The organism is Streptomyces sp. NPDC087859 (genome assembly GCF_044742595.1).
Classification (GTDB): Bacteria; Actinomycetota; Actinomycetes; order Streptomycetales; family Streptomycetaceae; genus Streptomyces; species Streptomyces canus_F.
This window is the reverse complement of record NZ_JBIUUU010000001.1, coordinates 691,731-804,176: the sequence shown is the minus strand read 5'-3', so window position 1 is coordinate 804,176 and position 112,446 is coordinate 691,731. Positions and strand designations below refer to the sequence as shown.

The window sequence follows — 112,446 nt, the reverse complement described above, 5'->3', positions numbered from 1 at the left end:
CCCCGGGGTTCGCCTGCCCGCCGACGTGTCCGCCGATGGGGATGATCTGCGCGCCGCCGTCGAGACCGACGTGCCGCGCCAGCTCCCGGGTGATGTCGCCGACCGACGACTCCGGATCGGCGTCGAGCACCACGTCGGCGCCGGCCCCGCCGATCGGGTCGACGACGGTCAGACTCAGGCGCACGTTCGTCCTCCTCGCTGGGCTGAGGCCGCCCCCGCAACGCTGAACACAAGGTGAGTGAACACAGTGGGAGTGACCTTAACCGGCGCTCCTTTCCCCTGCGCAACGGGCTGCACACGGGCTTCACAGGACTGGGACGCTCCCGGGATGTGCAGTGGTTCACGCTTCCGTTGCCGGACGTCCCTGTCATCCCAACAGCCCCACCCGTAAGATCTTTGCTCATGCGGACGGCCGGTGATGTCCGGCCCGATCGCATCAGTCGAGCCACGGGGATGGCCCTGCGGCGACCGCAACGGGAGGGAGAGCCGTCATGGCCAAGGACACAGACCTTACTTATTCCGAGATGGAGAAGAAGGCCAACGACCTCATCAAGGCGATGGGCGACATGGAAGACATGTTGAAGTCCATCGAGAAGGGTGTCGAGGAGCTCGTCGCCAACGGCTTCACCACCACGAAGGCCTCGGGCGCCTACGACGAGTCCATCAAGGACTTCACCAAGGGCGCGGCGAAGACCGTCAAGGGTCTGGAGGGTCTGTCCAAGTTCCTCACCAACGCGAAGAAGGCGTACGAGGACCTGGACGACCAGCTGGCGAAGAGCGCCAAGGGCTGAACCCGCCTAGGGCGGCACAGCTCGGTGCGACGGGACATGAACGTCCTGTCGCACCGGGCTGTCTGTCGCCGGGCTGTTTTCAACGGGGTGCCGGCTCGGGCCGGCGGATCGACATGATGGGGGCGCCGTGGCGGGCGAGAGCGATCAGCGGCTCGACCTTGAAGTGATCAAGGAAATGGGCAAAGGGCTCGGCAATATCAAGAAGGCGTTCGACGGCCTGGAGGATCTGGGCGGCAAGTACGAGGACGACTTCGGGAACGGCGATCTCGCCGACAAGTTCGGGGACTTCGCCGACAACTGGAAGCTCAGCCGAAAGAGGCTGACGGAGGAGATCGACGTGCTGGCCCAGATAGCCAAGGCCGCGGGGCAGGCGTACGAGGACATCGACCATCAGTTGGCCCAGGCACTTCGTGATGCCCAGGATCCGAAGAAGGGGAACTGACCGATGGCTGGACGCCCACGCGACTGGCACCCGGTCGCGGACAGTGACCCCATACCCGGAGACGCCGACCGCATGGCGTCCCTGGGCAAGACGCTGCGCAAGACGGCCGACGAGGTCGAACGGCAGATCCGCAACCTGAAGGCCGTCGCCGAGGTCGAGGCCTGGGACAGCAAGGCCGGCAAGGAATTCCGCGAAAAGGCCTCGGGCAACGTCAAGAAACTCGAGGCGGTTTTCAAGAGGTACGACACCGCCGCCACGGCGATCGGCAGCCGGGTCGACGAAGTGGGCGGTGGATACCAGGACAAGGTGACCGCCGGCGCGAAGAACTACGCCTCCGACCTCAACCGCGCCCAGGAGATCGCCGACGCCGCCCTCAAGGACGCGAAGGAAGCCGACGAACGCAAGAGCGCGTCGCAGAAGAGCATCGACGGTCTGTCCGGCAAGGACCGCAAGAAAGAGGACGTCGACAAGGACCGCAAGGACCTGGAGGCGAAGCGGAACGCGGCCGGTGACGAGATCGAGGCCGCACGGGAGAAGATCAACGAGGCCAAGAGGATCCGTGACGCCGCCGCCAAGCGCGCACGTGAGTCCCTGGACGCGGTCATCAACCATGACTCCCTGAAGGACGGGTTCTGGGAGACCCTGACCGACAGCATCGCGGAGATCACCTCCTGGGTCGCCACGGTATGCGGAATCCTCTCGCTGATCGTCGGCTGGATCCCGGTGATCGGACAGGCCCTGGCCGGTGTGCTGGGCGCCATCGCCATGATCGCGACCCTCATCAACTTCATCGCCACACTCGTCCAGGTCGCCCAGGGCAACGCCGACTGGATGGATGTCGGAATGGCGGCCCTCGGATTCCTGATGATGGGTGTCGGAAAGGGCTTCTCCAAGATCGCGGGCAAGTTCGCGAAGGGGACTCTGGGAAGGCTCGGCAAGGCCGGAGTCGCGCGCACCGCACGTCAGGTCAGCCGGGCCAACAAGAATCTGCGGCGGGCCGCCGGAAAGGACTTGAAGCTCGGAAAGGGCGACATCCTGAAGTCGCTCAAGGAGCCCTTCACGGAGCCTTTCTCGAAGGCCGCGTGGGCGAAGAACCTGAAGACGCTGAAGCCCGGCGGTGGAAACTGGGCCGCGGCCAAGAACGAATTGGGTCTGCGTGGTGGGGGAAGCGCGCTCAAGGGACTCCCCAAGTCATTCTCCATGGCCGATCCCGGTGTCGCGTCCGACCTGAAATCGATCAAAATGGGAACCGCGGCCCTGGGCAGCCAATTCGATGCCAACGCCATCAATCAGATCTCCAAGTCGGCCAGCCGTCTGTCCATCGTCGGGGCCGGTATTACCCTGGGCGGGCTGAGCCTGGACGGAAACCTCCAGAAGATGGTCGGTATCGGTGGCTGATCCCGTGCTCGACGGAGCGTCCATACCCGCACGAAAGGACCGAGCATGACCGCACCGGAGGATCCGGCCCCGCTGGACGAGACTTTCGAGTGCACCTTTGAGTTCCAGCCGGGCTGGATCGATCTGACGCTGCGCGAAGGCACCAAGGCCGAGGCCAAGGCGCTGGCAACGGAGGTCGTGAACCGGCTCAACCCGCTCGGTCTGGAGATCGAGAAGAGCGCGGTCTTCGACGACATGGTCGAGCGGGCCGTCGACCTCAACGACGACGTGCCCACCCTCGCGGCGGCGTACTACTCCGAGGCGGGGGAGGCCCTGGCCAACCTCATGGTCGACTCCTACGGCGACGAGGGCGTGCCGCGTCCCGGCGCGGACGAGGTCATCCCGCTGCTTCTGGAGTGGGGAAACGCACAGGTCACAGGCACCCCCGAGATCACCCATCTCGAACTGGCCGCCGGACCCGCCGTACGGATCCAGGCCATGCTCCAGGCCAAGCGCATGCTCGGCTTCGGCCGGAAGCTGACCGAATTCATCAAGTACGCCGTCTTCCCGCCCGACATGCAGAGCCTCATCGTCGTCACGGTGACCTGGGAGAAGATCGCCGTCACCGAGCAGATCGCCGAGCTGGCCGACGAGGCGGTCCGGACGATGCGGATCACCCCGCTGCCGACGGGTCCCACCGAGGGGGGTACGGCATGAGGACGGCCGACCAGTTCTCCTCGGCACCCACGGACTACAACGTCGTCGTCCCGGACGGCTGGTTCCAGCTCTCGCTCGACCCGGAGGAGCGCGACCGGGGCATCATCGCCCTCGCCGAGCTGACGTTCCGCGGTCAGGACAACGCCCCGCTGCTGAAGAAGCAGTTCATGCAGGACCTCCAGCGCAAGGCGAAGGACGCCTACCAGGTCGGCGGCACGGAGCTCTACCTCTCCACGATGGCCGTCGGTCCCGTTCCCCTGGCGTCCTCGCTGCTCATCAGCGTTCCTGGCCCCGACGAGTGGCCGGAGACCTCGGACGCCGAGGCACTGGCCGAGCACCTGGCCGACCGGAGCCGCGGGAACAACGGCGAGATCGGCGTGGTGGACCTGGCCGTCGCCGGCAAGGCGGTACGCCAACGCCGCCGCGAAGTGGCCGACCCCGCACGCCAGTTGGGCAACACCCTGCCGACCACCACCCTCACGTACTACGTGCCCATCCCGACCACCACACGCTGGCTGCTGCTGAACTTCTCCACGCCCATCGATCAGCTCGCCGACCAGATGGTGGAACTGTTCGACACGGTCGCGGGCACGCTGCACTGGAAGTGACCGGGGATGAGTGAGCCGGAGGCGGAGTTCCGTGTCCGGGACGGGTTCATGTTCGCCGGAGTGGCGCTGGCCCTGATCGCCCTCGGATTCGTGTTCGTCGTGACCATGGGCGCTTGGAAGTGGTTCGTACGGACCTCGGCTCCGACAGTGCTCAACTGGCCTGGTGGAGCACGAGGGTTCGGCGTGGCTTGCGGTCTGCTCGTGGTACTCGGCTCACTCGGTGCCCGGCAGCTCTTGGAGCGCCCTCGCAGCGAGTCGCTGCCGGCGCGTGCGGGACGCATGGCCGGCCTCACGGTGTGCGTCGGCGCGGCATTCGGTGCGGTGCTGTACATCATCGCTTCCCTGCCCGGCAGGAACTGCCCTTCGTACCGTGACGGTTGCGAGTACATCCCGGGGACGGGCAGCGCGCTCGTCACCTGCCTGGGCACTGCGGCGCTGGTGGGCTACGCGCTGTATCGGGTCCGCAGCGTGCGCGCCGAGCGACGCCGGGCCGGTGAGCGGGAGCGGCTGCGGAGGCTGCGCAAGAAGGGGAAGGGGAAGAGCCGGGCGGCTCGGCGGGGATAGCGGGACCGCGCGAGGAGACGACCTACGACGTTCGCTGTCGGCGGTTGTACAAGACCAGGGCGCAGGCGATTGCTGCCAGCGCGGCGACGGTGCCGAGCAGACCGACTGACCAGAGCCAGGGAAAGTTCCGGAACACCCAACTGGGCGGTGTGTCGCGTCCCCTGCCCCACTTCCCGGTGTCCTGGGCGTTGAAGACGAGGGCCACGTAGGGCACGAGCGCAGCCAGGCTGACGATGGCCGCCCCGGTACTGAGCACGGTGCTCCCCGGATGCACCCGCCAGGACCTCCACCGCATCCGGCCCAGACAGAACAGCGACAGGCCGAGCACGCACGGCCCGACCACACCGACGCAGGCCGCGAAGCCGTACGCGCCGCCAGGCCAGGACCTGGCCGCCCACTGCCATGTGCCGTCGCCCCAGAGCCGGTCAAGGACGGCCAACAGGACGATGATCGCCACGAAGCCGAGGAACAGCAGACAGCCGAAAGCCCATTCGCCCTTCGTCTCATCCCTGCCGGCGGAGCCCGGTTTGCCGGATCGCCGTTCGTAGCGCAGCGCGGGTGCGGATGCTCTGCGGCGTCGGGGCTTGGTGGACCCTGCCATGTCTGTGTCTCCGTGTGGCTTAGAGCAGTGGGGTCGCGGGAGGCCGGCTCAGGGGGCCGTCCCGGGAAGCCGGAGCGTTCGCGCGAAGTCGTCCAGGGCCTCCATTGCGGCGGCGATCACTTCCGGATCGTCGTGGTGGCCGCGGAGCAGGACGTCGGGGAGGCCGGGCGGGGTGTGCCAGTGGTACGTCACCGAGGTCATCATGATGGTGCTGTCCGCAGGGTAGGAGCGGGTGACGCGGACCCCGTTCGCGCCAAGGTGCGGAGAGGTGAACGGCACGCTGCCGGTTCGCTGTTGCCACTCGGGGATCTCGGGGTGCGGCACCGTGAGCCCCGTGACTCCCTCGCAGGAGGCCGCGTCACGCGCCTCGCAGTGGAGGCGGGTGGCGTGCATCACCAGCGGCATGTAGGTCAGTGGGACGGGGTGGTAGACGAACGCCTCGTCGGCCTGGAGCTTGTCCCGGAGCGTGGCGATCGTCTGCTCGTAGAAATTCTTGTGGAAACGCCGCAGTTTGCGGGTGAGTTCGACGTCGTGGACGGCGGCCAGGCCGGTCAGATGCAGGTCCAGCCATTCCTTGAAGGTCTTCTTGTCGATCTGGAGGTGAAGATAGCCCCAGAGGTCTGGGTCGGCATCCGTGTCGATGTGGAGCGGGGCGCCGAGGTCGGTGCTCCACAGGGTGCCTTCGGACATGGGTGGTCTCTTTCTTCGGGGGCACGGCGGAAGGGAGCCTTCAGGCGTAGCTCCAGCGGAAGGTGCCCATCACGGCATCGAACAACTCCACGAGGGTGTCGTAGAAGGCGGGATCCGAGCCAGGGGCGATCAGGGCGCTGAAGGAGAAGGCGAGGTACTGGTCGGGGGCGCTGTCCGGGACGGGAACGAAGTACTCGACCCGGCGGTGAGCGACGTCGACGCCCTGCGCCGCGTTGGCGGGTACGTCTCGCTCCGAGCGCAGGGCCGCGGTGTCGTCGAGTTCTCGCGTCTCGGCACCGGGGATCTCGGAGGCGAGCGCGGCCAGGACCGCTTCCGGGCCGTTGTTGGGCCTGACCCGGGGGATCTCGATCGGCTCCGAAGCCACGAACGAAACCGGCAGCGCGATGCCGTGGAGGCGTTCGGTGGGGAGATAGAGGGTCATACCCCCTTTGGCGCTGGCCCGGCGGACGACCTTCTCCATCTCCTGGGTGAGCTTCAGCCGGGCCTTCGGAATGTCGTCCTTGGGAAAGCCGACCGGCAATTGTGCGACGGCCTTTCGGACGATGCGGTCCATCGCTTCCTTCGTGCCCCTGCGCAGGGGAATCACGTCCCAGCCGGGCGGCGGCACCAGGTTGAAACCGTTCGGGGGCCGGCGGTGCTCAGCGGTGGCCATTGCGCCCCCGCTTCACTTCCAGGGCGTAGGCAACGCCCACGAAAAGCGCCCACGCCGGAGCAGCGATCATGCCCGGCCAGAAGCCGAAGAACAGCGAAGGCAGGAAGAAGCCGCCCCCCATGGCCAGATCCCGGGTGAGGTAGGGCGGACGGCCCGCGTGCCGCGGGTACTTCACGAACACCCAGACGTAGTGCAGGAGACAGCCGACAATCCCGGCCTCATAGACGTAGAGCACGTCATTCATCAGGGACTTCGGCACCAGGATCATGATTCCCAATACCGGCAGGAACAGCGGCATCCCGATGATCAGTGTCAGCCGGAGCCGCCGGTTTGGGCCGGTGCCGAGCCCGGTGCGGGCGGCTTCGGCCTCGGCAATGCGATGCGCCGAGTTCAGGTCCATGGTCATTCCTCACCAGTGGGTGTCGGGGGCGGGCTTCAGGGTGTTGTCCTTCCAGTCCGAGTACGCCGCGTTGTACGGCTTCTCGCCGGTACCGGCGTTCTCGTGGGTCCAGCTTGTCAGGTCGCTCTTTCCGAGCGTCTTGTCCATGACGTCCATCCCCATGCCGGTCCAGGCGATACCGAGGCTCGCCTGGTAGGACCTGTACGCCTTGTCCGCCGCAGCACCCGCGGCCGCCGGGAAGGTGGCCTTGTTCGCCTGCAGCATCTTCGCCATGCCGGCCATCTCCTTGTCGCCGAGGTGCACCAGCGTCGACAACGGGCTGACCCTCAGCGGCCCCTTGGCCACCAGGCCGACATTCTGGGAGATGGACTTGCGCATCGCGTTCCGGGCCGCTCCGAGAGCCTGCCGCCCAGCCCCTTGCGGCAGTTTGGTCATCAGCCGCCCCGTGTCGTCCAGGATGCCCTTGACGCCCCCGAGCCCTCGGCTCAGGCCAGCGGTCCGGGCTGCCTGAGCGGCACCCACGGTGGCCTTGGCGCCACTCGCGAGCTTCGCGGCAGCCCCGAGGCCCCCCACGACGAGCAGCCCACCCACGACGTCGAAGATGACATCCGTCCAGGTGGCGTCGCCGGATGCCACCAATAGGAGTCTGAGTCCGATGGTGAGCGCCGCGATGCCAAGGACGAGCAGGTTCAAGCCGGGAATGGCGAGCGCCAGGAAGCCAGCGACCGTCGCGACCCAGCCGAGAACATCCATGAAGGCCTTGATGCCGTCCGCGTGGTCATGGACCCAGCCCTTTACGTCGTCCCACCACGAGTCCTCGATGATGTCTTCGATTTCCGCGCGGATCTTGCCTTCATGGTGGTCGGCCCGGCTGTCGCGATCACCGGTGATCGTGTTCAGCTGATTCCGGTACGTCACATACGGATCGTGGTCGGTTCCGCTGACGGAGGGCTTGGGGGTGCTCTTGTCGCCGGAGTCGGACTCCTTGGCCTCCTTGGCTTTTTCGGCCTCGAGCTCGTCCTGTCGGTCCTTGGCGCGGCGTAGGACTTTGTCGGCCTCGGTCTGGAAGTCCTCCAACTCGTTGGACCAGGTGGTGAGATGACTATGGACGCGCTCGTAACGGCTGGCCACCTCCCGCATGTGTTTCTCCAGTGTGGAGGATTCCTCCCGAAGGCCCTTGGCGTATTTACCCTTGAGTTTGTCCTCGTGGCTGATCGTCTGGAGGTTCTTGGCTTGGTCTCTCAGTTTCTGGGCGACCGACACCATGTGGGTGACCTCGGCGCGGATCTCCTCCGGGTCTCCGGGTACCGGGTCGGACTCACGTAGCGGCTGCCAGTCCAGCGGGCGGCGCTTGGATGTAGGCGTCACTTCTTCTGCTTCTTCTCGCGCTTGGCCAGCTGGTTGTCGAGATCCTCGAATGCCTTCTTGGTGCCGGCCACCATTTGACCGACGGTGTCGATGCTTTCGAGGAGCTTGGTGCGGTAGTCGTCCCAGTTGTCGACAAAATCTTCCATGACGTCGGCAATTTTTCCGGAACCCCAGTGCTCGCGCATATCGTCGCGACGGTTCTCAATGTCCTTGAACGTCTTCTTGAGCTGGCCGAGCTTTTTCTCGGACTCGGCGAGAAACTCGTAGTCGACCGTAAGGTCTGAGTCGGACATTCAGGCCCCTCCCCCCGGCGTGTGGCGGTTCTGTGATCAGCGGTTGACGGCCTGGATCTCCTGGACGGTGACGGCCTGTTCGTTGCCGAACGTGCCGTTGGGGAGGTCGCCGCCGGCGCCGCCCGTGCCGGTCCAGGCGATTTCCCAGGTGATGGTCGCGCGGAGCTTGTAGGTGCCGTCGCCCGAGGAGCGGAGGTACTTGAGGCCGCAGGGCGGGGTCTGGTCGGCCTTGCCCTTGGCGTAGGGCTCGCCGATGGAGCCGTCGGCGTTGATGGTGCACTCACCGGAGGCCGGGTAGGTCTGGGCGTCCTTGGTACCCGGCTCCAGCTTCAGAGACACAGGCTTCGCGGTGGTCGTTGCCTGGATGTTGAAGCCGGGGACGTTGATGGCCGCCGTCGCCTGGACCTCGTCGAAGACGGCCTTGTCGAGCCAGGCCCAGGTCGGCAGGTTCACCTTGGTGACGGCCTCGGGTGCGAGCGTGACCTCGGTGTCGGGCAACTCCATGTGCTGGTACGCGAGCGCCGCGAGGATCTCCGGGGTGATCGCCTCCTCGTACTGGGGCGGCGGGGCTTCGCCGTTGTCGACCCAGAACGGGATGTCGTTGCACGAGCTCCGCTTGAGGATGTCCGGCTCGTTGGGGTTCTCGACCGCGGCCCAGAACATCCCCTCGCCGTCCTTGTCGACGTTGTAGTCCTTGTAACCGGGGGTGTCGGTCCAGCCGTACTCGTCCTCGTAGTGGTTCTGCAGTTCGTTCAGCGCCGCGCCCGCGTGACCGCCCATACCGGGGGTGTTCATCTGGCTCTCGATGTCCTTGGACATCTTTGCCTTGAAGTCCTTGGCGCCGAGGTAGGGGGCGTACCAGCAGGGCGGGGGCGTCCAGTTGACGTCCGAGGACGTTACGTTGCCCGCGCCGCCGCCCTTGGCGACGGAGCCGGAGTACTGGATCTTCGCGGCGGCGTAGATGGTTTTGCCGTTGCCGCCGCCTGACTGCTCCGTGGACGCGCCCTCGTCCTTGCCTGCCGGCCCTGCCGCGTAGGCAGGTTCCGTGAGGACGAGGATGCCGAGAGCCAGGAACACGGCCGTGGCGCCGAGCCGTATGCGTCGCGATCCGCTCACTGGCACTTCGCCGCCTTGGTCTGGACGTACACCTTCGATGCCTGCCACAAGCTGTCGGCCGTGGGCGCCTTGGTCATGATGATCTTGAAGTAGTCGAAGTCGGCGAGGCTGGGCTCGGTCTTCAGGACTTTCCCCGTCTTGATCTCTTTGCCATAGAACTTGCTCGAGTCCACGCAGAACGCCACCTCCACGGCCTGGCTGTTCGTGGTGGACCGGGTGTTGACGTCGTAGTGGCGCTCCGTGCCGGTCGCCGTCCAGCCGCCCTTGATCCAGGTGTTGATCTGGGTCTCCGCGTAGTGAAGCCCGTCACCTGTGGCGTACATGACGACGGCTGCGTCCTTGGTCGTGCGTTTGTCGATGCCCCGGTAGATGGCGCGGAGGAAGTTCGCGGCATCCTCCATCGCCGCCGCCTCGTTCTTGTCTTTCGGCTTGTCCCAGTCAAAGACCATGGTCAGATCCATGTCCTTGGGCAGCGACACATCCACCCCGTCCGGCTTGTCCTCCGCCGGTGCTCCCGAGGCTGACGCCGAGGCCTTCGGTGACTCCGATCCCTGGCCCGCGCCGGCGATCTTGTCGTTGTCGCTGGCTTCGTCGTCCCCGCTACCGCAGGCGGTCAACAGCAGTGCCGCCGTCGCCGCCAGCGCGGCAGCAACGGGCAAAGAGCGGCGCTTCACAGTGAACTCCCCGTGAGAAATAAGTTCAGTCAAGAGGTCTGACGGTATCGGTGGGGTTCCGGGTTTCGCCAGAGCGAACTTGCCTGTGAACGGGGGCAATTCCGGTCGTATGGGGGCGCTTGTGGATGTGACCTGTGTCCTGATCGTGCCCGAACGGGCGACGCCCTCGGACGCGTTGGGGGAGGGGCGTCCGAGGGCGTCGGGGTGTCGATGTGTTTCGCTTTGCTATCGCCGGGTTCTGCATCTCGGGCACGCGCACGGTGGATGCGCCGACGTGCATGGCAATGACTCCGGCCTTCCGCCGGCCAGGAACTCGAGTACGTCCGTCGGCGGCGGGTAGTGCACCGCGCAGTCCGGGCAGGCGTACACATTGAAGCCAGGGCCCGTCGGCGCGTGGACCTCGTGGACCAGGACCGGTTCCTCCGTGGTGCGTTCGCAGTGGGCGCACATGCGGAGCGCCGGGCGGGTCATCGGGTGGCCGCCGGGAGTCGTACGCCGTGGATATGGGTCGGGCCTACGTCGATGCCGAGGGTGGCCAGGTAGGCGGCGCGGCGGCGTGCGCGTTGGAGGCGGGGAGTTGGCGGGGCGGGGAGGTAGCGGAGGGGTGGCAGGGTGCCGAGGCGGTGGCGGCCCCTCGGGCGGGGGGTGCAAAGAGTCAGGATCCAGGCGAGGGTCCGGACGGTAAGGTCCAGCATGTTGACGCTCCTTCGAAGCGTTGGCCATGCCCCGGGACGGCTCCACCCGTCGCCGGGGTCTTCGTTTTCCGTCGATCAGCCTACATTGCTGCGCATGTCAGTGCATAGCAGTGCGCAGCAATGCGTCCATCACTGCAGCTCACGGCTGTTTTACGGTGGTGGTTATGGCAGCAGACAGAGGCGATTCACCGATCGACCCGAACAAGATCGCGTACGTCTATATGCAGGTGGCCGACCACATCGCTGCCCGCATCGCGTCCGGAGAGCTGCGACCGGGGGCGCGGCTGCCCGGCGAGCGGGATCTCGGTTCCGAGTACGGCGTCGCCTACCTGACCGCCCGCCGTGCCATCCGCGAACTCCGCGAACGCGGCCTCGTCGTCACCCTTCCCGCCAAGGGCACGTTCGTCGCGTACCCCGCTGAGCCGGACGGCTCCGCAGAAAACGAAGGTGGTCAGTGATGGTCGTGTGTCCGGGGTGCGGCAGCACCGAGGTGGCGACGGTTTCGCAGGCCCGCAGCAGTAAGGGCGCGATGCGCGACGATCTGTTCGGTCGGCTGGCGCCAGGGCCGGACAAGACCGGCGACGGATGGCTGCACTTCCTGGAGGGCATGGCGATGACCGCGATCGGTATCGTCGTCGCGTACACGGGAGTTCAGCAGGACAAGCCCCTGTACATGGGCGGCGGTGCGCTGCTCGCTCTCGTCTGCTTCCTCGGGACCTTCGTGGTCGTTCGCGACGACCGGCGTGAGAAGGCCGCTGCCGAGGCCGGGATTCCGCGCGCGGAGCGGCTGTGGCGGCCCGCTCACTACTGCTACGGCTGCACCTCGGTGTTCTGCCCGGGAGGCACCCCGTGGCAGGGGCTGCTCACCCCGGAGCAGTTCAAGAAGCTGGTGTGGACCGAGGCCGGTTACGCCGACCAGCTCGTGGTGGGGGACAAGGCGAAGGACGTGGAAGTGCCGTCCGGTGTCCTGTCAGGACGGTTCCAGGATCCCCGCGGATAGCGGCGGGTCAGGCGCGCTCTGGCTTCCTCTGGCCACTGGTGGGTGCGTGAGACTTTCGGCCGGACCGCCTTCCCGTGCGACGCTGCCGCCGCCGGCGCGATTGGCCAAGGCTCTGGACGCGTCGCGGACGTTCGATCCGGCCAGTGACTCTGCGGCATTTCGCCAGCCACAGTGCCCGTAGGAGGTGAGCTGCGGTGACTGTCATGAGCGACTTGATCGAGCGGGACGGTATCCCTGAGGGCTGCAAGGCCGAGGTCTTTGACGGAAGCGTGATCATGGCCCCGCAGAGCCCGGAGCAGGACTGGACTGTCTCCGGTGTGAAAGACGCGGTGAAGGCTGCGGGCATCGCCCGGGAGCGCGTCTTCGGGAATGGCTCATCACGTTCCCCGGCGAGAACGGCGCGGCGCCGGGTCTGACGATCGTCGGCTTTGACGCTGAGCGACGGAAGAACAGCTATTCCCGGCTCGATGTCCTGGCCATCATCGAGGTCCCGTCCGAACCTGAGGACGAGAAGGGCTACGTCCGGAACGTCCAGAGGCTCCGAGCGGCACGGCGAAAGAGTCAGGCCTCCCCGCCACTCCGCGTGGGAGACGTACCCGTGTCGATCTTCACGCGCTCACCGGTGGCCAGAGTGAAACTGGCGGGCTGACCGTACGGGATCTCGACGACCCGCGCGAAACCGGTGGCGTACGGTTCCGACTAGAACGCCGACGAGGACTCATGCACGATCGACTCTGGGGAACGTAGTAGAGGTCTGACCAACCTGACAGATCCCCCACGGCGCCGATGCACTCACAGCCGTCTCGCACCCCAGAATGCTAAACGGAAACGATCGTCACACCTTTCTCGACAAGAGACACCCCGCCTCCAGAAAAGTGGACCTTTGCGCTGTGGGGCGGGTCGATGAAGTCCACTCTCCGTTGGTATTGGTCAATCCAATCAAGCGCAATCTCGCTTGGATTGCCAGAAAGGGGCTCGGGATTAAACAGTTGACCGGGTCGCACAACCCCACCCACGCAGCGGGCAATGCACGTGGCCGACATGGAGTCCACCTCTTCCACCGCGTAGATCTGCAGCTTCCCCGGGTCGTGATCATTCATGCTTGTAAGCTTCCACTACACTTTTTCTGCTGGCGTAGGGCTTATGAGTCGCTTATTTCCCCTCGCAGGTGAAGCGTCGTCCGGTTCTCCATCAGTGCCACTGAAGGATGTGAACCAGTACTTTGCATGATATTTGGCGCATGTCCGACTCGAAAACTTCTTAGGGAGATTTCTGAATCACCCTTGGAGGATTTCTTTGTGTTCGTGCGTGGGGTCTGCCGGGCAGGTGAAGATGTTGAGTGATCCACCTCTGCCGACAATGACCTGCGTAGGGGTATTCGCCTCGGATTCGTTGATGAGTTCGCGGTCTTCCAAGGGTACCCAGCTGGGAGTTCCGCTGTCCCACTCCCTGCTGTCGATCTTCAGTAGAAGTTGCATGGATTCACCGCAAGAACATTTCACTTCGGACGGCCCTGTCACGTTCCATGACGCGTACCCGCCGATCTTCCAGCCTGGCGCGATGGACAGATCGTGATGGTAGGTGATGAATTCGGACTCGTCGTCATAGGATTCTTCAGCCGCTTCTTCGGCTTCCGCTTCCCAGGCCTCGATCTGCTCCTGCAGGACCTCACTCAGGAGTTCCTGGTATTCGTGTTCGACGACTTGCTCGGGATTCAGTAGGCAGGGTTCAGGAACGTACCCGGCATCGCCGATCACCTCCGGGCGGGGTGGTTCGGCAAGCGTTGCGCCAATCCCGGACGAACTGCGCCACCGCACGAGCACCCCGGGGCTGGCCTGCGGGCCATGAGAATCGAACGGACACCACAGCACTTGCAGGAGGTCGCATCCCGGGGGTGCTAGGAGACCCGGGATGTCCCTGACGAACAATTGGGCCACGGGTAGGAGCGGGACGGGGGCGGTGTCACCGAGCCCTGGAACGTGATGCACCTGCTCGAGGGTCGACAGGGTGTCACGCTCCTCCTGTGAGGGCCCTGCGTCGGGGTCTCGTCGCCATGCTTCCGCCAGGACCCTGCGCCACTCGTGGACGTCCTCGACGCGTCTGCCACTGTTCCGCGGATGCGGTGCCCGGCACGTAGGCCAGGGTTCGTCCTGGGGCCACAGGAAAGGCCCTCCGACCGAGCTCTCCTGCCGCCCGGCTGTTCCGGGCCTTGGGTGGAGTCTCGTGCACACCTTGCGGTAACCGGACAGATCAGGGAACTCCGCCTCGATGTCCACGGGGCGCGGAGGTGTGGTGCGAGTCATGATCGTCCTCGTGGTTGTGGCGGCTGCGTCACAGTTTAGGAATCGCCGTCCGAACGCCCGAGGCGGGGTTCTGCAGCGTCTCCGTCAATGAGAATCCTCGGTTTCCGTGTGCGGATATCTCCAGTCTGAGCGGAACCGGGTTGGTCCCTCCGTACACGGGCTTCACGGAGTATTGAACAATTTCGCCCTTCTTTACGGCTTCGAAGACCTTGGCCTCGATCTGCTTCATCACTGGTGTGTTCACGGGATTCTGAGTCAGCGTGACTAGGTTGTGGCGTGCCAGGGGGCCCTTACCGGGGCCGCCCAGGATATTGGCGAGCAGATGGCCGCGCGCTTCATTGAAGGCCGTTCCGTCACCTCGCCAGCCGGGCGTCCGCGTCGTGCCCGCTTCACTTCCCGTGCGCAGCATCTCCTTGCGCAGCGACGCCCAGACCCCTGTCGGGCGGTTCAGATCGTCAAGTTTACCGAATCGAACACTTCCATCCCATTTGTACCGATCCATTTTGCAGGCTTTCGGTACCAGCCCCAGAGGATCGCTCCACGTCTGGGGATTGTGGACGTAGGCCATGGGGTTGGGTGCCGGTGCCAGGCCGAAGGGGTCAGGCGTGGTGTAGCGGGCGACGTCCGGGTCGTAGTGCCGGAAGAAGTTGTAGTGAAGGCCCGTTTCAGGGTCCGCGTACTGGCCGGGGAAGCGAAGCGGCGTGTAGGCGTTGGCGTCCCGGTTCCAACTCGTGGTGCCCCACAGGGTGGTGCGGGTATGCCAGGCGATGTCGCCGTGTTCGTCGACGAGTTCCGTGGGCGCGCCGACGAGGTCCGTGACGATCGCGAAGAACCGGGTGTCGACTTCCTCCTGGCTGAGCCTGCCGCGCGACGGACATGAGGTGGTGGGCCGTTGCTCGAGCTGGGCGACGGGGTGGTCGTCGTCGTACTCCCAGGTGGTGATGACGCCGGTTCTGGTATCGGTCTGCTCGGCGAGTTCGGTCGCGTCCCAGGTGAAGTGGATGGTATCCGCCCGGGTTTCACCGTCAGCGCTCATGCGGTGCTTGGCGCTACGGCGTCCGAGCGGATCGTAGCTGTAGGTCCATACCGTGCCGTCGGGTGTGGTGCAGGAGGTGAGGCGGTCTTCGGCGTCGTAGACGTAGCGCCAGGTGTCCGGTTTGCGGGACAGGCGTGTCTTCTGGCGGAGGGTGGTCCGCCCTGCGGCGTCGTACTCGTAGCGGATGGCACCCGCCGTGCGTACGCGTGTGCCGGTGTAGGTGCGTTCCCCCCGGGCTTCGCCGTGCGGGGCGGTCTCCGGCCAATGCGCGGTGGTCTGGTTGCCGGACAGGTCGTAGGCGTACGACTCCCTCCAGCCGTCGGCCGTGACGGTCACCGGGCGTCCGACGGCGTCCACCGAGATACGGAGCTGCTCGCCGGTCAGCTGGTCAAGAATGCCGGTGAGGCTGTTGTCGGCTCGGTACTGGTAGACGCGGGAGCGAAGGGTGCGTGAGCCGGCGGTGACGCGCTGAGCGGTCTGTCGGCCGGCTTCGTCGCATGCGCTACTGATGGAGACCGGCCGGGAGGAGTCGCCGAAGGTCCACGTCACCTCGCGAGTGTGTGGGGCACGAGTGATGGAGAAGGCGTGGTTCGCCAGAGACAACGCAGTGGGGGCGCCACTGGGGTCGAGGGTGAGCCGGGTGACGATGCCGCTGGGAGTCCTACGAGTGGTGCGGCGCCCCAGTGCGTCGTACGTGTACCGGGTGGTGCGGCCGTCGATGGTTTCGGCCAGGACCCGGCCCAATGCGTCGTGTTCCAGAGTGAGAGTCGACGATTCTGTGGCGGCCCTATGGAGGCGGCCCGCATGGTCGTAGCTGTAGATGGTGCGGTGGCCGTCGGCGTCCTTGGCGAGGACGTTGCCCATCGGGTCGAGCTCGTGCCGGATGGTCTGGCCGAGCGGGGTCGTCCGCGAGATGAAACGGCCAGCCGCGTCGTAGGCGTACGTGAGCGTGCGGCCGTCGAAGTCCGTTTCCGAGACCAGGCGTCCGGCGGGGTCGTACTCGTAGCTCCACTTCAAGCCCTGCGGGTTGGTGACCTGGGTCAAGCGCAGTTCCGTGTCGTGGGCGAAGGAATAGCGAGCTCCGTCCGGGCTGGTGCGGCCGGTGAGCATGTCGAAGTCGCCGTGCTCGAAGTGCGTGACACCGCCCAGCACATCGGTGTGCGAGGTGCAGTTGCCTTCGCCGTCGTAGATCCACGACTCACTGCTGCCGTCCGGGCCTGTGTGACGGTTCAGTTGGCCTTCCGGGGTCCACTCCAGGTGGCTGGCGTTGCCCAGAGAATCCGTGACAATGGTCTGCCGACCCAGGAAGTCATATGTGTACGACGTGACAGTGCCGAGCGAGTTGGTCACCTCGATCGGGAGCCCCGCGTTGTTGTACCGGAAGCGCGTGGTGTGGCCGAGCACGTCGTCGATGGCGCTGAGAAGACCCTTGGCGTTGTATGTGTAGCGGGTGGTAGCGCCGACCGGATCGGTGACCGAGGTCCGGTTGCCGTCCTCGTTGTACTCCTGACGCCAAATACCGCCGTCGGACCCGGTGATGGAGACGGGCAGGCCCCGGTCGTCGTATTCCGCGCTGGCCTCGCTGCCGTCCGGGTGGACGACGGAGATGAGACGGTCCTGCTCGTCGAAGCGGTGGCGGGTGGTGTGGCCGAGCGGATCGATGTGGGCGATCAGACGGCCAGTCTCATCCCATTCCTGGTGGATGGTGTTGCCGAGGGGGTCGGTCTCGCGGATGAGTCGGAACGCCTCGTTGTGCTCATAGCGGGTGCTGTGCCCCAGAGCGTTGGTGACCGTAGTGGTGCGGGTGCTGTCGTCGTAGCTGAGCGTGCCGGCGAGGAAGCCGCCGCTGCCTTCGGTGCGCACAACGCGACCGTGTTCGTCGTACGTGTACGAGTAGGTGTTGGCGTTCCTGTCCGTCCAGGAGGTGATACGGCCTTCTGGATCGTAGGTGAAGCGCAGTGGCTGACCTGAGGAGTTGCGGACTTCGGAGAGGTGGCCCGCGTCGTCGTACCCGTACGAGACCAGTACCGTGCCCCGGGCATCGTGGTGCTCGGGGTCGAGTGCGCGCAGCGCCACGATGCGGGGAAGGTCGGGGTGGCGGTCGATGGCGATGCGGTAGCCGCCGGAGTGAGAGACCTCGACGGGGGAGCCGGTGTCACCGTAGTGGACGGTGATTCGCTGGCCGTGACGGTTGACGATTGCCTGCAGGGGCAGGTCGACCGCGCTGCCGTCGGTGGTGGGTTGTGGAGTGTGGAAGATGTACGACAGCCCGGTGCCGACGTTGGTGAGCCTCATCGCGCCGTCGGTCTCGGTGTCCCAGGAGAGCGGTATTCGAGGGCCGGTTTCCGGGAGGACCGGTTCGTCCGTTTCGGGATCGAGGCGGGGATACACAAGCCTGGAGCCGTCGGGAGCGGCGTAAATGATGCCGTCGTCGTCTGCCTGGAGGCGCTGGTCGAGCGTGGAGGCCCAGGTGGGACCGAACCAGCCGCCCCACCGGTATGACGACGAGTGGATGCGTTCCAGGATCAGAGGCAGGGCGGCGGGCAGTTCGATGTCGGTCTGCGGCAGGAGCATCGCGCCGGTGGCGACGTCGATCGGGTCGAGCTTGCACTCCTTCTCCGCCGCCTGGATACCGGCTTTCAGTTTCTCGGCCTCGCCGGGGCGCAGTTTGAGCCGGGCCACGTCGTTTGCGCCGAGCTTCAATGCCGCGGCCAGCTTGGCAAGTTCGCTGGGCTTGAGTGCCTTCAGTCCCTTGCCCAGTGCCTTGCCGAGCGCGCCAAAACCGATACCCAGCGCGGCACCCTCGGCAAGGATGCCCGCCAGTTTCTCCGGGTCCTTGAACGCGGCGGGGTCCTTGAGCAGCGTGTCGAACGCGGAGAACTTCATGCCCTCCTTGGCCATCCGCCCCGCCGCCGCAACCCCGCGAATCTCCCTGAGCGCCTTCAACGCCCGCTCCACCGCCCGGATGACCTCCATCACCCCACGGATCGCGGACGCGAGCGCGGTGCCCTCCTTCTCGATCCTGGTGACCAGCGCGACCACCTTGACCGCCCGTGAGCCGGCCATGAGGGAGGAGGCGACCGCGGAGGCGCCGCCGGTCAGGACGGACAGGGCCAGGCCCGCGATCTCGAACTCGGCTATCTCCGCGACCAGTACGCCCATCTCGGTGAGCAACTCGTGTGCGGTGTCGGCGAAGTCGTCCAGCGCCTTGGCGCCGTCGCGCAGCGCGTCCGCCATGTCGATGGCCTGCTTGCGGGCCGCCTTGGAGCGTTTCTGGAACGCCTTGGCGGCCTCACCCTCCCACTGCACGTCCGCGAGTGCCTTGCGGGCCGCCTCTGCCGCGTCGTCAAGGCCGGTCGCCAGATGCCGCCACTTCTTGGCGATCTCGCGTATGCCGTCCGGGTCGACGGCAGGGTCGGTGATGCCGAGGAACTCCAGGCCACTGGCGAGGTTGTCGCCGAACATGTGGTTGAACTTGTTGACGTAGTGCAGGGGGTTGAGGTCGACCACGCCCGGCTCAGTCCTTCTCGGCGCGGGCCGCGGCCGCCAGCAGGATGTCCAGCAGGGTGAAGGCGTCGGAGACGTCGCCCACGAACGTGGCCTCCGACTCCCACTCCTCCTCCAGGCCCCGGGTGAGCTTGGCCAGGGTGGTCATGCCCTCGCGTATCTCCTCCGTCGCGCTCAGCAGGGAGCCGAGCGCGCCCAGCGCCGACAGATCGTGAGACTCGGCCTTGAACTCCTGCAACGGCTTCGCCGTGTGATGCCCCACCGCCCGCAACCCCGTGGCCGCCTTGTGCAGTGACGTTGCTTCCTTCTTCAGGTCCGACACGCGAACCGACCCCCGTACTTCACTCTGTGCACATGCCAACCCAACGACCGTAGTTAGGGCGGTTCACGGGGAGGTATGGCCGGCTTCAAGGGCGGGCAAAGATGCGGCCGAGCAGCTGAAGGTGACGGTCCACGCCAACCGCCCCGCCCCCGAACGGACATCAGCCCATCCAGGAACGGGGCGGCGGCCCGAACCCTCAGTCGATCACATCAGTCGGTCACCTCGGCCGGTCACCTCGGTCGGTCAGTGGCCCCGGCACCGGCTCACGTCGATGCGCACAATCTGCGGATCATGATCGCTCGCCTGGTCCGCGAACTCCGCGTTGATGTGGACCACGTCGTAGTCGAAGTGGGTGACCGCGGGGGTCGTCAGGGTGTGGTCCAGGGTCTGGGAGTTGCCGTCGTAGACGTAGGTGTAGCGCTCCGCGGGCGGGAGGGTCGTGATCAGGGGGCGGAGGACGCCGCCGGACGTCAGCGTCGTCACCGTCGGGGAGAACTCGAAGTCGTTCAGGTCGCCGAGGACCACCGCCTTGGCGTCCTTGTCGGCCGCGAGCAGGGACTTGACGAAGGTGTTCACCTCGGCCGCCTGTGCCGCGCGCTGGGTTTCCGAGCTGCGGGCGGGCTGCTGGTAGCGGCCGTGGAGGGGCTGGTCGCCGCCCTTGGAGGTGAAGTGGTTGGCGATGACGAAGACCGGTTCGCCGTGGAAGAGGAACTCGCCCACCAGCGGCTTGCGGCTGCTGTCCCACGCGTCGCTCGTCGGGTTGATGCGGCCCGGGGAGTACGTGAGGTGCGCGCCCTTCCTCGTCTTCACCACGCTCGTCGCCGTCGTCGCGTCGCCGCCCGCGCGGTCCGTGAAGGAGACGCGCTTGGGGTTGAAGAGGAACACCTGGCGGATGTTGCCGCCGGGCTCGCCGCCGTCCTGGTTGTTCTCGGGGGCGATGTAGCGCCAGGAGTAGCGGGGGCCGCCGGCCGCGCGGATGGCGGTGGTGAACTTCGTCAGCGTCGCCTCGGACGTCAACGTGCCGTCGTTCGTCGCGCCGTTGTCGTCCTGGATCTCCTCCAGGGCCACGATGTCGGGGGAGTTGAGGTTGACCGCGACGCCTGCCGCCAGGCGGTCGAACTTCTCCTGGGGGTCCAACGCGTCCAGGTTCTCCACGTTGTACGTCGCCACCGCCAGCTCGTCGCCCTTCTGGCGGCGGGTCACCTCCTGCTTCAGGCCCTTGGAGGCCAGCGTGCCGAGCTGCGTGGCCTGGAGGATGTAGCCGCCGTACGTGGAGTAGTCGAGCGGGCCGGTCGTCGTGCCGGACAGTTCGTCGCCGACGTTCGCCACCGGGCCCGTCGTGTCCAGCGACGCCACCTTCACCCGTCCCGTGTTGGGCTCGTCGTAGGAGGTGTAGAGGGTGCCGCCGCGCTTCGTCGGGTGCTCGTCGGGCTTGACCGTGACCCACAGCTCGTCGTACGCGTCCGTCGCGCCGACCACGCGCGCGTCCGTGAACGTCGTACGCATGCCTTCCAGGGACTCGTAGAAGTCGAGGGCGTACGAACCCGGTTCGAGAGCCAGCGCTTCGATGCTGCCTCCGTCCGCGTCGGGCGTGTACGCGTCCGGGACCGTCGTTCCGTCCAGCTTCACCGGCTCCGGGAGGGCGTTGCCGGACGAGACGACCGTCGTCGTCGGGCCCGTGATCTCCGTGACCGACTGGCTGGTGCTGCTCGGGTGGTACTCGGTGACCCGGCCGGTGACCAGGACCGAGTCGCCGACCGCGACCGTGGGGGTGGCCGAACCCGTGTAGACGAAGACGCCCTCACTGGTACGGGCGTCGGTGTCGGCCTGCGGGTCCTGGATCCAGTAGCCCTTCGAGCCGCTCGTGCGGACGCCGGTCACGATGCCGGGGACGCGGGTGACCGCCTTGCCGGCGTACGGCGAGAGGCGCGTGGTGCCCTGGATGTCGTGAACGCGGACGGTGCCCGGGTCCGTCGTACCGCCACCGCCACCGCCTTCGCCGCCGCCCGAATCCGGAGTCTGGCCCGCCGAGTTGACCGGAGTCGGCGTCCCCGCGGTGAGGTCCGTCGCATTGTCGTCCGTGTCGGCCAGGGAGTCGGCGCGGGCGACCGAGGCGGTGTTGGAGGCGCCGGTCGCGGGGCCGCTGCCCTCGCGGACGACCGCGGTGCCGTAGCCCACGACGTCGAGGACCCGGCTGTCGGCCGCGCAGTCCACGGCGGTCTTGCAGGTCAGCGCGGTGGTGCCGGAGACGAGGGCGATGGTGCCGGTGGTGGCGCTCATCGCGATGGAGCCGGCGGCGTCGGGGGTGGGCAGGGCCGTCGTACCGCCGCTGCCGGTGCCCTCGCCGACCAGGTAGTGGCCACCGGCGGCGAGCGAACCGCTGAGGGCGGTGACCTGCCACTGCGAGCTCGCGGAGGCGGCGCCCGGCAGGTACTGCACGCTGTAGGCCGACAGGTCGAAGACCTCGGAGCCCGCGTTGGCGAGCTCGACGAAGTCCCGGGTCAGGGTGGCTCCCGAGTTGCCTCCGCCGCCGTACACCTCGGAGATCACCGCGGTGGCCGACGGGGCGGCGACGGCGGTCCAGGCGGGGAGGGCGGTCAGGGCGAGCGCTCCCGCCGCGCCAACGGCTATCAGCGGGTAGGCGGCGCGGCGGGCGCGGGGGCCTCGTTCCGCGTGCGGGCTGCTTCCCCCGTGAGAGCTGCTTTCCTCGTGGGGTCTTCCTTCGGGGCTGGACACGCTGGCGGTCTCCTCGGATCGGGCGTCGGACGGCGGGTGCGGCAACGCGCCTTCGGTCGGCGGTACTTGTGGCGCAGGCGTGGGGGGACCGTGGGGAGTCGGCTCAAGTTACGCGCGTAGAAGTGGGGGCGCCAAGAGGGCGGAGGTTAAATCCTGGGAACAGGTGGGTGCGGCGGAGCCCATGGGATCGGGAGTACGGGGCTGAGATGGCAGGCAGTCGGTTTCGGGTGAAGGACGGGTTCGGGATCGCCGGGGGTGTCCTCTTCCTGGCGGCCCTCCTGGCCGTATTCCTGCTTGTTCTCGGAGTCGGGCGGGGGCTCGCACGGGAGGTGGTCCCGGTGCTGGTGGACGTTCCCGGTGGGGCGTGGGTGGCCGGGGGCGCGTTGGGGATCCTGAGCGTGCTCGGCTGGATCGGCGGGGCCCTGGTCTTCGGGGCCGGGGCCGCGAACAAGGCGAGGGAGGGGCGGCCGTTGCGGGTCGCTCGGGCCGTCGGGAGCGCCGTCTGCTGGGTCGCGGCGATCGGGCCCGTCCTCCTGCTGTTCAGCGGGCTGCCCAGCAGGAACTGCCGTTCGTACACGTGCGAGTACCTCCCGGGGACCGGCACCGCCTTCCTCGCCTACGCCGTCACCGCGGGCCTCCTCGGCCTGCTCTGCCACCGCCGGCGTCGGGCCCTGGTCGAGGCCGGGGAGGCGGAGCGGCGGGAGCGGCGGCGGGCGCTGCGCAAGAGGGGCAAGGGGAAGGGCCGGGCGGCGCGGCAGCGGTAGCGGGCCTTGGGGCGATGCCACGTGGCGTCCGGCGTGCGCTAACGTCCCCCGCCATGCGTATGCACAGGGTGGGGTGCGGGGCGGTTGGTGTTGGTGCCGGGCGCCTAGTGGGGTGGTGGGGGCTGTTGTGCGGCGGGTGCGGGTTCGTCGTGGCTTGTCGCGCAGTTCCCCGCGCCCCTGAAGGCAAAGGGCGGCTGCGCCGGCCTTTGCCTTCAGAGGCCCACCGCGGATCGGGACGACGGCCGCTGGTGCGAGTGAAGTGCCCCCACGTCAGCCCTGCCGCCGACAGTGCGGTACGTCTGGCAGTACGCCGGGAGAGCGGCACATCTCGCGTCAGTGGGCGAGTGTCGACTCCCGCACCGTGCGGGCGAGCTTGGTGTAGCCCTCGGGGGCGGTGGAGAGCAGGTCGTCCTCGTAGTACGGGGTGCGTTGCGAGTCGTCGTCCGGGGCCGGCAGGGTCAGGAGCAGGGCGGGATAGTCGTTCGGGGCCGTGTCGTTGAGGCAGCGGTCGCAGAGCGGGAGCATCTTGCGGCGGTTGCCCTCCGGTGACACCCGGACGTGGCGGCTGGACTTCGCCGGGCCGTGCAGGGGGTTCACGCCGCACCAGCGGGTGGCGTCGTCGCCGGTGAGGGCGGCGCGGGTGGCCCGGGCGAGGACGATGAGTGCGACGAGGGCGGCGGGGCGGAGGCCGTCGATGCCCTCGTCCGCGAGCAGCGTCGTCGCGTCGTAGCGGTTGCGGGCGCGGGTGTCCGCGGTCTCGCCGGTGCCGAAAGCGGTGGTCATGGCGCGGGTCTCGATCTCCGCCGTCTCGCGCAGATACGACAACGATGGCGCCGCCGGGGAGACGTGCGGCAGCGTCGAGGTCGCGAGCGGCTCCGGATTGCGGCGCCGCAGCAGCACGCGGACGATGCCCAGGACGGCCGCCGCGAGGCCGAAGAACAGGAGCGCGGCGAGGACGCCCAGGAACAGGCCCGACCAGAAATCGCCGTAGTAGAGCGGGCGCAGCTCGTCCTCGGCGATCGGGTCCGTGACCGGGTACGGGTCGCCGGGGGTGGTCGGCTCGTCCGTGCGGGAGGTCTTGGCGAGGATGACCATCAGGTCGTCGAGACGTTCGCCCAGGAGGTGGTCGTCGGCCTCGTCCGCCTTCGAGTCCCCGTACGCGATGGACTCCGGGAGGTCGAAGAAGGCGCTGTAAGTGTCCAGTGCCAGGCCGTAGTTGAAGACGTTGATGTAGCCGTCCAACGGGTCGGCGACGATGTAGACGCCGTCCCTGCCGCCGAGCTTGTCGCGGACCGCCGCCGTGAACGCCTCCTCGTCGCCCTGGGACTCGTCCTCGTAGATCTGCGGGACCAGCGCGACGAAGACCGGGCCGCCGCCCTTGGAGGAGCCGAACTTCTCGATGCGGTCGTGGAGTTGGGCCAGCTGGGCCGGGTCCAGTACCCGGGGGCTCTCCGGGTCCGCGTACACCGGGTCCTCGGCCAGGCCCTTCGCGACGCGGTCGAGGCGGGCGTTGAGGTCGATCGCCCGTGGCGGGGGTGAGGCGCTGGACCGGGTCTGGTCGAAGAGGAGGGGGGCGGTGAGGGTGATCGCGACGGCGGTGCCCAGGGCGAGCGCGGCGAGGATCCAGCCTCCGGGGGACTTCGACCTGCCCTTCGCCTGCTTGCCCTGCTTGCTCTGCTTGCCTTGCTTGCGGGGGGCCGCTCCGGGGCGGCGGCGCCACCATCGCCGTACATAAGGAACCAGCAGCAGCATCAGCAGGGGTACGCCGGTGATCGCCACCCCCGTGAGGGTCGACTGGTCCTCGCGGTCGGACGGGCCGATGTACAGGTCGGCCGGTTCGTCGCCCGCGTTGTACTTCTCGCGTGCCGCCTCGGCGCGGGCCGCGGCCTTCTCGGCGCCTTGCGCGATGGCGTCGGCGAAGCGTCCGAAGCTGCGCAACGGGCCCGCGTCGTAGGGGAGTTCGTAGAAGGCGACGGTCGCCGCGTCCTTTGCCGGGGCCTGTACCCCGTACGCCTCGGCCTCCGTGACCGTCGACTCGTCGATCAGCACATACAGACCGTCCTTGCCGAGGCGGTCGTGCACCGCGTCGAGCAGGTCCACGCCGGTGGTGGCCTGGGCCGGGAGGACGAGGACGTAGGTCGGTACGCCGGTGCGCTGGGCGACTTTCGCGAAGTCGCGGGCGGTGGACTGCGGTATCTCGCGCGGGAGTTGGTCGGTGACGTAGACCGGGTCGGTGCGGAGCCGGGCGGCGAGGTAGGCGGCCTGGGTGTCCGTGGAGGTGGCGGACGGGGCGGCCTGGGCTACGGGGGTGGCGGTCGCGAACGCCGTGACGAGGAGAGCGAGAAGGGTGAGAAGGCCGGCTCTGATCGCGCCGTTCGTCTTCGCTGCCGCCCTCATTGCCGTGCGCCCCCGTTCCCCGCCTGTTGTCACGCGCGGCACTCTACTGGGGGGCTTCGCTAGTGCGAAACGGTGTCCTGCGGCGGCGGGAGGTGGGCGAGCGAAAGGCGGTTGAGCAGTCGTTCGGCGTCGGGGGAGGTGAGCCGGCACCAGGAGCCGTCCGTGAACTCGATCCGGAAGTCGCGTCGCGCGGTGCTGAACCTTCTGCGCTCCACGGAGGCGATGCCGCTCAACTCGGTTTCCCACAGCACCTCTTCCCAAGGCTCCCTCGGATCGTCGAGGGCGCCCAGGACGAGGAGGCGGCGGTCGGTCAGTACGGCGTGGGTGACGTCGGTGTCCGGGCGGCGGGCGGGGTCGAGCTGCCAGGGGAGGGTGCGGGCGAGGGCGCCGGGGGCGGCCCACAGGACGGGGAAGTCCCGGGTCTCGTTCTCGGGTTCCTCCGGTTCGCCGAGGGGCTCGGACGCGCTGGGGCCCACTCCGGTGCCGCCGAGCACCGCGGCGAGGGCGATGAGCGCGAGCGCGAAGACGACCTGCGCGGTGGCGCCCAGCGCGATGATCACCCTTGAGCGAAGCCGGTACGTCGGCCCCGCCGGCCAGCCCGGCAACTCCCCCTGGATGTCCTGGCGTTCGGCATCGCGGAACCAACGTCGCCCTGCCACGCGGTCGGCAGCGCCGGTGGCGAAGGAGACCGGCGCGCGGGCGAGTTCGTGCTCGCCGGGGGCGGGTTGCCAGCGGTGGGTGGCGCGGGAGGGTGCTGTCATCGGGACTCCTCGGAAGACCCCGGTGCAGGGCTCGGGCTCGGCGGGCGTGCTCGGGTTCGTGACCGTGATCCTAAGCAGGGGAATCGCGCTGGTGAGCGGGGTGGAGGAGGGGTGGGCCGGACTTGGGCGGGGCATGGACGGGTGTTTGCCGGAGCGTGGTGGTGCTGTGGCGTCCCCGTGATCCCGGGGCGGGCCCGGAGCGCCTCAGCGGCACAGCTCCTCGATGTCCTCGCTGAACGTCGGGAACTCCGTCCGGGCCTCGGTGATGATCGTGCGCGCGGGACGGCGTGGGGTGGTGGCGTGGGCCTTGGCGAGCGCGGTCAGCGGTGCGTTCGGGCGGGAGACGTGCTCGTCGTACTCGACGGCCTCCATCGGACCTGTGCCGTCCGCCAGGACCCAGAGGAAGTCGGAGAGACAGCCCGCCACCACACCGGTCGCGCCCTCCGAGCCGAGGAACACGATCGGCTGATCGACAAGAGGACGGTCCACGCGCACGCACCACACGGCTGCCGTACCGCCGGTCCCATCCTGCCCGAACGGCAGATAGGCCCCTGCGTCGAACTCCTTGTTGCCGGTCCAGCTACGCAGCCAGTCCGCGGTGTCCTCGGCCGTGAGGAACGCGTCGTACGGCTCGAAGTCGATGCCGTCGCCGTCGGCGTAGTCGAACTCGGCCCGGGACATGGCGGCCAGGGCGGGCGGGAAGGGTATGGGCTCGATCACGTGTGCAGCGTAGTTGTGCCGCGCTGTACGTGATCAAGCCCCGGCTTCCGTGAACAGGTCCTCGGCGGCGTCGGCCGTCACGGCGCGGGTGAGCCAGGTGCGGAGGGTGTCCAGATCCGTGCAGGTCGTGATCCGCTCGCGTGCGGTGTCCGGGATGGCGAGGCCGCGTTCGTTGAGGATCAGGAGGATGTCCTCGGCGCGGCTCTCTGCACGCAGTCGTTGTGAGGTCTCGGAGCGGAAGAAGGAGAGGTCGACGGCCATCAGTTGCCTCCAGGTCTCGGCGGCCAGGGCTTTACCGAGGCCGAGTTCGGTGAGCTCGGCGAAGATCCTCGCGGTCTCCTCGTCGATGGTCTTCAGGGCGACAGCCAGGGCTTTCAGTATGGCAGGGGCGTTCGGGTCCTTGGCGTGCGTGATGGCGCTGAGTGTCGCGAGCGGGATGTCCCGGGCGGCGGCGGACGGGTCCGTGATGACGGGAACGTTGTGCGGACCGAGGACGAGGGGGCGGAGGGTGAGCGTGGGCCAGTACGCGGGTCCGATCGTGTAGGGCCTCGCGGCCCACTCGGCCGTGCTCCTGTCCTGGCACGTCACGAGGAGGACGGGCGGAATGCCGTACTTCTCGCGCAGGTGTGCGACGTAATAGGCCCAGCTGCTGGGCTTGCGGGGATCCTTCTTCCCCTGCGCCTCGACGATCAGGAGATGACTCTCGCCCGACGCCGTGTCGATCCTCAGGAGGGTGTCCACGCGCCGTTCCGTGGGCTGGATCTCGGTGAGGTCCGTGGGCATCAGGGACACGGCGACCGGGTCGGGGAACGGAAGGTCGAGACGCCGGAAGGTCCGGGCGAAGACGCCCGGATCCTCCTGGAAGATGCGATGCATCGCCTCGTGGGATGAGCTGACCATGTGGTGGACGGTAGTGGGACGCGTCCATCGTGATCCCGCGTAGGGCGTCGGATCACCCGGTGGGGTGAAGTGTGATCAGCTCAGCTTCTTGTTCTGGGCCTTGACCAGGTCGGTGGGGACCTTGGCGGAGCCGGACCGGCCCTGCATGAAGCCGCTGGTGTCGATCGAGAAGTAGTTGACGATCGTGTCGCCGAAGCGGAAGGTCTGGGTGCGCATGGTCTGCGTGCCCTTGTAGCTGACGGCGGACGCGGTGGCGATCGACTCGTCGGCGGCCGTGTCCGGGAACGGCGTCTCCTTCTTCACCGAGGTGTAGGGGGTGCTCGCCTTGTCGGACTTGGCGGTGTAGCCCGTCGTACAGGAGGAGACCGCCGCGGCCAGGCCCTTCATCGCGGCCTCGGCCTTGCCCTCGGTGTAGGTGGCGAGGGTGATGTAGTTGTACGCGAAGGTTCCGTCGCTGGCGAGGCGGACCTCCGAGGCCTCCGGGTCGCCGAGGGGGAGGTAGTTGGTCGCGTACGCCAGCGGGGCACAGGCCGGCTTGTCGACGCGCATGTCCTGCTGGGTCTCGGCCATGGCATCGCCCTTGGCGGGTTCGTCGACGTTGTAGTCGGCGACTTCCGCTTTCGTGACGAACCGCTTCGTCAGCTCCTTCACCGGGTCCACCGCGGGCTTCGCCTGCGAAGCCGTCGTCTTCGGCCCGGCGGTGGTCTTCGCGTCCGAGCCGCCGTCGCTTTCACCGCCGCCGCACGCCGTCAGCGTGGTGAGGGACAGCAGGGTCAGCAGGGGCAGGGCGAGTGCGGCGCGCTTCATGGTGGGGGCTCCTTGGTGGGGGGTGCTTGGTCCTCGGTGGGGGTGGGGAAGGCGCGCCGACGTGCTAGTCGTTCAGCAACTTCCGTAGGGCCGGTGACAGTTCGGGCACCCGCGCCCCGGCCGCCTGCGCTGCGATGACCGTCCGGACGTACTGCACCGCCTCCGCGCGCAGCCGCGTCTCCTCGCTGCCGTGGTGGCTGCCCGCCAGCCAGACGCCGATCGCCACGGGGATCAGCACGAGGGCGGCGTAACCGATCGGCTCGGTCTGCGACCAGGCCCAGGCCGCACCACCACCGCCCGCGAAGAGCAGCAGCCAGCCCGTCTCGTCGTGCCAGCCACCGGAGGACGCGAGGCGTTCGTACTCGGTGACCGCGCCCGGCTTCGCAGGCACCGCGGCTCCGGTGGCACCCTGCGGGGCAGAAGCAGAAGCAGAAGCAGGGACAGCACGCTCCGGATACGCAGCCTCCGGGTACGACGGAATCGGCGTCGCCCCCTTCCCGCTCCCGCCCTCCGCCTTCCCCTCCAGCCACGCCGGCACATGCGCCGCCGGCATCCCGTGCGCCCGGGCCACGCCCAGGACCTCGCGGTAACCGGCGAGGGCGGGGTGCAGCAGTTCACGCTTCCAGTTCGCGCGGACGCGGGTGAGCGCGGCCACGGCCAGGATCAGGAGAGGGCCCGCCGCCAGTGCGGCCTTCGGGCCGAGCGAGGGCGTCGACACCGCCCCGAACGGCCACACCACGCACGCCAGCAGGGCGATACCGCCCGCCCACGCCAGCGGCCCGTGCTGCGCCGCCGTCGCCGCCCGGCGCCGCTCCGCGAGCAACGCCGTCACCTGCCGGTCGTCCGTGTAGTCCACGCCGGTCCGCGCCCCGATCGCGCGCACCGCCGCCGCCACCCGGGGGTCCGACGCCAGCGCCGCCCCTCCGATCGGAAGAAGGACCGCTTCCGTGCTCGCCATCGCCGTCATCCCGCCCCGTGTCCGTGAATCGAGCAAAGATCATGGCACGCCGGTTTCCCGCCCTCGTGAGCGAATCGTGCAGGCCTCATGGGCGGACCGTGACGAAAACCCCCGCGCGTGCAGGATGAGGCGGCTGTAATCGGTTCGCTCCCGCACAGTCTCCGGCCCTTCTCCGGCTCCCGCACAACTGGGCAACATGCGCCCGAAGTTGCAGATGAATAACGAGGAGCAGGGTGAGAAGCGTGACTCCGGACGCGCCTTGAGGGGCTTATGTGCGGCTGATACGGTGCCATGGCTTGACACTCACCCCAGCGATGGCTATCCGCGCAGATCGAGCAGCGGCGGGTGAAGTGTCCTAATTTGCAGAGAATTTGGCAGACAATTTTCTTGGGTGTACGGGGAGCGGTTGCGTGAAGATCCAAGAGCGTACGGGGGCGGGTCAGGGTCGTTCCGCCGCTCCTGCTCAGCCGTCGGTCGGCGACCGGCTTCCCACGCCGCCTCGCGAGCGCAAACCGGCGCTGGCGGCGCTGGCGGTGCTGCTGATTCTGGTCGGTGCGCTGGGGGCGACGATGCTCGTGCTCCAGGCCGGTGACCGGATCGAGGTCGTCAAGGTGACGAAGGAGATCCCGGCGGGCGGGTCGGTCACCAACGACAACGTGACCTCCGTCATGGTCGCCGAGGACAGCAGCATCCACTACGTCAAGTGGTCACTGCTGGACGACCTGAAGAAGCTGAAGGCCGTCAGCACCATCCCGGCGGGCGCGGTCGCCGTCGGGGAGATGTTCGGTGACAAGGTCGCCGCCTCCGACGGCAAGACCCTCGTCGGTCTCTCCCTCAAGGCGGGTCAGTTCCCGGCCGGCATCAAGCGAGGCGACACCGTCGCCGCCTACCGGGTCACCGAGGGCGGCTCCGGCACCGGCAACAGCTCCGCCTCGACGTCCGGCAGCGGCAACTCCCTGCTCGTCGACAAGGCCGTGGTGGCCGACGTGCCTACGGCGAGCGGCGACGAACTCGTCGGCAGCACGAACTCGTCGTACACCCTCGCCGTCGACAACGACGAGGCCGCCGCCCTCGCCCAGGCCGCCGCCAACAACGAAGTCGTCCTCGTCCTCGTCCCCAGCAGCAACTAGAAGGCGGCTCCCGACCCATGGCGCTCATCGCTCTCGCCGCCGACAAGGGTTCCCCCGGCGTCACCACCGCGGCCGTCGCCCTCGCGGCGGTCTGGCCGCGGCGGGTGCTGCTCGCCGAGACCGACCCGGCGGGCGGCGACCTCGTCTACCGCAGTGCCGCCGCGCACGGCGGGCCCCTCAACCCGAACACCGGCATGCTGTCCATCGCCGCCACCGCGCGCCGCGGACTCGTCCCCGACCAACTCTGGGACCACGTGCAGCCGTTGAGCGGCGGGCTCGAAGTGCTCGTCGGACTCGGGAACGCCGAGCAGGCCGCCGGTCTCGCCGGACTGTGGCCGACCCTCGGACACTCCTTCGCCTCGCTCGCCGAGTCCCCGCACGCCGCCGCCGACGTCATCGCCGACTGCGGCCGGATCGCCGGGGACACCCCCGCGGTGGACCTGTTCCCGCACGCCGCCCTGGTGCTGCTGATCAGCCGTACCGAGCCGGAGGCCATCGCCCGCGTGCGCGACCGTGCCGCCGCCCTCGGCAACAAGCTGCACGGCGGCGCGCGCGGTGCCGCGAGCCTGGGCACGCCGATGATCGGGGTCGTGCTCATCGCCGACACCAACAGCGCGGCGAAGATCGCGGGCCAGGTCAACGACATGCTCGTGCACGCCCAGACCGGCGCCCGCGTCGTCGGCACCATCGCCGACGACCCCACCGGCGCCGACCAGTTGGCCGGCCGCAAGCGCGGGCGGCTCGACAAGTCGCTGCTCATCCGCTCGGCCCGCAAGGTCACCGCGGACCTCTACCAGCAGTACGGCGCCGCCTGGACCGTACCCACGCAGGCCCAGCACGGTCAGATGCACGGCGAGATGAACGGCCATGCCGGAGCCGGCCGATGACCGCTGTCGACCATCAACTGGTCAAGCGGTTCCGTCAGGAGGCCGGCGACCGGATCTCGGAGCAGCGGCGCCAGGACCAGGTGTCCGGCGTCACCCCGATGTCCCCCGAGGACGAGCGGCACTACGCCCGCGCGGTCATAGCCCAGATCCTGGAGGACCACGCCCGCACCGAGATCAACGCCGGGCGCACCCCTCTCGACGCGGAGACCGAGGAGCAGTACGCCGCCGCGGTGCACGCCGCGCTCTTCGGCGTCGGACGGCTCCAGCCGCTCCTCGACAACCCGGACGTCGAGAACATCGACATCAACGGCTACGACCAGGTCTTCGTCGGCTACTCGGACGGCCGTGAGGTCACCGGTGACCCCGTCGCCGAGTCCGACGAGGAGCTCATCGAGCTCATCCAGGTGCTCGGCGCGTACTCGGGTCTGTCGTCGCGCCCCTTCGACTCCGCCAACCCCCAGCTGGACCTCCGGCTCCCGGACGGTTCGCGTCTGTCGGCCGTCATGGACGTCACCCGGCGCCCGGCGCTCTCCATCCGTCGCGCCCGCATGGGCAAGGTCTTCATCTCCGACCTCGTCGGCAACGGCACGCTGAGCCCGGAGGTCGCGCACTTCCTCGCCTGCGCGGTACGGGCCCGCAAGAACATCATGATCGCGGGCGCGACCAACGCCGGAAAGACGACCCTGCTGAGGGCCCTGGCCAACGAGATCCCGCCGCACGAGCGACTGATCACCGTCGAACGCGCCCTGGAGCTCGGGCTCGACACCTTCGCCGACCTCCACCCCAACGTCGTCGCCTTCGAGGAACGCCTGCCCAACTCCGAGGGCCAGGGCATGATCTCGATGGCGGAACTCGTCCGCCGTTCCCTGCGTATGAACCCCTCCCGCGTCATCGTCGGTGAGGTCCTCGGCGACGAGATCGTGACCATGCTCAACGCGATGTCGCAGGGCAACGACGGCTCGCTGTCCACGATCCACGCCAACAGCTCCAGCGAGGTCTTCAACCGTATTTCCACGTACGCGTTGCAGGCCTCCGAGCGGCTGCCCATCGAGGCCAGCCAGATGCTGATCGCGGGTGCCGTGAACTTCGTCGTCTTCATCCAGCGGCGCAACAACTTCCAGTCGGGCGGCCGCCTCCAGCGCTCGGTCACCTCCATCCGTGAGGTCAACGGTGTGGACGGCCGGGTGCTGTCCAGCGAGGTGTTCGCCGAGGCGCACGACGGCCGGGTCGTGCCGCACGCGCCCATCGCGTGCGTGGAAGACCTGATCGCACAGGGCTACCGGCCCACCGGAGCGTGGGGGTGACCATGACGACTCAGGCCATGACGGCTCAGGCCATGACGGCCCGGACGCAGACTCTTGCCGCACTCGACTCGCTCGGTTCCATGGGCGGGCTGTTCTCCACCGAGGTCCTGTTCTCGATCGCGTCCGGGGTCGCCGTCGGCGGTGGCCTCGCGCTGTTCGCCATCGCCGTACGAGGGCTTCCGGCCAAGCCGGACCACGAGAAGCAGAAGGCCGCCGAGCGGGCGAGCGAGCTGATCCGGTTCGCCGGGCAGCGCGGTTCGCTCGCCGCCATCGTCGGCATCGTCGTCCTGCTGCTCACCCAGTGGGCGGTGGCCGGTATCGCGGCCGGTGTGCTCGTCTTCTTCTGGGACCGGCTGTTCGGCGGTGCCGGTGAGGAGCGCGCCGCGATGAAGCGCGTGGAGGCACTGGCCGGCTGGACGGAGTCGCTGCGCGACACCATCGCCGGCGCGGTCGGCCTGGAGCAGGCCATCCCGGCGTCCGCGCGCGCCTCGGCGCCCGTGCTGCGCCCGCACCTGGACGCGCTCGTCGACCGGCTGCGTGCCCGCACGCCGCTGCCCGACGCGCTCCAGCATCTCGCCGACGAGATCGACGACGCCTCCGCCGACATCATCGTCGCGGCCCTCATCCTCAACGCCCGCCTCCGCGGCCCCGGTCTGCGCCAGGTGCTCGGCGCGCTCGCCAAGTCGGCGCGCGAAGAGGTCGACATGCGCAACCGCGTGATGGCCCAACGGGCCTCCACCCGGCGCTCGGTGCAGATCGTCGTCGCCGTGTCGGTCGCCTTCGTCCTCGGACTGTCCGTGTTCAACCGGGAGTTCGTGGAGCCGTACGGCACCGCGATCGGCCAGGTCGTCCTCGCCATCGTCTGCGGGCTGTTCGCCCTCGGCTTCTGGTGGCTGCGCAAGCTGTCGACGATCGAGACGCCCGAACGCTTCCTGGTCAAGGACGACGCGTCGGTCCAGTTCGTCCGTCCGCGCACACCGTCCGCGCAGCAGCCGGTCCAGCCGTCGCAGGAAGAGGGGGTACGCCGATGAGCGACGTCACCATGCCGGTCGCCGTCGGCGCGATCATCGGCCTCGGCATCTACGTCCTGGTCCGCGCCCTCATGCCGTCGAAGCGCAGCGCGGTCTCGCAGGTCGCGCGGATCGACGCGATGCGGGCCCGGGGCACGGCGTACGAGTCCGCGCGTACCGCCTCCGACTCGGGCCGTCTCGGCTCGGTGCGGGCCGAAGTCGGCCAGCGTGTCGCCGAGTTCTATCTCCAGCAGGGCTGGGAGCAGCGCTCGCTGCGGGCGGACCTCGCGGTCCTGGACCGCAGCTGGGAGAAGTTCCTGGCGACGAAGGTGCTGCTGGCCACGGCGGGCCTGTTCTTCGGCCCGCTCATGTTCGCGATCGTGTGGACGCTGGCCATCGCCGACAGCCCGATCATTCCGGTCTGGCTGGCGCTGCTGTTCGCGGGCGTCTTCTTCTTCCTCCCCGACCTCGAGGTACGTCGGGACGCCGCCGAGAAGCGGCGCGACCTGCGACGCGTGATCGGCGCCTATCTGGACCTGGTGTCGATGAGTCTCGCCGGCGGCCGCGGTCTGCCGGAGGCGCTGATGGCGGCGGCCGAGGTGTCGGACGGCTGGGCCACCCAGCGCATCCGCAACGCCCTCGCCGACGCCCGTATCACCGGCACCAGCCAGTGGCAGGCGCTGGGCCAGCTCGGTGAGGAACTGGGCGTGGAGGAGCTGAAGGACCTCTCGGCCTCGCTCGCCCTGGTGGCGGACGACGGCGCGAAGGTCCGTGAGTCGCTCGCCTCCCGCGCCGAGACCATGCGGCACCGCGAGATGGCCGAGATCGAGGGCAGCGCGGGCGAGAAGTCACAGTCGATGCTCGTCGCCCAGCTGCTGCTGTGCGCCGGCTTCCTGGTGTTCCTGATCTACCCGGCCGCCATGCGGGTCTTCCAAGTCTGACGCCGCCTCAACCCTCGAAAAGCCTCTGAAAGGACAACTGACCATGAACGAGCGGAACTTCAGCACGGGGATCCCGGCGGTGGACTTCCTCGTCACCTTCCTCCAGGGCCGCGTGCAGCGTGCCCGCTCCGGCGAACTCGACCGCGGTGCCTCCGCCGTCGAGTGGGTCATCATCTCCGCGGTCGTCGTGGCGATCGTCGGCGTGGTCGCCGCGATCATCAACCGTGCCCTGGAAGGTGGCGCCGAGAAGGTCGAGAACTGCATCAACGGCGCCAACCAGAGCGGCACCTGCTGAAGCAGCGGAATCGAAGAAGGTACGGGGGTCTGGTGCAGCGCATGCGGGCATGGGTACGCCGGCGACGGGAAGCCGCGACGGGCGGCGACTCCGGCATGACCGCGATCGAGTTCGTGCTGCTCACCCCCGTCCTGTTCTTCATGATCTTCGCCACCGTGCAGTTCGCCCTGTACTTCTTCGCCGACCACGTGGCCCAGGCGGCCGCCCAGGCCGGCGCCCGCAAGGCCCGCGCCACGGCACATGACGAGCCGGGTGCGTGGCGGGGCAAGGCGCGGGACGTGGTGGACGACTACATCAGCCAACTGGGCCCGAGCCTGGTGCTGTCACCGGACGTGGAGATGGTGCAGCCGGAGCAGAACACGGTGGGTGTGGAGATCACGGCACGTGTCCCGTCGGTCTTCCCCGGCCTGGATCTCACCGTGCACGCCCAGTCGGTCGGCCCGGTGGAGCGGTTCGTGACGGAGGACGGCAACTAGATGTCCTCTCTCAAGCGCCGCCTGGACGACGACCGGGGGCTGTCCGCCATCGAGGTCGTGATCCTGGCCCCGGTGATGATCCTCTTCATCCTCGTCCTGGTCGCTTTCGGACAGATGGTGGAGGGACGCGGCGCCATCGACGGCGCCGCCCGCGACGCGGCCCGCGCGGGCTCGCTCCAGTGGGACGTCGGCAACGCCATGGCGGAGGCGCGGAAGGCGGCCGAGGCCGACCTGACGGACGTCTGCGTCGGCCCGGTGACGGTGGACAAGACCAGCGCCGGCTTCGAGGACGCCGAGCTCTTCACGGTCGAGGTCAGCTGCCGGGTGAAGGGTCTGGCCATCGTCGGCCTGGACATCAAGACCACGATGTCGGGTTCCTTCACGGCCCCGCTCGACCCGTTCAAGAGGAAGGCGGGATGAGGAACTTGAGCGTTCCTGCCGCTGTCCGCGCATGGCTGGACTCCCGCCGCGCCCACCTCGACGACCGCGGCTCCGGCGCCGGCGCGGTCATCATCTTCGCCCTCGTCTTCATCTCCCTCTCCGCCTTCGTGATCGACGGCGGCCTCTCCATCTCCAAGCGGGAACGCGCGGCGGACATCGCCGAACAGGCGGCCCGCTACGCCGCCCAGGACATCGACACCGACGCCCTCTACGAGAACGAGGGCGGCGAAGCACCGATCAACTACGAGAACTGCGACGCCCGCGTCAAGGCCTTCGCCCGCGAGATGGACATGTCCGGCGCGGACATCGCCGCCACCCACTGCGTGGCGGCGGACGTCGACCAGGTCCAGGTCGAGGTGCAGCTGACGTACTCGCCGGTGTTCGTCGGCATGTTCTACAGCGGCGACGTGGTCGTCCACGGGCAGGCGGTGGCGGAGAACGAGGTCGGCTGACGCCGTCGTCGTACGTACCGCGCCCCGTTAGGGGCGCGGGGAACCGCGCGACCAGCCCCCACCGGCCCGCAGGTCCATCACCGCACTTCCCCAGCAGAACACTCAGCCGCTCGGCGTGGGGCCCGCGCAGTCGTCCCCGGGGGATACGGGAGCGGGGCCCGGGTCGGTCGTGATGGGCGGGTCCGCGGGGTCGGGGGCGGTCGGCGCCGGGTCCTCGACTGGCGGGGCGACCGGCGTGGGGTCCGGGTCGGCCGGTGCGGGGCTCGGGTCCTCAACGGGCTGAGGATCCACCGGAGTCGAGGGGCCCGGGTCCGGCGTGGGGTCGGGTGTCGGCGTGCTCGGGGTCTCAGGTTCGGGAGTGCCCTCGGCGGGAGGCGTCGGTGCCTCAGGGGAGTCGTGGCCGGGCTCCTCGGCGGGCGGGGCCGGTGTGGTGGGGGGCTGCTCGGTGGGCGGTATCGGTGTCTTCGGCGGTTCCGCGACGGGAGGCTCCGGCGTCTTCGGAGGTTCCGCGACGGGCGGCTCCGGTGTCTTCGGTGGGTCCTCGGCAGGGGGCTCCGGTGTCTTCGGAGGTTCCTCGACGGGAGGTTCCGGCGTCTTGGGGGAGTCATCGGCAGGCGGTGCCGGAGCCTCCGGGTCCTCGCCCGCCCCTCCGGTCGTCGGCGGTGCCGGATCCGTGTCCCCCGGCGTCGCGCCCCCAGTCTCCTCCGGCGGCGCGGTCCCGGCGGGCGACGGCGTAGCGGCCACCGGCCCCTCCTCCGCCTCCGTCACATCGGTTACGCCCCCACTCGCGCCCTCGGCCCGAACCCGCACACTGGGCTGAACGTCGGCCGCCCCCTCCGCCGTACCGCCGCCCTCCACTCCGTCACCCTTCGCCGGCGCCTCCGCCACCGGAACCTGGGCCACCGGCGCCTCGGCAACCGGCCGCCGCTGAGCCGGAATCGAACCGGACTCGACGGGCCCGAGGGCGAGGAACACGGCGGCGGCCCCCACCACCACGACCCCCGCGGCGGCAGCGGCCTTGGACACCCCGACCGAGCCGTGCCGCACTCCGTCCAGCAGCCCGCCACCGGACCCACCGAAGGCGGTCGCCGTACCCGCGAACCCCAGCAGGTACTTGCCGGTCCCGCCCACCGCGAACACCAGCAGGGCGGGCCCGACCAGCGCCGGCAGCCGGTTGTTGGCGCTCATCAGCGCCGCCAGCCGCGCCCGGCAGTCGTCGCACGCGTCCACATGCCCGAGCAGCCGCTCGGACTGTCGGGCGGTGGCGGAACCCCGTACATAGGCAGGCATACGAGCCCAGTGCACCTGGCACGCGGGATCGTCGGGCGCACCGGTCTGCGTCCGCAGGAACGCCAGCCGCATCCCTTCCCGCGCCCGGTGCAGCAGTACGGCGGTGGCGCCCTCCTTGGTCCCGAGCTGCGGCCCGATCGCCGCGAGCGGCTGCCCCTCCGCCTCGGCCAACCACAGTGCCTTGACCCACCGTTCGGGCAACTGCCCCAGCACCCGCACCACCATGTCGACGGAGGACACGTGCTCGGCCGGATCGTCCCCGTGCCGCCCGGCCTCGGCCTGCTCGCCGGCCTGCGGATCCAGCGGAGTCTCCCGTACGGCACTCCCCGCGGCGCTCGCCAGATGCCGCAGGGTCGTCATCAGATACGCCGGCACGTTGTCGATCCCGTGCCCCGCGGCCAGCCGCCGCCACACCCGGAAGTGCGCCTCGGCGACGAGGTCTTCGGCGGTGTGGGCATTCCGGGTGAGCGAGCGGGCATACGCGACGAGACGCGGCTGCTGCTCCTCGTAAATCCGGGCGTAGTCGGCGGTGGAAACGGCGGTGGAAACGTCGGACATGGCGAAACGCTCCAGGGGCCTGCTCTGAGCGGGGAAGTATTTGTAAGGCTAGATGGCAAAATATTCAAACAAAGTTTCAGCCTTCACAGAAAGTGACGCACGTCACTCCCGTAACGACGTAATCAGAGACCCCTCCAGTCGCTCGTACACACGTATCGGCCCAACCAGCCCCACATCGGAGCCCGTCCATGTACTTCGCCCTGGAACAGCCCACCGGCGCCCGTCTGCTCACCGAGGACGACGAGGAGCTGGCGGTCCCCGTGACCCTCCGCTACACCTCGGACGACCCCCTGGCCGTCCACTTCGTCTTCCCGCCCTGGATCTCCCTCGACGGCGAGGAGGTCACCTGGACCTTCGCCCGCGGCCTGCTGGAAGAGGGCCTCGGCTGCCCGGCCGGAGTCGGCAACGTCCACGTCCACCCGTACGGCCCGTCCCGCACCGCCGTGGAGTTCCGCGCCCTGGAGGGCGTCGCGCTGGTCGTCTTCGAGACGGCGGCGCTGCACCGGTTCCTGCTCCGCTCGTACGCCGTCATGGAACCGGGCGGCGAGCCCCTGGAACCGGCCCTGGACCGTGGGTTGGCGTCTTTGCTGGGCGGGGTGTGAGCTAGGTTCACGGCATGGTCGACTGGAAGACCGGCGAGGGGGTGTCGGGTATCGCCGACCCCGCCGAGGTGGACGCCGCGTTCGAACGGGGTGAGTGGCCGCTCGGTACGGCCGTGATCGCGCTGGCCTTCAACTGCTCGCTGGAGGAGGCGTCGCCGCGGATCGTCAGGGCGACGCGGTTGCCCGACCGCGATCAGCGGTGGTTCGCGTTCACGGCGGTGGCTGTGGCGGCGCGGCTCAACGGGGCGCTGACGCCGGAGCTGTACGCCGTGCTGCGGGCCGCGGGTCTGCAGGGAACCGCCGAGGACGCCATCAGGGACACGCTGACGTTCGTGCCGTACCGGGATCTGCCGCCGTGGCTCAAACGGATGCGGGTACGGCTGCGAGTACAGGACAAGTTGGAGGCGTGGTGGCTGAGCGCCACGTACGCGGCCGAGGACGCCTGGAAGGCGCTGCGCAGGCTCCGTTCCTGAACCCCGCTCGTCTCAACTGCCCTTGGAGCCCTTCTCCTCGGTCTGCACCTTGCCCTCGAGCCCCTTGGCCAGTTCGTCCTCCAGCTTCTTGAACTCGCGGACGACGGCGTCGGACATGTCGGCCAGTGCCCCGAGCTGCTGGGTGATGTCCTCGCGACCGTCCTCCCAGTTGGACTCGAAGTCCTCGAGGGCGTCATTGACGCTGCCGTCGCCGATGTCCTCCTTGTACTGGGAGAACAGCTTCTTGGTGTGGTTCAGGCGCGTGTTGATCGAGCGCAGCCGGCTGCCGTAGCCCTCGAGTTCGGCGAGCGGGAGCGAGAGGTCCTTGCCCTTGCCCATGATTTCAGTCCCCCGGACAGGTGTTGGGTCAGATGAAGCGGAAGGTGCCGGTCACCGCGTCGAAGATGTCGTGGAAGGCCTCGGCCAGGTCCAGCACGGGACTCGCCCCGGAGACCAGGACGACCTGGTCGGTGGTACCGGGGACGGGGATGTACGTCTGCGTCATCACCATCCGCAGCGTACGGCTGTCGCCCCGCTCGACGGGCACGTCCTCGACACCGAACGTCCGCGCAGCGGTGCCCACTTCGGGAATGTCGACGGTGGTGACCTTGCGCCACGCGTCGCCCTCGCGGCGGGGCGTGACGGTGGAGAGGCTCTCGGCGATGGCGCGGGGGTCCGTGGACAGCGCCACACCCTGCTGGTTCTTCGCCCCCACCACGGAGACCGTCACGGTCGCGGTGAGCGGGACACCGTCGAAGTTCTCCGCCATGCACCCCAGATAGATCGCCCCGGACTCCTGCGCGTCCTTGGCCATCTTGCGGAGCATGGCGGTCAGGTCGGCGCGGTAGGGCTCCAGTTCGGGGGTGTCCCGGACCCGTTCGTCGACCAGGGTGCGGATCGTGGCCTCGCGGCCTTCGGGGCGGATGTCGAACTCCCACCACGATTCAGGGACCGACAGGGAGATTCCGATGGGAGCCGGTTCCCTGGCAGCGTCCCGGGGTTGGGGTTCGTCCCCCGAGGGGGTGGTGGCGCGGTGGGAGCCGTCGCCGGCGGGCAGCCAGTCCAGCAGGTCTTCCGAATGCTCGGAGATCTCCACGTCGGTCGTGAACGAGAGCGGCAGACCCAGCGTGGCCACCCGGGCCATCAGGGTCGGCGAAAGGGCGACCTGAGTGCGGGGGCGCACAAGACCGCTGAGGTCGAGTTGTACCGTCAGTCCGGAATCGCGCAGATCCTGAATTCGCTCCAGAGCGCCGGAGATCTGATTCCCCAGCTCGTCCAGTGAGTACTCCGGGCCCTGCTCCTCGGTGCCGGTCACTTGGACGGCCCAGAGGCCTTCGCCGGAACGGAATGGAGCGGGAGATCCGGATTCCCGGGAAGTCGTCGGAGAAATCCCCAGCCGGCGCGTGACGTCTTCCGGTACCAGATCGGCTCCTGTGATGAGCAGGGTAGCCGTGGGGCCGGACCAGGAGTTTGCCGAGGTCGACATGGCTCTCGCTATCGTTCGCTGGTGCTGGGGGAGACGATGAAGGGAATGTTCAGTGCCGCCACCTGCGAAATGACATCAGGGGTCAAGCTGAATGTGCTGCCGCGGCCGACGAAACCCGAGACATTGATCGAGACCTCGTATCCCCGTTCCGTCAGGGAGGAGATCGACGGGGCGTGCGGGGCGATGTGCTGAAGCAGTTCACGGAGTTGGTCGTCGATCCCGCCGGGCAGCCTTTTGTGCACGGCCAGCGACCAGACACCCTCGTCGGGGAGGCCGAGGCGTCGGGATTCGTCGGTCGGAAGACTTACGGCGGTGGGGGTCAACGGAAGCTCGCGCGCGAGGAGATCGGGGTCCAGATCGGACTTCCGGATGAGGAGCTTGACGTCGGTCTCGACCCAGGCTCCCTCGGTGTAGTCGTACTGCATCTGTCGTCCGGCTCCTTCAGAAGATCTCACGGCAGGCGGCCCAGTGTACTTCTCCCATACCGGGCTTCAGTAGATCGGACAGCTTTGTACGTTCGGCGACCGTGACTGAATTCTCCATGACGCTGAAACTCATTCCACCCGATCCTGCCGGTGCTGCCAGTGTGTAGTTGGGGATCTCCTGATTGGCGTGGGCTATGTCAAATGCTTTTCCGGGGTACACACCGGCCTCCACGGCCACACCGTGCAGGCCTCCGAGTTGATCGCCGTGGTCTACGTAGAACGAGACCGACGTGCCTTCCGGAACCTTTATCGTGCCCGCGCCTTGCTCCAGGAATCCGTGACCGGCGAGAACCGTCCCATCGGTTCTTCCTCCCTGGAATACGCGAGTCGCGTAATAGTGGCCCTGCTCGGCTGTATAGGTCTTCTTCGACATTTGGAGGCCGGCGTTCATGAGCGCTTGTTTGACTGCGCCCACATCAGGGATGGAACCCCCGGATCCGCGGGATGCCATGCCCTTGAGCCACGATCCGTCGAAACCGCGGAAGACGTTCCGCGCGCTTCCGCCGAGGTTGCGGATGCCGTTGGCGAGGTTTTTGAGGCCGCCGCCGATGCCGCCCATGGCTCCGGCTCCGAGGGCTCGGAGGCCTCCGGCTTTCCAGAGTTTGCCGAGTTTGGCGATGCTGGTGAGGCCTTTGGTGGCGGGTATGCAGTCGAGGAGGGCCCAGGCGAGGTCGCCCCAGCCGGCGGTGCCGTTGAGCATTTTTCGTACGGTGTCGGCGAGGACGACGAGGGCGGCGGCGAAGACGAGCCAGCCGAGGGGGCCGCCGATGATCATGACGATGATGCCGACGATGGCGACGACCCATTTGCAGACGGTGACGATCTCGTCCCAGTGGTCGGCGACCCAGTCGCCGATCTCTTCCCACCAGTGGCGGTTGGGGATGCCGGCGTCGGAGGCTTCTTTGAGTTTGGTGACGGTGCGGCGGGCGGCTTCCTCGCGCAGCCCCTTGGCCTGGTCGGCGAGTTTTTTGGCGGCGTCGAGGGCGTTCTGTGCGGTTTCGACGTTGCGTTCGGCGGTGGCCTGGCGGGTTTTGGCGTGCTGGGCGTCGCGGGTGGCGCGGCGGACGTCGGCCTCGTCGGGCTGGGGGATGTCTTTGCCGGGGTTTTTGGCCGGGTCGTAGGAGTCGGCTTTGGCGGTGGCGGTGTGGACCCAGTCGTTGGCGCCGGTGAGGGCGGTTTGTGCGGTGGTGAGTTCGTCGCGGGCTTTGCGGCCGTCGCGTAGGGCTTTGTCGGCTTTGGTCTGGGCGATTTCCAGGTCGGGCCAGAAGGAGGCGAGGGCGTCGCCGGCGAGGTCGTAGGACTTGCGGAGTTTGCGTAGTTGCTTGGGGGCGTCGCCGAACTGGTCGGCGAAGGTTTTGGCGGTCTTGCCGGCCCAGGAGAGGATCTCGTCCTCGGTGGCTATGCCTTTGAGGTCGCGCAGGGCGTCGGCGACGTCGTCGGCGAAGTCGTGCAGGGTGCCGGCGAGTTTGCGGATGCGCTGCGGGTCGCCCGGGGTGGGGTCTTTGTCCAGGTCGAGTATGTGCCAGTCCGTCGGCCTGTGTGACATGTGTTGCCCCCGTAACACCTGCAACGCTTACATCAGAACTCGCGTGTGAATCTAGCGCATGGGGCGGCGATACCGGAGGGACCGGGCTCTCGTTCACCGTGGGTTGCGCCTCACCCGAAGTACTTGCGGATCTCCTGGGGAGGGTGCCCGTGCCTCTGCCACTCGGCCGCCAGATGGGCGGCGAGCAGGGGGAAACCTCTGACCGCGTCCCGTTCCTCCGAGGAGCCCGAGAGGCTTTTGCCGCTCAGGCTCATGCGGAGGGTGGCGATGGGCGTTCCGTGCGAGTCCGCGGGGCGGATTGAGTCGGACCGCTCGTCGAGGACGAGGAACACCTCGTCCATGCCGTCGACTTCGCCTCTGTAGAGATGGGCGGGGGAGTGGGCGTCAGAAGTGCGGGCGAGTTGGAAGAAGTAGGTCACCGAGGCTCCGAGGGAGGAAAGAGGGAACGATATGGGCTGGCTGGCAGGATCTGCGGCATGAGCCTCACCCCGACCCCCACCCTCACAGAGCGTCGATCGCCATGGGTTGTCTTCACGCGCTGTGGCGACCCATGGGTGTACGTCGAGACCGCCGAACTCCGGAAGGCGGGCGGGCGCGTCTTCCGCCTGGATGGATGGGAACTGCTGGAGCCGAAGGCCCTGTTCGCCGCGTTTGCCCGGGAACTCGGTTTCCCCGGCTACTTCGGCCATAACTGGGACGCGCTCGTCGACTGTCTGCACGACCGGCACGACACGACGGACAGTGTGGTCCAGATCGAGCATGCCGATGGTCTGCTCGGTGCCGACTTCCTGGGGGTCTTCGTCTCCGTGCTCTGCCAGGCCGCGTGGCGGGCCAATCTGCAGCTGGACGCTGACGGGGTGCCGGATCCGGACTGGACGCCGTTCGCACTGCACTTCGTCCTTCTCCTCGACGACACCCTGCCCGCCGACTTCGCCGAGGCTTCCGGGGGTGGGTTGGACGTGGAGGTGTCGCTGGGAGAGGGCCGGCTGGTGGCGACCCTCTCCGGGGAGGACTGGCCGGAGGTGTAGGGGATGGTCGGCGGGAGTCGGCGTGCTGCCGGCCGAGGGCGGTGATCCGGGCGGCCTTCGGTGTCAGCTCGGCCGTGCCCTGTCCCTGGAAGACATCAGTGATCAGGTCGCCCCTGATGGCACCGAGAGCGGCCTGCTCCTCGCTGGGGACGAGCGAACGGCTGTAGCGGTAGGCGGGCTTCACCAGGATCTCCGGGTTGTGCGCGGACGGGAACAGGGCCAGGACGCCGCCGTCCGCGGCGCGTACACGCTCGGGTCGGCCGGGGGGTTGGCGAAGAACACCCAGCAGCTTCTCGTCCAAGGACGCGTCGGCTTTGTTCTTGACCTTCTCGTAGGTGGCGAACACCGCGGCGGCGGCCTTCGCCGTCATCAGGCTCTCTCTTCTCTTGTCACCGTGGAGAGTTGGCGGACGGACCGTGACGCCCGTCAGCGGTTGATCGACTGGATCTCCTGGACGTTCATGTCCTGCGTCGTCTCGAAGGTGCCGTCGGGCAGGTCGCCGCCGGTGCTGTTCGCGCCCTGCCAGGTGATCTGCCAGGTCACCGAGGCGGACAGACGGTGGGGCGTGCCGTCCGTGGCCTTGAGGTAGCGGATGCCGCAGGGCGGGGTTCGGTCGGCGGCGCGCTTCTCGTACGGCGTGCCGATGCTGCCGTCGGCGTTGATCTCGCAGTCCCCGGAGGCGGGGTAGGTCTGCGCGTCCTCCGTGCCCGGGTCGAGGTGGAGGGCGACGGGCTTGGCCGTGGTCTCCGCCCACAACCCCGTGTTCGGGAGCTCGGCGCGGACCTTGACGTCCTGGAAGGTGGCTTTGTCCAGCCAGACCCAAGTGGGCAGGTTCACCGTGGACTTGGTGGTGGGCTTCAGGTCGATCTCGGTGCCCGGGACCTTGACCTTGTTGTACGCGTACTCGGCGAGCGTCTTCGGGGTGGGCGCGTGGGCGATCTTCGGGATCTGGCCCGCCGGCTGCCAGAACATGATGCGGGTGCAGTCCCAGGAGTCCGGGTCGGAGATGTCCGGTGCGACGCTGCGCCAGAAGTAGCCGTTCTGGCCGAGGTTGTAGTTCTTGTAGCCCTCGACGCTCGCACCGTTCTCGAAGATGTTGGTCGTGGGTTTGTCGACCCTGTAGTGGTCCGTCCAGAGTCCCTTGCCGGCCCAGTACTCGTGGATGCCGACGTCCCCGACCCCGTTGGTCTCCGAGAAGTCCTTCAGTGCCGCGGGGGTGAAGACCGGCTCGTACCAGCAGGCCGACGGCTTCCAATTGACGTCCATGGACGAGACGGCGCCGCGCTTGCCGCCGGTGGGACCACTGACCTGGGTGACCTTGATCCGGGACTGGCCGGCCGAGGCCAGCAGGGTCTTCCCGTCGGCGCCGCCCTCCGTGGTGTCGTGGCCGCCGGGCACGGGCTTGCCTGCGTACGCGGTGCCCGCGGTCCAGACGAGGGCTCCTGTGGCGAGGGCCAGAACCCACGCCGCGCGCCGGGGGAGATCACTCCTGGCATTCCGTCGCCTTCTCCTTGACGGTGATCAGCTGGGCGCGCCACACCGGCGAGCCCTTCGCGGACGCCATGACGAGGTTGAACTTGAGGAAATCGTCCGGGCTTTCCTCGGTGTGGAGGACCTTCCCGCTCTTCACTTCCTTGCCGTAGACCTTCGAGGCGTCCTCGCAGAAGGAGACGCGCACGAGCTTCACCGACTTCGAGTCGCCGGCCGCGCTGGTCTCCGCCCGGTAGTAACGGTCCTTGCCGGTGAGCGTCCAGCCGCCCTTCACGTACTCCTTGATCTGCGTGTTCGCGTACCGGGCGGCGTCCCCGGCGGAGTAGTACTGATAGGCGGGATCGGAGGGGTCCTGCCGCGTGATGCCGTGGTTCAGCGCGCGGACGTAGTTCTCCGCGTCGGCGCGTGCGGCCGCGTTGTCCGCGTCCGACGGCTTCTCGAAGTCGAAGACCAGGTCCAGGTCCTCGGGAAGGCTCACATCCGGTCTGTCGGCAACGGGCGATGCCGACGCGGAGGCGGAAGCCGACGGGCTGCCCGACGCCGTGCCCGCCCCCTTGATGTCATCCCCAGACCCCCCGTCACCCCCACCGCACGCGGTGAGCAGAAGGGTCGCCGCCATGGCGAACGCGGCGGCGGTGACGGGCAGGGCGCGGCGGGCCACGATGGATCTCCCCCGGAGGTCGGCGTGTGCAACGGGGAACGAAGCTATCAGGGGCAGGTGAGGGGTCCTTAACTACCTGCGGGGGATTGTGCAGAGAGCGTGAGGGTGTGGCGTGGCGATTGCGAACGGCGATACGAGTGAGAGGTCAAAGGGGCGTCAACTCGGGCATGTCCGGCAGGTCGTGAGGAAGTGATCCGAGAGGTTGTCCACAGGGCCCTGCCCGACCTTCGACGCCGTACATAAGATCTCTGTAGGCTCAGTACACCCCTCAGCACACCCACACCCACTCCCTTCACACACCACCCAGGACACCCGCCATGTCCAGGCCTCGTACCCCTCCAGCGCCGTCAAGGAAAACGTCCCGGCCAAGCTGGTGAGGCTCAAGATGATCAACCACAAGAAGAAGCAGAAGGTGCTCCCGCCTCCGTGCGACGGGTGAGGGACGAAAGAAGGAAGACGACCAGTCATGCCGTCCGAGTGGAACTGGGAAAGCGGCGAGGGTCTGCTGGGTCTCGACGACCCCGCGGACTGGGACGCGGCGTACGAGCGCGGTGAGCAGCACCTCGGCACGGCGGCGATCGGACTGGCCTTCAACTGCTCCCTGGAAGAGGCATCGCCGCGCATCATCAAGGCGATGGGATTGCCGGACCGCGGTCAGCGAGGCTTCGCCTACACCGCGGCCGGCACCGCGGCCCGCCTCAACGGCACGCTGACACCGGAGCTGTACGCCGCGCTGCGGGCGGAGGGGCATCACGGCATCGCCGAGAACGCCATCGACGACACCTTGGACTATGTGCCGTTCCGGCAACTGCCGACCTGGTTCAAGTGGCGGAAGATCGCGTCAAAGGTGCAGGACAAACTGAAGACCTGGCGACTGACCATCACGTATGCGGCCGAGGACGCCTGGAATGCCGTACGCGGTCGTCGTGAACGGTGACCCCTGAAGAGACCTTCCGCAGTTCACCGGCGGAACGCGTGGCGAGGCTCCTCCTCGGCGTCGGCTACATCGGCCCGGGAAAGAGCGTTGAGGTGGTGAGGCAAGTCATCCGTCCGTCGGGACACGGCCGGAGGTGGCGTCGGTCGGCCGAGACCGAACGGGTGCTGCGCAAAGCGGGATGGCAACCAGGGCGTTCCGTGGCGACGGAGACGTGGGAGTGGATCCTGCGTGAGCGTGGCGCCTTCGTGGTCCACGAGGCTGCCCGTCAATTCCTCGCCGAGTTCGGTGGTGTGGGCGTCCCGTTCCGGGAGCCGTGGGACTCCATGCCGTGGGGAGAGTTCCGACCGGAGCCGCTCCTGGCCCTGTGGGACGATGAGATCTTCGACGACCTCAGCGAGCAGGTCGGCACGGTGTACGTGGGTATGGACTCGGTCGCGCTGCTGGCGCCGACACCGGACGAGGCGATGCAGTGGCCGACACGGAGGGCCCGGTGACGAAGGGCGCGGGCCCGCGCCTGGGACCTTCCCTCACTCGGCGCCGGCCGCCCTGGGCCGTCTTCACGTTGCGGAACGACCCTTGGCCGGCTGCCGCGACCGCCGAACTCCTGGAACGGGACGGACGCGTGTTCCGGCTCGACGGGCGGGAGTTGCTGGAGCGGGGGACCCTGTTCACCGTATTCGCCCGCGAGTTGGGCTTCCCGGGCTACTTCGGCCACAACTGGGACGCGCTCGTGGACTGTCTGCACGATCGGCACGACGAGCAGGACACCGCTGTCGTGATCGACCATGCCGACGGTCTGCTCGGAGTCGACTTCCTGGGGGTGTTCGTCTCGGTCCTGTGCCAGGCCGCCTGGCGGGCCAATCTTCGGCTCGACGCAGACGGAGTGCCGGACCCGGACTGGAATCCGTTCGCCCTGCACTTCGTCTTCCTGCTCGACAGCGCCTCACCCGCGGCCTTCGCCGAGGCCGTGTCCGCCGGTATGGATATGGAGGTGTCGCTCGACGAGGGGCGCCTCATGGCGACCCTCGCCGGGGACGACTGGCCGACGTGCGGGTCAGGGAAGCCTGAGTGAGTGGCGTGTCATCCCTGTCTCGGATGCGGTCCGTGAGCGGGCGACGGGCTGCACTGATCTGGCCGGAGACTCAGGCGTGGCTCAGCGCGAATCGACGTGCTGGAAGTCGACGGCCGTGATCCGGGCGGCCTTCGGGGTCAGTTCGGCCACGCCCTGGCCCTGGAACGTGTCGGTGATCAGGGGGCCCCTGGTGGCGCCGAGGGCGGACTGCGTGTCGCTCGGCACGAGAGAGGCGTTGGACCGGTAGGCGGGCTTCAGCAGGGTTTCCTGGGTGTGCGAGGCCGGGAACAGGGCGAGGACGCCGCCGTCGGCGGTGCGCAGGGCGTACACGCTGGGGTCGGCCGGGGTCTTGGTGAAGAACTTCTGGGTGGCGGCGCCGTCGGCCGCGCCCTTGGTGCTGCTGTTCTTGTAGGTCTTGAGGGCTTCCTCGACCGGCCCCGTGGCGGCGAGGCCCTTGCCTTCCTTTGTGCCGCCGGTCTCGAGAAGGTCCTCGTAGGCGGTGGCCACGTCGGACGGGGCGAGTTTGCCGACCTTCGTGCCGGGGGCGACGGCCTGGGCCAGACCGCCCTTGCCGACGGCGAGCTTCGGGAACGGTTCCCCGCTGTCGGCCCACAGGGACAGCACCATCTTGTACGTCCCGCCCACCTTGTCGAAGACCAGCAGCACCGAACTCTTCTCGTTCTCGCTGGAACCGGCCCGGACGGCGAACCAGTCACCGGCGCCCTTCTCCGGGATCACGTACTGGCGGTCCGTGTAGGAGAAGGGCTTGGCGTAGGCCTTCCGGTCCTTGGCCGAGAAGGTCGGGACGAGGGTGTAGTTCGCCTTGTCCATCGCGTGGACCTGGCCGCCCTCGACCGTGGCGAGGAGCTTCTCGTCGAGCGCCGCGTTGGCCTTGTTGTTGACCTTCTCGTAGTTGTCCATCACCGCGGCGGCGGCCTTCTCCGTCACCACGCCCTGGGGTGCGGCGCTCGCGGACTCCTCGCCGTTCGCGCCGTCGGAGCCCGTGCCGCCACCGCATGCGGTGAGGGCGACGGCCGTGGCCACGCCCAGCGCGGTCGCGGTGAGGCGACGGCCGGGCAGGGAACGGGTGGTGCGCGCGCGGGGCGTCATCAGGCTCTCTCTTCTCTTGTCACGGTTGTCACGGTGGCGAGTTGGTGGGGAGGGGCGGAGCCGGCGGATCAGCGGTTGATCGACTGGATCTCCTGGACGTTCATGTCCTGCGTCGTCTCGAACGTTCCGTCGGGCAGGTCGCCGCCGGTGCCGTCCGAGCCCTGCCAGGTGATCTGCCAGGTCACCGAGGCGGACAGGCGGTAGGGCGTGCCGTTCGTGGCCTTGAGGTAGCGGATGCCGCAGGGCGGGGTCCGGTCGGAGTCGCCTCTTTGATAGGGCGTGCCGATTGATCCGTCCTCGTTGATCTCGCAGTTGCCCGAGGCGGGGATGGCCTGCGCGTACTCCGTGCCCGGGTTCAGGTGCAGGGCGACCGGCTTCGCGGTGGTCTCCGCCCACAGACCGGTGTTCGGGAGCTCCGCGCGAACCTTGATCTCCCTGAAGGTCCCCTTGTCCAGCCAGACCCAAGTCGGGGCGTTGACCGTGGACTTGGTCGCCGGCTTCAGCTCGATCTCGGTGCCCGGGACCTTGACCTTGTCGTACGCGTACTCGGCGAGGGTCTTCGGGGTGGGGGCGTTCGGTACGTCGGGGATGTCGCCGGCGTTCTGCCAGAACATGACGCGCTCACAGCCGAACGAGTCCGGGTCGGAGGGGTCCCGGGCCACACCGCGCCAGAAGTAGCCCTTCTCGCCGATGTTGTAGTTGTCGTAACCCCCGCGGGACACGAGCGCGTCGTCCTCGTAGTTGTACGCGACCTTGCCGTCCCGGTAGTGGTCCGTCCACAGCTTCTGGCCGCCCCACATTTCGTGGGGGCTGACATATCCGAGCGGATTGTCCCCCTCCGAGAACGCCTTGAGCTGCTCCGGTGTGTAGGCGGGCTCGTACCAGCAGGGCGGCGGCTCCCAGTTCACGTCCGTCGAGGAGATGCTGCCGGTCTTGCCGCCGGTGGGACCGCTGACCTGGGTGACCTTGATTCGGGATACGGCGGCTGACAAGGCACCGTTACTGTCGGCGTTGCCCGACGTCGGGGGAGGAGTCGTGTTGTCGGCGGGCCCGTTCGCGTGTGCCGTGCCGCCGGTCCACAGCACCGCTGCCGCTCCCACGAGACCGCACCGGCGCAGCAACCGTCGCGAGGGCGTCACGGTCGGCACTCCTTCGCCTTGCCGATCACCTCGATGGTGAAGGCTCTCCATACTTCCGAGGAGCCGGACGGGGGGATCATGCGCAGCCGGAACGTCTGGTAACTCGCCAGGTTCTCCTCCGAGGAGAGGACCTTCCCGCTCTTGATCTCCTTGCCGTAGAACTTGGCCTGGTTCCGGCAGAACTTGACCAGGACGCCCTGGCCACCACTCAGGGTGCTGACCTCTTCGTCGTAGTACTTGTCCGTCCCGGTGACGGTCCAGCCGCCCTTCTTCCAGGTCTCGATCTGCGACTTGGCGTACTGCGCGGCCTGGTTGAGCGAGTAGTAGCGGTACGCCGGGTCGTTCGGGTCCTGCTGATCGATGCCGTGATCCAGCGCACGGATGTAGTTCTGCGCGCCGACGAGCGCCGCCGCGTGCTTCGCGTCGGACGGTTCGTCGAAGTCGAAGACCAGGTCGAGGTCCTTCGGAACGCTGATGTAGGGTGCGCCTGCCGGCGTCGACGCCGAGGCCGAAGCCGACGGACTCCCCGCCCCCGTGCCCGCCCCCTTGATGTCATCCGGAGACCCCCCGTCACCCCCACCGCACGCGGTGAGCAGAAGGGTCGCCGTCATGGCGAACGCGGCGGCGGTGACGGGCAGGGCGCGGCGGGCCACGATGGATCTCCCCCGGAGGTCGGCGTGTGCAACGGGGAACGAAGTTATCAGGGGCAGATGAGGGGACTTGAACTGCCTGCGGTGGATTGTGCAGAGAGCGTGAGGGTGTGGCGTGGCGATTGCGAACGGCGCTGCGGGTGGGAGGCCAAAGGGGCGTCAACTCGGGCATGTCCGGCAGGTCGTGAGGAAGTGATCCGAGAGGTTGTCCACAGGGCCCTGCCCGACCTTCGACGCCGTACATAAGATCTCTGTAGGCTCAGTACACCCCTCAGGACACCCACACCCACTCCCTTCACACACCACCCAGGACACCCGCCATGCCGCGACGCCGCACTTCCAGCTCGTCAAGCTCGACGGGAAGCTCGACGGGCAGCCCGAGCACCCCGAGGAACCGGACCCCGCAGGCCGTGCGGATCCGGCGGCGTTCGTTCGGGGACTTCGTCAAGGCGTTCTTCGCGTTCGTCGCGCTGCTCGTTCTCGTGGTGGGAGTGCCGGGGGCGCTGGCCGTCGCCGTCGGGTGGCCGTTGCCCAACGGGGTACCCAGCCTCGACTGGCTGCAGAAGCCGATCACTACCGGCACCTTCCTGCACATCCTGACCGTCATCGTCTGGCTCGCCTGGGCCCAGTTCACCGCCTGCGTGCTCGTCGAGATAAAGGCCGCCGTCTCCGGCATCGGCGTACCCGGGCGCGTTCCCGGCGGCGGTCCGAGCCAGCTCCTCGCCCGCCAGCTCGTCGCCGCGCTGCTCCTCGTCGGCGCCACCGCCGCCAGCCTCACCCCGGGGCTGTCCCAGCTCGGGCACAGCTTCGACGAGAACCAGCGTGGGACCGTCGCCGCCGCACAGCAGACCCCCGGCGGCGGCCTCTTCGCCCAGCAGCAGGAGCAGGCCGCGAGCACCGCCGCCGCCCTCGCCGAGCAGGCCGCCGGCGCCGCCGCGCACGCCGACGCCGGGGGCAGCGCGTCCAAGGCCGACGACACGAAGTACTACCGGATCCAGCCGCCCGAGGGCCGTCACCACGACTCCCTCTGGGAGATCGCCGAGCGGCACCTCGGTGACGGGCGCCGGTACAAGGAGATCTTCGATCTCAACAAGGACCGGGTGCAGCCGGACGGTTCCAAGCTGTCCGAGGCCAGCCTCATCCGGCCCGGCTGGATCATGGAGATGCCGGGCGACGCCCGGGGCGGGGACCTCGTCGAGATGCCCGAGGCGTCCGGAGGCTCCGCCGCCCAGCAGCAGATCCACGACTACGGCAAGAGCGGCGACCACGCCCAGGGCGGGGGAGCCCAGCAAGGCGGAGGTGCACAGCAGGGCGGCGGCGCCGACCAGGCCTCCCTCCCGGAGCAGCGCCCCGCCCCCGACCAGCCGACCGGCCACCAGGAGCAGCACCAGCAGCACGCCACCTCCACGAACGCCGCCTCCGACGCCTTCGGCCTCCCGCAGGCCCTCATCGGCGCCCCCCTCCTCGCCGCCGGACTCCTCGGCGCCCTCGGGCGTCGCCGCCGGCAGGCCCTGTGGCAGTCGGCTTTCGGTGCCGTCGGCGGCCGGCGCGGCATGGAGCCGCCCACGCCGACCGGGGACGCCGCCGACGCGCAGGACGCCCTGCTCGTGGGCGCCGACCCCGAAGGCGTACGACTGCTGGACCGCTCCCTGCGCGGGCTCGCCGCCTCCCTCGCCGCCGAGTCGCGCCCCCTGCCCACCGTCTACGCGACCTGGCTCAGCGGCAACGGTGACCTTCACCTCCAGCTCGCCCAGCCGTCCGGAAACCCGCCGGCCCCCTGGCAGCTCGGCCAGGACCAGACGTTCTGGATGCTCGCGCGCACCGACGCCGAGCGGTACGAGGACGTCGACGCGGCCGCCCCCTACCCCGGCCTCGTCAGCCTCGGCACCCTGGACGACTCCCGGCTGCTGCTCAACCTGGAGTCGGTGCCCGGCATCGTGTCGCTGAGCGGCAGCGAGGCCGACCGTGCCGCCGTCTTCGCCTCCGTCGCCGCCGAACTGGCCACCAACGGCTGGTCGGACCGCATGACCATCACCCTCGTCGGCTTCGGCGAGGACCTCACGCCCCTCGCGCCCAACCGGCTGCGGCACATCGAAGGCATCGACGACCTCGTCGAGACCATGGAGGCCGAGACCCGGCAGCGGCGCGGCGCGCTGGGCGCCGCCGGACACGACTCGGTCCTCACCGGGCGTACCGGCCCCGCCCAGCACACCCGTTGGGCCCCGCACCTCGTCCTCCTCGCCGCCGAGCCCTCCGCCGACGACGCGATGAAGCTCGCCGAACTCGCCGCGGACGCCGGCCGGCTCGGCATCGGCTACCTCGTCGGCACCGAGAGCGGCGATCTGCCCGGCGCCGCCTGGGAGATGGAGATCACCGGCGAGGGCAAGCTGCTCGCCCCGCTGCTCGGCCTCGAACTCGACGCCCAGCTCCTGCCCGTACCCCTCCAGCGCGCGGTCGTCGAACTGTTCGTCGAGTCCGACCCGGAGCGCGAACCGCAGGGACCGGCCACCGCACCCCCGTTCCTCGTCGACGTCAGCGAGCAGGGACGGCCCGCGGTGTACGCGCGGCTCGTCGGACCGTACGAGATCATCGGTCTGGACACCCCCGACGGCGACCGCAGCGCCCTGCTCCACGAGGCGCTCGCCCTGCTGCTCCTGCACCGCGAGGGTGTGCACCCGCGCGTGCTGTCCTCCGCGCTGTGGCCGCGCGGCGTCACGGACGATGTACGCGAGGCCCTCCTCGACCGGCTCCGCGCCTGGCTCGGCACCGACCCCGACGGCTCGCCGCGCCTCAAGACCGACAGCACCGGGCGGCTCACGCTCGCCAAGACCGTCGTCTCCGACCTGGACGTCCTGCGCTCCCTCTACCACGAGGCCACGCAGGGCCGCGGCGTCGACAGCCGCGCCGTACGCGGCCGGCTGCTCACCGACGCGCTCGTCCTCGTCCGCGGCCCGCTCCTCGCCGACCGGCCCGAGGGGCGCTACCGCTGGCTCACCCACGAGATCATCGACGCCCAACTCCCGCTCCTCGTCGCGGACATCGGCCTCGCGCTGTCCGAGTTCCACCTGGTCAAGGACCGCGCGGAGAAGGCCATCGAGGCCCTCCGCGCCGCCCTCAACTCCGCGCCCGGCGACGAGCGCCTCTGGCACGAACTGCTCCGCGCCACCCACGCCACCGGCGACACCGACCGGCTCCAGGCCCTCGCCGCCGACCTCATCACCCGCAGCGGGGCCCGCGGCCTGCCGCCGCGCACCGAGGCCCTGCTCGACGAGCTCCTGCCGACGTGGCGCAACGGCGTCGCGGCCGTGGGATGACCACCCTCCTCGTGATCGCCGCCGCGCTGTGGGGCGCGGCGGCGGGTGCGTTCCTGCCGAGGGCCGCCTATCGGTTCTCCGTCCCCTCGGGGGAGGAGTGGCGGACCACCTGCCCGGGCGGGCATCCCCTCGGGGGGTGGCTCGGATGGGCGCGCTGCAAGCAGTGCGCACAGCACGAACAGTCCTACGGCCCTCCCGTGGCCCTTCTCTCCACCCTCACCGCCGTCGTCTGCGCCGCCCTCGCCGCCGCGACCGGCACCCGCCCCGAGATCGCCGTCTGGCTAATGCTCGCCCCCGTCGGCGTACTGCTGGCCGTGGTCGACCTGCGGGTACAGCGGCTGCCCGACGTCCTGACCCTGCCGCTCGCGGGCGCCGCCCTCGCGCTGCTGGGCGCGGTGTCGTTCGTGCCCGAGCACACCGGGGACTGGCTGACAGCGCTCCTGGGCGCCCTCGCGCTCGGCGGCGGCTACTTCGTGCTGTTCCTGATCAACCCCGCCGGCATGGGCTTCGGCGATGTGAAGCTCGCGCTCGGGGCGGGGGCGGTGCTGGGCTGGTACGGCTGGCCGACGGTCATGCTGGGGACCTTCGCCGGATTCCTGCTGGGGGCGCTGTACGGCGGTGCGCTGGTCGTCGCGCGGAAGGCGGGGCGCAAGACGTCGATCCCCTTCGGACCGTTCCTGATCATGGGAGCGTTCGTCGGACTGCTGATCGGCGCGTACGCGGCCTGACGTCGGTGCCGCATATGGGCTGGCGTAGGCTGGCCAGGTCCGTCCAATACGGATGGTTCCGTCCACAACCCTTGACGAAAGGGACGCTTCGGTGACCGAGAAGGCCGACCTTCAGTCCGTCCTCGACCGCGCCGCATCTGGTGGGCGGATCACTCCGGAGGAGGCGCTCGACCTCTACCGCGACGCCCCGCTGCACGCGCTCGGCGCGGCCGCCGACGCGGTACGACGCCGTCGGTACGCCGGGACCGAGCACATCGCGACGTACATCATCGAGCGGAACATCAACTACACCAACGTCTGCGTGACGGCGTGCAAGTTCTGCGCGTTCTACGCCCCGCCCACGGCCAAGGACAAGGGCTGGACCCGCGACCTCGACGACATCCTGCGCCGCTGCGCGGAGACCGTCGAGCTGGGCGGTACGCAGATCATGTTCCAGGGCGGCCACCACCCGGACTACGGCGTGGAGTACTACGAGAAGCACTTCGCGGCCATCAAGAAGGAATTCCCGCAGCTGGTCATCCACTCCCTCGGCGCGTCCGAGGTCGAGCACATGGCCCGCATCTCCAAGGTGAGCGTGGAGGAGGCGATCCAGCGCATCCACGCCGCCGGTCTCGACTCCTTCGCCGGCGCCGGCGCCGAGCTGCTGCCCGAGCGCCCCCGCAAGGCCATCGCCCCTCTCAAGGAGTCCGGCGAGCGCTGGCTGGAGATCATGGAGACCGCGCACAACCTGGGCGTGGAGTCCACCTCCACGATGCTCATGGGCACTGGCGAGACCAACGCCGAGCGCATCGAACACTTGCGGATGATCCGTGACGTACAGGACCGCACCGGCGGCTTCCGGGCCTTCATCCCGTACCTCTACCAGCCGATGAACAACCACCTGAAGGGCCGCACACAGGCCACGATCTTCGAGTACCTGCGGATGATCGCGATCTCCCGGCTCTTCATGGACAACATCGCCCACATCCAGGGCTCCTGGCTGACCACCGGCCAGGACGCCGGCCAGCTCACGCTGCACTACGGCGCGGACGACCTCGGCTCGATCATGCTGGAGGAGAACGTCGTCTCGGCGGCCGGTGCCAAGCACCGCTCCAACCTCCAGGAAATGATCGACATGATCCGTACGGCGGGCCGGGTCCCGGCCCAGCGCTCCACCACGTACGAACACCTCGTCGTCCACGACGACCCGGCGAACGACCCCGTCGACGAGCGGATCGTGTCGCACATCTCGTCCACGGCGATCGAGGGCGGCACGGCCCATCCCGAGCTGAAGATCCTCGCGTCCAACTAGCGCGCAGATGGAGACGATTCACGCCGCCGACGAGGTCCGGTACACCTGGACCTCGGAGCCGATCAAGGGCGGTGCCGTCCTGGTGGGCCGGGACCGGGTCGGCGCCGTGGGGACGCTGGAAGAGCTTCGCGAGCGGTTCCCCGATGCCCGGGTCCGCAGGTGGCCCGGCGTCCTGGGCCCGGCCCGCATCCACGAGGGCCCGCTCCCGGACGCCCCGAGCCCACGTGAACGCATCCACGCCGTGCTGAAGTCGGGTGCGGTGGCGGTCCTGGAGGAGTACGCCGACACGCCTGAACTCCGCGCGGCGGCCGAGCGGAACGACGTGGTCGTGCTTCCCGGCGTGCAGTCCACAGGGATCAGGGAAGTGGGCCGTGCGGATCTGGCCGTCTTCGACGAGAGCGGCGAGTGCATCGCGACGGTGTGCGCGGGCCGGCTGGTCCACAGACGCCGTTAGCCGGAGCGCCCCGCAGCCGACCCCCTACTCCGCGAACGCCTCCGCGAACGCACCCGAACTCTGCTCCACCCCGCTGCAGTTGGTGAGCTCGTCACCCTCGTCGTCACACTGCTGATCCCGGAACGTCGACCACATCGACACCCACCCGATCTCCTTCTCCTCGGCGAAGGAACGCACTTGGGCCGCGTCCGACAAGGTGAACGTCTCGTTGTCGACGTCGTTGACCCCGATCATCGACGTCAGCGCGATAGCCCGCCACGCGACGGCGTCCGACGTCCCGAAGACATCCTTCAGCTGCGTGTGCGCGGCTTTCGCCGAGGTGATCGCGTAGTCGCCCATGTCCTCGTCGTATGTCTCGCCGTAGTTCATGGTCATGAGGTTGATCGTCGAGACCTGTACGGCACTGTTGTTGGCGGACTCCAGGAGCGCGAGGCTGTCGTCGTCGAGCCCCGACGGCATCACGGGCAGCGTGAACGACACGGTGAGGTCGCTGCGCGACTTCTGAAGCAGCGCGATCGCCTCCGACCGCAGCTCGACCGACGCGGAGTCCGTCAGCGCGTCCCCCTCGATGTCGAAGTCGGCCTGGGTGGAGCCGGCCGCGTCGAGGGCCTCGCCGTACGCCCGCGCGAGCGCCGTGGCGCTGCCGCAGCTCTCCGCCAGCTCCTTGCCCGACGCCCCGCCGAAGGAGACCCGCACACTCGCGCCGTCCTCCTTGAGCCGCGAGATCCGGGAGGCCACCGAGGAGTCGCCGATGGCGTGCGAGTCGTTCCACGTCGGCGTGCAGTCGCTGCCGTCCGCGATCACGAAGGCCAGGTTGTACGTCGTCGGAGCGCCGGCCGAGTCGTTGGCGGAGGCTTCCGTGGCGCTGACGTAGGGGGCGTACGACGTGCTCGACGTGGTCTCTTCGGACGCCTCGGCGGACTGGGCCGGCGTCGCTTCCGAGGTGGTGTCGGTGTCCGCGGAACAACCGGCCGTGGCCAGGGCAAACAGGCAACTCAGCCCTGCCGCCGGCCTCAGGAAACGCCGCATTCGGCATGCACCCGCTCTCGTGATTTCTGTCTCAGGATGGAGACAAAGTGTGTTGGGCGAGTGGAAATGTCTCACACGGGGCTGGGCTTCATGAGGACAGGATTCCCATAGGGGGCGCATGGGCATGCGCGGACAAAGCGGGTGATCCTGGCGCCCGGAGCGGACAATCAACCCCTTTCCCCTCCATGGGAGTTACGCAGCCGTTCCGGCGAACTCTCAGAGAAGAGACAGGTTAAGACGTTTCTCATACACGCCTCACATGAATTCCTGAGTTTCGGACACATAAAGACTCTCTAACGTCCGGGGAATGCATTCCGAGCCTGCCATCGAAAACCGCGCCGAACGTGGTCGCCGCCGCAAACGCCGCGGCAACGGATCCGCCGACGGGCCCGTGTTCGTTGACAACTCCGGACGCCGCTCCAAGCTGCTGCGCCGGATCGGTCTTCTCGTCGGTGTCCTGTGTGTGGGGTACGCCGTCGTCCTGGGCCTCGCCTTCATGGGCATCGGCACCTCGAACCCGTCCTCGCTGCTGCCCTTCGGGGGCGGCCAGGGCCAGGGCGGTCCGGGCGCCCAGAACGGCAACGGACCCGGCACCCAGCCACAGGGCGGCATCGGCGGCAGTGTGCGGCCCAGCGGATCGCCACCCGCGCTGCCGTCGGGCGTGCCCACGCCGTCCGCCTCCGCGACCGCCGACTGACCGGAGCGCAGCCACCCTTATGACTACGACGACTCCCTCCCGTGGCCGCCGCCGCGCCCCCTCCCGTCTGGGGCGGGCGGCGGGCAAGGCCGCGGCCCTCCAGAAGCCGCGCGTCCTCCTCGCCGCCCTGCTCCTGCTCGCGCTGACCAGCGTGATGCTGCTCGACGGCTATCTGCGTGCCGAGGTCGGCGGCGACGAGCGGGTCCGCGACGGGGCCAGCTCCAGCAAGGTGCCGGACAAGATCCTCGACGGCGGCCCGATCGTCAGCTTCCGGGGCGGCTCGGCGACGAGCGTCTCCGTCCCGGACAAGACGATCGCGCTGACCTTCGACGACGGTCCCAACCCGACGTACACGCCACAAGTGCTGGAGATCCTGGAGAAGTACGACGTCCCCGCCACGTTCTTCGTGGTCGGCTCGATGGTCTCGCGCTACCCGGGCATCGTGCAGGACATGGTCGAGCAGGGCAACGAGGTGGGCATCCACACCTTCACCCACGTCGACCTCTCCTATCAGAGCGACGCCCGGGTCAACCGCGAGATGCAGCAGACCCAGTTGGCCCTCGCGGGCGCGGCGGGCATCACCACCACGCTGTTCCGGGCGCCGTACTCCTCGGAGACGGACGCCATCGACAACTACAGCTGGCCCGTCTACGAGAAGCTCGGCGAGGACGGCTACACCAGCGTCTTCGTCGACACCGACAGCGACGACTGGAAGAAGCCGGGCGTCTCGAAGATCGTCAAGTGGGCGACACCGGACGGCGACGACGGGGCGTCCGTGCTCTTCCACGACGCCGGTGGTGAGCGCTCGCAGACGATCAAGGCGCTGCCCGAGTACATCGAGAAGATGAAGGCGAAGGGGTACACCTTCACCACCATCAGCGGGGTCATCGAGAAGGAGCAGTCGGCGAACGGCCAACAGGCCGGCGGACCGGCGGCCGCGAACGGCCGGCAGCCCGGCGCCGGCACGGGTACCGGCAACCTCCAGGCCGCCCACCGCGAGGCCGGCGGAGCGACCCTCTACGAGGGCAAGGCCCTGCTCGCGGCCGTCGCCGTCGCCGAGTACGCCGTACCCACGCTGTCGGTCGGCCTCATGGTCGTCGGCGTCGCCGTCATGGGGCGGTTCGGGATGATGCTGATCCTCGCCCGCCGCCACTACAGACAGCGCAACAGACGCCGCTTCAGCTGGGGGCCGACGGTCACCCGGCCGGTCAGCGTGATCGTCCCGGCGTACAACGAGAAGGAGTGCATCGCCAACACCCTCAAGTCACTGGCGCGGAGCACCCATCCGATCGAGATCATCGTCGTAGACGACGGTTCGACGGACGGCACGTCCGAGATCTCGCTCAACGCGGCCCACGAGCTGGGCATGACGAACGTCCGGGTCGTCCGGCAGGAGAACGCGGGCAAGCCGGCCGCCCTCAACAACGGGGTGCGCCACGCCAGTCACGACATCGTCATCATGATGGACGGCGACACCGTCTTCGAGCCGGACGCCGTGCACCAGCTGGTGCAGCCCTTCGCCGACCCGGAGGTCGGCGCGGTCGCCGGCAACGCCAAGGTCGGCAACCGCGACACGATCATCGGCGCCTGGCAGCACATCGAGTACGTGATGGGCTTCAATCTCGACCGCCGTATGTACGACCTGCTGCGCTGCATGCCGACGATCCCCGGCGCGATCGGCGCGTTCCGCCGCGCGGCGGTGCTCGAGGTCGGCGGTATGAGCGAGGACACGCTCGCCGAGGACACGGACATCACCATCGCCATGCACCGCGCGGGTTGGCGGGTCGTCTACCAGGAGCACGCCAAGGCCTGGACGGAGGCGCCGGGTTCCCTGAAGCAGCTGTGGTCTCAGCGCTACCGCTGGTCGTACGGCACCATGCAGGCGCTGTGGAAGCATCGCAAGTCCCTGACCGACAAGGGTCCTTCGGGCCGCTTCGGCCGGGTGGGGATGCCGCTGGTGGTGATCTTCCAGATCGTCACGCCGGTCTTCGCGCCGCTGATCGACGTCTTCACCGCGTACTCGATGATCTTCATCGACTTCCGGGCGGCGCTGCTGGCCTGGCTCGCGGTGCTGGCGGTGCAGCTGGTCTGTGCCGCGTACGCCTTCCGGCTGGACAGGGAGAAGTACCGCTACCTGCTGATGATGCCGCTCCAGCAGCTGGCCTACCGGCAGATGATGTACCTCGTCCTCATCCACTCCTGCATCACGGCCCTCACGGGCGGCCGGCTGCGCTGGCAGAAACTGAAGCGGACCGGCGAGGTCGGGACGCCGGCGGGGGCGAGCCGATGAGCTGGGAGCAGCAGGGGTACCAGCAGCAGGGGTACGGCTACGGATACGGGGACGGGCAGGGGTACGGCGGCTCTGAGCAGCCGCACTACGCACAGCCGCAGTACGTCCGGCCGACGTATCCGCAACAGACGTATCCGCAGCAGCAGTACGTGGACCACGGGCAGCCGGTGGCCGTGGAGGAGACGGCTCCGCTGCCGGCGGTCGAGCCGGAACCCGAGCCCGAAGTAGCGGTCGCAGGGGAAGTGCCGGCGGCGGAGGCGGCGGAGGAGAAGCCGCTGCCCGAGCCCGCCGGCCGCGACCGCTACTTCGACACCCTCCGGGCCGTCGCCCTCGTCCGGGTCGTCACCTATCACACCTTCGGGTGGGCCTGGTGCGGGATGGTCTTCCCCTCCATGGGGATCATGTTCGGCCTGGCCGGCACCCTGATGGCGAAGTCGCTGGAGCGGCCCGCGCCGCAGGTCGTGAGGAGCAGGCTCCGCCGGCTGCTGCCCCCGTTCTGGTTCTGGGGCTTCTTCGTGGTCCTCGCGATGCTGGTCCACGACTGGATACCGCGCTGGGAGATCGTCTACTGGATCGTGCCGTTCGGCGATCCGCCGGGGAACCAGTGGGGCGTCCAGGCCTGGGAGATCCTCTGGTACCTGCGGACGTATCTGTGGTTCGTGCTGCTGTCCCCGCTCCTGCTGAAGGTGTTCCGGCCGGCGCCCGTCCCGGTGCTCTTCCTGTCCCTGGCGCCGATCCTGGTCCTCACCTTCGTGTGGTCCGGGCCGGAGGGACGGCTCGGCAACGAGATGTGGGACTTCTCGACGTACCTCTTCTGCTGGATCCTCGGCTTCGCGCACCGCGACGGCGTGCTGCGGAGGATGAGACCGGCGCTCGTGGTCGTCCTGTCCTTCGCCGCGATCGGCTACGGCGGCTGGTACGCCTTCTCCCACCAGGGCGAGGTCGGCACCTACGACCTCGACGAGATCCCGCTCGCGCAGGCCTTCTGGTCGGCCGGGTTCGTGATGCTGCTGATGTGGGCCAAGGCGTACTTCGGGATCGACTTCGCGTGGCTCACCCGCTTCCGGCGGCTCGACCGGGTCGTGACGGTCTTCAACGCGCGCGCGGTCACGATCTACCTCTGGCACGAGATCGCCTTGATCCTCGCCGTACCGCTGATCGACCAGTTCTGGAACGTGCCGGCCTTCGAGAGGTACCTGCCGCTGGAGAGCCAGTGGTTCATGTTCGGGATCGGGTGGGTGCTGATCGCGGTGTTCGTCCTGGCCTGCGGCTGGGTGGAGGACGTGGCGGCGAGGAAGAGGCCGAAGCTGCTGCCGTGAGCGGGGCCTCGGCTGTTTCCGCGGGGGCGGCTGCAAGAATGGGCCCGTGACCCGCGCTTCCCTGAACAAGCAGCCGCACGAAGTCGCCTCGATGTTCGACGACGTGGCGGAACGGTACGACCTGACGAACGACGTGCTGTCGCTCGGCCAGGACCGGGCGTGGCGCAAGGAGGTCGCCAAGGCGGTCGACGCCCGGCCCGCGCAGAAGATCCTGGACCTGGCGGCCGGCACGGCCACCTCGTCCCTGCCCTTCGCGCAGACGGGCGCCTATGTCGTCCCCTGCGACTTCTCGCTGGGCATGCTCAAGGTCGGCAAGAAGAACCACCCGTGGCTGCCGCTGACGGCGGGTGACGCGACGAAGCTGCCCTTCAAGGACGACACCTTCGACGCGGTCACGATCTCCTTCGGGCTGCGCAATGTGCAGGACTTCGACGCCGGGCTGCGAGAGATGTACCGGGTGACCAAGCCCGGCGGCCGGGTCGTGATCTGCGAGTTCTCGCACCCGACCTGGGCGCCCTTCCGCACGGTCTACACCGAGTACCTGATGCGTGCCCTGCCGCCGGTGGCCCGCGCGGTGTCCTCCAACCCCGACGCGTACGTCTACCTCGCCGAGTCCATCCGCGCCTGGCCCGACCAGCCCGCGCTGGCCGAGCGCCTGCAGAAGGCCGGCTGGTCGAAGGTGGCGTGGCGGAACCTGACGGGCGGGGTCGTGGCCCTGCACCGCGGGTTCAAGGCGGGCTGAGGGCTCAGGGCGGGCCGATCCCGACAGTGCAGGGGTCGCCCGGTTCGTCCAGCTCGCGCTGGAGCCCGCCGCCCGACGGGTTCGGCACGCGCGGCTCGCGCATGCCTCCGCCGCCCTCGCCCGGACCGAAGTCGAACCACACGTAGACCATCGACTCCCGGGGCACCTCGGCGCCGGGCTGCGGGTACTGGCGTACGACGTAGTCGACGACGGCGAGGTGGAAGTCCTGCCGGTCCGGCGCATTGATGAACAGGCCCTGTGCCCTGGCCGTCTCGCGCGCGTCGACGGCCATCAGACCGACCAGACGAGGGACGCGCACTTCGGGCGTTTTGGGTGTTATTCGCACAGATGTCACCCCCAGCGATATGGGCAGGGTAACCGCACTGGGGTGCTACCTGGAAGCGCTGAGTATTTTTCTGTAGCCGATTATCACTCTGTGTCACAGATCAAGGCGGAAGCACAGCGCGTCCTCCGGCAGCCGCGGATGCGGGAACGTCTCCGCGAGCTCCATGCCGAGCCGCCGGGTCACCGCGACGGACCGTTCGTTGCCGGGTCTGACCAGCGCCACGACATGGGTGACGCCCGCCGCCCGCAGCCGTTCCAGCGTCATCTGCGCGGCCGCGGTGGCGTACCCCTTGCCCCAGTGCGCGCGCCCGAGCCGCCAGCCGATCTCGATCTCACCCTTGGGCCCCCAGTCCTGCGGCCACGGCTGGGCGCCGGTGAACCCGATGACCTGCCCGTTCTCGTCGACCATGGTCCACAGGCAGAACCCCCGCTCGGCGTCGTGCCGACGCTGGCGGGCGGTGAGCTCCTCGTAGACGTACAGCTCCGCCGACCTGCCTCCGTGGAACTCCATGACGTCCCGGTCGTCGAAGATCCGGTGCCAGGCGACGGCGTCCTCGTCGGTGGGGACGCGCAGCCTTACTACAGGGAGAGCTCGGTTCACGGGGCAGCCCTTCAGCCGGGTGATCAATCGTGCTGAATAGACTGCCCATGTCCAGTGCCGGTCGGCACGCAGATTGCGAACTTGGGGAGATCCCGCCGTGACAGCCGTGACTGAGCCCCTCTCCGAAAACACCGCCGATGTCATCGTCGTCGGCGCGGGGCCGGCCGGCTCCACGACCGCGTACTACCTCGCCAAGGCCGGACTCGACGTGCTTCTCCTGGAGAAGACGGCGTTCCCGCGCGAGAAGGTCTGCGGCGACGGCCTCACCCCGCGAGCCACCAAACAGCTGGTGGCCATGGGTATCGACATCTCCGAGGAAGCGGGCTGGCTGCGCAACAAGGGCCTGCGCATCATCGGCGGCGGCGTCCGCCTCCAGCTGGACTGGCCGGAGCTCGCGTCCTTCCCGGACTACGGCCTCGTCCGCAAGCGCGACGACTTCGACGAGCAACTCGCCCGCCAGGCGCAGAAGGCGGGCGCCCGGCTCTACGAGCGCTGCAACGTCGGCGCCCCGATCATCGACGACCGCACCGGTCGCATCACCGGCGTGCACGCCAAGCTCGGCGACACGGGGGAGAAGCGGGAGGTCACCTTCCACGCGCCGCTCGTGGTCGCGGCCGACGGCAACTCCACCCGGCTGTCCCTGGCGATGGGCCTGCACCGCCGCGAGGACCGTCCGATGGGCGTCGCCGTCCGCACGTACTTCGAGTCACCGCGCCACGAGGACGACTACCTGGAGTCCTGGCTGGAGTTGTGGGACCGCCGCGGCCCCGAGCCCCGGCTGCTGCCGGGCTACGGCTGGATCTTCGGCATGGGCGACGGCACCTCCAACGTCGGCCTCGGCGTGCTCAACACCTCCGACTCCTTCAAGGAGCTCGACTGGCGCGAGGTGCTGAAGGCCTGGTGCGCGTCGATGCCGGAGGAGTGGGGCTACACCCCGGAGAACATGACGGGCCCGATCCGCGGCGCCGCCCTGCCGATGGCCTTCAACCGCCAGCCGCACTACACCAAGGGCCTGCTCCTGGTCGGTGACGCCGGCGGCATGGTGAACCCCTTCAACGGCGAGGGCATCGCCTACGCCATGGAGTCCGGCAACATCGCCGCCGACGTGATCGTCCAGGCCCACGCCCGGGCGACGCCGGCCCAGCGGGAGATCGCGCTCCAGCGCTACCCGCAGGTCCTCAAGGACACCTACGGCGGCTACTACACGCTGGGCCGCGCCTTCGTGAAGCTCATCGGCAACCCGAAGGTCATGAAGATCGCGGCGCAGCGCGGCCTCACCCACCCCCTGCTCATGAAGTTCACCCTGAAGATGCTGGCCAACCTCACCGACCCGTCGGGCGGCGACGCGATGGACCGCATCATCAACGGGCTGAGCAAGGTGGCTCCGAAGGCGTGAACCGGGCCGAGCGCCTCGAAGGTGGCGGCCCGGTGTGCGAAGACCTCGCGCCGGTCCGCCATCTGTCGTAGGGCGCCCTTGCGCGCGCTGGGAGAGCCGGTCCTGACGGGCCTGGGCGGCCCTGAGCCGGGGAACGGCGGGCAACTCCTCATCCGCCCCACGGGCACGCTCCGCAGCCGCTCCACGGCCCGCACAAGGGCGCCGACGAGTCCGCGTGGCCGTGCGGCCGGGCGTCAACGCGCTGCCGGATGTGGACAATCCGGGGGAAAAGGCGGAAGGGCCGCTGCCCCCGAGCGGCTGCGGCCCTTCCGACGTCCGTGACGCGTGTGCGTGCTCGTCAGAGTACGCGCACCGCGCCCGACGCCGGGTATCCGGACAGGTCCTGGATGACGACACCCTTGGAGGGGTTGGCCGCGTCCAGGTACTGGCCGTCACCGATGTAGACGCCCACGTGGTAGGCGGAACCCTTGCCGCCCCAGTAGAGGATGTCGCCGACCTGGATCTGCGACAGCGGGATGTCGGTGCCCTGCATCGACTGGTCCTGAGAGACCCGCGGCAGCTCGACGCCGACCTGGTTGAACGCCGCCTGGACCAGGCTGGAACAGTCCCACGCGTTCGGTCCGGTGGCGCCCATGACGTAGGCGTCGCCCACCTGTGCCTTGAGGAAGGCGATGACGGTCGCGACGCTGCCGCTGGCGGGCGCCGAGGCGGTCGTGGTGGTCGAGAGGGTGGTCCGCTCCGAGGAACGCGAGACCGCGGCCTCCGCGGCGGCCTTGCGGGCCTCCTCGGCCTTCTTCTTGGCCTCGGCCTTCTTCTTCGCCTCAGCGAGGTCCTTCTTGGCCTCCTTCGCGGCAGCGGCGGCGGCCGCGTCGCGCTCGGCCTGGAGCTCGTAGTTCGCGGCCGCCTGCTGCGTGGCGTCCGCGGACTCGGCGACCTGGACAGCCAGGTCGGCCGTGAGGGTGGGCAGTTCGAGGGTCTGCGTCACCGGCTCGGCGGCGCTCGCCGAAGCCGACGCGCCCGCCGCTGCCATGCTGAGGACGCCACCGGCAACTCCGGCGCGCATCGCCATGGATGTCGTCGCGCTGCGGCGCGGCTTCCGGTGGCTACGTATGTGAGCGGTGTGGGACATGAGACCAAGCGGTATCAGGGGCTCCTCCATACCTTCAAGAAACGTGTGCTGCGCCACAGTTGTTCAATGGGCGCCCCGAATTCTTGTTCCGCCGCTCCTTATTGACGCCGTAACGGACATTGCGGACGCGACCCAACAAGGCCTTGATCACGTACTTTCGTGTTTACGCCCGAATTGCCCCGCGCCTACCACCGGTTGGGACAGGTGGCCAAGCCCGGTTCTCAGAGGCCTCTCATCAATGTGGCGGAGGTCACGCAACGGTTACAGCGGCGGCTGCGTCTCGCGCACACATCCCGCCCTCATCCGCTCGTGAATGTGTGCACGCGTCCACATCGCGCCTCGCGACTCCCCCTGATGTGTGAACGCGGCGCACTACCAAGCAGTCGGGTCCAGCACCAATTTGCATGCAAGGGAACTCTCTTGATATGGAGACGCCTGCTCCCAGCTGCGCCGACGAGCCAAAATGTCACCTCTGGTGATCGCTCGGACGCTTCACGTACGAAGATCACCGCTCATCCGGCTTCATGATCCTTCGTCAGGTGGTGGAGATCACAAAGCTTGTGCAATACCCCGTGTCGCAGATCACAGACCGGCGGGCATAAGATGCGGGTCAGTTGGGCTTGTGACCTGCTTCACATGTTCGCGATCTTCGCCGGGACGGGCGGGACTTGCGGGACGGGTGGGGCGGCAGCGAACTCAACGCCATCGCCAGCAGTCAGTGCCGACTGAGAGGAGCGAGGAGCGGTGAACGCGTATGCGCCCATCCTCGTACTGGGAGCCCTCGGGGCAGGCTTTGCGATCTTCTCCGTGGTCATGGCCACGCTGATCGGTCCGAAGCGGTACAACCGCGCCAGGCTCGACGCCTACGAGTGCGGGGTCGAGCCAACCCCCACGCCGGCCGGCGGCGGGCGCTTCCCCATCAAGTACTACCTGACGGCGATGCTCTTCATCGTCTTCGACATCGAGATCGTCTTCCTCTACCCCTGGGCCGTCACGTTCGACGCCCTGGGTGTTTTCGGGCTCGTGGAGATGCTGCTCTTCGTGCTCACCGTCTTCGTTGCGTACGCGTACGTGTGGCGGCGCGGCGGCCTGGAATGGGACTGAGGGGCCTCTAACTCATGGGACTCGAAGAAAAGCTGCCGAGCGGCTTCCTGCTGACCACCGTCGAGCAGGCCGCGGGCTGGGTGCGCAAGGCGTCCGTCTTCCCCGCCACCTTCGGCCTCGCCTGCTGTGCCATCGAGATGATGACCACCGGCGCCGGACGCTACGACCTGGCCCGCTTCGGCATGGAGGTCTTCCGCGGCTCACCCCGCCAGGCCGACCTCATGATCGTCGCCGGCCGGGTCAGCCAGAAGATGGCCCCGGTCGTCCGCCAGGTCTACGACCAGATGGCGAACCCGAAGTGGGTCATCTCCATGGGCGTCTGCGCGTCCTCGGGCGGCATGTTCAACAACTACGCGGTCGTCCAGGGCGTCGACCACATCCTCCCCGTCGACATCTACCTCCCGGGCTGCCCGCCACGGCCCGAGATGCTGCTGGACGCCATCCTCAAGCTCCACGAGAAGATCCAGGGCTCCAAGCTCGGCGTGAACGCCGAGGAGGCGGCCCGCGAGGCGGAGGAAGCGGCGCTCAAGGCCCTGCCCACCATCGAGATGAAGGGGCTGCTGCGGTGAGCGACGCGAACGGCGCCGGCGACGGCGCGAACCCCGAAAAGGACCTCAGCGCCTCCAACCTCCCCGGTCAGCGCGGCCAGGGCGGTGAGGAGATCCGCGTCCAGCGAGGCATGTTCGGCGCCACCAACGGCGGCGACACCTCCGGCTACGGCGGCCTGGTGCGCTCGGTCCGCCTGCCGGGCCCCGCGGCCCGCCCCTACGGCGGCTGGTTCGACGAGGTCGCCGACGAACTCGAGGGAGCACTGGAGGAGCAGGGACTCCTGCCCGACAACGCGATCGAGAAGACGGTCGTCGACCGCGACGAGCTCACCTTCCACATCGAGCGCGAGCACCTGCTGCGCGTCGCCCGCACCCTGCGCGACGACCCGGCCCTGCGCTTCGAGCTCTGTACCGGCGTCAGCGGGGTGCACTACCCGCACGACAAGGGCCGCGAGCTGCACGCCGTCTACCACCTGCGCTCGCTCACCCACAACCGGCTGATCCGCCTCGAGGTCAGCGCCCCGGACGCCGATCCGAAGATCCCGTCCCTGGTCTCCGTGTATCCGACCAACGACTGGCACGAGCGCGAGACCTACGACTTCTTCGGGATCGTCTTCGACGGTCACCCGGCCCTGACGCGGATCATGATGCCGGACGACTGGCAGGGCCACCCGCAGCGCAAGGACTACCCCCTCGGCGGCATCCCCGTCGAGTACAAGGGCGCCCAGATCCCGGCTCCGGACCAGCGGAGGTCGTACTCGTGAGCACGCAGTCAGCATCCGCCCGGGAGACCACCGAGGGCACCGTCTACACGGTCACCGGTGGCGACTGGGACGAGGTCGTCCAGTCCGCGGCCCGCGCCGACGACGAGCGCATCGTCGTCAACATGGGCCCGCAGCACCCGTCCACGCACGGAGTGCTCCGTCTGATCCTGGAGATCGACGGCGAGACGGTCACCGAGGCCCGCTGCGGCATCGGCTACCTCCACACCGGCATCGAGAAGAACCTCGAGTACCGCACGTGGACGCAGGGCACCACGTTCGTGACGCGCATGGACTACCTGACGTCCTTCTTCAACGAGGCCGCCTACTGTCTCGCCGTCGAGAAACTCCTCGGCATCGAGGACCAGATCACCGAGCGGGCCAAGATCATCAGGGTGCTCCTGATGGAGCTGAACCGGCTCTCCTCGCACCTGGTGTGCATCGCCACCGGCGGCATGGAACTCGGCGCCACCACGATCATGATCTACGGATTCCGTGATCGTGAAATGATTCTCGACATCTACGAGCTCATCACGGGCCTGCGGATGAACCACGCGTACATCCGCCCCGGCGGACTCGCCCAGGACCTGCCGCCCGGCGCGGTGGACCACATCCGCGAGTTCGTGAAGAAGATGCGGAAGAACCTCCCGGAGTACGACAAGCTCGCCACCGGGAACCCCATCTTCAAGGCCCGTATGCAGGACATCGGCTATCTCGACCTGGCCGGCTGCATGGCCCTCGGCATCACCGGCCCGATCCTGCGCTCCACCGGTCTGCCGTTCGACCTGCGCAAGGCACAGCCGTACTCCGGTTACGAGACCTACGACTTCGACGTCGCGACCGCCGACACCTGCGACTCCTACGGCCGCTTCCTGATCCGCCTCGAGGAGATGCGTCAGTCCCTCAGGATCATCGAGCAGTGCCTGGACCGGCTCCAGCCCGGCCCGGTCATGGTCGCCGACAAGAAGATCGCCTGGCCCGCCCAGCTCGCCCTGGGCCCCGACGGGCTCGGCAACTCCCTCGACCACATCAAGAAGATCATGGGCACCTCCATGGAGGCCCTGATCCACCACTTCAAGCTGGTCACCGAGGGCTTCCGGGTCCCGCCGGGACAGGCGTACGTGGCCGTCGAGTCGCCCAAGGGCGAACTCGGGGTGCACGCCGTGTCCGACGGCGGCACCCGCCCCTACCGGGTCCACTTCCGCGAGCCGTCCTTCACCAACCTTCAGTCCATGGCGGCGATGTGTGAGGGCGGCCAGGTCGCCGACGTCATCGTCGCCGTCGCGTCCATCGACCCCGTGATGGGAGGCGTCGACCGGTGACCACCTCTTCTTCCGAGCAGGGCGTCAGCCTGGGCATGCCCGAACTGCCCGCGCCCGCCTACCCGGACGACGTTCGAGCCCGGCTGGAGGCGGACGCGCGCGAGGTCATCGCCCGCTACCCCGACTCCCGGTCCGCGCTCCTTCCGCTGCTGCATCTCGTGCAGTCGGAGGAGGGCCATGTCACGCGCACCGGGATGCGGTTCTGCGCGGACGTGCTGGGCCTGACCACCGCCGAGGTCACCGCGGTCGCCACCTTCTACACCATGTACCGGCGCAGGCCGAGCGGTGACTACCAGGTGGGCGTCTGCACCAACACCCTGTGCGCGGTGATGGGCGGTGACGCGATCTTCGAGGAGCTCCAGGAGCACCTCGGCGTCGGCAACGGCGAGACCACCGAGGACGGCAAGGTCACGCTGGAGCACATCGAGTGCAACGCGGCCTGCGACTTCGCGCCCGTCGTGATGGTCAACTGGGAGTTCTTCGACAACCAGACCCCCTCCAGCGCCAAACACCTCGTCGACGACCTGCGCGCGGGCCGGACGGTCGAGCCCACGCGCGGGGCGCCGCTGTGCACCTTCAAGGAGACCGCGCGGATCCTCGCCGGCTTCCCCGACGAGCGGCCAGGGGCCGTCGAGGCAAGCGGCGGCGCGGGACCCGCGTCGCTGGTGGGCCTCCGCCTGGCCAGAGGAGAGGCCGCACCCGCGCGCGTGGTCCACCCGCGCGACGGCCGCCCGCACGACGAGCCGCACGACAGGGCCGTACACGACCCGTCACCGACACAGCACCTGAGCTCGCACGACGCGCCTCAGGACACGTCGGCCTCCGACCCGGCCCACCCGGCAGGGCCTACCGCCGAGGAGGGGGAGTGATGACCTTGGCACCCGAACTGAAAGACACCAGCCCCGAAAAGCTGCTCGCACCCGTGCTGTCGGCCTTCTGGGACGAGGACAAGTCCTGGTCTCTGGACGTCTACCGAAGGCACGAAGGATACGAGGGGCTCCGCAAGGCGCTCGCCATGTCACCGGACGACCTGATCGCGTACGTCAAGGACTCCGGTCTGCGCGGCCGCGGCGGCGCGGGATTCCCCACGGGAATGAAATGGCAGTTCATTCCCCAGGGTGATGGAAAGCCGCACTATCTGGTTGTCAACGCCGACGAATCGGAGCCGGGAACCTGCAAGGACATCCCGCTCCTGTTCGCGAACCCGCACAGCCTCATCGAGGGCATTGTCATCGCGTGTTATGCCATCAGGTCGTCGCATGCCTTCATCTATCTGCGGGGTGAAGTCGTCCCCGTCCTGCGGCGGTTGCACGAGGCCGTGCGCGAGGCCTACGAGGCGGGCTTCCTCGGCGAGAACATCCTCGGCAGCGGGCTCGACCTGGAACTCACCGTGCACGCGGGCGCGGGCGCGTACATCTGCGGTGAGGAGACCGCGCTGCTCGACTCGCTCGAAGGCCGCCGGGGTCAACCGCGGCTCCGTCCCCCTTTCCCTGCCGTCGCGGGCCTCTACGCATGCCCGACTGTGGTGAACAACGTCGAGTCGATCGCGTCGGTTCCCGCGATCCTGCAAAAGGGCAAAGACTGGTTCAGGTCGATGGGCAGCGAGAAGTCCCCCGGCTTCACGCTCTATTCGCTCAGCGGCCACGTCACCAGCCCCGGCCAGTACGAGGCCCCGCTCGGCATCACACTCCGCCAGCTCCTGGAGATGAGCGGCGGAATGCGTCCCGGACACCGGCTGAAGTTCTGGACGCCGGGCGGTTCCTCCACGCCGATGTTCACCGACGAGCACCTCGACGTCCCCCTCGACTACGAGGGAGTCGGTGCCGCCGGTTCCATGCTCGGCACCAAAGCCCTCCAGTGCTTCGACGAGACGACCTGCGTCGTCCGCGCCGTCACCCGCTGGACCGAGTTCTACGCCCACGAGTCCTGCGGCAAGTGCACACCCTGCCGCGAAGGCACCTACTGGCTCGTGCAGTTGCTGCGCGACATCGAGGCCGGCAAGGGCGTCATGTCCGACCTCGACAAGCTCAACGACATCGCCGACAACATCAACGGCAAGTCGTTCTGCGCCCTCGGCGACGGTGCCGCCTCGCCGATCTTCTCCTCGCTCAAGTACTTCCGCGAGGAGTACGAGCAGCACATCACGGGCCGCGGCTGCCCCTTCGACCCGGCCAAGTCGACGGTCTGGGCCGACTCCCGCACGGAGGTGAACGCATGACGGTGACCACGAGCGCTCCCTCCGGTGGGGGAGAGGCGGCGGTCCCGCCGGAAGATCTCGTCTCGCTGACCATCGACGGCGTGGAGATCAGCGTGCCCAAGGGCACCCTGGTCATCCGCGCCGCCGAACAACTCGGCATCGAGATCCCCCGCTTCTGCGACCACCCCCTCCTCGACCCGGCCGGCGCCTGTCGCCAGTGCATCGTCGACGTCGAGGGCCAGCGCAAGCCGATGGCGTCCTGCACCATCACCTGCACCGACGGAATGGTGGTGAAGACCCACCTCACCTCGCCGGCCGCGGAGAAGGCCCAGCACGGTGTGATGGAGCTCCTCCTCATCAACCACCCGCTGGACTGCCCGGTCTGCGACAAGGGCGGCGAGTGCCCCCTGCAGAACCAGGCCATGTCGCACGGCCAGGCCGAGTCCCGCTTCGAGGGCAAGAAGCGGACCTACGAGAAGCCCGTACCGATCTCCACCCAGGTACTCCTCGACCGCGAGCGGTGCGTGCTGTGCGCCCGCTGCACCCGCTTCTCCAACCAGATCGCGGGCGACCCGATGATCGAACTGGTCGAGCGGGGCGCACTGCAGCAGGTCGGCACCGGTGAGGGCGACCCCTTCGAGTCGTACTTCTCCGGCAACACCATCCAGATCTGCCCCGTCGGCGCGCTCACCTCGGCGGCGTACCGCTTCCGCTCACGCCCCTTCGACCTGGTCTCCACCTCGAGCGTCTGCGAGCACTGCTCCGGCGGCTGCGCCACGCGCACCGACCACCGGCGCGGCAAGGTCATGCGCAAGCTCGCGGCCAACGACCCCGAGGTCAACGAGGAGTGGATCTGCGACAAGGGGCGGTTCGGCTTCCGCTACGCGCAGCAGCGCGACCGCCTGGAGACACCCCTGGTGCGCAACGCCGAAGGTGTTCTCGAGCCCGCCTCCTGGCCCGAGGCCCTGGAGGCGGCCGCCCAGGGACTCGCCGCGGCCCGCTCCCGGACCGGAGTCCTCACCGGCGGCCGGCTCACCGTCGAGGACGCCTACGCGTACAGCAAGTTCGCGCGCGTGGCGCTCGACACCAACGACATCGACTTCCGCGCACGCGTGCACAGCGGTGAGGAGACCGACTTCCTCGCCGCGCGGATCGCCGGACGCGGCCGCGACCTCGACGGCACGGGCGTCACCTACACCGCACTGGAGAAGGCGCCCGCCGTCCTGCTGGTCGGGTTCGAGGCCGAGGAGGAGGCGCCCGGCGTCTTCCTGCGGCTGCGCAAGGCCTGGCGCAAGCACGGGCAGAAGGTGTTCGCACTGGCCACGCACGCGACGCGCGGTCTGGAGAAGGCCGGCGGCACGCTGCTCCCCGCCGCTCCCGGCACCGAGACCGAGTGGCTGGACGCCCTCGCGGGCGGGGTCGGCCTGGACGGCGACGGGGCCCGGGCCGCCGAGGCGCTGCGCTCCGAGGGCGCGGTACTCGTCGTCGGTGAGCGGCTGGCCGCCGTGGCAGGCGGACTGACCGCCGCCGTACGGGCCGCGTCCGCGACCGGCGCGCAGCTGGTGTGGATCCCGCGCAGGGCGGGAGAGCGCGGGGCCGTCGAGGCGGGCGCACTGCCGTCGCTGCTGCCGGGCGGACGTCCGGCGACCGACCCACGCGCGCGTGAGGAGGTCGCCACGGCCTGGGGCGTCGCCGAACTCCCGCACCGCTACGGCCGCGACACCAGCCAGATCGTCGAGGCCGCCGCCACCGGAGAACTCCGGGCGCTGGTCGTCGCGGGCGTCGAGGTCGCCGACCTCCCGGACCCGGTACGCGCACGTGAAGCACTTCACGAGGTCGGCTTCCTGGTCTCGCTGGAGCTGCGGCCCAGTGAGGTCACCGAGCACGCGGACGTGGTCCTGCCGGTCGCCGCGGTCGTCGAGAAGGCCGGCACCTTCCTCAACTGGGAAGGCCGGGTGCGCTTCTTCGAGGCCGCGCTCAAGCCCGAGCAGATGACCCGCCGCCTCGCGCCCACCGACGCGCGCGTGCTGCAGATGCTGGCCGACGCCATGGACGTCCACCTGGGTCTGCCGGACCTCAGGACCGTGCGCGCCGAGATCGACCGGCTCGGCGCCTGGGACGGACCCCGGGCCACCGAACCGCTGGAGACCGCGGCCCAGTTGCCGCGGCCCGCCGCCGGGGAGGCCGTACTGGCCGGGCACCGGCTGCTGCTCGACCAGGGCCGCCTCCAGGACGGCGACGAGGCGCTCGCCGGGACGCGGCACGCTGCCCGCGCGCGCGTGTCGGCCGCGACCGCCGCCGAGGCCGGAGTGAAGGACGGCGACGTCCTCGCCGTGACCGGCCCCGCCGGTGTGGTCGAACTCCCGCTGCAGATCACCGTGATGCCCGACCGCGTGGTCTGGCTCCCCCTGAACTCCGCGGGCGGGGGAGTCGCCTCCGACGCCGGTGCGGTGCCCGGCTCACTCGTCCGCATCGGCCCGGCGACGCTCGCCGCCGAAGCCCCCAAGGAGGTGGAGGCATGAGCCCGTACCTCGCCGCTGAAGACCTCTCGCTGTTCGGCACCGACCCCTGGTGGCTGGTCGTCCTCAAGGCGGTCTTCTGCTTCGCCTTCGTGGTGCTGTCCGTGCTGCTCGCCATCGTCTGGGAACGCAAGGTCGTCGCCTGGATGCAGCTGCGCATCGGCCCCAACCGGAACGGCCCCTGGGGCATGCTCCAGTCGCTCGCCGACGGCGTCAAACTGATGCTCAAGGAAGACCTCGTCGTCAAGCGCGCCGACAAGGTCGTCTACATCCTCGCGCCGATCATCATGACCGTGCCGGCCTTCATGGCGATCGCGGTGATCCCCTTCGGCCCGGCCGGCAACGAGATCTCGATCTTCGGCCACCGCACCACCATGCAGCTCACCGACCTGCCGATCGCGATGCTCTACATCCTCGCGACCGCCTCCGTGGGCATCTACGGCCTCGTCCTCGCCGGCTGGAGCTCCGGATCGACGTATCCGCTGCTCGGCGGCCTGCGCTCCTGCGCGCAGATGATCTCGTACGAGATCGCCATGGGCGCGGCGTTCGCCTCCGTGTTCCTCTACTCGGGCTCGATGTCGACGTCCACGATCGTCGAGCAGCAGCAGGACCGCTGGTACGTCCTGTTGCTGCCGGTCTCCTTCGTCCTCTACATCGTCACGATGATCGGCGAGACCAACCGCGCCCCCTTCGACATGCCGGAGTCCGAGGGCGACCTCGTCGGCGGCTTCAACACCGAGTACACGTCCATCAAGTTCGCGCTGTTCATGCTCGCCGAGTACGCGAACATGATCACTGTCTCGGCCGTGGCGACCACGCTGTTCCTCGGCGGCTGGCGGGCCCCCTGGCCGGTCAGCACCTTCTGGGAGGGCGCGAATCACGGCTGGTGGCCGATGCTCTGGTTCGTCCTCAAGGTCCAGGCGTTCCTGTTCATGTTCATCTGGGTGCGCGCCTCGCTCCCACGGGTCCGTTACGACCAGCTGATGAAGCTCGGCTGGAAGGTCCTCATCCCGGTCTCCGTGGTGTGGCTGATGCTCGTCGCGACCGTGCGGACCCTGCGCAACGAGAACTACGACTTCGCCGACATCGCCCTCTACGTCGGCGGCGGCGTCCTGCTGCTCCTGCTGCTGTCCTTCGTCGCGGACATGTTCCGAGGCAAGCCGAAGGAGGAGCCCGCCCCGCCCGTCGGCTTCGACCCGATGGCCGGCGGATTCCCCGTACCGCCGCTGCCCGGACAGGAGTTGCCACCCGTGCCCAGGCGCCGTTCGCGCCGGGAGCGGGAGCTGATTGTCAGTGGCGGGCCCGATACTCAGAGTGACGGATCTCTGGATGGAAAGGAGGCGTCCGATGGCTGAGGAGTCCAAGGAGGCCGGGCAGTCGTCGCCCGGTTTCCAGAACCCCGTGGCCGGCTTCGGCGTGACCTTCAAGGCCATGTTCAAGAAGCGGCTGACCGAGCAGTACCCCGAGCAGCAGAAGACCACCGCTCCCCGTTTCCACGGACGGCACCAGCTCAACCGCCATCCGGACGGCCTGGAGAAGTGCGTCGGCTGCGAGCTGTGCGCCTGGGCCTGCCCCGCCGACGCGATCTACGTCGAGGGCGCGGACAACACCGAAGAGGAGCGCTACTCGCCGGGCGAGCGGTACGGGCGCGTCTACCAGATCAACTACGCCCGCTGCATCCTGTGCGGTCTGTGCATCGAGGCATGTCCCACGCGCGCGCTGACGATGACCAACGAGTTCGAGCTCGCCGACACCAGCCGCGCCAACCTCATCTACACCAAGGAGCAGCTGCTCGCCGGGCTCGAGGAGGGCATGGTCGACTCACCCCACTCGATCTTCCCGGGGACGGACGAGCAGGACTACTACCGGGGCCTGGTGACCGAGGCCGCGCCCGGCACCGTCCAGCAGGTCGCCGTCTCCAAGGGAGAGAGCCCGGAAGAAGAGGAGGTCGGCACATGAGCATGCAGCTCGCCGCCTACTCCACCTCCACCGGCGAGGCCTTCCAGTTCTGGGTGCTCGGCACCGTCGCCGTGATCGGCGCCCTGTGCACCGTCCTCATGAAGAAGGCCGTGCACAGCGCGCTCTGTCTCGCCGGCACCATGATCATCCTGGCGGTGTTCTACCTCGCCAACGGCGCCTACTTCCTGGGCGTCGTACAGATCATCGTCTACACCGGCGCGATCATGATGCTGTTCCTCTTCGTGGTCATGCTCGTCGGCGTCACGGCCGCGGACTCCCTGAAGGAGACCATCAAGGGCCAGCGCTGGCTGGCCCTTCTCTGCGGCCTCGGCTTCGGCATCCTGCTGGTCGCCGGCATCGGCAACGCCTCCCTGACCGAGTTCAACGGGATGGCGCAGGCCAACGCCAACGGCAATGTGGAGGGCCTGGCCACCCTCATCTTCACCAAGTACGTGTTCGCCTTCGAGATCACCGGCGCCCTGCTGATCACGGCCACCGTCGGCGCCATGCTGCTCACCCACCGCGAGCGCACCGAGCGCGCCAAGACCCAGCGGGAACTGGCCGAGCAGCGCGTCCGCGAGGGCAAGCACCTTCCGCCGCTGCCCGCGCCCGGTGTGTACGCCCGGCACAACGCCGTGGACATCGCGGGCCTGCTGCCCGACGGCACCCCCTCCGAGCTCACCGTCAACAAGACGCTGCGCGAGCGCGGCCAGATCCGTGACGTCTCGACCGAGGCGCTCAACGATCTGCGCGCACTGGAACAGCGCGCCGAGGAGCGCCTGGAGCGGACCGACACGGCACCGGCGAACCTCAAGCGGGCCGAGGAGGCGTCGAAGTGAACCCCGTCAACTATCTCTACCTCGCGGCGCTGTTGTTCACGATCGGCGCCACCGGCGTACTGATCAGGCGCAACGCGATCGTCGTGTTCATGTGCATCGAGCTCATGCTCAACGCCTGCAACCTGGCGTTCGTCGCCTTCTCCCGGATGCACGGCAACCTCGACGGCCAGATCATCGCCTTCTTCACGATGGTCGTCGCCGCCGCGGAGGTCGTGGTCGGGCTCGCGATCATCGTGTCCCTGTTCCGCTCCCGCCACTCGGCCTCGGTCGACGACGCCAGCCTGATGAAGCTCTGAGGGGTCGCTGAATCGTGGAGAACCTGATTGCGCTGCTGGTGGCGGCGCCCCTGCTCGGAGCGGCCGTACTGCTGTGCGGCGGCCGGCGGCTCGATGCCGTCGGCCACTGGATCGGCACCGCCCTCGCGGCCGCCTCCTTCGTGATCGGCGCCGTACTCTTCGCCGACCTCCTCGGCAAGAACGCCGAACACCGGACCCTGACGAGCCACCTGTTCAGCTGGGTCCCGGTCGAGGGCTTCCAGGCGGACATCGCCTTCCGCCTCGACCAGCTGTCGATGACGTTCGTGCTGCTGATCACGGGTGTCGGCTCGCTGATCCACCTGTACTCCATCGGGTACATGGAGCACGACGAGCGTCGCCGCCGCTTCTTCGGCTATCTGAACCTGTTCCTCGCGGCGATGCTGCTGCTCGTCCTCGCCGACAACTACCTTCTGCTGTACGTCGGCTGGGAGGGCGTCGGTCTCGCCTCCTACCTGCTGATCGGTTTCTGGCAGCACAAGCCCAGCGCGGCCACCGCCGCGAAGAAGGCCTTCCTGGTCAACCGCGTCGGCGACATGGGCCTGTCGATCGCGATCATGCTGATGTTCACGACGTTCGGCACCTTCGCCTTCGGCCCGGTCCTCGGCAGCCACGAGAAGCCCGGACTCGTCGAAGGCGCCTCCGAGGCCACGCTCACCGGCATCGCCCTGATGCTGCTGCTCGCCGCCTGCGGCAAGTCCGCCCAGGTGCCGCTGCAGTCCTGGCTCGGGGACGCGATGGAGGGCCCGACCCCGGTCTCGGCCCTCATCCACGCGGCGACCATGGTGACCGCGGGCGTCTACCTGATCGTCCGCTCCGCCAACATCTTCAACCTCGCTCCGGACGCCCAGCTCGTCGTCACCGTCGTCGGTGCCGTCACGCTCCTGTTCGGTGCGATCGTCGGTTGCGCGAAGGACGACATCAAGAAGGCGCTGGCCGGCTCGACCATGTCGCAGATCGGCTACATGATCCTCGCCGCGGGCCTCGGCCCCATCGGCTACGTCTTCGCGATCATGCACCTGGTGACGCACGGCTTCTTCAAGGCCGGGCTGTTCCTCGGCGCCGGATCGGTCATGCACGGCATGAACGACGAGGTCGACATGAGGAAGTACGGCGGCCTGCGGAAGTACATGCCGGTCACCTTCGTCACCTTCGGCCTCGGCTACCTCGCGATCATCGGCTTCCCGGGTCTGTCCGGCTTCTTCTCCAAGGACAAGATCATCGAGGCGGCCTTCGCCAAGGGCGGCACCGAGGGCTGGATCCTCGGCGGCGCTGCCCTGCTGGGCGCGGCCATCACGGCGTACTACATGACGCGCGTGATGCTCATGACGTTCTTCGGCGAGAAGCGCTGGCAGCCGGACGCCGAAGGCCACGAGCCGCACCCGCACGAGTCGCCCAAGTCCATGACGATCCCCATGATCGTGCTGGCCTTCGGATCGGTCTTCGCCGGCGGCTTCTTCAGCATCGGCGACCGCTTCCTGCACTGGCTCGAGCCCATCACCGGGCACGACCACGGCGACTCGCCGATCAGCGCGGCCACGGTCACCGGCGCCACGGTCGCCGTGATGGTCATCGGCGTCACCTTCGCCTACCTCCAGTACGGCCGGCGCCCGGTCCCGGTCGTCGCCCCGCGCGGATCCCTGCTCACCCGGGCCGCCCGACGCGACCTGCTCCAGGACGACTTCAACCACGTCGTCCTGGTCCGCGGCGGCGAGCACCTCACCCGGTCCCTGGTGTACGTCGACCACACCCTGGTCGACGGCGTGGTCAACGGTACGGCGGCCTCCATGGGCGGCCTCTCCGGACGGCTCCGCAAACTGCAGAACGGCTACGCGCGGTCGTACGCGGTCTCGATGTTCGGCGGTGCGGCAGTGCTGATCGCCGCGACCCTGCTGATGAGGGCGGTCTGATACCGATGTCCTTTCCTCTGCTGACAGCGACGGCGGCGCTCCCGGCGATCGGCGCGATCGCCACGGCCGCCGTACCGGCCGCGCAACGCACCGCAGCCAAGTGGCTCGCGCTGCTCGTCTCGCTGGCGACCCTCGTGCTCGCCGCGATCGTCCTGGTCCGCTTCGACCCGGACGGCGACCGCTACCAACTCACCGAATCCCACTGGTGGATCAAGGACTTCGGGGTCAAGTACGAGCTGGGCGTGGACGGCATCGGGGTGGCGCTCGTCGCGTTGACCGCGCTGCTGATCCCGTTCATCATCCTCGCGGGCTGGCACGACGCCGACCCGCTGGAGACCGGCAACACCAGGTGGCGGCCGACGCAGGGCTTCTTCGCCCTGATCCTCGCCGTCGAGGCGATGGTGATCCTCTCCTTCGAGGCCACCGACGTCTTCCTTTTCTACATCTTCTTCGAAGCCATGCTGATCCCGATGTACTTCCTCATCGGCGGCTTCGGAGACCGTGCCCACGAACACGGCGAGGAGGCGGCGTCCACGCAACGGTCGTACGCCGCCGTGAAGTTCCTCCTCTACAACCTGGTCGGCGGTCTGATCATGCTGGCCGCGGTGATCGGCCTGTACGTGGTCGCCGGGAACTTCAGCCTCCAGGAGATCGCCGAGGCGCGGGCCAACGGCTCGCTCGACATGGCGACCAACACCGAACGCTGGCTGTTCCTCGGCTTCTTCTTCGCCTTCGCGGTGAAGGCACCGCTGTGGCCGCTGCACACCTGGCTGCCCAACGCGATGGGGGAGGCCACCGCCCCGGTCGCCGTCCTCATCACGGCGGTCGTCGACAAGGTCGGCACCTTCGCGATGCTCCGCTTCTGCCTCCAGCTCTTCCCGGAGGCCAGCAAGTGGGCGACGCCCGCGATCCTCGTCCTGGCGGTGATCAGCATCATCTACGGGGCGCTGCTCGCGGTCGGCCAGCGGGACATCAAGCGGCTGGTGGCGTACGCGTCGATCTCGCACTTCGGCTTCATCATCATGGGCATCTTCGCGATGACCAGCCAGGGCCAGTCCGGCGCGACGCTGTACATGGTCAACCACGGTATTTCCACGGCCGCGTTGATGCTGGTCGCCGGGTTCCTGATCTCGCGGCGCGGGTCGCGGCTCATCGCCGACTACGGCGGGGTGCAGAAGGTCGCCCCGGTGCTCGCCGGCACCTTCCTGATCGGCGGTCTGGCGACGCTGTCGCTGCCGGGGCTCGCCCCGTTCGTGAGTGAGTTCCTGGTCCTGGTCGGCACGTTCGCGCGCTACCCGGTGATCGGGATCATCGCCACCTTCGGCATCGTCCTCGCCGCGCTCTACACCCTCGTCCTCTACCAGCGGACGATGACGGGCCCGGTGAAGCCCGCGGTCGCGACCATGCCCGACCTGCGGGTGCGGGAACTGGTGGTGGTCGCGCCGCTGGTCGTACTGCTGATCTTCCTGGGCGTCTACCCGAAGCCCGTCACCGACATCGTCAACCCGGCGGTCAAGGCGACCATGTCCGACGTCCAGAAGAAGGACCCCCAGCCCGAGGTGGAGGCGGCCAAGTGAGCGCAACAGCCGTCCACAGCCTGTGGACAACCGCGGCCGATCCGATCTCGAAGATCGATACGCCGAAGATCGAATACGGACAATTGTCACCCACGCTGATCGTCGTCGGTGCGGCGATCATCGGGGTCCTCATCGAGGCGGCGGTACCGCGCAAGCAGCGGTACTACGCCCAGGTGTTCGTCTCCGCAGTAGCGCTGATCTCGGCCTTCGCCGCGGTCGTCGCGCTCGCGCAGGGCGGATACGCCACCACCAAGGCCGGCATCGTCGCGATGGGCGCGATCGCCGTCGACGGACCGGCGCTCTTCCTCCAGGGCACGATCCTGCTGGCGGGTCTGGTCGGCCTGTTCACCTTCGCCGAACGGCGCCTGGACCCCGTGGAGCACGGAAAACAGGTCGACTCCTTCGCCGCACAGGCCGCCTCCGTACCGGGCAGCGACAGCGAGAAGGCCGCGGTGAAGGCCGGGTTCACCACCACCGAGGTGTTCCCGCTGCTGCTGTTCGCCGTCGCCGGCATGCTGATCTTCCCGGCGGCCAACGATCTGCTGACGCTGTTCATCGCGCTGGAAGTCTTCTCCCTGCCGCTGTACCTGATGTGCGCCCTGGCCCGCCGCAAGCGGCTCATGTCGCAGGAGGCCGCGGTCAAGTACTTCCTGCTCGGCGCCTTTGCCTCCGCGTTCACCCTCTTCGGCATCGCACTGCTGTACGGGTACGCGGGCTCTGTGTCGTACGCGACGATCGCCCAGGTCGTCGACGGCACGGTCACGAACGTCGACCCGGCCCTCGCGGACACCATGGGCAACGACGCGCTGCTGCTGATCGGCGCCGCGATGATCGTGATGGGCCTGCTGTTCAAGGTCGGCGCGGTCCCCTTCCACATGTGGACGCCGGACGTGTACCAGGGCGCGCCGACACCGGTGACCGGGTTCATGGCGGCGGCGACCAAGGTGGCCGCGTTCGGCGCGCTGCTGCGGATCCTCTACGTCGTCCTGCCGGGCCTGCGCTGGGACTGGCGGCCGGTGATGTGGGGCGTCGCGATCGTCACCATGCTCGGCGGTGCGATCGTCGCGATCACCCAGACCGACATCAAGCGACTGCTGGCGTACTCGTCGATCGCGCACGCGGGCTTCATCCTCGCGGGCGTCATCGCGACCACGCCCGACGGCGTCTCGTCGGTCCTCTTCTACCTGGCGGCGTACTCGTTCGTCACGATCGGCGCGTTCGCCGTGGTGACGCTGGTACGCGATGCCGGTGGTGAGGCGACGCACCTGTCCAAGTGGGCCGGTCTCGGACGCCGTTCGCCCCTCGTGGCCGCCGTGTTCGCGGTGTTCCTGCTGGCCTTCGCCGGCATTCCGCTGACCTCCGGGTTCGCCGGGAAGTTCGCCGTGTTCAAGGCGGCGGCGGAAGGCGGCGCGGCGCCGCTGGTCGTGGTCGGCGTGATCTCGTCGGCGATCGCGGCGTTCTTCTACATCCGCGTCATCGTGCTGATGTTCTTCAGCGAGCCGCGGCCCGAGGGCCCGACGGTCGCCGTTCCGTCGCCGCTGACGATGGCGGCGATCGGGATCGGCGTGGCGGTCACGCTGGTGCTCGGTGTGGCGCCGCAGTACTTCCTGGACCTGGCGAACCAGGCGGGAGTGTTCGTGCGCTGACCCGCGGCGCCCGTACCTCGGTGCCTGTACGGCGGCCCCGGTTCCCTTCGAGGGAGCCGGGGCCGCCGCGTTGCGCTCAGCCCGTCCAGTCGAGGTCGTCGAGGCTGGACACCCAGTCGGGCACGGCGGTCGTGTTCGTCGTCGTGGTCGTCGCCGCCGGTGTCGGCGCGGCGGGGCACTTCACGGCGGGGTTGAACGATTTGAAGAGCCCGTCGGGGTTGTCCTCGTAGATCCACGCGTGAAGCGTGTAGTAGCCGGGCACCTCGGTGCTGCGGAACGTCTCGCCGAACAGCGTCGGCGCGGCCTGTCCCGTGTTCTTGACCGCCCACCCCACCGCGACCAGATCGCGGTCGCTGGTGTCGGCCCCGCCTTCGTACAGCAGGACCTCCGGCTTGCCGGCATCGACGACACCGTCGGCGAGGTACTCCGCGTTGACGTACCGGTAGCCCATCCCGGGCACACACGTGTCGGTGCGGGTCCAGCCGTCCGGCGGGGCGAGCGGCTCATAGGAGGATGCGGCGGTGTTCGTGTACGTCGGGACCAGGTCCACCCAGACGAACGGGTCGGGCTCGGGCGCCGCCTGCGCGGGGGCGGCGGTCAGGGAGAGAGCGCCGGCTATCGCCATGGTGATGGCGGCCTTGAGGGGCCGAGAGGACATGATGGGGCTCCTTGAAGCGGAAGAGGCGCGCGTTCCTGTGCGGCACGCCGTCCGGAGAGGGGCGGGTCTCCCCTGACCCGCCCGAGCAGCATGTCCCGGTGGCCACCAAGGCGCTATGTGACGGAGGCCATTCGTATGAGCGCGGAGAGTCACAGGGCGAGCCTGTGGATAACTCCGGCGTTGTCGGTGCGGACCCCTATCGTGGACGCAGTGGTCGAGGGACTACGTACGGGGGACAGGGCTATGCGCGGGATGGGTGGGATCAGCGAGATGCCAAGGACGACCGAGGTGGCGGACACGGCCGAGAGTGAGGCGCTGGCCACGCTGCACCGGGTCTTCGGGTACGAGGCCTTCCGCGGCGAGCAGGGCGCGGTCATCGAGCATGTGATCGCGGGCGGCGACGCCGTGGTCCTCATGCCGACCGGCGGCGGAAAGTCACTGTGCTACCAGATCCCGTCCCTGGTCAGACCCGGGACCGGCATCGTGGTCTCGCCGCTCATCGCGCTGATGCAGGACCAGGTGGACGCGCTGCGGGCGCTCGGCGTGAACGCCGGGTTCATGAACTCCACGCAGGACTTCGACGAGCGGCGGGTGGTGGAGGCGGAGTTCCTGGCGGGCGAGCTGGACCTGCTCTATCTGGCACCGGAGCGGCTGCGGCTCGACTCCACACTGGACCTCCTCTCGCGCGGCAAGATCTCGGTCTTCGCGATCGACGAGGCGCACTGCGTGTCCCAGTGGGGCCACGACTTCCGCCCCGACTACCTGTCCCTCTCCCTGCTCGGCGAGCGCTGGCCGGACGTCCCCCGGATCGCGCTGACCGCGACGGCCACGGACGCGACCCACCAGGAGATCACCCAACGGCTGAACATGCCGACGGCCCGGCACTTCGTGGCGAGCTTCGACCGGCCCAACATCCAGTACCGGATCGTGCCCAAGGCCGACCCGAAGAAGCAGCTGCTGAGCTTCCTGCGGCAGGAGCACGACGGCGACGCGGGCATCGTGTACTGCCTCTCGCGCAACTCGGTCGACAAGACGGCGGAGTTCCTGAGCAAGAACGGCATCGAGGCCGTGCCCTACCACGCGGGGCTCGACGCGGGCACACGCGCGGCGCACCAGTCGCGGTTCCTGCGCGAGGAGGGCCTGGTCGTGTGCGCGACCATCGCCTTCGGCATGGGCATCGACAAGCCGGACGTCCGCTTCGTCGCCCACCTCGACCTGCCCAAGTCGGTCGAGGGCTACTACCAGGAGACCGGCCGCGCCGGACGCGACGGACTGCCGTCGACGGCCTGGATGGCCTACGGACTCAACGACGTCATACAACAGCGCAAGCTGATCCAGTCCGGCGAGGGCGACGAGGCGTTCCGCCGCCGGGCCGCCTCCCACCTGGACGCGATGCTGGCGCTGTGCGAGACGGCCCAGTGCCGGCGCGGGCAGCTGCTGAACTACTTCGGCCAGGAGCCGGACCCGGCGGGCTGCGGCAACTGCGACACCTGCCTCACCCCGCCGGAGACCATGGACGGCACGGTTGCCGCGCAGAAGGTGCTGTCGACGGTGGTGCGGCTGCAGCGCGAGCGCGGCCAGAAGTTCGGCGCGGTGCAGATCGTCGACATCCTGCTCGGCAAGCGCACCGCCAAGGTCATCCAGTTCGACCACGACCAGCTGTCCGTGTTCGGCATCGGCGAGGAACTCTCCGAGGGCGAATGGCGCGGTGTCGTCCGCCAGCTGCTGGCACAGGGACTGCTCGCGGTCGAGGGGGAGTACGGCACGCTGGTGCTGACCGAGGCGAGCGGCGCGGTGCTGCGGCGGGAACGCGACGTACCGCTGCGCAAGGAGCCGAAGAAGCCGGCCTCCGCGAAGACCGCCGGGTCCTCTTCCGGACGGGGCGAACGCAAGGCGAAGGCCGCGGCGGTGGAGCTGCCCGACTCGCTGATGCCGGCCTTCGAGGCGCTGCGGGCATGGCGGGGCGAGCAGGCGCGCGAGCAGGGCGTCCCGGCGTACGTCATCTTCCACGACGCCACGCTCAGAGAGATCGTGACCGTGTGGCCGACGTCGGTGGCACAGCTCGGAACGGTCGGCGGCGTCGGCGAGAAGAAGCTCGTGACATACGGCGAGGGCGTGCTGGCGGTCCTGGCCGGACTCGGCGACACCCCTGCCGCCGCGGAGGCGCCGACTCCGGAGAGCGACGCGGATCCGGGTGCCGACCACTGGCCCGAGATGGACGAGGAGCCGGAGCCCGACTGGACCTAGGCACGGGCGCGGGCGCCGACACCGGCGCCGGAACGGACAAGGGCTCCGGCGCCGGCCTGGTCACAGTGCTCGGGTCGCGTACGCCCTGACGTCCGCGTCCGAGTCCGTCGTCGCCGTGGCCAGAGCCGCGCGGGCGTCTCCGGTGCCCGTGTGGCGGGTCAGAGCCAGGACCGCCGCCTTGCGGACGTCGGCGTTCTGGTCGGCGAGGGTCTTGGCGAGAGCGGGGACGGCGACATCCGGGTCCGCCGTGGACAGTGCGGTCGCCGCTCCGGACCGGACCTGCCAGGCGGGGTCGTCGAGGGCGGTCACCGCGCGGGCGGCGAGAGGCCCGGGGCAGCCAGTGGTGCCCAGTGCGGCGTAGGCCGCGGCACGGACCAGGGCGTCGGCGTCCTCGGTGAGGTCGGCGAGAGCGGAGAGAACGGCCTCGGCCGGATGTTCCGTCGACACCGTCGCCAGGCTCCTGGCGATCGTGACCCGGACCTCGCGGGACGGCTCGCTCGGTGCCGCGTGGGCGAGTTGCTCCGCGGCGTCGACCGAGACGAGGGCGCGTACCGCCTCGATGCGGACGGCGATGTCAGGGTCCGTCAGCGAGCCGGCGAACAGCTCCGTGTCGCCCAGTCGCAGGGCGCGCAGGACGTCGAGGGCGGCCGCGCGGACGACCGGGTCGGGCTCGGCGAGGGCGGCGGCGAGGCCGTCACGGAGGGCGGGCTCGGGAGGCAGCGTCTCGACGAGCTCGCGCAGTGAGGCCGCGGCGGCGGCGCGTACCTCGGCGGCGGAGTCGCGGAGAGCCTCGGCCAGGGCGGGGCCCGTTCCCAGCGGCAGCGCCTCCGTCAGCACAGCGACGGCCTCGCGTCGCACGGCGGGCACCGGGTCGCTCAAGTACGGCCGCAGAGCGCCGAGTTCGGGCTCCTGCTCGGCGAGGGCGACGAGTTCGAGGAGGCGGGCGGAGGAAGTCTCGGGGGTGGGGTGGGTGGGGAGGGGGAGGGGCCCCCTCCCCGACACCGATAGCGACACTGGCTCCGCCCCCGAGCCCGATAGCGACTCCGCCGCCCCCACCGACTCCGCCCCACCCACCGACTCCGCCCCACCCACCGACTCCGCCCCACCCGCCCCCAGCGGCACCCCCGCCGCCATCGGTGCGCGGTCCCTGGAACCGGCCGTCGCCACGTCCTCCGGATGCACTTCGCCCAGGTGTCGGGAGGGGCCGCCGGTGGGGGTGAACTCGTCGACGGGGACCAGGTAGGGGGCCACGGGGCGGGCCGTGAACTCCATCGTGCCGGAGGGGGACTTGTGCAGGTCGAGGTGGTGGAACCAGGAGGCGTCGTCGCGTTGGGGGTGGTCGAGACGGTCGTGGTAGAGGCCCCAGCGGGACTCCGTGCGGGCCAGGGAGGCGCGCGCGGCCATCTCCGCGCAGTCGCGGATGAAGGAGACCTCGGCGCAGCGCATCAGTTCGTGCGGGGTGCGGGCGCCCATCTCCGCGATGTCGGTGTGCATCCGCTGGAAGGCCTCCAGGGCGAGCGAGAGACGGGCGCCGGACTTCGGCGGGGCGACGTAGTCGTTCACGAAGCGGCGCAGCTTGTACTCGACCTGGGGCTGCGGAGGGCCGTCCGGGTTGCGCAGCGGGCGGTAGATCAGTTCGTGGGCCTCGCGGAGTTGGTGAAGGGGCAACTCGCCCTGGTAGGGCCGGTACTGGGCGGCGTCCGCGCCCGCCAGGTCGCCGAAGACGAAGGCGCCGATCATGTAGTTGTGGGGGACGCAGGCGAGGTCGCCGGCGGCGTACAGGCGGGGGACGGTCGTACGGGCGTGGTCGTCCACCCGTACTCCCGAGGCCGAATGACCGCCGCACAGGCCGATCTCGGAGATGTGCATCTCGATGTCGTGGGTGCGGTAGTCGTGGCCGCGGCCGGAGTGGAAGGTGCCGCGGGAGGGGCGTTCCGTGGAGTGCAGGATCGACTCCAGGGCCGATATCGACTCCTCCGGCAGATGGCTCAGCTTCAGGTACACCGGGCCTCGGTCCGAGGCGACCTCCGCCGCGAACTCCGCCATCATCTGGCCCGACCAGTAGTCGGAGTCGACGAAGCGTTCGCCGTGCCGGTTGACCTGGTAGCCGCCGAAGGGGTTGGCGACGTAGGCGCAGGCGGGGCCGTTGTAGTCCTTGATCAGCGGGTTGATCTGGAAGCACTCGATGCCGGTGAGCTCGGCGCCCGCGTGGTAGGCCATGGCGTAGCCGTCGCCCGCGTTCGTCGGGTTCTCGTAGGTGCCGTACAGGTAGCCGGACGCCGGAAGGCCCAGGCGGCCGCAGGGGCCGGTGGCGAGGACGACGGCGCCCGCGCGGACCGTCACGAAGGCGCCGGTGCGGGTGTTGAAGCCGACCGCGCCCACGGCCCGCCCGTCCTCGGGAGCCGTGAGCACCCGGACCGGCATCACCCGGTTCTCGATGCGGATCCGCTCCCGCATCTCGCGACGGCGCAGCTGCCGGTACAGGACCTTCTTGACGTCCTTGCCCTCCGGCATGGGCAGTACGTAGGAGCCGGAGCGGTGGACCTGGCGGACCGCGTACTCGCCGTGCTCGTCCTTCTCGAACTTCACACCGTAGGACTCCAGTCGCTGCACCATGGCGAAGCCGCGGGTGGCGGTCTGGCGGACGGTGGACTGGTCGACGATGCCGTCGTTGGCGCGGGTGATCTCGGCGACGTAGTCGTCGGGCTCGGCGCGGCCCGGGACGACCGCGTTGTTGACGCCGTCCATGCCCATGGCGAGGGCGCCGGAGTGCCGGACGTGGGCCTTCTCCAGGAGGATCACGTCGGCGCCGTGCTCGGCGGCGGTCAGGGCGGCCATGGTGCCGGCGGTGCCGCCGCCGATGACGAGGACGTCGCAGCTCAGCTCCTCGGCGTCGGTGAGTGCGGGGATCTCCAGGGGGGTGTTCACGGAGGCGGTCACCAGGGGGCCTAATCAGTTCGGGGAGTCGGCCGTGCGGCAGACTCCGGGTGGTAGCCGACGGTGGGTGAGCACTCATTGGGCTTGGACTTTCGAGTCCTGCTGAAAGACCGTGCCCCTGCCGTTCGGCCCGGAGAGTTGATCGCTACTGGGATGTCGTGCCTGCCGCACCTCGGCGTGAGCACTGCTTGATTAGGTCGCTGATAGTTCTCCGGCAGGCTGCTGCAGTTGATCGGTACCGGAGTGCGGGAGGACCATTGCGACTGTTCGTCGGGGATGACTGGGCCGAAGACCACCACGACATCGAGCTGATGGACTCGGCCGGGCGGCGGCTGGCCAAGGCGCGGTTGCCCGAAGGAGTGGCCGGGATGACCCGGCTGCACGCGTTGGTGGGTGAAGCGGTGGGAGAGGGCGCCGATACGGCCGAGGTCGTTGTCGGGATCGAAACCGACCGTGGTCCGTGGGTACGTGCCCTGGTCACGGCCGGGTATACGGTGCTGACCGTCAACCCGCTGCAGGCCGCCCGGTTCCGTGACCGGCTTGCGGTGTCGGGGGCCAAGAGCGATCCGGGCGATGCGCATGTGCTGGCCGACATGGTCCGTACCCACAGCCACGAGCTGCGGTCCGTTGCCGGGGACAGCGCCCAGGCCGAAGCGGTCAAGGTGGTCACCCGCACCCACAAGACGCTGATCTGGGAGCGCACCCGGCACACTCAACGACTGCGGCACGCATTGCGCGACTACTTCCCCGCAGCACTGGCCGCCTTCGAGGACCTGGACGCCGCCGACGCCCTGGAATTGCTCGGCAAGGCGCCTACTCCCGCCCAGGCTGCGAAGCTCACGACGGGGCAGATCAGTGCCGCGCTCAAGCGCGCCCACCGAAAGAGCGTGACCGCCAAGGCGAAGGCCATCCAGGGGGCGCTGCGTGAGCAACACCTCGGCCAGCCCGAGGAAGTAGCCGCCGCCTACGCCGCGTCCATCACCGCGCTCATAGCGGTCCTGGCCACGCTGAATACCCAGATCAAGACCCTGCAAGGGCAGGTCGAGGCGCATTTTGGCCGACACCCGGCCGCTGAGATCCTCCTGTCCCAGCCCGGAATGGGAGTCGTCCTCGGTGCCCGGGTGCTCGCAGAATTCGGCGACGACCCCGACCGCTACGCCAGCGCCAAGGCCCGCAAGAACTACGCCGGCACCTCCCCGATCACCCGCGCCTCCGGCAAGAAGAAGGTCGCCCTGGCTCGCTACGTCCATAACGACCGGCTCATCGATGCCCTGCTTACTCAGGCATTCGGCACCTTGCGCTACTCGCCCAACGCCTACGCCTACTACCAGCGCCAACGCGCCCGCGGAGCCGGCCACAACGCCGCCTTGCGCCAACTTGCCAACCGCCTCGTCGGCATCCTCCACGGGTGCCTCAAAACCGGCACCCTCTACGACGAGGCAACCGCCTGGTCGCATCACGCGGAACTGGCTACGAGTTGACATCTACGCTCCTGGGATGTCTTTCAGGTACCGAGCGAGGTGAGGACTTCGCGCCGCAGGGCCAGGCGCGCGGGATCTTCGTGGGCCGTACGGTCACGCGGGTGGGGTATGTCGCGTACGGCGGTGAGGCGGCCGGCGCCGAGGAGGGCCACGCGGTCGCCGAGGAACAGGGCCTCGTCCACGTCGTGGGTGACGAAGACGACGGTCGCGCCCGTGCCCCGCAGCACCTCCACGAGCAGGTCCTGCATGCCGGCGCGGGTCTGGGCGTCGAGTGCGCCGAAGGGTTCGTCCATCAGGACGGCGCGGGGCGCTCCCGCGAGGGCCCGGGCCAGCTGGGCGCGTTGGCGTTGCCCGCCGGAGACCCGGTGCGGCAGGTGCCGGGCCCGGTCGGCGAGCCCTACGCGGTCCAGCCAGGACTCGGCCTGCGCCCGGCGTTCGGTGCGGGGCACCCCCTTGATGGCGAGGGGGAGTTCCACGTTGGCCCGCAGGGTGCGCCAGGGCAGGAGGGCGTCCTCCTGGAAGACCAGGGCGCGGTCCGCGGCCGGGGCGGTGATCGGGTGGCCGTCCTGCTCCACGGTTCCGTCGAGCGGGGGCAGCAGCCCGGCGAGGGTGCGCAGCAGTGTCGACTTGCCGCAGCCGGAGGAGCCGACGACGGTCAGGATCTCGCCGGGCGCGATGTCCAGGTCGACACCGGACACGGCGGGGGCGCCGGGGCGCCCGAGACCGGCGCCGGTGAGGGTGAGGCGGGTGCCGCGGACGGGGGCGGCGGCCGGATCCTCGCCACCGGAGGCGGGCCGCTCCGGGGCGGCACCCGGCCCGGAGCCGGACGCCTGCGCGGCGGTGCCGGTGACGCCGGTCGTCCCTGAACTCTTCGAGGTCTTGCCGGTCGGCCCGGACGCCTTCGAGGTCGCGCCGGTTGCCCCGGATGCCACCGAAGCCGCGTCCTCCGTGGTGCTCGCAGCGGACGCCTCCCAGGCCGCGCCCGCCGCGGCCGACCCCCCACCGATCGTCTCGGCCGACCCTGACACCCCGGTCGCGCCGTCCGCCGTGCCGGTCGTCTCAGACGAGGTGCTCATCGCGTGCCTCCTCGGTCCTGGAGTCGGACCCCTTGTCCTTGGGCCTGTCGTGCACGGCCTGCTCGTCCGCGGCCCTTTCGTCCGCGGCTCCGGTGGCCACGGATGCCTTGGCCACCGGAGCCGGCGGCGCCGTTCCCGCGGACCGCGCGGCCCTCGGTCGAGGGCCGGCCCCCACGTCGTACGACGTCCGTGGCAGCCACCGCGTGAGTCGGCGGCCCAGTGCTTCGACCGCCGTGGAGGTGAGCCAGCCGAGGATGCCGATCGTGACCATGCCGACGAAGACGCCGGGGTAGTCGACGACCGTGTAGTCCTGCCAGGTGCGGTAGCCGACGCCGTACTGGCCGGAGATCATCTCGGCGGAGATCACGCAGATCCATGAGACGCCGATGCCGACCGAGAGACCGCCGAAGATGCCGGGCAGCGCGCCCGGCAGGACGACCGAGGCGAGGATCCGCGACCGTCCGCCGCCCATCGTCAGCACCGCCTCCTCCCAGGCGGGGGTGAGTGCCCGGACCGCGTGCCGGGTGGAGACGAGGACCGGGAAGTACGCGGCGGTGAAGGTGATGAAGACGATGCCCTGTTCGTTGGAGGGGAACAGGAGGATCGCGACGGGGACCAGGGCGATCGCCGGGATGGGGCGGATCACCTCGAGGACCGGTCCGAGCAGGTCCTCGGCGAGGCGGGAGCGTGCCACGAGCACGCCCGTGGCCACCCCGAGCACCGCGGCGAGCAGGAAGCCGGTCAGGATGCGGGTGAGGCTGTCGGTGAGGTCGGTCCAGTAGTCGGGGCCGGACAGCCGGTCGGCGAAGGTGCGGGCGACGTCGGTGACGGTGGGGAACTGCGAGAAGCGCAGCCACAGGTCGATGTCCAGGCTGGTCAGCAGCTGCCACACGCCGAGGGCGACCGCGAGTGAGCCGGCCCGCAGGGCGAGGCGGCCGGCCCGGCGTGGATACCGGGGCGCCCGCCGCGCGTACCGGCTCACGACGCCTGCTCCAGCGCGGCGGCGTACGGGACGACGCGGGCGCCGTCGTGTCCGCCGACGTACGCCTGCGCGGTGGCCGGGGTGACGAAGGGCAGCAGGTCCTTGCCGTCGGACACCCAGAGCGCCTTGTCGGCGAACCACAGGGTGCCGGTGGTGGCGTCGGGGACGTACGCGGCGCGGATGCCGGACTTGTGCTCCGCGACGTAGGCCAGCAGTTCGGCCGGGGTCTTGAAGGCGCGGGTCTTGGAGGCGCCCTTGGGCCAGACCTCGCCGGCGGATGCCGGGGGAGCGGTGGCGAGCCGCTTCGCGTAGTCCGCGCCCAGGGCCTTCTTGACGTACTGGTCGTCGACGAAGGCGTCCACGTCCACGTCGCCGGTCAGCTTGGCCGACTTCAGGACCGAGACGTCCTCCTTGAGGGCGGAGACCAGCTGGGGCTTGATCGCCGGGTCGAAGGTGGAGATGCCGTGGGCGCCGTTGTAGAGGTAGACGACCTCGGCGGGCAGGCCGGTGGCCTCGGCGACCTTCTCGGCGGCGGCCACGGGGTGCTCGTCGAGGTAGTCCGTGGCCTCGGCCTGGGCCTTGAGGAAGGCCTCCAGGACGGCCGGGCGCTCCTTGGCGAAGTCCTCGCGGGCGGTGACGCCGTGGAAGGTGGGGAGGTTCAGCTGGGCACCGTCGTAGAGGGCTTTCGCCTTGCCCTGGTAGGCGAGCAGGCCGGGCCAGGCGACGAACTGGGAGAGCGCGTCCGCGCTGCCGGCGGAGAGGGCGGAGGCGCCCACGGCGGGCTGCTGGTTGAGCTTCTCGATGCCCTTGTCGGGGTCGATGCCGGCGCGTTGCAGGGCGCGGACGAGGGTGCCGTCGGCGGCGGAGCCGATGCTGGTCGACACCTTCCTGCCCTTGAGGTCCGCGAGGGAGGCCAGCTTGGACTCCGGGGCGGTGACGATGGTGTTGAGGCCGCCGCGGAGGTTGTAGCCGGTGACCGAGACCAGGTGGGTCGGCTTGCCGAGCTGCTTGCCGCGGGCCGCGTTGATGAGGAGCGGGAAGTCGCCCATCGAGCCGATGTCGATCTTCCCGGCGGTCATCTGGGCGGTGATGGGGGCGCCGGTGGCGTAGTCCTGCCAGTCGACCTTGTACGTCTTGCCGTCGCCCAGCGAGTTGAGCTGCTTCTCGAAGGAGCCGAGGGAGCGCAGCAGGGTGCCGGCGGTGACGGTGTTGATGGTCTTGGACTGGTAGCCGACGGTGACGGTCACCGTGGAGCCGTCGCCGGCCCGGGCGCTGCCGCCGCAGGCCGTCAGGGGTGCCAGCAACAACACTGCTGATGCAGCAACTGCCTTGTTTTTCATGGGAGTTCAGGACCTCTCACCGGAGCAGATAGGGCATGTTGACCGTGACGGCTCCGGTGGGACAGCGGGCCGCGCACGGGCCGCAGTACCAGCATTCGTCGACGTGCATGTAGGCCTTGCCGCTGCTGTCGTCGATGGCGAGGGAGTCCAGCGGGCACATGTCCACGCAGAGCGTGCAGCCGTCGATGCACTTCGACTCGTCGATGGTCACGGGCACGTCGGCCCGCTGGGGCGCCAAGGGCATGGCTGTCTCCAGAGATGTCCTGAGATTTCCCGCGTGGCGGTGAACCGGGCGGGGTCTGCCGAACGATGAAGAGGTGGGAGGGGGTGGTCAGAGGGAGCGGTGCAGCAGGCCGCTCATGGTGATGCGGTCGCCGCGGAAGCGGATGAACTCCAGGTCGACCGGGCGGCCGTCGGCGAGGTGGGTGAGGCGTTCCAGCATGAGGACGGCCGCGCCGCGCGGGGCCTCCAGGACGGCGGCGGAGTGGGTGTCCGCGTTCACCGCCTCCAGGGTGATCTCGGCGTGGCCGAGACCCTGACCGGTGGTCGTCTCCAGGAGGCGGAAGACGTCGGTGTTCTCCAGGTCGGCGCCGAGCAGGGCGGTGCCGATGTCGAGCGGGATGTAGGTGAGGTCCAGAGAGAGGGGAAGGCCGTTCAGGCGGCGCAGGCGTTCGATGTAGAGGACGTCGGTGCCGGGTGTGACCTGGAGGCGTTCGGCCACCGGGGCGGGTGCGGGGGCGGGGCCCATCGTGCGGACCTCGTTGGTGACGGTGCCGTGTTCGTGGAGGGTTTCCGCGAGGCCCATCAGACGGTCCAGGCCGTGGGGGTACTTCTGTGCGACGACCACGGTGCCCACTCCGGGCAGACGGTCGACGAGACCTTCGGCGCGCAGCAGGTCCAGGGCCAGGCGGACCGTGTTGCGTGAGGCCCGGTAGTCGGTGGCCAGGGTCGACTCGTGGGGGAAGGGGTCGTCCCTGAAGCCGCCGGTGAGGATCTGGTGGCGCAGGAGGTCGGCGAGTTGCCGGGCCTGGTCCGCGCGCAGCCGGCGACGCGCGCGGTGGGCGGCGACGGTGGTCGCGCCCTGGCCGGCGTGGTCGCGGATGCGGTCGGAGGGAGGCATGCCAGGAACCATAGCGAGGAGGTAGGAAAAGGGGTGTTGCGGCAGTGTTGCGCCACCTGCCGGGGTGTCAGGCGCCCGGCTGACCTGCGTAAACGGCTTCCGTTGAGCAAGATCTGCCAGGTCAGGCCAGTGCTGTCAGCCCTGGTCCGAACGCGATCAGCAGGGGCAGCAGGGGGACTAGGGCCGCCGCGGTCGCCGTGAGCGCCCGGTGTCTGCGCAGCAGGCGCGGCCTGGGTTCCAGCAGCCGGTCGACCCGCTCGCCCAGCAGGCGGTGGCTGGAGGAGCAGGACAGGACGCCCCGGTGCTGGTTCAGCTCGATCAGGGCCAGGGCGGTGGTGAGGTGGCCGCAGCGGCGGGAGGCCGTGTCGTCGGCGGCCAGTTCGACCAGGCGGTGGGTCTCGTCGCAGAAGTGGGCGAACACGGGCACGCGGGGGAAGCCGGTGGCGAGGGCGGTCGAGAGGTGGAGCAGCCAGTCGTGGTGGGAGCGGGCGTGGTCGCGCTCATGGGTGAGGACGGCGTCCAGCTGGTGGTCGGTCAGGCGGTGCAGGGCGCCGGTCGTCACCACGAGCTGGGGCGGGTTGCCCGGCATCCACCAGGCGTCGGGGTATTCGTCCTCCAGTACCAGCAGGGGGCCGCGCGCGGCCTTCTCCAGGCCGCCGGGCAGTTCGGGGGCGCGTTCGCGCAGATGCGCCCTGGTCACGCCGCGGTGGCGGCGCGCCTCCACGAGCTCGCGGGCCAGCATCGCGGTCGTCCAGGCGGCCCCGCAGGCCAGCAGGAGGGTCAGCAGGGCGGCCCAGACGGGGGCGGCGGACAGGTCGTAGGCCGCGGTCACCGCCGGTGGCGCGGGGGCGAAGACGTGGTCGCGGACCGTGTGGAAGACGGCGGCGGCGCCGAGTACCAGGGCCGTCAGACAGCACATCAGGACGGTGGCGACCAGGCACTGCCACACCCAGAGCCCCACCACGGGTTCCCGTTCGGGCCAGGCGGCCCGGGTCAGCGCACGGGGGGCCGGCACGGCGGCGGCCAGCGCGACGGCGCTCAGCAGGAGCAGGCAGAACGTCATTCCACGGGCTCCGGATCCGGTCGGTGGAAGAGGCGGCTACGGGTGGGCCGACGCGTTCGTCCGCTGTGTCGCCCGCCGCCAGTATGACGGCGGCGGGCGGTGCACGGCAGACCTCGGGACGACCCCCGGCCCGTACTTCAACCCGCCGTCGACCGCGTCACCGCGACACCACCTGTCCCACGACCTCGCCCAGGCCCACCCGCACCCCGTCCGGCCCCGGTGCCCACGCCGACAGGGTCACCACGTCCCCGTCCTCCAGGAAGGTCCGTTTGCCGTCGGGGAGTTCGAGGGCGTCGCGGCCGTTCCAGGTCAGTTCCAGCAGGGATCCGCGTTCGTGCTCGGAGGGTCCGCTGACGGTTCCGGAGCCGTAGAGGTCGCCGGTCCGCAGCGAAGCGCCGTTCACCGTCATATGGGCCAGTTGCTGCGCGGCGGTCCAGTACATGGAGGAGAAGGGGGGCTCGGAGACCAGGTGCCCGTTGATCGACACGGAGATACGGAGGTCGTAGCCGCCCGGACCGTCCCCGGAGGCGGAGTCGTCGAGGTACGGCAGCAGTGCGTGTGTCCGCTCCGGCGGCGTCACCCGCGCCTCCTCCAGCGCGTCCAGCGGGGTGATCCACGCCGACACCGAGGTGGCGAAGGACTTGCCGAGGAACGGGCCGAGGGGGACGTACTCCCAGGCCTGGACGTCGCGTGCGGACCAGTCGTTGAGGAGGCACAGTCCGAAGACGTGCTCCCGGAAGTCGCCCAGTGCCACCGGCGAGCCCATGGCCGAGGGCACGCCGACCACGAAGCCGACCTCCGCCTCGATGTCCAGGCGGACCGAGGGGCCGAAGACGGGTTCCGTGTCCGAGGGGGCCTTGCGCTGGCCGGACGGTCGTACGACGTCCGTCCCCGACACCACGACCGTGCCCGAGCGGCCGTGGTAGCCGATCGGCAGGTGTTTCCAGTTGGGGGTCAGGGAGTCCGCGGCGTCGGGGCGGAACATCTGGCCGACGTTGCGGGCGTGGTTCTCGGAGGCGTAGAAGTCGACGTAGTCCGCGACCTCGAAGGGCAGGTGCAGGGTCACCGAGGAGAGCGGGTGCAGGAACTCCTGGACGGCCGACTGGTGCGAGGGCACCGTCACCCATGCCGTCAGGGCCCGGCGTACGTCCGACCACGTGGTGCGGCCCGCCGCGAGCAGCGGGTTCAGGGACGGCCGGGCGAGCAGGGCGGCGTACGGCGAACCCAGGGCGTGGGCCGCCGCGCCGGCGTCGAGTACGTGGTCGCCGAGCCGGACGCCGACGGTCCGGTCGGCCGGTTCTCCCACGGAAAAGACGCCGTACGGAAGGTTGTGCGGGCCGAAGGGGTCGCCCTCGGGGAGATCGAAGGGGGGCATGGGGTACTGCCTCGCTCTCAATCGCTGCGTGTGCCATGTGGTCGCGCCACACGTTACGGCCGAGTCGCTGGTCTTGGGAGGGCCTGAAGAGTCCGCGATATTCCGATAAGGGCGATTGGCGGCTTCGCGCGGTCAGGAGTCGGGCAGCTGGTCCTGCTGCCACGCCATGAACTCCTGGATCAGTTCGGGCGGGTTGGCGGCCTCGGTGGCGTGGAGCTCCCAGCCGGGGCAGTCCATGTCGAACACGACGACGGGGAGGGGACGGCCGAAGGTCTTCTCGATCACTCCGTCGGCGTGCAGATGGCGGGCGAGGTCGATGACGGCGTCGTAGAAGTGCAGACGGAGAAGGTCCGACTTGGCGTCGATCTCGCCCTCGTCCTTCTCGTCCTCCTCGTTCCCGGAGTCGAACCAGGCGCCGAGCCGCCGGACCTCCGCCTCGTGCACCCGGCCGCCGACCGGATCCTCGGGGACGTTCCCGAGTTTCTCGAAGCCCTCGAGGATCCAGCAGGCGTAGTTCCAGCGGGCCTCGCCGGGGTCTTCCGGCCGCCGCTCCCGTTCGTACTGGCTCTCCGTGTTGTAGCCGATGTCGACGTAGGGATGACGGTCGTCGTAGTCGACGCGCCAGATGTTGAAGGCCAGGGTGTAGATCTCGGCCTTCAGCTCCTCGGGTATGCGCTCCAGCACGCCGACCGCGGCCGTCCGCAGATGGTTCAGAAAGGTCTCCGGTTGATCCGTCACCCCGCGAGCATCCCACCCACGCCGGTACGGCCGTACCGTGCAAAGCCCGGTCAGCGCCCTGTCAGGGGGAGTTACGACCGGTAGCGGCCCAGCGTCCGCAGCCCCGGCAGTGCCCTGTCGTCGAAGTCGAACAGCGCCAGGTTCTCCCAGGCGTTGCCCGACCCCGGGTCCTGCGGATTCCAGCCGCTGCCGGCGCGGTAGGTCCACGCGCCTTCCCAGTAGCAGTAGCCGAGACCCTGTCCGCCGGGGACGGCGGCGGTGAGGTCGGCGACCGCGCGCAGCCAGGCGGCCTGGCCCTCGGGGGTGGCGGGGAAGCCGGGGGTGAGCTGCGAGGGGCTGTTGAGGATGTCGTTGATGTCGTCCTCGCTGCCCAGCGTGAACGGGTAAGCCGTCTCGGCAATCACGACCGGCTTGCCGTAACGGGCGGTGAGGTCCGCGAGGTTGGCGGCGGCGGTCTCCAGGGTGCCGTGCCAGAACGGGTAGTACGACTGGGCGATGATGTCGAAGTCGAGGCCGTAGGACACCGCGGTGTCGAACCACCAGCGGGACGTGCCGTTGTCGCCGCCCGCGGCGATGTGCAGCATCGTGCGGATGCGCGGCGAGGTGTCGCGGGCGGCGCTCAGGCCGGACTTCAGGAGGGCGGCCAGGTTGCCCCAACCCCCGCTGTCGCTGCCCCAGTTCTTGCCCTCGGGCCAGAGCATGCCGCCGTTGATCTCGTTGCCGACCTGCACGAGGTCGGCGGGGGTGCCCTGCCGCTTCAGGGCGCCGAGCACATCGGCCGTGTGGTCGTAGACCGCCCGCGTCAGACCCGTGATGTCCAGGTCCGCCCACGCGGCCGGCTTCGTCTGGTGCGCCGGGTCGGCCCATGTGTCGGAGTAGTGGAAGTCGATCCAGATGCCTATGCCGGCCCGTCTCAGACGGCGGGCGAGCGGGAGGACACGGGCCTTGTTGTTGTAGCCGTCGACCGGGTTCACCCAGACCTTCAGACGGGCGTGGGTGATCCCCGCGTGGGCGAGGAGGCGGACCGGGTCCTCGCGGCGGCCGTCGGCCGTGCGGTACACGGCGCCGTGGTCCTCGTTCTTGGGCAGTGAGGAGATGTCCATGGCCCGGATGTCCAGCCCACGGCGACCGCCCGCGGAGGCGGCCGCGGGCGTTGCCCCCAGCACGGGAACGGCCAGTGCGGCGGCTCCCGCGGCGGTGAGGACACTGCGTCTGCGCATGTGCGGTTCCTCTCGAAGTGCTCAAGTCGAAGTAGCCAGAAGATCAGCGCGGCTCGCGAATCTGGGATCGTGCACAGAATCAAGAGTGCCTGTCATCCGCGAGCAACATGTAGGTAACCCGACGGCCCCTTCGTTGACAAGGGGTTGAAACGCTTATCTGCTGTGCACGCTCACAGCTTCAGCGGGATGGTTCGCGCGCTCGGCCGGTTCGCCCTCGATCGTGACCGCTCAAGGAGAGGCTCCACTTGCGCGTCGAACCGGAGCAGACGTCAACGGATGTGAAGGGTGCAGCCGTCCGGTTCGCGTCGAGTCGATGGGGGTTTCCATCCGTATTCTCTGATCATGGCCGCACCCACCGCATATTCACTCGTCGCCACTGACCTGGACGGAACCCTGCTCCGGGGCGACGACACGCTCTCCGACCGTTCGCTCGCCGCGCTCGCGCGGGTGGCGGAGGCCGGGGCCCGGCATCTGGTGGTGACCGGCCGGCCGGCCCCGAGAGTGCGGCCGCTCCTCGACGACCTGGGCAGCACGGGGCTCGCGGTGTGCGGGCAGGGCGCGCAGGTGTACGACGCCGGCGCGGACCGTCTGCTGTGGTCGGTGACCCTGGACCGGGAGTTGGCCGAGACCGCGCTCGGCAAGATCGAGGCGGAGGTCGGCCAGGTGTACGCCGCCGTCGACCAGGACGGCGTCGACGGTCTCACGCTCATCGAGCCGGGGTATCTGATGCCGCACCCCACCCTCCCCGCCGTACGGGTCGACCGCCGCGACGACCTGTGGTGTGCGCCCATCAGCAAGGTCCTGCTCCGCCATCCCGCCCTGTCCGACGACGAGTTGGCGGCGACGGCCCGCGGAGTCGTCGGTTCCCTCGCGACGGTGACGATGTCGGGCCCCGGCACCGTCGAACTCCAGCCATGCGGCATCACCAAGGCGACGGGCCTGGCCCTGGCCGCCGACCACCTCGGCCTCGGCCCTCAACACACCATCGCCTTCGGCGACATGCCCAACGACATCCCCATGTTCGACTGGGCGGCACATGGCGTCGCGATGGCCAACGCCCACCCCGAACTCAAGGCCGTGGCCGACGAGGTGACCCTGTCGAACGAGGACGACGGCATCGCCGTCGTCCTCGAAAGACTCTTCCGGCAGGCCTAGGCCCTGTCGGCCTAGTACGCGCCCCACACGTTGTCGATCGACCCGTACCGCTGCGCCGCGTAGTTGCAGGCCGCGGTGATGTTGGCGACCGGGTCGTAGGGGTCCCACGAGGTGCCGGAGACGTGGTACGCCTGGAAGGTGGGGTCGATGACCTGGAGCAGGCCCTTGGAGGGGGTGCCGGCGGCCGCGTTGGAGTCCCAGTTGTTGATGGCGTAGGGGTTGCCCGACGACTCGCGGATGATGTTGCGGTAGATGCTGTCGTACGACCCGGGGATGCCGTTCTGGGCCATGACCTGGAGCGACGCCTGGATCCAGCCGTCGAGCGTGTTGGTGTAGCCCAGCGAGGTCGCCGTGGTCACGGTCGGGGTGGCCGCGGAGGCGCTGGTCGCGCCGATGACCGGGAGCGCGAGGACGGCGATGCCGGTACCGGCGACGGCGAGCTTGCGGGCGAGGCGGGACGTTCTGGTGCGACGGTGCTGAGCGGCAGCAGGCATGACGGTTCCTCTCCGACGCCTGCGAGGTGAGCTGTCGGGTTCGGGCGGGAGATGCCCGGCCGGGCCGCCGTACGGCGACACGACTTCACCCCAAGCCGGTCCGTTATGTCCGGCGACTTACCTGGTTCCCCCGCTCCTGCCGTGAGTTCTCGTAGGTGAGCGGTCTCCGGGCGGCGGCAGGATTCGGCGTTCCGCCCGGCCGGGAACGTATGCGAGAGCACATGTCCGGAACAAGTACCGGATTCACACAACGAGCCCATTGACCTCGGTCTGAGGCGTATGGGGTGCTTGATCCTTTGCGACCGCCAATCACCAACTGGCGTTCGTGCATGGCGGATCGGCGGACGTGATCTCACAGCCCGCCCACAGAATGAAGTGACTCAAGTCACTGAAGATGAAATCCGGCCGCAAATCGGGCAATTAACCTCAACCGGCTGTTCTCGGAATCCGCTTCTCCCACGTCCGGTGGAACACCACCTCGCCGCCCTCCGTGCAGACCACCTCGTTGGCGGCCAGGAAGAACTCCGCCCCGGCACAGCTGATCTCCGAGCGCGTACGGACCGTCGTGTCCCACGCGAGCTCCGGCCGGTGCAGCCGGATCGACCAGTCCGAGCGGGTGCGTGCCGACAGCGGGTCCGTTTCGTCGATCGTGTACGTCTCCAGCGCGTCCTCGGTGAACTCCAGACCGTCCGGGTACACGCGCGTGCCGCCGTACCGGGGGTCGACCTCCAGACGCCACTCACCCTTGGCGACATCGCGTACGACCAGTCGCTCGGGGCGCGGTTCGTCCAGCGTGGCGGGGAAGTTGACGCCGAGCGGCTCGGCCTGTTCGGGCTCGTCGAAGGTGATGTCGCCCGCCGACTCACGGGATCGCACCGGAAGTTCGAGGAAACTCCCCGCCGGGTCCAGCGCGAAGCCCGCCGCGGAGTCGGCCTGCGGCCAGATCCACGGCCAGTACGCGGAGGAGACGGCGAGCCGGATGCGGTGGCCGGGCGGGAAGGCGTGGCCGATGCCGTTGAGGTCGAACGCCACCTCCTCGGTGGCCCCCGGCTCCCACGGCACCGCCCGGTCCCGCCCGTGCCGCGCCGACAGATTCAGCACACCCCGGGTGACCAGCGTCGACGAACCGTCCGGTGCCACATCGCAGAGCCGGGCGACGACCTGCCCGCGCGGCACCTCCGAGGTCAGCCGCAGCCGCACCCGGGGCCGCCCCAGCACCCATGTCTCCTCACCCACCGCGAACTCGAAACAGGCCGAGCGGGCGTCCTCCTCCCGCTGGTCCGGCGGCAGATCGGCGTCGTTGCCGAAGGGGAAGAAACGGCCGGCGTCCACGCCCGTGTGCTGCGGGGAACGGACCAGCACAGGGGCGCCCTGAAGGCCGTACGAGACCATCGTGACGTGGGGTGAGGGCCAGGCCGGCTCGCCGACCCAGCGGCCGGGGAGGGTGCCGTACACCGTGGCCGGGGGGTGCGAGTCGCTGACGTACGCCCGCAGCAGCGGCTCCCGCATGATCCCGGTGTCCACGCCCTTCAGATGCTGGTCCCACCAGCGCAGGGTCTCCTGGAGGAAGCCGATCGCCGGGCCCGGCGGCAGACCGCGGTCGGGGTACTGGTGGGACCAGGGGCCGATGAGTCCGCGTACGCGGTCCTGCGGCAGGTGCCCGACCAGACGGAGGACCGTGTCGCGGTACGGGTCGTGCCAGCCGCCCACCGCCAGGACCGCCGCGTCGATCGCGCCGTAGTCCTCACAGACGCTGCCGTGGCGCCAGTAGTCGTCCCGGGTCTGGTGGGCCAGCCACGTGTGGACGAAGGGGTCGACCCGTTCCAGGCGTTCGAGCCACATGTCCCGCCAGGCCGGGCCCGCGTACCGCGGGTCGGGCGGCCGGGAGACGAACGCGAGCATGGTGGCCGCCCAGGCGTGCATGTCGACCGCGAGGACGGAACCTCCCATGTAGTGCACGTCGTTGTCATAGCGGTCGTCCGTCGAGCAGACCGTGACGACCGCCTTGAGCGGCTCGGGCGCGAGGGCCGCGATCTGCAGGGAGTTGAAGCCGCCCCAGGAGATGCCGAACATGCCGACCCTGCCGCTGCACCAGGGCTGCGCCGCCAGCCAGTTGACCACCTCGACCCCGTCGGCCAGCTCGGTCGCCGAGTACTCGTCCGTCGGCATGCCCTCGCTGTTCCCGTGCCCGCGGATGTCCACGCGCACGGAGGCGTACCCGTGGCCCGCGTACCAGGGGTGGCGCTGGAAGTCGCGGGGCGCGGTCCAGTCTGAAAGCCGGTACGGGAGGTACTCGAGGAGTACCGGTACGGGCTCGTCCGTCAGCGGGCGCCACACGCGCGCGTACAGCCGTGTCCCGTCCGGGAGCGGGATGCGGAGGTCCTCGTGGGTCGTGTCGAAGGGGAAGGACGTACGGATGTGCATGAGCGTGACCCCAGTGGCTCCGTCGGTTTCAGTGGACCGGGTGCATGGTGCGGCGCAGCCACGGTGCGGCGGCCATCACCGCGAGGCCCGCGGCCACCGCGATCGCGCCGTTGACACCGAAGTAGGCCGGTTTGGAGACGTCGTCGTAGAGCTTCACCGTCTGGGCCTGGATGCCGTTGGCGAGGGCGAGGGACAGGAACCAGAGGGACATGGTCTGGCTGGAGAAGGCGACCGGGGCGAGCTTGGTGGTGGCCGACATGCCGGAGGTCTCCAGGAGGATGTCGCCGAGGCCCAGCAGGAAGTACGAGCCGACGATCCACCAGGCGGACATCAGGTAGTCGTCGCCGCCGTGCCCGCTGGTCGGCAGGACCATCAGCAGGAACGACAGACCGCCCAGCACGACCCCGATCGCGATCTTGTTGGAGGCGTGCGGCTGTCCGCGGCCCATCCGGACCCACAGCGCGGCGACGACGGGCGCGAGACCGACCTCGAAGGCGCCGAGCGCGGAGGCGTACCAGCCGGCCGGGAAGTCGAAGCCGAGGATCGTCGTCTCGGCGTTCGACGCGGCCAGCAGCATCATCGTGGAGTAGGCCTGGAAGAGGATGAAGTTGAAGACGGTCGAGGCCAGGAAGAGGACGATGTACGGCTTGAGGCGGCCGCGCTCCTCGGAGGTGACCCGCGGGCTGCGGAACATCACCGCGAAGTAGACGACCGGCGCGATCACCGAGATCAGGGTGAGCAGGTCGACGAAGCGGTCCATGGTCAGCCAACCGGCGGCGGCGAGCAGACCGGCGACGACCGCCGCGGCGACGAGGCCCAGGACGATCAGGCGCACCGCCCGGCGCATCGCTTCCGGAGCGAGCGCGAACTCGGCCGCGTGCTTGCGTCCGGCCAGGTGACGGCGGCCCGCGACGTACTGGACCAGACCGAAGGTCATACCGATCGCGGCGGCCGAGAAACCCCAGTGCCAGCCCTGGTGGTCGCCGAGCCAGCCGGTGATCAGCGGGCCCGCGAAGGCGCCGATGTTGATCGCCATGTAGTAGAGCGCGAACCCGGCGTCCCGGCGGTCGTCGTCGGTGGCGTAGAGCTTGCCGACCATGGTGGCCACGTTGGGTTTGAGCAGGCCGGTGCCCGCGCTGATGAGACCCAGGCCCACCCAGGTCATGGTCGAGGTCGGGACGGCCATGGAGTAGTGGCCGCAGGCGATCAGGACGCCGCCCCACAGCACCGCGCGGTACGAGCCGAGCATCCGGTCGGCGAGCCAGCCGCCGGCGACCGAGACGAGGTAGACGAGGGTGCCGTAGGCCGCGGAGACGGACGCGGCCGTTCCGGCCGACATGCCCATGCCCTCGTTGGCCACGGAGTCGGCGAAGTACAGGACGAGGATGGCCTGCATGCCCAGGAACGAGAAACGCTCCCAGACCTCCAGACCGGAGAGGGTGAGCAGGCCTTTCGGCTGGCCGAAGAAGGCGGTGTCGTCCTCGGGCGGGGGCCGGCTGCCGGGATCCACGTCGACGGTTGTTCGAGACACGCTCTACTACTTCCGTGGAAGTCGGAAGATATCCATTCTTTTCAGGTGATCAAAAACATACCGGTCGTGATCCGATACCGCCCGTGCTGCACGGGTGGGCGGCAGCGGTGATCGAAACGTGACCGGATACGCTGACTTGAGTGATGGCAGCGACCTATCGACAAACCGTGTAATCGCCAGTAGACACCAGCAGACAGGAGACCCCTCGTGACCGTCGTCGGGCCGTTCGGGCTGAGCGTGCGGGACCAGGCTCTGGAAGCCGATGTCCAGGCCGGATTGGCGGCCGTCGAGGAGGGTTTGCTCGAAGCCACCAAGAGCGAGGTCCCCTTCATCACGGAGGCCGCGCAGCACCTCGTACGGGCGGGCGGGAAGCGCTTCCGTCCGCTGCTCGTGATGCTCACTGCCCAGTTCGGCGACCCCTACGCCCCCGGAGTCGTGCCGTCGGCCGTGGTGGTGGAGCTGACCCACCTGGCGACGCTGTACCACGACGACGTGATGGACGAGGCGTCCGTGCGGCGCGGGGTCGACAGCGCGAACACCCGGTGGGGTAACTCGGTCGCGGTCCTCACCGGCGACTTCCTCTTCGCCCGCGCCTCGCACATCCTGGCCGACCTCGGTCCGGAGGCGGTCCGGGTGCAGGCCGAGGCGTTCGAGCGGTTGGTCACGGGCCAGATCCTGGAGACCGCGGGGCCGCAGGACGGCCGGGATCCGGTCGAGCACTACCTGGACGTGCTCGGCGGCAAGACCGGCTCGCTGGTCGCGGTGTCCTGCCGGTTCGGCGCGATGATGTCGGGCGCCGACGAGACGGTGGTCGACGTGCTGACGCAGTACGGCGAGCGGCTGGGCGTCGCCTTCCAGCTCGCGGACGACGTCCTGGACATCGCCTCGGACTCCCGCGAGTCCGGCAAGACCCCGGGAACGGATCTGCGCGAGGGCATCCCGACCATGCCGGTGCTGCGACTGCGGGAGCGGGCGGCACGGCTGGGCCTCGCGGAGGACATCGCGCTGTGCGAGCTGCTGGACTCCGACCTGACCGACGACGCGCGGCACGCCGAGGCGCTGGCCGCGCTGCGGGCGCATCCCGCGCTGGAGCAGGCGCGACGGGACACGGTGCGGTTCGCGGAGGAGGCCCGGGCGGCGCTCGCTCCGCTGCCGGAGGGTGACGTGAAGGCCGCGCTCCTGGAGATGTGCGACGCGGTGGTGCACCGGGCGGGCTGACATACCCCCGGCGCATGTGACGTACGTCACGAACCTGGACTGAGTCCAATCTAAGATCGACCCCGTATTCATGCCCAGAAGCTGACGCAGGGGGCGTCAGCTGCAATACGGGGAGACAAAAGAATCATGGGCATGAACGCGACGTTCTCCAAGCGCCGTAAGAGCCTCGTCGTCACCGCCGTCGCGGTGGCCGCCGCCGGTGGCCTGGCCGCCTCGGTGATTCCCGCCTTCGCCGCCGGAGGTGACCGCGCCGACCACGCGGGCCACTCGGGCGGCGAGAGCATCGTCAGCCGGAGCGGCGCCCTCGGCGGCAGCGGCGGCACGATCCTCGCCGCGAGCCTGCGGGGCGCCAACGAGGTACCCGTCCAGGGCGGCCCCGCCGTGAACGACAAGGACGGCGCCGCACTGGAGTTCATCAAGGTCAAGGGCGACAAGGTGTCCGTAGCCGTGACCTGGCGCGGCACCGGGAAGCCCACCCTGCTCCACATCCACCAGGGCGCCAAGGGCACCAACGGCGGCGTCAAGGTCGACTTCACCAAGCTGCTCGACAAGGCCAAGGGCCACAGCGTCACCGGCACCGTGAAGGTGAAGGACGGCGCACTGCTCGACGCCCTGAAGACCGACCCCGGCGCGTTCTACGCCAACCTGCACACCGCCGAGTTCCCCGGCGGAGCCGTCCGCGGCCAGCTCCACCAGGTCACCGTCGCGGGCTTCGACTTCCGGGACGCGCTGCGCAACTTCCAGGCGTCCGTCGTCAAGGGCCAGCAGATCTACGAGTGCAAGCCGGCCGAGGGCGGCGGGTACGCCTTCGCGCAGCGGGACGTCAGCGCCGCGCTCGCCGGCCGCATCGCGCACTCCTTCGTCGAGCCCAACTCCGGTACCCCGCAATGGATCGCGCGGGACGGCAGCGCGGTCACCGGCTCGGTCATCTCCCGCACGCCGAACGGCGAAGGGAACATCCCCGAGCTGGACCTGAAGGCCACGCAGTCGGGCAAGCACCGCGGCCTGCTCGCCGACACCACCGAGATCCTGCGCCTGAACACCGTCGGCGGCGTCGCCCCGGCCGGCTCCTGCACTCCCGGTGCGATCGTCGGCGTGCCGTACCAGGCGGACTACGTGTTCCTGCGCGGCTGATCCACCGACGTACACGAGCGGCGTCTCCCCTCGCGACCCCTACGGGTCGGGGGAGGCGCCGCCTCCATGTGTCATACCGCAGGTGTACGTGGAGTTGAGCCCGGGGGCTGACGTATCGCCCTGACGGATTTGGTCAGATGGGAACCACGGGAAAACACCACTCCTCACCGATTCGGGTGAGAATGGCGGCTACGGGGTGGACGAGTGGAGCAGTTGGAAGCCGCCGCCGATCACGGAGGTAGGGCACACATGGCACCGTACGGATCCGACGACAGCACGACGCCGGACGAGACCGACGACCTGCGCGCCGGGCGGCGCAGGGCCGCGCGGTACGTCGTCCCGGTCGCGGTCGTGGGAGTGGCCGCGGCGACCATCGGGCTGGTCCCGGCGCTCGCCGATTCCGGCGACCCCGACCTGCCGAAGATCAGCGCACAGCAGCTCATCGAGAAGATCGCCGCGTCGGACGTGGAGCAGCTGTCCGGCACCGTGAAGATCACCACGGATCTGGGGCTGCCGGACTTCGGCGGGCTGGAGAACAGCCTGACCGGCGGCGGTTCGGGCTCGGGTGACGGTTCGTCGGCCGATCCGACGTCCAAGCTCACCGAACTCGCCACCGGCACCCACACCCTGCGGGTCGCTGCCGACGGCGAGGACAAGCAGAAGCTCTCGCTCCTCGAGAACGCCGCCGAGTACAGCCTCATCCACAACGGCAAGGACGTGTGGGGCTACGACAGCGGGTCCAACGAGGTCTTCCACGGCACCGCCGACGACACCGACGGCAAGGACAAGCGGGAAGAGGTCCCGGCCACGCCCAAGGACCTCACCGAGGACGCCCTCAAGGCGGTCGACGACACGACCTCGGTGACCGTCGAGGGCACCGCGCACGTCGCGGGCCGCGACGCCTACCGGCTCGTCATCAAGCCCAAGGACTCCGGGTCCACCGTCGGACAGGTCACCGTGGCCGTGGACGCGAAGACCGGGCTGCCGCTGAAGTTCACGCTGACCCCGTCGAGCGGCGGCGCGGCCGTCGTCGACGCCGGCTTCACGCAGATCAGCTACGCCAAGCCGGCCGCGTCCACCTTCGACTTCACGCCTCCCAAGGGCGCGAAGGTCACCGAGGAGGACGCCGCCGGGGCACCCGAGCGTCACTCCGGCGACTCCCGCCACTCCGGCGGCTTCTCCGGCGACGAGGGCTTCGCCCAGGGCGGCCCCGAGGGGCTCGACGTCATCGGCGAGGGCTGGACCTCCATCGCCACCTTCGACACCGGCGGCCAGGGCATGCCGTCCGGCTCCGAGGCCGGCGGCGCCTTCGGTGGCTTCCTCGACTCGCTCGGCGACAAGGCGAGCGGCAAGTTCGGCGAGGGCACCGTGTTCAAGACCCGGCTGATCAACGCCCTGATCACCGACGACGGAAAGGTCTACGTCGGCGCGGTGACCAAGGACGCGCTGGTGAAGGCGGCGAACGAGGCCAAGTAACCACCACAAGGGCACGACGGATCGAGGGAGCCGATGGACCAGCCGCCCGCCACGGAGCCGCGACCGGAGGGCGACGGTGACAGCGCGGACGTGGGTGACACCGTCATCCACACCCGCGCCCTCACCAAGCGCTACCGCGGCGGGCAGCTCGCCGTCGACGGTCTCGACCTGACCGTCCCGGCAGGCAGCGTCTTCGGCTTCCTCGGCCCGAACGGCTCGGGCAAGACCACCACCATCCGCATGCTGATGGGCCTCATCGAACCGACCTCCGGGTCGGCCCGGGTGCTGGACCGTCCCATGCCGCGCTCCTCGCGCGCCGTACTGCCGCACGTGGGCGCGCTCATCGAGGGCCCCGCCCTCTACGGCTTCCTCTCCGGCCGCGACAACCTCATCCGCTACGACGCCGCCGACCCGACCGCCGACCCCCGCACCCGGCGCGCACGTGTCGGGACGGCACTGGACCGGGTGGGCCTGGCGGCCGCGGCCGGCAAGAAGGCCAAGGCGTACTCGCTCGGCATGAAACAGCGCCTGGGCCTCGCGGCGGCCCTCCTCCAACCCCGCAAGCTCCTCGTCCTCGACGAGCCGACCAACGGCCTCGACCCGCAGGGGATGCGTGAAATCCGCTCCCTGGTGAGGGAGTTGGCCTCCGACGGCACGACCGTCTTCCTGTCCTCGCATCTGCTGGACGAGATCGAGCAGGTCTGCACCCACGCGGCCGTGATGGCCCAGGGCCGTCTGATCACGCAGGGTCCGGTGGCGGACCTGGCGGCGGGGGCGCGGGGACGGCTGGTGGTGACGACTCCGGACACGGGGGACGCGGCGCGGGTGCTGAAGGAACAGGGTGTCGCGGATGTGGTGGTGGCCGAGGACCGGGTGACCGCGGATCCCCCGGACGGCGAACTGGCCGACATCAACGCCGCGTTGGTGGGAGCGGGCGTGCGCGTACGGGCCTTCGGAGTGGAACGGGCCTCGCTGGAGGACGCCTTCGTGGCGCTGACGGGAGAGGGCTTCGATGTCGCGGGCTGAGGTCCTGGTCAAGCCGAGTCCGTTGTGGACGTTCGGGCTGTTCCGCAGTGAGCTGATCACCACCTTCCGCCGCTGGCGCACCCTCGCCCTCCTCGGCGTCCTCGCGGCCGTACCGATCCTCGTCGGCATCGCCGTGAAGATCGAGACGGGCGACGGCGGCGGCCCTCGCGGAGGCGGTGGCGGCGGCCCCGCCTTCGTCTCGCAGATCACCAACAACGGACTGTTCCTGGTCTTCACCGCACTCGCCGCGACCCTGCCCTTCTTCCTCCCCATGGCCATCGGCGTCATCGCGGGCGACGCGATAGCCGGTGAGTCGAACGCCGGCACCCTGCGCTACCTCCTGGTGGCCCCGGCCGGCCGCACCCGCCTCCTCCTCACCAAGTACGCGACCGTGATGACCTTCTGCCTCGTGGCCACCCTGGTGGTCGCGGCCTCGGCGCTCACGGTCGGCGCCCTGCTCTTCCCGCTGGGGGATCTGACCACCATCTCCGGCACGCAGATCAGCTTCGGCGAAGGCCTCGGCCGGGCCTTCCTGATCGCCCTGGTCGTCGCCGCGTCACTGACCGGCGTGGCCGCCCTCGGCCTGTTCGTGTCGACGCTGACCGGCAGCGGCATCGCCGCGATGGCGACGACCGTGGGCCTGCTCATCACGGTCCAGATCCTCGACCAGATCCCCCAGCTGCACGCGCTTCAGCCGTACTTCTTCTCCCACTACTGGCTGTCCTTCGCCGACCTGATGCGCGAACCCGTCTACTGGGACGACCTGGTGAAGAACCTCGGCCTCCAGGTCCTGTACGCGGCGGTCTTCGGCTCGGCGGCATGGGCGAGGTTCACGACGAAGGACATCACGGCCTGAGCACCGGTCACGGGGTCTCGTACGGGAAACGCGCGAGCGGTGCCTCCTGGGCGAAGAACGTCTTCGCGCGGGCCAGTGCCTCCGTGTCGCCGCGTACGTCGCCCGGCTTGCTGCCGTTGCCGAGCAGTACCCCGCCGAACCGCATCCCCATGTACGCGGCCGAGTGGTTCAGGGTGCCGATCAGCGGGTCGGCGACCTCGAACTCCTCGTGCGCGAGCGCGGTGACACCCCACAGGGTGCGGCCCGCGAGCGTGCCCTTGAAGTCGGCGCCGGGGGTGCGCAGCCAGCCCGACCAGTAGTCGAGATAGCGCTTGGCCTGGGCGGAGAGCGAGTACCAGTACAGCGGGGACGCGATCACGATGTCCGTCGCCGCGAGGGTGGCGTCGAACAGCAGCCCCACGTTCCCCTCGGTCGGTCGCGCGTGGTCGCTGTCGTGGCGCAGGTCCTCGAAGTCGGGCAGCGGATGGTCGTTGAGGTCGATCCACTGCTGCTCGACGTCGTCGGCCAGCTGCTCGGCCGCCGTGCGTGCCAGCAGCTCGGTGTTGCCGTCGTCGCGGCTGCTGCCGAGCACGAACAGGAAACGGCGCGTCATGGAATCCCCCAGGTGATGGACGTCGTACGCCGATTATATGCGCATGCAAGTATCTGTCGAGGGGGTGCCGTGTCCGAGGGCCGTCAGCGCGAGCGGCCGGTGAGGCGGGCCAGGGGCGCGGTCTCGCGCGGGGGGTGGCCGCCGAGATCGCCGAGGCGCCAGGCGGGCACCCATGGCACGCGGTAGACGTCGATCAGCGACTCGATCACCTTGACGTGCTGGGCCAGCGGCTTCGGCAGCCGTCCGGGGGCGTCCGCGACGAGCACCACGGCGTCGAGGTCGAGGCCGTGCGGGGCCGTTCCGCGCCGGAAGGCGTCCAGGGTGTGCAGCGCGGCGGACAGCCCGCTCGCATGGGTGCGGGCGACGAGCAGCACGGACGGGGGAGCGTCGGGGCCGGGCCAGTCACGTCCGCAGTCGTGGCCGCCGTAGACGGCGGCCAGCGTCGAGACACCGGCGCCGCCATGGGTGCCGACGAAGGAGAACCGCCGGGCGGAGGCATGGGCGGCGGCGGTCCCCGGAGGTCCCTCCGGTACGGTCACCGGACCACGGATCCAGATCTCCGGTCCCTGCGCCTGCTGCACGTACGGTCTCCTCTCCGGGGCCGTCCCTCCGCCGGGCTGGGACGAGCCTGTGACGCCACGGTGACGTGAGAACCGTGAGCGAGCGGAGAGACTACTCAACAGTACGTGTACGACCGGCTCTTGATGCCGGGGGAGCGGGAGGGCGGCGGCCGATGGAGGCACCATGGAGTTCGAACACGCCGTCCGCCCACTTCCCGACGGATCCGAGTGAGGGAACGATGTCGCGACTCAGCCGTGAGAAGCGGGACCAGCAGGGCACCGCACAGCCGGCCGTGCTCGCGGCGGCACCGATCGATGTCCTGGTCGGTCCGGCCGGCGCGGCGGTGGGCGGCGTACCGGTGACCCCGGTCCCCGGCGAGGAGCTCCACCAGACCGTCCTCGACCACCTCCACCGCATCGCCCTCGCCACCGGCCACCCCGTCCACGCCACGGTCCACGACCACCGCATCGGCTATGTGCTCGCCCTGCGCATCGACGCGGACGGCTCGAGCCGTTTCACAGCGGAGCCGACACCGACGGCTCCGCCAGGGGCGCCGGGTGTGCCGGGTGGGATGCCCCTGTCGGTGAGGGAGCCGGGGGAGGGTTTCGGGCCAGAGGGTTCGGGCCGGGTGCCGTATGCGGGGGAGCAGGGTCAGGTGTCGTTCTCGCGGGAGCAGCGGCTGCTGTCGGGGTCTGGGGAGCCGCGGGAGGGTTTCGGGCCGGAGGGCTCGGGCCGGGTGTCGTATGCGGGGCAGCCGGGTCAGGTGTCGCCCTCGCGGGAGCAGTGGCCGCCGTCGGGGGCCGGGGAACCGCGGGACGCTCTGCGGCTGGGAAAGCCGGGCGGGGCGCCTTACTCGCGGGAGCAGGGCCAGGCGCCGTATTCGACGGAGCCGGGTGAGGCGTCGCGACCGACGCCACCGCCCGCGCCGCCCGCCGCCTTTGCGCCGGGGCCCGCCGAGTCCGCCCAGCCCGCGTCACCGTCCGAGCCTGGCGACTTCGTGCCGGGGCCGGCTGAACCGCTCCGGGGG

General features: G+C 69.2%; 108 protein-coding genes, 2 pseudogenes and 1 riboswitch (1 of these 111 cut by a window edge). Of the genes and pseudogenes, 57 read left to right on the top strand and 53 right to left on the bottom strand.

From position 1 onward, the window contains the following. Positions 1-184 carry the start of an FtsK/SpoIIIE domain-containing protein gene (locus ACIOHP_RS03820; protein ID WP_401883046.1) on the bottom strand. 4,415 nt of this gene lie to the left of the window's left edge, so only the first 184 of its 4,599 coding nucleotides appear in the window; it begins with the start codon at positions 182-184; its stop codon lies beyond the left edge, outside the window. Between the two features lie 307 nt (positions 185-491). Between ACIOHP_RS03820 and ACIOHP_RS03815 the strand changes: the two genes are divergently transcribed. The 6 genes from ACIOHP_RS03815 (at position 492) to ACIOHP_RS03790 (ending at position 4,499) form a co-directional block, all read left to right on the top strand. Beyond that, positions 492-791: a WXG100 family type VII secretion target gene (locus ACIOHP_RS03815; RefSeq protein WP_095046767.1), complete on the top strand. Its 300-nt coding sequence runs from the start codon at positions 492-494 to the stop codon at positions 789-791. 127 nt (positions 792-918) lie between these two features. Further along, the gene (locus ACIOHP_RS03810) at positions 919-1,233 is read left to right on the top strand and encodes a hypothetical protein (protein ID WP_046261397.1); all 315 of its coding nucleotides are present in this window, start codon (positions 919-921) and stop codon (positions 1,231-1,233) included. A gap of 3 nt (positions 1,234-1,236) precedes the next feature. Next, positions 1,237-2,631, top strand: a complete 1,395-nt coding sequence (locus ACIOHP_RS03805) for a hypothetical protein (protein ID WP_401883041.1) — start codon at positions 1,237-1,239, stop codon at positions 2,629-2,631. A 45-nt stretch (positions 2,632-2,676) separates the two neighbouring features. Then, a complete protein-coding gene (locus ACIOHP_RS03800) occupies positions 2,677-3,327 on the top strand; it encodes a hypothetical protein (protein WP_401883038.1) in 651 nt (216 codons plus the stop codon). Continuing rightward, positions 3,324-3,935, top strand: a complete 612-nt coding sequence (locus ACIOHP_RS03795) for a hypothetical protein (RefSeq protein WP_361546983.1) — start codon at positions 3,324-3,326, stop codon at positions 3,933-3,935. The genes ACIOHP_RS03800 and ACIOHP_RS03795 overlap by 4 nt, the downstream gene beginning before the upstream one ends. A gap of 6 nt (positions 3,936-3,941) precedes the next feature. Continuing rightward, a complete protein-coding gene (locus tag ACIOHP_RS03790) occupies positions 3,942-4,499 on the top strand; it encodes a hypothetical protein (protein WP_401883035.1) in 558 nt (185 codons plus the stop codon). A 22-nt stretch (positions 4,500-4,521) separates the two neighbouring features. On the opposite strand, the gene ACIOHP_RS03785 is transcribed toward ACIOHP_RS03790, so the two are convergent. The 9 genes from ACIOHP_RS03785 to ACIOHP_RS03745 form a co-directional block, all read right to left on the bottom strand. Next, positions 4,522-5,100, bottom strand: a complete 579-nt coding sequence (locus ACIOHP_RS03785; protein ID WP_401883032.1) for a hypothetical protein — start codon at positions 5,098-5,100, stop codon at positions 4,522-4,524. 48 nt (positions 5,101-5,148) lie between these two features. Continuing rightward, complete coding sequence (locus tag ACIOHP_RS03780) at positions 5,149-5,790, bottom strand: hypothetical protein (protein WP_401883030.1); 642 nt, start codon at positions 5,788-5,790, stop codon at positions 5,149-5,151. Between the two features lie 40 nt (positions 5,791-5,830). Next, positions 5,831-6,463: a hypothetical protein gene (locus tag ACIOHP_RS03775; protein WP_401883027.1), complete on the bottom strand. Its 633-nt coding sequence runs from the start codon at positions 6,461-6,463 to the stop codon at positions 5,831-5,833. After that, entirely contained in the window at positions 6,450-6,863 is a 414-nt protein-coding gene (locus ACIOHP_RS03770) for a hypothetical protein (RefSeq protein WP_401883024.1), read from the bottom strand. The genes ACIOHP_RS03775 and ACIOHP_RS03770 overlap by 14 nt, the downstream gene beginning before the upstream one ends. 9 nt (positions 6,864-6,872) lie before the next feature. Further along, positions 6,873-8,129, bottom strand: a complete 1,257-nt coding sequence (locus ACIOHP_RS03765) for a hypothetical protein (protein WP_401883021.1) — start codon at positions 8,127-8,129, stop codon at positions 6,873-6,875. 98 nt (positions 8,130-8,227) lie between these two features. Beyond that, positions 8,228-8,524 (bottom strand): hypothetical protein, encoded by a 297-nt coding sequence (locus ACIOHP_RS03760; RefSeq protein WP_401883019.1) that lies wholly within the window; start codon positions 8,522-8,524, stop codon positions 8,228-8,230. Between the two features lie 36 nt (positions 8,525-8,560). Further along, positions 8,561-9,646, bottom strand: coding sequence for a hypothetical protein (locus ACIOHP_RS03755; RefSeq protein WP_401883016.1), 1,086 nt, complete (start codon positions 9,644-9,646; stop codon positions 8,561-8,563). Then, complete coding sequence (locus tag ACIOHP_RS03750; RefSeq protein ID WP_401883014.1) at positions 9,637-10,314, bottom strand: hypothetical protein; 678 nt, start codon at positions 10,312-10,314, stop codon at positions 9,637-9,639. Before ACIOHP_RS03750 ends, ACIOHP_RS03755 begins: the two co-directional genes overlap by 10 nt. Positions 10,315-10,781: 467 nt before the next feature. Continuing rightward, positions 10,782-11,009, bottom strand: a complete 228-nt coding sequence (locus tag ACIOHP_RS03745; RefSeq protein ID WP_401883011.1) for a hypothetical protein — start codon at positions 11,007-11,009, stop codon at positions 10,782-10,784. 164 nt (positions 11,010-11,173) lie between these two features. Here ACIOHP_RS03745 and ACIOHP_RS03740 point away from each other — a divergent pair, with 164 nt between their 5' ends. The 3 genes from ACIOHP_RS03740 (at position 11,174) to ACIOHP_RS03730 (ending at position 12,425) form a co-directional block, all read left to right on the top strand. Next, the gene (locus tag ACIOHP_RS03740) at positions 11,174-11,467 is read left to right on the top strand and encodes a winged helix-turn-helix domain-containing protein (protein ID WP_401883008.1); all 294 of its coding nucleotides are present in this window, start codon (positions 11,174-11,176) and stop codon (positions 11,465-11,467) included. Continuing rightward, complete coding sequence (locus ACIOHP_RS03735) at positions 11,467-12,009, top strand: hypothetical protein (RefSeq protein ID WP_401883005.1); 543 nt, start codon at positions 11,467-11,469, stop codon at positions 12,007-12,009. The genes ACIOHP_RS03740 and ACIOHP_RS03735 overlap by 1 nt, the downstream gene beginning before the upstream one ends. A gap of 203 nt (positions 12,010-12,212) precedes the next feature. Continuing rightward, positions 12,213-12,425, top strand: a complete 213-nt coding sequence (locus ACIOHP_RS03730) for a hypothetical protein (RefSeq protein ID WP_401883002.1) — start codon at positions 12,213-12,215, stop codon at positions 12,423-12,425. Positions 12,426-12,827: 402 nt separating this feature from the next. On the opposite strand, the gene ACIOHP_RS03725 is transcribed toward ACIOHP_RS03730, so the two are convergent. From ACIOHP_RS03725 to ACIOHP_RS03705, 5 genes are all read right to left on the bottom strand, one after another. Continuing rightward, positions 12,828-13,109 (bottom strand): hypothetical protein, encoded by a 282-nt coding sequence (locus ACIOHP_RS03725; RefSeq protein ID WP_401882999.1) that lies wholly within the window; start codon positions 13,107-13,109, stop codon positions 12,828-12,830. Positions 13,110-13,286: 177 nt separating this feature from the next. Beyond that, complete coding sequence (locus ACIOHP_RS03720; RefSeq protein ID WP_401882996.1) at positions 13,287-13,946, bottom strand: hypothetical protein; 660 nt, start codon at positions 13,944-13,946, stop codon at positions 13,287-13,289. A gap of 394 nt (positions 13,947-14,340) precedes the next feature. Continuing rightward, positions 14,341-18,858 carry a DUF6531 domain-containing protein gene (locus ACIOHP_RS03715; protein ID WP_401882993.1) on the bottom strand — a complete coding sequence of 1,506 codons (4,518 nt, stop codon included), beginning with the start codon at positions 18,856-18,858 and terminating at the stop codon, positions 14,341-14,343. 7 nt (positions 18,859-18,865) lie between these two features. Beyond that, positions 18,866-19,177 (bottom strand): hypothetical protein, encoded by a 312-nt coding sequence (locus ACIOHP_RS03710; RefSeq protein WP_401882991.1) that lies wholly within the window; start codon positions 19,175-19,177, stop codon positions 18,866-18,868. Positions 19,178-19,420: 243 nt separating this feature from the next. Further along, positions 19,421-21,811, bottom strand: coding sequence for a lamin tail domain-containing protein (locus ACIOHP_RS03705; RefSeq protein WP_401883143.1), 2,391 nt, complete (start codon positions 21,809-21,811; stop codon positions 19,421-19,423). Positions 21,812-22,119: 308 nt separating this feature from the next. On the opposite strand from ACIOHP_RS03705, the gene ACIOHP_RS03700 reads away from it, so the two are divergent. Beyond that, the gene (locus ACIOHP_RS03700) at positions 22,120-22,677 is read left to right on the top strand and encodes a hypothetical protein (protein WP_401882989.1); all 558 of its coding nucleotides are present in this window, start codon (positions 22,120-22,122) and stop codon (positions 22,675-22,677) included. Between the two features lie 333 nt (positions 22,678-23,010). Here ACIOHP_RS03700 and ACIOHP_RS03695 read toward each other — a convergent pair whose 3' ends face one another. From ACIOHP_RS03695 to ACIOHP_RS03670, 6 genes are all read right to left on the bottom strand, one after another. Continuing rightward, positions 23,011-25,074 (bottom strand): hypothetical protein, encoded by a 2,064-nt coding sequence (locus ACIOHP_RS03695; RefSeq protein WP_401882986.1) that lies wholly within the window; start codon positions 25,072-25,074, stop codon positions 23,011-23,013. Between the two features lie 59 nt (positions 25,075-25,133). Then, on the bottom strand, positions 25,134-25,835 hold the full coding sequence (locus ACIOHP_RS03690) for a hypothetical protein (RefSeq protein WP_401882983.1): 702 nt from the start codon (positions 25,833-25,835) through the stop codon (positions 25,134-25,136). 204 nt (positions 25,836-26,039) lie between these two features. Further along, complete coding sequence (locus ACIOHP_RS03685) at positions 26,040-26,516, bottom strand: SMI1/KNR4 family protein (RefSeq protein ID WP_401883140.1); 477 nt, start codon at positions 26,514-26,516, stop codon at positions 26,040-26,042. A gap of 72 nt (positions 26,517-26,588) precedes the next feature. Further along, positions 26,589-27,455: a hypothetical protein gene (locus ACIOHP_RS03680; protein ID WP_401882980.1), complete on the bottom strand. Its 867-nt coding sequence runs from the start codon at positions 27,453-27,455 to the stop codon at positions 26,589-26,591. A gap of 75 nt (positions 27,456-27,530) precedes the next feature. After that, positions 27,531-28,262, bottom strand: coding sequence for a hypothetical protein (locus ACIOHP_RS03675; protein ID WP_401882977.1), 732 nt, complete (start codon positions 28,260-28,262; stop codon positions 27,531-27,533). A gap of 64 nt (positions 28,263-28,326) precedes the next feature. Beyond that, a complete protein-coding gene (locus ACIOHP_RS03670) occupies positions 28,327-29,220 on the bottom strand; it encodes a hypothetical protein (protein WP_401882975.1) in 894 nt (297 codons plus the stop codon). A gap of 410 nt (positions 29,221-29,630) precedes the next feature. Here ACIOHP_RS03670 and ACIOHP_RS03665 point away from each other — a divergent pair, with 410 nt between their 5' ends. From ACIOHP_RS03665 to ACIOHP_RS03625, 9 genes are all read left to right on the top strand, one after another. Then, on the top strand, positions 29,631-30,350 hold the full coding sequence (locus tag ACIOHP_RS03665) for a hypothetical protein (protein ID WP_351693702.1): 720 nt from the start codon (positions 29,631-29,633) through the stop codon (positions 30,348-30,350). Between the two features lie 17 nt (positions 30,351-30,367). Beyond that, positions 30,368-31,237, top strand: a complete 870-nt coding sequence (locus tag ACIOHP_RS03660) for a hypothetical protein (RefSeq protein ID WP_266823508.1) — start codon at positions 30,368-30,370, stop codon at positions 31,235-31,237. After that, positions 31,234-32,541: a CpaF family protein gene (locus tag ACIOHP_RS03655; protein WP_307027307.1), complete on the top strand. Its 1,308-nt coding sequence runs from the start codon at positions 31,234-31,236 to the stop codon at positions 32,539-32,541. Before ACIOHP_RS03660 ends, ACIOHP_RS03655 begins: the two co-directional genes overlap by 4 nt. A gap of 80 nt (positions 32,542-32,621) precedes the next feature. Next, the gene (locus tag ACIOHP_RS03650; RefSeq protein WP_361547248.1) at positions 32,622-33,572 is read left to right on the top strand and encodes a type II secretion system F family protein; all 951 of its coding nucleotides are present in this window, start codon (positions 32,622-32,624) and stop codon (positions 33,570-33,572) included. Continuing rightward, positions 33,569-34,492 (top strand): type II secretion system F family protein, encoded by a 924-nt coding sequence (locus ACIOHP_RS03645; RefSeq protein ID WP_361546931.1) that lies wholly within the window; start codon positions 33,569-33,571, stop codon positions 34,490-34,492. The genes ACIOHP_RS03650 and ACIOHP_RS03645 overlap by 4 nt, the downstream gene beginning before the upstream one ends. Before the next feature lie 43 nt (positions 34,493-34,535). Beyond that, entirely contained in the window at positions 34,536-34,787 is a 252-nt protein-coding gene (locus ACIOHP_RS03640) for a hypothetical protein (RefSeq protein ID WP_046263660.1), read from the top strand. A 41-nt stretch (positions 34,788-34,828) separates the two neighbouring features. Then, the gene (locus ACIOHP_RS03635; protein WP_401882969.1) at positions 34,829-35,263 is read left to right on the top strand and encodes a TadE family protein; all 435 of its coding nucleotides are present in this window, start codon (positions 34,829-34,831) and stop codon (positions 35,261-35,263) included. Continuing rightward, complete coding sequence (locus ACIOHP_RS03630; RefSeq protein ID WP_361546926.1) at positions 35,264-35,683, top strand: TadE/TadG family type IV pilus assembly protein; 420 nt, start codon at positions 35,264-35,266, stop codon at positions 35,681-35,683. It abuts the gene before it with no gap. Continuing rightward, on the top strand, positions 35,680-36,156 hold the full coding sequence (locus ACIOHP_RS03625) for a pilus assembly protein TadG-related protein (protein WP_361546923.1): 477 nt from the start codon (positions 35,680-35,682) through the stop codon (positions 36,154-36,156). Before ACIOHP_RS03630 ends, ACIOHP_RS03625 begins: the two co-directional genes overlap by 4 nt. Before the next feature lie 102 nt (positions 36,157-36,258). On the opposite strand, the gene ACIOHP_RS03620 is transcribed toward ACIOHP_RS03625, so the two are convergent. Further along, on the bottom strand, positions 36,259-38,004 hold the full coding sequence (locus tag ACIOHP_RS03620) for a sigma factor (protein ID WP_401882965.1): 1,746 nt from the start codon (positions 38,002-38,004) through the stop codon (positions 36,259-36,261). 188 nt (positions 38,005-38,192) lie between these two features. Here ACIOHP_RS03620 and ACIOHP_RS03615 point away from each other — a divergent pair, with 188 nt between their 5' ends. Continuing rightward, entirely contained in the window at positions 38,193-38,606 is a 414-nt protein-coding gene (locus ACIOHP_RS03615; protein ID WP_401882963.1) for an SsgA family sporulation/cell division regulator, read from the top strand. Between the two features lie 14 nt (positions 38,607-38,620). Next, positions 38,621-39,079, top strand: coding sequence for a hypothetical protein (locus ACIOHP_RS03610; RefSeq protein WP_401882960.1), 459 nt, complete (start codon positions 38,621-38,623; stop codon positions 39,077-39,079). A 12-nt stretch (positions 39,080-39,091) separates the two neighbouring features. Here ACIOHP_RS03610 and ACIOHP_RS03605 read toward each other — a convergent pair whose 3' ends face one another. From ACIOHP_RS03605 to ACIOHP_RS03580, 6 genes and pseudogenes are all read right to left on the bottom strand, one after another. Next, entirely contained in the window at positions 39,092-39,418 is a 327-nt protein-coding gene (locus ACIOHP_RS03605; RefSeq protein ID WP_361546914.1) for a hypothetical protein, read from the bottom strand. A gap of 28 nt (positions 39,419-39,446) precedes the next feature. Further along, positions 39,447-39,968 (bottom strand): hypothetical protein, encoded by a 522-nt coding sequence (locus tag ACIOHP_RS03600; protein WP_361547246.1) that lies wholly within the window; start codon positions 39,966-39,968, stop codon positions 39,447-39,449. Positions 39,969-40,196: 228 nt separating this feature from the next. After that, a pseudogene (locus ACIOHP_RS03595) lies at positions 40,197-40,565 on the bottom strand (DUF4279 domain-containing protein); the annotation flags it as partial. An 8-nt stretch (positions 40,566-40,573) separates the two neighbouring features. Then, complete coding sequence (locus ACIOHP_RS03590) at positions 40,574-40,990, bottom strand: DUF4279 domain-containing protein (protein WP_351693679.1); 417 nt, start codon at positions 40,988-40,990, stop codon at positions 40,574-40,576. Between the two features lie 16 nt (positions 40,991-41,006). Beyond that, positions 41,007-42,596: a putative adhesin gene (locus ACIOHP_RS03585; RefSeq protein WP_401882956.1), complete on the bottom strand. Its 1,590-nt coding sequence runs from the start codon at positions 42,594-42,596 to the stop codon at positions 41,007-41,009. 110 nt (positions 42,597-42,706) lie between these two features. Beyond that, complete coding sequence (locus ACIOHP_RS03580) at positions 42,707-43,015, bottom strand: hypothetical protein (protein ID WP_401882953.1); 309 nt, start codon at positions 43,013-43,015, stop codon at positions 42,707-42,709. A 57-nt stretch (positions 43,016-43,072) separates the two neighbouring features. Between ACIOHP_RS03580 and ACIOHP_RS03575 the strand changes: the two genes are divergently transcribed. Further along, the gene (locus ACIOHP_RS03575; protein WP_401882950.1) at positions 43,073-43,624 is read left to right on the top strand and encodes a barstar family protein; all 552 of its coding nucleotides are present in this window, start codon (positions 43,073-43,075) and stop codon (positions 43,622-43,624) included. A 426-nt stretch (positions 43,625-44,050) separates the two neighbouring features. Here the strand turns inward: ACIOHP_RS03575 and ACIOHP_RS03570 are convergent, their stop codons facing one another. Both ACIOHP_RS03570 and ACIOHP_RS03565 read right to left on the bottom strand, forming a co-directional pair. Next, entirely contained in the window at positions 44,051-45,022 is a 972-nt protein-coding gene (locus tag ACIOHP_RS03570; protein WP_401882948.1) for a hypothetical protein, read from the bottom strand. An 85-nt stretch (positions 45,023-45,107) separates the two neighbouring features. Next, positions 45,108-45,776: a hypothetical protein gene (locus tag ACIOHP_RS03565; protein ID WP_401882945.1), complete on the bottom strand. Its 669-nt coding sequence runs from the start codon at positions 45,774-45,776 to the stop codon at positions 45,108-45,110. 466 nt (positions 45,777-46,242) lie between these two features. Here ACIOHP_RS03565 and ACIOHP_RS03560 point away from each other — a divergent pair, with 466 nt between their 5' ends. Genes ACIOHP_RS03560 through ACIOHP_RS03550 form a run of 3 tightly spaced genes read left to right on the top strand, consistent with a single transcriptional unit; the run spans position 46,243 to position 47,785 of the window. Next, positions 46,243-46,713: a hypothetical protein gene (locus tag ACIOHP_RS03560; protein WP_361546896.1), complete on the top strand. Its 471-nt coding sequence runs from the start codon at positions 46,243-46,245 to the stop codon at positions 46,711-46,713. Next, positions 46,710-47,207 carry an SUKH-3 domain-containing protein gene (locus tag ACIOHP_RS03555; RefSeq protein ID WP_401882942.1) on the top strand — a complete coding sequence of 166 codons (498 nt, stop codon included), beginning with the start codon at positions 46,710-46,712 and terminating at the stop codon, positions 47,205-47,207. Before ACIOHP_RS03560 ends, ACIOHP_RS03555 begins: the two co-directional genes overlap by 4 nt. Continuing rightward, on the top strand, positions 47,183-47,785 hold the full coding sequence (locus ACIOHP_RS03550; RefSeq protein ID WP_401882939.1) for a barstar family protein: 603 nt from the start codon (positions 47,183-47,185) through the stop codon (positions 47,783-47,785). Before ACIOHP_RS03555 ends, ACIOHP_RS03550 begins: the two co-directional genes overlap by 25 nt. A gap of 81 nt (positions 47,786-47,866) precedes the next feature. Here the strand turns inward: ACIOHP_RS03550 and ACIOHP_RS03545 are convergent, their stop codons facing one another. From ACIOHP_RS03545 to ACIOHP_RS03535, 3 genes are all read right to left on the bottom strand, one after another. Next, positions 47,867-48,895 carry a hypothetical protein gene (locus ACIOHP_RS03545; RefSeq protein ID WP_401882936.1) on the bottom strand — a complete coding sequence of 343 codons (1,029 nt, stop codon included), beginning with the start codon at positions 48,893-48,895 and terminating at the stop codon, positions 47,867-47,869. A 68-nt stretch (positions 48,896-48,963) separates the two neighbouring features. After that, the gene (locus ACIOHP_RS03540; RefSeq protein WP_401882933.1) at positions 48,964-50,043 is read right to left on the bottom strand and encodes a hypothetical protein; all 1,080 of its coding nucleotides are present in this window, start codon (positions 50,041-50,043) and stop codon (positions 48,964-48,966) included. Beyond that, entirely contained in the window at positions 50,031-50,687 is a 657-nt protein-coding gene (locus ACIOHP_RS03535; RefSeq protein WP_401882930.1) for a hypothetical protein, read from the bottom strand. Before ACIOHP_RS03535 ends, ACIOHP_RS03540 begins: the two co-directional genes overlap by 13 nt. 317 nt (positions 50,688-51,004) lie before the next feature. On the opposite strand from ACIOHP_RS03535, the gene ACIOHP_RS03530 reads away from it, so the two are divergent. The 4 genes from ACIOHP_RS03530 to ACIOHP_RS03515 all read left to right on the top strand — a co-directional run bounded on the left by ACIOHP_RS03530 (position 51,005) and on the right by ACIOHP_RS03515 (position 56,471). Further along, the gene (locus ACIOHP_RS03530) at positions 51,005-53,998 is read left to right on the top strand and encodes a BTAD domain-containing putative transcriptional regulator (protein WP_401882927.1); all 2,994 of its coding nucleotides are present in this window, start codon (positions 51,005-51,007) and stop codon (positions 53,996-53,998) included. Continuing rightward, positions 53,995-54,726, top strand: coding sequence for a prepilin peptidase (locus ACIOHP_RS03525; RefSeq protein WP_401882925.1), 732 nt, complete (start codon positions 53,995-53,997; stop codon positions 54,724-54,726). Before ACIOHP_RS03530 ends, ACIOHP_RS03525 begins: the two co-directional genes overlap by 4 nt. A 91-nt stretch (positions 54,727-54,817) precedes the next feature. Continuing rightward, positions 54,818-56,017, top strand: a complete 1,200-nt coding sequence (mqnC, locus tag ACIOHP_RS03520) for a cyclic dehypoxanthinyl futalosine synthase (RefSeq protein ID WP_361493998.1) — start codon at positions 54,818-54,820, stop codon at positions 56,015-56,017. Positions 56,018-56,024: 7 nt separating this feature from the next. Next, on the top strand, positions 56,025-56,471 hold the full coding sequence (locus ACIOHP_RS03515) for an imidazolonepropionase-like domain-containing protein (RefSeq protein WP_401882923.1): 447 nt from the start codon (positions 56,025-56,027) through the stop codon (positions 56,469-56,471). A 24-nt stretch (positions 56,472-56,495) separates the two neighbouring features. Here the strand turns inward: ACIOHP_RS03515 and ACIOHP_RS03510 are convergent, their stop codons facing one another. Then, positions 56,496-57,500: a hydrolase gene (locus ACIOHP_RS03510; protein WP_401882922.1), complete on the bottom strand. Its 1,005-nt coding sequence runs from the start codon at positions 57,498-57,500 to the stop codon at positions 56,496-56,498. A 307-nt stretch (positions 57,501-57,807) separates the two neighbouring features. Here ACIOHP_RS03510 and ACIOHP_RS03505 point away from each other — a divergent pair, with 307 nt between their 5' ends. Genes ACIOHP_RS03505 through ACIOHP_RS03490 form a run of 4 tightly spaced genes read left to right on the top strand, consistent with a single transcriptional unit; the run spans position 57,808 to position 62,548 of the window. Beyond that, positions 57,808-58,197, top strand: a complete 390-nt coding sequence (locus ACIOHP_RS03505) for a hypothetical protein (RefSeq protein WP_401882920.1) — start codon at positions 57,808-57,810, stop codon at positions 58,195-58,197. A 19-nt stretch (positions 58,198-58,216) separates the two neighbouring features. Then, positions 58,217-60,487, top strand: coding sequence for a bifunctional polysaccharide deacetylase/glycosyltransferase family 2 protein (locus ACIOHP_RS03500; RefSeq protein ID WP_401882917.1), 2,271 nt, complete (start codon positions 58,217-58,219; stop codon positions 60,485-60,487). Continuing rightward, a complete protein-coding gene (locus ACIOHP_RS03495) occupies positions 60,484-61,806 on the top strand; it encodes an acyltransferase (RefSeq protein WP_401882914.1) in 1,323 nt (440 codons plus the stop codon). Before ACIOHP_RS03500 ends, ACIOHP_RS03495 begins: the two co-directional genes overlap by 4 nt. 46 nt (positions 61,807-61,852) lie before the next feature. After that, positions 61,853-62,548, top strand: coding sequence for a demethylmenaquinone methyltransferase (locus ACIOHP_RS03490; protein WP_401882911.1), 696 nt, complete (start codon positions 61,853-61,855; stop codon positions 62,546-62,548). Between the two features lie 4 nt (positions 62,549-62,552). Here the strand turns inward: ACIOHP_RS03490 and ACIOHP_RS03485 are convergent, their stop codons facing one another. Both ACIOHP_RS03485 and ACIOHP_RS03480 read right to left on the bottom strand, forming a co-directional pair. Next, the gene (locus ACIOHP_RS03485; protein WP_095046724.1) at positions 62,553-62,867 is read right to left on the bottom strand and encodes a PASTA domain-containing protein; all 315 of its coding nucleotides are present in this window, start codon (positions 62,865-62,867) and stop codon (positions 62,553-62,555) included. 120 nt (positions 62,868-62,987) lie between these two features. Beyond that, complete coding sequence (locus ACIOHP_RS03480; RefSeq protein ID WP_361546856.1) at positions 62,988-63,494, bottom strand: GNAT family N-acetyltransferase; 507 nt, start codon at positions 63,492-63,494, stop codon at positions 62,988-62,990. 97 nt (positions 63,495-63,591) lie between these two features. On the opposite strand from ACIOHP_RS03480, the gene ACIOHP_RS03475 reads away from it, so the two are divergent. Beyond that, positions 63,592-64,890, top strand: coding sequence for a geranylgeranyl reductase family protein (locus tag ACIOHP_RS03475; protein ID WP_327718716.1), 1,299 nt, complete (start codon positions 63,592-63,594; stop codon positions 64,888-64,890). 337 nt (positions 64,891-65,227) lie between these two features. Here ACIOHP_RS03475 and ACIOHP_RS03470 read toward each other — a convergent pair whose 3' ends face one another. Continuing rightward, on the bottom strand, positions 65,228-66,049 hold the full coding sequence (locus ACIOHP_RS03470; protein WP_307027252.1) for a C40 family peptidase: 822 nt from the start codon (positions 66,047-66,049) through the stop codon (positions 65,228-65,230). A gap of 714 nt (positions 66,050-66,763) precedes the next feature. Here ACIOHP_RS03470 and ACIOHP_RS03465 point away from each other — a divergent pair. The 14 genes from ACIOHP_RS03465 to nuoN are packed head-to-tail and all read left to right on the top strand — an operon-like array spanning position 66,764 to position 82,715. After that, complete coding sequence (locus tag ACIOHP_RS03465) at positions 66,764-67,123, top strand: NADH-quinone oxidoreductase subunit A (RefSeq protein ID WP_046261007.1); 360 nt, start codon at positions 66,764-66,766, stop codon at positions 67,121-67,123. 14 nt (positions 67,124-67,137) lie between these two features. Further along, positions 67,138-67,692 (top strand): NADH-quinone oxidoreductase subunit B family protein, encoded by a 555-nt coding sequence (locus ACIOHP_RS03460; protein WP_266823447.1) that lies wholly within the window; start codon positions 67,138-67,140, stop codon positions 67,690-67,692. Continuing rightward, positions 67,689-68,435 carry an NADH-quinone oxidoreductase subunit C gene (locus ACIOHP_RS03455; protein ID WP_361546846.1) on the top strand — a complete coding sequence of 249 codons (747 nt, stop codon included), beginning with the start codon at positions 67,689-67,691 and terminating at the stop codon, positions 68,433-68,435. Before ACIOHP_RS03460 ends, ACIOHP_RS03455 begins: the two co-directional genes overlap by 4 nt. Then, positions 68,432-69,754: an NADH-quinone oxidoreductase subunit D gene (locus tag ACIOHP_RS03450; protein ID WP_361546843.1), complete on the top strand. Its 1,323-nt coding sequence runs from the start codon at positions 68,432-68,434 to the stop codon at positions 69,752-69,754. The genes ACIOHP_RS03455 and ACIOHP_RS03450 overlap by 4 nt, the downstream gene beginning before the upstream one ends. Continuing rightward, positions 69,751-70,623: an NADH-quinone oxidoreductase subunit NuoE gene (gene nuoE, locus ACIOHP_RS03445; protein WP_361546840.1), complete on the top strand. Its 873-nt coding sequence runs from the start codon at positions 69,751-69,753 to the stop codon at positions 70,621-70,623. The genes ACIOHP_RS03450 and nuoE overlap by 4 nt, the downstream gene beginning before the upstream one ends. Beyond that, positions 70,623-71,972, top strand: a complete 1,350-nt coding sequence (gene nuoF / locus ACIOHP_RS03440; protein WP_361494030.1) for an NADH-quinone oxidoreductase subunit NuoF — start codon at positions 70,623-70,625, stop codon at positions 71,970-71,972. The genes nuoE and nuoF overlap by 1 nt, the downstream gene beginning before the upstream one ends. After that, a complete protein-coding gene (locus tag ACIOHP_RS03435) occupies positions 71,969-74,473 on the top strand; it encodes an NADH-quinone oxidoreductase subunit G (protein ID WP_401882903.1) in 2,505 nt (834 codons plus the stop codon). Before nuoF ends, ACIOHP_RS03435 begins: the two co-directional genes overlap by 4 nt. Then, positions 74,470-75,825 (top strand): NADH-quinone oxidoreductase subunit NuoH, encoded by a 1,356-nt coding sequence (gene nuoH / locus ACIOHP_RS03430; RefSeq protein ID WP_361494035.1) that lies wholly within the window; start codon positions 74,470-74,472, stop codon positions 75,823-75,825. Before ACIOHP_RS03435 ends, nuoH begins: the two co-directional genes overlap by 4 nt. Beyond that, positions 75,818-76,429: an NADH-quinone oxidoreductase subunit NuoI gene (nuoI, locus tag ACIOHP_RS03425; RefSeq protein ID WP_361546833.1), complete on the top strand. Its 612-nt coding sequence runs from the start codon at positions 75,818-75,820 to the stop codon at positions 76,427-76,429. The genes nuoH and nuoI overlap by 8 nt, the downstream gene beginning before the upstream one ends. Beyond that, positions 76,426-77,268, top strand: coding sequence for an NADH-quinone oxidoreductase subunit J (locus ACIOHP_RS03420; protein WP_361546830.1), 843 nt, complete (start codon positions 76,426-76,428; stop codon positions 77,266-77,268). The genes nuoI and ACIOHP_RS03420 overlap by 4 nt, the downstream gene beginning before the upstream one ends. Continuing rightward, positions 77,265-77,564 carry an NADH-quinone oxidoreductase subunit NuoK gene (gene nuoK, locus ACIOHP_RS03415; protein ID WP_003974374.1) on the top strand — a complete coding sequence of 100 codons (300 nt, stop codon included), beginning with the start codon at positions 77,265-77,267 and terminating at the stop codon, positions 77,562-77,564. Before ACIOHP_RS03420 ends, nuoK begins: the two co-directional genes overlap by 4 nt. Positions 77,565-77,578: 14 nt before the next feature. Next, positions 77,579-79,492 carry an NADH-quinone oxidoreductase subunit L gene (nuoL, locus tag ACIOHP_RS03410; protein WP_401882897.1) on the top strand — a complete coding sequence of 638 codons (1,914 nt, stop codon included), beginning with the start codon at positions 77,579-77,581 and terminating at the stop codon, positions 79,490-79,492. A 5-nt stretch (positions 79,493-79,497) separates the two neighbouring features. Further along, positions 79,498-81,069, top strand: coding sequence for an NADH-quinone oxidoreductase subunit M (locus tag ACIOHP_RS03405; RefSeq protein WP_401882894.1), 1,572 nt, complete (start codon positions 79,498-79,500; stop codon positions 81,067-81,069). Next, positions 81,066-82,715 carry an NADH-quinone oxidoreductase subunit NuoN gene (gene nuoN / locus ACIOHP_RS03400; RefSeq protein ID WP_361546821.1) on the top strand — a complete coding sequence of 550 codons (1,650 nt, stop codon included), beginning with the start codon at positions 81,066-81,068 and terminating at the stop codon, positions 82,713-82,715. Before ACIOHP_RS03405 ends, nuoN begins: the two co-directional genes overlap by 4 nt. A gap of 76 nt (positions 82,716-82,791) precedes the next feature. Here the strand turns inward: nuoN and ACIOHP_RS03395 are convergent, their stop codons facing one another. Next, the gene (locus ACIOHP_RS03395) at positions 82,792-83,373 is read right to left on the bottom strand and encodes a hypothetical protein (protein ID WP_401882891.1); all 582 of its coding nucleotides are present in this window, start codon (positions 83,371-83,373) and stop codon (positions 82,792-82,794) included. 243 nt (positions 83,374-83,616) lie between these two features. Between ACIOHP_RS03395 and recQ the strand changes: the two genes are divergently transcribed. Next, positions 83,617-85,620 (top strand): DNA helicase RecQ, encoded by a 2,004-nt coding sequence (gene recQ / locus ACIOHP_RS03390; RefSeq protein WP_401882889.1) that lies wholly within the window; start codon positions 83,617-83,619, stop codon positions 85,618-85,620. A gap of 60 nt (positions 85,621-85,680) precedes the next feature. Here recQ and ACIOHP_RS03385 read toward each other — a convergent pair whose 3' ends face one another. After that, entirely contained in the window at positions 85,681-88,560 is a 2,880-nt protein-coding gene (locus ACIOHP_RS03385) for a fumarate reductase/succinate dehydrogenase flavoprotein subunit (RefSeq protein ID WP_401882887.1), read from the bottom strand. 260 nt (positions 88,561-88,820) lie between these two features. On the opposite strand from ACIOHP_RS03385, the gene ACIOHP_RS03380 reads away from it, so the two are divergent. Next, positions 88,821-90,038 (top strand): IS110 family transposase, encoded by a 1,218-nt coding sequence (locus ACIOHP_RS03380; protein ID WP_401883136.1) that lies wholly within the window; start codon positions 88,821-88,823, stop codon positions 90,036-90,038. 23 nt (positions 90,039-90,061) lie between these two features. Here the strand turns inward: ACIOHP_RS03380 and ACIOHP_RS03375 are convergent, their stop codons facing one another. From ACIOHP_RS03375 to ACIOHP_RS03335, 9 genes are all read right to left on the bottom strand, one after another. Further along, positions 90,062-90,736: an ABC transporter ATP-binding protein gene (locus tag ACIOHP_RS03375; protein ID WP_401883133.1), complete on the bottom strand. Its 675-nt coding sequence runs from the start codon at positions 90,734-90,736 to the stop codon at positions 90,062-90,064. A gap of 361 nt (positions 90,737-91,097) precedes the next feature. Continuing rightward, positions 91,098-92,096, bottom strand: coding sequence for an ABC transporter permease (locus ACIOHP_RS03370; RefSeq protein ID WP_401882885.1), 999 nt, complete (start codon positions 92,094-92,096; stop codon positions 91,098-91,100). Next, on the bottom strand, positions 92,093-93,436 hold the full coding sequence (locus tag ACIOHP_RS03365) for an ABC transporter substrate-binding protein (RefSeq protein ID WP_401882883.1): 1,344 nt from the start codon (positions 93,434-93,436) through the stop codon (positions 92,093-92,095). Before ACIOHP_RS03365 ends, ACIOHP_RS03370 begins: the two co-directional genes overlap by 4 nt. Positions 93,437-93,452: 16 nt before the next feature. Continuing rightward, positions 93,453-93,680, bottom strand: coding sequence for a ferredoxin family protein (locus ACIOHP_RS03360; RefSeq protein WP_016437651.1), 228 nt, complete (start codon positions 93,678-93,680; stop codon positions 93,453-93,455). 87 nt (positions 93,681-93,767) lie between these two features. Further along, positions 93,768-94,556, bottom strand: coding sequence for a GntR family transcriptional regulator (locus ACIOHP_RS03355; RefSeq protein ID WP_401882880.1), 789 nt, complete (start codon positions 94,554-94,556; stop codon positions 93,768-93,770). Between the two features lie 121 nt (positions 94,557-94,677). After that, positions 94,678-95,619 (bottom strand): M56 family metallopeptidase, encoded by a 942-nt coding sequence (locus tag ACIOHP_RS03350; RefSeq protein WP_361546800.1) that lies wholly within the window; start codon positions 95,617-95,619, stop codon positions 94,678-94,680. A gap of 157 nt (positions 95,620-95,776) precedes the next feature. Further along, positions 95,777-96,994 (bottom strand): fumarylacetoacetase, encoded by a 1,218-nt coding sequence (fahA, locus tag ACIOHP_RS03345; RefSeq protein ID WP_401882877.1) that lies wholly within the window; start codon positions 96,992-96,994, stop codon positions 95,777-95,779. A 132-nt stretch (positions 96,995-97,126) separates the two neighbouring features. Then, positions 97,127-97,732, bottom strand: coding sequence for a hypothetical protein (locus tag ACIOHP_RS03340; RefSeq protein ID WP_401882874.1), 606 nt, complete (start codon positions 97,730-97,732; stop codon positions 97,127-97,129). Positions 97,733-97,803: 71 nt separating this feature from the next. Further along, complete coding sequence (locus ACIOHP_RS03335; RefSeq protein ID WP_401882871.1) at positions 97,804-98,952, bottom strand: arabinogalactan endo-beta-1,4-galactanase; 1,149 nt, start codon at positions 98,950-98,952, stop codon at positions 97,804-97,806. Positions 98,953-99,294: 342 nt separating this feature from the next. Here ACIOHP_RS03335 and ACIOHP_RS03330 point away from each other — a divergent pair, with 342 nt between their 5' ends. Beyond that, positions 99,295-100,107, top strand: a complete 813-nt coding sequence (locus tag ACIOHP_RS03330; protein ID WP_351687300.1) for an HAD family hydrolase — start codon at positions 99,295-99,297, stop codon at positions 100,105-100,107. Between the two features lie 11 nt (positions 100,108-100,118). Here ACIOHP_RS03330 and ACIOHP_RS03325 read toward each other — a convergent pair whose 3' ends face one another. The 3 genes from ACIOHP_RS03325 to ACIOHP_RS03315 form a co-directional block, all read right to left on the bottom strand. Continuing rightward, positions 100,119-100,601: a transglycosylase SLT domain-containing protein gene (locus ACIOHP_RS03325; protein WP_401882869.1), complete on the bottom strand. Its 483-nt coding sequence runs from the start codon at positions 100,599-100,601 to the stop codon at positions 100,119-100,121. A gap of 1 nt (position 100,602) precedes the next feature. Further along, positions 100,603-100,763: riboswitch (cyclic di-AMP (ydaO/yuaA leader) on the bottom strand. Positions 100,764-101,027: 264 nt separating this feature from the next. Next, complete coding sequence (locus ACIOHP_RS03320) at positions 101,028-103,025, bottom strand: CocE/NonD family hydrolase (protein WP_401882866.1); 1,998 nt, start codon at positions 103,023-103,025, stop codon at positions 101,028-101,030. 28 nt (positions 103,026-103,053) lie between these two features. Next, complete coding sequence (locus ACIOHP_RS03315; RefSeq protein ID WP_401882863.1) at positions 103,054-104,556, bottom strand: peptide MFS transporter; 1,503 nt, start codon at positions 104,554-104,556, stop codon at positions 103,054-103,056. A gap of 207 nt (positions 104,557-104,763) precedes the next feature. Here ACIOHP_RS03315 and ACIOHP_RS03310 point away from each other — a divergent pair, with 207 nt between their 5' ends. From ACIOHP_RS03310 to ACIOHP_RS03290, 5 genes are all read left to right on the top strand, one after another. Beyond that, a complete protein-coding gene (locus ACIOHP_RS03310) occupies positions 104,764-105,774 on the top strand; it encodes a polyprenyl synthetase family protein (RefSeq protein ID WP_361494089.1) in 1,011 nt (336 codons plus the stop codon). A 126-nt stretch (positions 105,775-105,900) separates the two neighbouring features. Continuing rightward, entirely contained in the window at positions 105,901-106,908 is a 1,008-nt protein-coding gene (locus ACIOHP_RS03305; RefSeq protein ID WP_401882859.1) for a CHRD domain-containing protein, read from the top strand. A 249-nt stretch (positions 106,909-107,157) separates the two neighbouring features. Next, entirely contained in the window at positions 107,158-108,384 is a 1,227-nt protein-coding gene (locus tag ACIOHP_RS03300) for an outer membrane lipoprotein carrier protein LolA (protein ID WP_401882856.1), read from the top strand. A gap of 33 nt (positions 108,385-108,417) precedes the next feature. Beyond that, positions 108,418-109,410, top strand: coding sequence for an ATP-binding cassette domain-containing protein (locus ACIOHP_RS03295; protein WP_401882853.1), 993 nt, complete (start codon positions 108,418-108,420; stop codon positions 109,408-109,410). Next, the gene (locus ACIOHP_RS03290; protein WP_401882850.1) at positions 109,397-110,266 is read left to right on the top strand and encodes an ABC transporter permease; all 870 of its coding nucleotides are present in this window, start codon (positions 109,397-109,399) and stop codon (positions 110,264-110,266) included. Before ACIOHP_RS03295 ends, ACIOHP_RS03290 begins: the two co-directional genes overlap by 14 nt. 7 nt (positions 110,267-110,273) lie before the next feature. Here the strand turns inward: ACIOHP_RS03290 and ACIOHP_RS03285 are convergent, their stop codons facing one another. Continuing rightward, complete coding sequence (locus tag ACIOHP_RS03285) at positions 110,274-110,858, bottom strand: NAD(P)H-dependent oxidoreductase (RefSeq protein ID WP_361546763.1); 585 nt, start codon at positions 110,856-110,858, stop codon at positions 110,274-110,276. Between the two features lie 83 nt (positions 110,859-110,941). Then, the gene (locus ACIOHP_RS03280) at positions 110,942-111,439 is read right to left on the bottom strand and encodes a DUF6668 family protein (RefSeq protein ID WP_361546760.1); all 498 of its coding nucleotides are present in this window, start codon (positions 111,437-111,439) and stop codon (positions 110,942-110,944) included. A gap of 218 nt (positions 111,440-111,657) precedes the next feature. On the opposite strand from ACIOHP_RS03280, the pseudogene ACIOHP_RS03275 reads away from it, so the two are divergent. Next, positions 111,658-112,446, top strand: a pseudogene (locus ACIOHP_RS03275) (hypothetical protein); the annotation flags it as partial.

Bases quoted from the DNA above. Each gene is read 5' to 3' on its own strand.
- ACIOHP_RS03815 (WP_095046767.1), top strand. From the start codon at position 492: ATGGCCAAGGACACAGACCTTACTTATTCCGAGATGGAGAAGAAGGCC.
- ACIOHP_RS03805 (WP_401883041.1), top strand. From the start codon at position 1,237: ATGGCTGGACGCCCACGCGACTGGCACCCGGTCGCGGACAGTGACCCC.
- ACIOHP_RS03800 (WP_401883038.1), top strand. From the start codon at position 2,677: ATGACCGCACCGGAGGATCCGGCCCCGCTGGACGAGACTTTCGAGTGC.
- ACIOHP_RS03795 (WP_361546983.1), top strand. From the start codon at position 3,324: ATGAGGACGGCCGACCAGTTCTCCTCGGCACCCACGGACTACAACGTC.
- ACIOHP_RS03790 (WP_401883035.1), top strand. From the start codon at position 3,942: ATGAGTGAGCCGGAGGCGGAGTTCCGTGTCCGGGACGGGTTCATGTTC.
- ACIOHP_RS03785 (WP_401883032.1), bottom strand. From the start codon at position 5,100: ATGGCAGGGTCCACCAAGCCCCGACGCCGCAGAGCATCCGCACCCGCG.
- ACIOHP_RS03780 (WP_401883030.1), bottom strand. From the start codon at position 5,790: ATGTCCGAAGGCACCCTGTGGAGCACCGACCTCGGCGCCCCGCTCCAC.
- ACIOHP_RS03775 (WP_401883027.1), bottom strand. From the start codon at position 6,463: ATGGCCACCGCTGAGCACCGCCGGCCCCCGAACGGTTTCAACCTGGTG.
- ACIOHP_RS03770 (WP_401883024.1), bottom strand. From the start codon at position 6,863: ATGGACCTGAACTCGGCGCATCGCATTGCCGAGGCCGAAGCCGCCCGC.
- ACIOHP_RS03765 (WP_401883021.1), bottom strand. From the start codon at position 8,129: ATGGTGTCGGTCGCCCAGAAACTGAGAGACCAAGCCAAGAACCTCCAG.
- ACIOHP_RS03760 (WP_401883019.1), bottom strand. From the start codon at position 8,524: ATGTCCGACTCAGACCTTACGGTCGACTACGAGTTTCTCGCCGAGTCC.
- ACIOHP_RS03745 (WP_401883011.1), bottom strand. From the start codon at position 11,009: ATGCTGGACCTTACCGTCCGGACCCTCGCCTGGATCCTGACTCTTTGC.
- ACIOHP_RS03740 (WP_401883008.1), top strand. From the start codon at position 11,174: ATGGCAGCAGACAGAGGCGATTCACCGATCGACCCGAACAAGATCGCG.
- ACIOHP_RS03735 (WP_401883005.1), top strand. From the start codon at position 11,467: ATGGTCGTGTGTCCGGGGTGCGGCAGCACCGAGGTGGCGACGGTTTCG.
- ACIOHP_RS03730 (WP_401883002.1), top strand. From the start codon at position 12,213: ATGAGCGACTTGATCGAGCGGGACGGTATCCCTGAGGGCTGCAAGGCC.
- ACIOHP_RS03725 (WP_401882999.1), bottom strand. From the start codon at position 13,109: ATGAATGATCACGACCCGGGGAAGCTGCAGATCTACGCGGTGGAAGAG.
- ACIOHP_RS03700 (WP_401882989.1), top strand. From the start codon at position 22,120: ATGGCAGGCAGTCGGTTTCGGGTGAAGGACGGGTTCGGGATCGCCGGG.
- ACIOHP_RS03695 (WP_401882986.1), bottom strand. From the start codon at position 25,074: ATGAGGGCGGCAGCGAAGACGAACGGCGCGATCAGAGCCGGCCTTCTC.
- ACIOHP_RS03690 (WP_401882983.1), bottom strand. From the start codon at position 25,835: ATGACAGCACCCTCCCGCGCCACCCACCGCTGGCAACCCGCCCCCGGC.
- ACIOHP_RS03685 (WP_401883140.1), bottom strand. From the start codon at position 26,516: ATGTCCCGGGCCGAGTTCGACTACGCCGACGGCGACGGCATCGACTTC.
- ACIOHP_RS03680 (WP_401882980.1), bottom strand. From the start codon at position 27,455: ATGGTCAGCTCATCCCACGAGGCGATGCATCGCATCTTCCAGGAGGAT.
- ACIOHP_RS03675 (WP_401882977.1), bottom strand. From the start codon at position 28,262: ATGAAGCGCGCCGCACTCGCCCTGCCCCTGCTGACCCTGCTGTCCCTC.
- ACIOHP_RS03670 (WP_401882975.1), bottom strand. From the start codon at position 29,220: ATGGCGAGCACGGAAGCGGTCCTTCTTCCGATCGGAGGGGCGGCGCTG.
- ACIOHP_RS03660 (WP_266823508.1), top strand. From the start codon at position 30,368: ATGGCGCTCATCGCTCTCGCCGCCGACAAGGGTTCCCCCGGCGTCACC.
- ACIOHP_RS03655 (WP_307027307.1), top strand. From the start codon at position 31,234: ATGACCGCTGTCGACCATCAACTGGTCAAGCGGTTCCGTCAGGAGGCC.
- ACIOHP_RS03650 (WP_361547248.1), top strand. From the start codon at position 32,622: ATGGGCGGGCTGTTCTCCACCGAGGTCCTGTTCTCGATCGCGTCCGGG.
- ACIOHP_RS03645 (WP_361546931.1), top strand. From the start codon at position 33,569: ATGAGCGACGTCACCATGCCGGTCGCCGTCGGCGCGATCATCGGCCTC.
- ACIOHP_RS03640 (WP_046263660.1), top strand. From the start codon at position 34,536: ATGAACGAGCGGAACTTCAGCACGGGGATCCCGGCGGTGGACTTCCTC.
- ACIOHP_RS03635 (WP_401882969.1), top strand. From the start codon at position 34,829: ATGCGGGCATGGGTACGCCGGCGACGGGAAGCCGCGACGGGCGGCGAC.
- ACIOHP_RS03630 (WP_361546926.1), top strand. From the start codon at position 35,264: ATGTCCTCTCTCAAGCGCCGCCTGGACGACGACCGGGGGCTGTCCGCC.
- ACIOHP_RS03625 (WP_361546923.1), top strand. From the start codon at position 35,680: ATGAGGAACTTGAGCGTTCCTGCCGCTGTCCGCGCATGGCTGGACTCC.
- ACIOHP_RS03620 (WP_401882965.1), bottom strand. From the start codon at position 38,004: ATGTCCGACGTTTCCACCGCCGTTTCCACCGCCGACTACGCCCGGATT.
- ACIOHP_RS03615 (WP_401882963.1), top strand. From the start codon at position 38,193: ATGTACTTCGCCCTGGAACAGCCCACCGGCGCCCGTCTGCTCACCGAG.
- ACIOHP_RS03610 (WP_401882960.1), top strand. From the start codon at position 38,621: ATGGTCGACTGGAAGACCGGCGAGGGGGTGTCGGGTATCGCCGACCCC.
- ACIOHP_RS03605 (WP_361546914.1), bottom strand. From the start codon at position 39,418: ATGGGCAAGGGCAAGGACCTCTCGCTCCCGCTCGCCGAACTCGAGGGC.
- ACIOHP_RS03590 (WP_351693679.1), bottom strand. From the start codon at position 40,990: ATGCAGTACGACTACACCGAGGGAGCCTGGGTCGAGACCGACGTCAAG.
- ACIOHP_RS03585 (WP_401882956.1), bottom strand. From the start codon at position 42,596: ATGTCACACAGGCCGACGGACTGGCACATACTCGACCTGGACAAAGAC.
- ACIOHP_RS03575 (WP_401882950.1), top strand. From the start codon at position 43,073: ATGAGCCTCACCCCGACCCCCACCCTCACAGAGCGTCGATCGCCATGG.
- ACIOHP_RS03560 (WP_361546896.1), top strand. From the start codon at position 46,243: ATGCCGTCCGAGTGGAACTGGGAAAGCGGCGAGGGTCTGCTGGGTCTC.
- ACIOHP_RS03545 (WP_401882936.1), bottom strand. From the start codon at position 48,895: ATGACGCCCCGCGCGCGCACCACCCGTTCCCTGCCCGGCCGTCGCCTC.
- ACIOHP_RS03530 (WP_401882927.1), top strand. From the start codon at position 51,005: ATGCCGCGACGCCGCACTTCCAGCTCGTCAAGCTCGACGGGAAGCTCG.
- ACIOHP_RS03525 (WP_401882925.1), top strand. From the start codon at position 53,995: ATGACCACCCTCCTCGTGATCGCCGCCGCGCTGTGGGGCGCGGCGGCG.
- ACIOHP_RS03515 (WP_401882923.1), top strand. From the start codon at position 56,025: ATGGAGACGATTCACGCCGCCGACGAGGTCCGGTACACCTGGACCTCG.
- ACIOHP_RS03510 (WP_401882922.1), bottom strand. From the start codon at position 57,500: ATGCGGCGTTTCCTGAGGCCGGCGGCAGGGCTGAGTTGCCTGTTTGCC.
- ACIOHP_RS03505 (WP_401882920.1), top strand. From the start codon at position 57,808: ATGCATTCCGAGCCTGCCATCGAAAACCGCGCCGAACGTGGTCGCCGC.
- ACIOHP_RS03500 (WP_401882917.1), top strand. From the start codon at position 58,217: ATGACTACGACGACTCCCTCCCGTGGCCGCCGCCGCGCCCCCTCCCGT.
- ACIOHP_RS03495 (WP_401882914.1), top strand. From the start codon at position 60,484: ATGAGCTGGGAGCAGCAGGGGTACCAGCAGCAGGGGTACGGCTACGGA.
- ACIOHP_RS03470 (WP_307027252.1), bottom strand. From the start codon at position 66,049: ATGGAGGAGCCCCTGATACCGCTTGGTCTCATGTCCCACACCGCTCAC.
- ACIOHP_RS03460 (WP_266823447.1), top strand. From the start codon at position 67,138: ATGGGACTCGAAGAAAAGCTGCCGAGCGGCTTCCTGCTGACCACCGTC.
- nuoF (WP_361494030.1), top strand. From the start codon at position 70,623: ATGACCTTGGCACCCGAACTGAAAGACACCAGCCCCGAAAAGCTGCTC.
- ACIOHP_RS03435 (WP_401882903.1), top strand. From the start codon at position 71,969: ATGACGGTGACCACGAGCGCTCCCTCCGGTGGGGGAGAGGCGGCGGTC.
- nuoH (WP_361494035.1), top strand. From the start codon at position 74,470: ATGAGCCCGTACCTCGCCGCTGAAGACCTCTCGCTGTTCGGCACCGAC.
- nuoI (WP_361546833.1), top strand. From the start codon at position 75,818: ATGGCTGAGGAGTCCAAGGAGGCCGGGCAGTCGTCGCCCGGTTTCCAG.
- ACIOHP_RS03420 (WP_361546830.1), top strand. From the start codon at position 76,426: ATGAGCATGCAGCTCGCCGCCTACTCCACCTCCACCGGCGAGGCCTTC.
- ACIOHP_RS03405 (WP_401882894.1), top strand. From the start codon at position 79,498: ATGTCCTTTCCTCTGCTGACAGCGACGGCGGCGCTCCCGGCGATCGGC.
- ACIOHP_RS03395 (WP_401882891.1), bottom strand. From the start codon at position 83,373: ATGTCCTCTCGGCCCCTCAAGGCCGCCATCACCATGGCGATAGCCGGC.
- recQ (WP_401882889.1), top strand. From the start codon at position 83,617: ATGCGCGGGATGGGTGGGATCAGCGAGATGCCAAGGACGACCGAGGTG.
- ACIOHP_RS03365 (WP_401882883.1), bottom strand. From the start codon at position 93,436: ATGAAAAACAAGGCAGTTGCTGCATCAGCAGTGTTGTTGCTGGCACCC.
- ACIOHP_RS03360 (WP_016437651.1), bottom strand. From the start codon at position 93,680: ATGCCCTTGGCGCCCCAGCGGGCCGACGTGCCCGTGACCATCGACGAG.
- ACIOHP_RS03355 (WP_401882880.1), bottom strand. From the start codon at position 94,556: ATGCCTCCCTCCGACCGCATCCGCGACCACGCCGGCCAGGGCGCGACC.
- ACIOHP_RS03350 (WP_361546800.1), bottom strand. From the start codon at position 95,619: ATGACGTTCTGCCTGCTCCTGCTGAGCGCCGTCGCGCTGGCCGCCGCC.
- fahA (WP_401882877.1), bottom strand. From the start codon at position 96,994: ATGCCCCCCTTCGATCTCCCCGAGGGCGACCCCTTCGGCCCGCACAAC.
- ACIOHP_RS03335 (WP_401882871.1), bottom strand. From the start codon at position 98,952: ATGCGCAGACGCAGTGTCCTCACCGCCGCGGGAGCCGCCGCACTGGCC.
- ACIOHP_RS03330 (WP_351687300.1), top strand. From the start codon at position 99,295: ATGGCCGCACCCACCGCATATTCACTCGTCGCCACTGACCTGGACGGA.
- ACIOHP_RS03325 (WP_401882869.1), bottom strand. From the start codon at position 100,601: ATGCCTGCTGCCGCTCAGCACCGTCGCACCAGAACGTCCCGCCTCGCC.
- ACIOHP_RS03320 (WP_401882866.1), bottom strand. From the start codon at position 103,025: ATGCACATCCGTACGTCCTTCCCCTTCGACACGACCCACGAGGACCTC.
- ACIOHP_RS03305 (WP_401882859.1), top strand. From the start codon at position 105,901: ATGGGCATGAACGCGACGTTCTCCAAGCGCCGTAAGAGCCTCGTCGTC.
- ACIOHP_RS03300 (WP_401882856.1), top strand. From the start codon at position 107,158: ATGGCACCGTACGGATCCGACGACAGCACGACGCCGGACGAGACCGAC.
- ACIOHP_RS03295 (WP_401882853.1), top strand. From the start codon at position 108,418: ATGGACCAGCCGCCCGCCACGGAGCCGCGACCGGAGGGCGACGGTGAC.
- ACIOHP_RS03290 (WP_401882850.1), top strand. From the start codon at position 109,397: ATGTCGCGGGCTGAGGTCCTGGTCAAGCCGAGTCCGTTGTGGACGTTC.
- ACIOHP_RS03285 (WP_361546763.1), bottom strand. From the start codon at position 110,858: ATGACGCGCCGTTTCCTGTTCGTGCTCGGCAGCAGCCGCGACGACGGC.